The sequence below is a fragment of the Tritonibacter sp. SIMBA_163 genome (genome assembly GCF_046535935.1).
Lineage (GTDB): Bacteria > Pseudomonadota > Alphaproteobacteria > Rhodobacterales > Rhodobacteraceae > Epibacterium > Epibacterium scottomollicae.
The window spans coordinates 514,174-625,974 of sequence record NZ_JAWJBP010000002.1 but is presented as its reverse complement, the minus strand read 5'-3'; the positions used below and the strand labels follow the sequence as shown (position 1 = coordinate 625,974).

The 111,801-nt window shown below is 60.8% G+C and carries 104 protein-coding genes, 1 tRNA gene and 1 pseudogene; 72 read left to right on the top strand and 34 right to left on the bottom strand.

The genetic code is table 11. The features are described from left to right. From R0J92_RS06890 to R0J92_RS06860, 7 genes and pseudogenes are all read left to right on the top strand, one after another. Positions 1–675 (top strand): annotated as a pseudogene (locus tag R0J92_RS06890) (hypothetical protein); the annotation flags it as partial. 13 nt (positions 676–688) lie between these two features. Then, positions 689–1,846 (top strand): hypothetical protein, encoded by a 1,158-nt coding sequence (locus R0J92_RS06885; RefSeq protein WP_411051149.1) that lies wholly within the window; start codon positions 689–691, stop codon positions 1,844–1,846. A gap of 14 nt (positions 1,847–1,860) precedes the next feature. Next, positions 1,861–2,196: a hypothetical protein gene (locus R0J92_RS06880; protein WP_411051148.1), complete on the top strand. Its 336-nt coding sequence runs from the start codon at positions 1,861–1,863 to the stop codon at positions 2,194–2,196. Beyond that, the gene (locus R0J92_RS06875; RefSeq protein WP_411051147.1) at positions 2,193–2,600 is read left to right on the top strand and encodes a DUF4376 domain-containing protein; all 408 of its coding nucleotides are present in this window, start codon (positions 2,193–2,195) and stop codon (positions 2,598–2,600) included. The genes R0J92_RS06880 and R0J92_RS06875 overlap by 4 nt, the downstream gene beginning before the upstream one ends. Before the next feature lie 9 nt (positions 2,601–2,609). After that, entirely contained in the window at positions 2,610–2,936 is a 327-nt protein-coding gene (locus R0J92_RS06870) for a hypothetical protein (protein ID WP_106163722.1), read from the top strand. Between the two features lie 62 nt (positions 2,937–2,998). Further along, the gene (locus tag R0J92_RS06865) at positions 2,999–3,721 is read left to right on the top strand and encodes a lysozyme (protein WP_411051146.1); all 723 of its coding nucleotides are present in this window, start codon (positions 2,999–3,001) and stop codon (positions 3,719–3,721) included. Further along, complete coding sequence (locus tag R0J92_RS06860) at positions 3,718–3,993, top strand: hypothetical protein (protein WP_411051145.1); 276 nt, start codon at positions 3,718–3,720, stop codon at positions 3,991–3,993. The genes R0J92_RS06865 and R0J92_RS06860 overlap by 4 nt, the downstream gene beginning before the upstream one ends. A 194-nt stretch (positions 3,994–4,187) precedes the next feature. On the opposite strand, the gene R0J92_RS06855 is transcribed toward R0J92_RS06860, so the two are convergent. Next, positions 4,188–4,934 (bottom strand): hypothetical protein, encoded by a 747-nt coding sequence (locus tag R0J92_RS06855; protein WP_411051144.1) that lies wholly within the window; start codon positions 4,932–4,934, stop codon positions 4,188–4,190. Positions 4,935–5,095: 161 nt separating this feature from the next. Next, positions 5,096–6,202: a tyrosine recombinase XerC gene (gene xerC / locus R0J92_RS06850; RefSeq protein WP_411051143.1), complete on the bottom strand. Its 1,107-nt coding sequence runs from the start codon at positions 6,200–6,202 to the stop codon at positions 5,096–5,098. Positions 6,203–6,306: 104 nt separating this feature from the next. Between xerC and dusA the strand changes: the two genes are divergently transcribed. Continuing rightward, on the top strand, positions 6,307–7,317 hold the full coding sequence (dusA, locus tag R0J92_RS06845) for a tRNA dihydrouridine(20/20a) synthase DusA (RefSeq protein WP_411051142.1): 1,011 nt from the start codon (positions 6,307–6,309) through the stop codon (positions 7,315–7,317). A 5-nt stretch (positions 7,318–7,322) separates the two neighbouring features. Next, the gene (locus tag R0J92_RS06840) at positions 7,323–8,117 is read left to right on the top strand and encodes a hypothetical protein (protein WP_411051141.1); all 795 of its coding nucleotides are present in this window, start codon (positions 7,323–7,325) and stop codon (positions 8,115–8,117) included. A 189-nt stretch (positions 8,118–8,306) separates the two neighbouring features. Here R0J92_RS06840 and R0J92_RS06835 read toward each other — a convergent pair whose 3' ends face one another. Genes R0J92_RS06835 through ccmI form a run of 3 tightly spaced genes read right to left on the bottom strand, consistent with a single transcriptional unit; the run spans position 8,307 to position 10,267 of the window. Then, positions 8,307–8,540, bottom strand: a complete 234-nt coding sequence (locus R0J92_RS06835) for a DUF1289 domain-containing protein (protein WP_411051140.1) — start codon at positions 8,538–8,540, stop codon at positions 8,307–8,309. Between the two features lie 3 nt (positions 8,541–8,543). After that, on the bottom strand, positions 8,544–9,017 hold the full coding sequence (ruvX, locus tag R0J92_RS06830) for a Holliday junction resolvase RuvX (RefSeq protein WP_106165303.1): 474 nt from the start codon (positions 9,015–9,017) through the stop codon (positions 8,544–8,546). Beyond that, positions 9,014–10,267 carry a c-type cytochrome biogenesis protein CcmI gene (gene ccmI, locus R0J92_RS06825; RefSeq protein ID WP_411051139.1) on the bottom strand — a complete coding sequence of 418 codons (1,254 nt, stop codon included), beginning with the start codon at positions 10,265–10,267 and terminating at the stop codon, positions 9,014–9,016. Before ccmI ends, ruvX begins: the two co-directional genes overlap by 4 nt. 243 nt (positions 10,268–10,510) lie before the next feature. Between ccmI and R0J92_RS06820 the strand changes: the two genes are divergently transcribed. The 11 genes from R0J92_RS06820 (at position 10,511) to R0J92_RS06770 (ending at position 19,360) form a co-directional block, all read left to right on the top strand. Then, positions 10,511–11,755, top strand: a complete 1,245-nt coding sequence (locus tag R0J92_RS06820; RefSeq protein WP_106165313.1) for a sarcosine oxidase subunit beta family protein — start codon at positions 10,511–10,513, stop codon at positions 11,753–11,755. A 109-nt stretch (positions 11,756–11,864) separates the two neighbouring features. Then, positions 11,865–12,056 carry a hypothetical protein gene (locus R0J92_RS06815; RefSeq protein ID WP_106165301.1) on the top strand — a complete coding sequence of 64 codons (192 nt, stop codon included), beginning with the start codon at positions 11,865–11,867 and terminating at the stop codon, positions 12,054–12,056. Positions 12,057–12,257: 201 nt separating this feature from the next. Further along, a complete protein-coding gene (locus tag R0J92_RS06810) occupies positions 12,258–12,590 on the top strand; it encodes a sarcosine oxidase subunit delta (protein WP_411051138.1) in 333 nt (110 codons plus the stop codon). A gap of 73 nt (positions 12,591–12,663) precedes the next feature. Next, complete coding sequence (locus R0J92_RS06805; RefSeq protein ID WP_411051137.1) at positions 12,664–15,699, top strand: sarcosine oxidase subunit alpha family protein; 3,036 nt, start codon at positions 12,664–12,666, stop codon at positions 15,697–15,699. Further along, positions 15,692–16,261 (top strand): sarcosine oxidase subunit gamma, encoded by a 570-nt coding sequence (locus R0J92_RS06800; protein WP_411051136.1) that lies wholly within the window; start codon positions 15,692–15,694, stop codon positions 16,259–16,261. Before R0J92_RS06805 ends, R0J92_RS06800 begins: the two co-directional genes overlap by 8 nt. Before the next feature lie 107 nt (positions 16,262–16,368). Beyond that, a complete protein-coding gene (locus R0J92_RS06795) occupies positions 16,369–16,779 on the top strand; it encodes a hypothetical protein (protein WP_411051135.1) in 411 nt (136 codons plus the stop codon). A gap of 17 nt (positions 16,780–16,796) precedes the next feature. Next, positions 16,797–17,318, top strand: a complete 522-nt coding sequence (locus R0J92_RS06790) for a hypothetical protein (RefSeq protein WP_411051134.1) — start codon at positions 16,797–16,799, stop codon at positions 17,316–17,318. A 79-nt stretch (positions 17,319–17,397) separates the two neighbouring features. Further along, complete coding sequence (locus tag R0J92_RS06785) at positions 17,398–17,856, top strand: hypothetical protein (protein ID WP_411051133.1); 459 nt, start codon at positions 17,398–17,400, stop codon at positions 17,854–17,856. 90 nt (positions 17,857–17,946) lie between these two features. Further along, complete coding sequence (locus R0J92_RS06780; protein ID WP_411051132.1) at positions 17,947–18,546, top strand: superoxide dismutase; 600 nt, start codon at positions 17,947–17,949, stop codon at positions 18,544–18,546. Positions 18,547–18,704: 158 nt separating this feature from the next. After that, entirely contained in the window at positions 18,705–18,905 is a 201-nt protein-coding gene (locus tag R0J92_RS06775) for a hypothetical protein (protein WP_411051131.1), read from the top strand. Further along, positions 18,905–19,360, top strand: coding sequence for a host attachment family protein (locus R0J92_RS06770; protein ID WP_106165294.1), 456 nt, complete (start codon positions 18,905–18,907; stop codon positions 19,358–19,360). Before R0J92_RS06775 ends, R0J92_RS06770 begins: the two co-directional genes overlap by 1 nt. 158 nt (positions 19,361–19,518) lie before the next feature. Here R0J92_RS06770 and R0J92_RS06765 read toward each other — a convergent pair whose 3' ends face one another. Next, positions 19,519–20,058: a TIGR00730 family Rossman fold protein gene (locus R0J92_RS06765; protein WP_411051130.1), complete on the bottom strand. Its 540-nt coding sequence runs from the start codon at positions 20,056–20,058 to the stop codon at positions 19,519–19,521. Between the two features lie 151 nt (positions 20,059–20,209). Between R0J92_RS06765 and R0J92_RS06760 the strand changes: the two genes are divergently transcribed. The 4 genes from R0J92_RS06760 to R0J92_RS06745 all read left to right on the top strand — a co-directional run bounded on the left by R0J92_RS06760 (position 20,210) and on the right by R0J92_RS06745 (position 25,554). Beyond that, complete coding sequence (locus R0J92_RS06760; RefSeq protein ID WP_411051129.1) at positions 20,210–22,138, top strand: LysM peptidoglycan-binding domain-containing protein; 1,929 nt, start codon at positions 20,210–20,212, stop codon at positions 22,136–22,138. A gap of 102 nt (positions 22,139–22,240) precedes the next feature. Beyond that, positions 22,241–24,049, top strand: a complete 1,809-nt coding sequence (locus R0J92_RS06755; protein ID WP_411051128.1) for an ABCB family ABC transporter ATP-binding protein/permease — start codon at positions 22,241–22,243, stop codon at positions 24,047–24,049. A gap of 443 nt (positions 24,050–24,492) precedes the next feature. Then, the gene (locus R0J92_RS06750) at positions 24,493–24,741 is read left to right on the top strand and encodes a calcium-binding protein (RefSeq protein ID WP_106165290.1); all 249 of its coding nucleotides are present in this window, start codon (positions 24,493–24,495) and stop codon (positions 24,739–24,741) included. A 570-nt stretch (positions 24,742–25,311) separates the two neighbouring features. Beyond that, positions 25,312–25,554, top strand: a complete 243-nt coding sequence (locus R0J92_RS06745; RefSeq protein WP_106165289.1) for a hypothetical protein — start codon at positions 25,312–25,314, stop codon at positions 25,552–25,554. Between the two features lie 173 nt (positions 25,555–25,727). Here the strand turns inward: R0J92_RS06745 and R0J92_RS06740 are convergent, their stop codons facing one another. Together R0J92_RS06740 and R0J92_RS06735 are read right to left on the bottom strand one after the other, a co-directional pair. After that, positions 25,728–29,558 carry an efflux RND transporter permease subunit gene (locus R0J92_RS06740; RefSeq protein ID WP_411051127.1) on the bottom strand — a complete coding sequence of 1,277 codons (3,831 nt, stop codon included), beginning with the start codon at positions 29,556–29,558 and terminating at the stop codon, positions 25,728–25,730. After that, positions 29,555–30,805 carry an efflux RND transporter periplasmic adaptor subunit gene (locus tag R0J92_RS06735; protein WP_411051126.1) on the bottom strand — a complete coding sequence of 417 codons (1,251 nt, stop codon included), beginning with the start codon at positions 30,803–30,805 and terminating at the stop codon, positions 29,555–29,557. Before R0J92_RS06735 ends, R0J92_RS06740 begins: the two co-directional genes overlap by 4 nt. Before the next feature lie 359 nt (positions 30,806–31,164). Here R0J92_RS06735 and R0J92_RS06730 point away from each other — a divergent pair, with 359 nt between their 5' ends. From R0J92_RS06730 to R0J92_RS06705, 6 genes are all read left to right on the top strand, one after another. After that, on the top strand, positions 31,165–31,833 hold the full coding sequence (locus tag R0J92_RS06730) for a hypothetical protein (RefSeq protein ID WP_411051125.1): 669 nt from the start codon (positions 31,165–31,167) through the stop codon (positions 31,831–31,833). 69 nt (positions 31,834–31,902) lie between these two features. Further along, a complete protein-coding gene (locus R0J92_RS06725) occupies positions 31,903–33,225 on the top strand; it encodes a PQQ-binding-like beta-propeller repeat protein (RefSeq protein ID WP_411051124.1) in 1,323 nt (440 codons plus the stop codon). A 224-nt stretch (positions 33,226–33,449) separates the two neighbouring features. After that, complete coding sequence (der, locus tag R0J92_RS06720; protein ID WP_106165312.1) at positions 33,450–34,928, top strand: ribosome biogenesis GTPase Der; 1,479 nt, start codon at positions 33,450–33,452, stop codon at positions 34,926–34,928. 42 nt (positions 34,929–34,970) lie between these two features. Beyond that, entirely contained in the window at positions 34,971–35,621 is a 651-nt protein-coding gene (locus R0J92_RS06715) for a MarC family protein (protein ID WP_106165284.1), read from the top strand. A gap of 188 nt (positions 35,622–35,809) precedes the next feature. Further along, positions 35,810–36,763, top strand: coding sequence for a fatty acid desaturase (locus R0J92_RS06710; RefSeq protein WP_317386369.1), 954 nt, complete (start codon positions 35,810–35,812; stop codon positions 36,761–36,763). 99 nt (positions 36,764–36,862) lie between these two features. Continuing rightward, positions 36,863–37,543, top strand: coding sequence for a helix-hairpin-helix domain-containing protein (locus R0J92_RS06705; RefSeq protein ID WP_106165283.1), 681 nt, complete (start codon positions 36,863–36,865; stop codon positions 37,541–37,543). Positions 37,544–37,656: 113 nt separating this feature from the next. On the opposite strand, the gene serS is transcribed toward R0J92_RS06705, so the two are convergent. Further along, entirely contained in the window at positions 37,657–38,949 is a 1,293-nt protein-coding gene (gene serS, locus R0J92_RS06700; protein ID WP_317386367.1) for a serine--tRNA ligase, read from the bottom strand. 258 nt (positions 38,950–39,207) lie between these two features. Here serS and yajC point away from each other — a divergent pair, with 258 nt between their 5' ends. The 9 genes from yajC to R0J92_RS06655 all read left to right on the top strand — a co-directional run bounded on the left by yajC (position 39,208) and on the right by R0J92_RS06655 (position 45,564). After that, positions 39,208–39,492, top strand: coding sequence for a preprotein translocase subunit YajC (gene yajC / locus R0J92_RS06695; RefSeq protein ID WP_106165281.1), 285 nt, complete (start codon positions 39,208–39,210; stop codon positions 39,490–39,492). A 34-nt stretch (positions 39,493–39,526) separates the two neighbouring features. After that, entirely contained in the window at positions 39,527–41,191 is a 1,665-nt protein-coding gene (secD, locus tag R0J92_RS06690; protein ID WP_106165280.1) for a protein translocase subunit SecD, read from the top strand. Between the two features lie 4 nt (positions 41,192–41,195). Further along, positions 41,196–42,164, top strand: coding sequence for a protein translocase subunit SecF (secF, locus tag R0J92_RS06685; RefSeq protein WP_411051123.1), 969 nt, complete (start codon positions 41,196–41,198; stop codon positions 42,162–42,164). Between the two features lie 237 nt (positions 42,165–42,401). Then, positions 42,402–42,755 (top strand): Mth938-like domain-containing protein, encoded by a 354-nt coding sequence (locus R0J92_RS06680; protein WP_411051122.1) that lies wholly within the window; start codon positions 42,402–42,404, stop codon positions 42,753–42,755. A gap of 87 nt (positions 42,756–42,842) precedes the next feature. Further along, the gene (gene ccmA / locus R0J92_RS06675) at positions 42,843–43,454 is read left to right on the top strand and encodes a heme ABC exporter ATP-binding protein CcmA (RefSeq protein ID WP_411051121.1); all 612 of its coding nucleotides are present in this window, start codon (positions 42,843–42,845) and stop codon (positions 43,452–43,454) included. Then, entirely contained in the window at positions 43,451–44,107 is a 657-nt protein-coding gene (ccmB, locus tag R0J92_RS06670) for a heme exporter protein CcmB (protein ID WP_411051120.1), read from the top strand. Before ccmA ends, ccmB begins: the two co-directional genes overlap by 4 nt. A 45-nt stretch (positions 44,108–44,152) precedes the next feature. Further along, positions 44,153–44,887 (top strand): heme ABC transporter permease, encoded by a 735-nt coding sequence (locus R0J92_RS06665; RefSeq protein WP_106165275.1) that lies wholly within the window; start codon positions 44,153–44,155, stop codon positions 44,885–44,887. After that, positions 44,880–45,035, top strand: a complete 156-nt coding sequence (gene ccmD, locus R0J92_RS06660) for a heme exporter protein CcmD (protein ID WP_317386362.1) — start codon at positions 44,880–44,882, stop codon at positions 45,033–45,035. The genes R0J92_RS06665 and ccmD overlap by 8 nt, the downstream gene beginning before the upstream one ends. Next, positions 45,028–45,564, top strand: coding sequence for a DsbE family thiol:disulfide interchange protein (locus tag R0J92_RS06655; RefSeq protein WP_411051119.1), 537 nt, complete (start codon positions 45,028–45,030; stop codon positions 45,562–45,564). Before ccmD ends, R0J92_RS06655 begins: the two co-directional genes overlap by 8 nt. A 15-nt stretch (positions 45,565–45,579) precedes the next feature. On the opposite strand, the gene R0J92_RS06650 is transcribed toward R0J92_RS06655, so the two are convergent. Further along, positions 45,580–45,951 (bottom strand): winged helix-turn-helix transcriptional regulator, encoded by a 372-nt coding sequence (locus R0J92_RS06650; protein WP_411051118.1) that lies wholly within the window; start codon positions 45,949–45,951, stop codon positions 45,580–45,582. A gap of 105 nt (positions 45,952–46,056) precedes the next feature. On the opposite strand from R0J92_RS06650, the gene R0J92_RS06645 reads away from it, so the two are divergent. Beyond that, a complete protein-coding gene (locus tag R0J92_RS06645) occupies positions 46,057–46,674 on the top strand; it encodes an NAD(P)-dependent oxidoreductase (RefSeq protein ID WP_411051117.1) in 618 nt (205 codons plus the stop codon). Positions 46,675–46,680: 6 nt separating this feature from the next. On the opposite strand, the gene R0J92_RS06640 is transcribed toward R0J92_RS06645, so the two are convergent. The 3 genes from R0J92_RS06640 to acnA form a co-directional block, all read right to left on the bottom strand. Then, positions 46,681–47,385 (bottom strand): SDR family NAD(P)-dependent oxidoreductase, encoded by a 705-nt coding sequence (locus R0J92_RS06640; protein ID WP_411051116.1) that lies wholly within the window; start codon positions 47,383–47,385, stop codon positions 46,681–46,683. 118 nt (positions 47,386–47,503) lie between these two features. After that, positions 47,504–47,854 (bottom strand): hypothetical protein, encoded by a 351-nt coding sequence (locus R0J92_RS06635; RefSeq protein ID WP_411051115.1) that lies wholly within the window; start codon positions 47,852–47,854, stop codon positions 47,504–47,506. A gap of 138 nt (positions 47,855–47,992) precedes the next feature. After that, positions 47,993–50,740: an aconitate hydratase AcnA gene (gene acnA, locus R0J92_RS06630; RefSeq protein ID WP_411051114.1), complete on the bottom strand. Its 2,748-nt coding sequence runs from the start codon at positions 50,738–50,740 to the stop codon at positions 47,993–47,995. A 218-nt stretch (positions 50,741–50,958) separates the two neighbouring features. Here acnA and R0J92_RS06625 point away from each other — a divergent pair, with 218 nt between their 5' ends. Further along, a complete protein-coding gene (locus R0J92_RS06625) occupies positions 50,959–51,666 on the top strand; it encodes a DUF1223 domain-containing protein (protein WP_317386355.1) in 708 nt (235 codons plus the stop codon). 5 nt (positions 51,667–51,671) lie between these two features. On the opposite strand, the gene R0J92_RS06620 is transcribed toward R0J92_RS06625, so the two are convergent. From R0J92_RS06620 to R0J92_RS06600, 5 genes are all read right to left on the bottom strand, one after another. After that, positions 51,672–52,595 carry a lysophospholipid acyltransferase family protein gene (locus R0J92_RS06620; RefSeq protein ID WP_411051113.1) on the bottom strand — a complete coding sequence of 308 codons (924 nt, stop codon included), beginning with the start codon at positions 52,593–52,595 and terminating at the stop codon, positions 51,672–51,674. 152 nt (positions 52,596–52,747) lie between these two features. Next, entirely contained in the window at positions 52,748–53,854 is a 1,107-nt protein-coding gene (locus R0J92_RS06615; RefSeq protein ID WP_106165266.1) for a flagellar motor switch protein FliG, read from the bottom strand. Between the two features lie 78 nt (positions 53,855–53,932). Further along, complete coding sequence (locus tag R0J92_RS06610; protein ID WP_411051112.1) at positions 53,933–54,478, bottom strand: tetratricopeptide repeat protein; 546 nt, start codon at positions 54,476–54,478, stop codon at positions 53,933–53,935. 139 nt (positions 54,479–54,617) lie between these two features. Continuing rightward, complete coding sequence (gene purB / locus R0J92_RS06605) at positions 54,618–55,922, bottom strand: adenylosuccinate lyase (RefSeq protein ID WP_411051111.1); 1,305 nt, start codon at positions 55,920–55,922, stop codon at positions 54,618–54,620. A gap of 108 nt (positions 55,923–56,030) precedes the next feature. Further along, the gene (locus R0J92_RS06600; protein WP_411051110.1) at positions 56,031–57,293 is read right to left on the bottom strand and encodes an alpha/beta fold hydrolase; all 1,263 of its coding nucleotides are present in this window, start codon (positions 57,291–57,293) and stop codon (positions 56,031–56,033) included. A gap of 114 nt (positions 57,294–57,407) precedes the next feature. Between R0J92_RS06600 and R0J92_RS06595 the strand changes: the two genes are divergently transcribed. Further along, positions 57,408–57,968 carry an NUDIX hydrolase gene (locus R0J92_RS06595; RefSeq protein ID WP_411051109.1) on the top strand — a complete coding sequence of 187 codons (561 nt, stop codon included), beginning with the start codon at positions 57,408–57,410 and terminating at the stop codon, positions 57,966–57,968. Then, entirely contained in the window at positions 57,965–58,873 is a 909-nt protein-coding gene (locus tag R0J92_RS06590) for an endonuclease/exonuclease/phosphatase family protein (protein ID WP_411051108.1), read from the top strand. The genes R0J92_RS06595 and R0J92_RS06590 overlap by 4 nt, the downstream gene beginning before the upstream one ends. Positions 58,874–58,928: 55 nt before the next feature. Here the strand turns inward: R0J92_RS06590 and dddP are convergent, their stop codons facing one another. After that, entirely contained in the window at positions 58,929–60,272 is a 1,344-nt protein-coding gene (gene dddP, locus R0J92_RS06585) for a dimethylsulfonioproprionate lyase DddP (RefSeq protein WP_411051107.1), read from the bottom strand. Positions 60,273–60,452: 180 nt separating this feature from the next. Here dddP and R0J92_RS06580 point away from each other — a divergent pair, with 180 nt between their 5' ends. Further along, positions 60,453–61,223 (top strand): heme-dependent oxidative N-demethylase family protein, encoded by a 771-nt coding sequence (locus R0J92_RS06580; RefSeq protein ID WP_411051106.1) that lies wholly within the window; start codon positions 60,453–60,455, stop codon positions 61,221–61,223. A gap of 49 nt (positions 61,224–61,272) precedes the next feature. On the opposite strand, the gene R0J92_RS06575 is transcribed toward R0J92_RS06580, so the two are convergent. The 3 genes from R0J92_RS06575 to R0J92_RS06565 all read right to left on the bottom strand — a co-directional run bounded on the left by R0J92_RS06575 (position 61,273) and on the right by R0J92_RS06565 (position 64,701). Continuing rightward, the gene (locus R0J92_RS06575; RefSeq protein ID WP_411051105.1) at positions 61,273–62,265 is read right to left on the bottom strand and encodes a hypothetical protein; all 993 of its coding nucleotides are present in this window, start codon (positions 62,263–62,265) and stop codon (positions 61,273–61,275) included. Positions 62,266–62,539: 274 nt separating this feature from the next. After that, positions 62,540–63,352 carry a lytic transglycosylase domain-containing protein gene (locus R0J92_RS06570; RefSeq protein WP_411051104.1) on the bottom strand — a complete coding sequence of 271 codons (813 nt, stop codon included), beginning with the start codon at positions 63,350–63,352 and terminating at the stop codon, positions 62,540–62,542. Positions 63,353–63,438: 86 nt separating this feature from the next. Beyond that, on the bottom strand, positions 63,439–64,701 hold the full coding sequence (locus tag R0J92_RS06565) for an Hsp70 family protein (RefSeq protein ID WP_411051103.1): 1,263 nt from the start codon (positions 64,699–64,701) through the stop codon (positions 63,439–63,441). A 166-nt stretch (positions 64,702–64,867) separates the two neighbouring features. Here R0J92_RS06565 and R0J92_RS06560 point away from each other — a divergent pair, with 166 nt between their 5' ends. Further along, a complete protein-coding gene (locus R0J92_RS06560; RefSeq protein ID WP_411051102.1) occupies positions 64,868–65,314 on the top strand; it encodes a hypothetical protein in 447 nt (148 codons plus the stop codon). A 116-nt stretch (positions 65,315–65,430) separates the two neighbouring features. Here R0J92_RS06560 and glnA read toward each other — a convergent pair whose 3' ends face one another. Both glnA and R0J92_RS06550 read right to left on the bottom strand, forming a co-directional pair. Beyond that, positions 65,431–66,837 carry a type I glutamate--ammonia ligase gene (gene glnA / locus R0J92_RS06555; protein WP_106165256.1) on the bottom strand — a complete coding sequence of 469 codons (1,407 nt, stop codon included), beginning with the start codon at positions 66,835–66,837 and terminating at the stop codon, positions 65,431–65,433. Positions 66,838–66,905: 68 nt separating this feature from the next. Then, on the bottom strand, positions 66,906–67,244 hold the full coding sequence (locus R0J92_RS06550) for a P-II family nitrogen regulator (protein WP_106165255.1): 339 nt from the start codon (positions 67,242–67,244) through the stop codon (positions 66,906–66,908). 169 nt (positions 67,245–67,413) lie between these two features. Between R0J92_RS06550 and R0J92_RS06545 the strand changes: the two genes are divergently transcribed. Continuing rightward, positions 67,414–69,027 (top strand): NAD(P)H-hydrate dehydratase, encoded by a 1,614-nt coding sequence (locus R0J92_RS06545; protein WP_411051101.1) that lies wholly within the window; start codon positions 67,414–67,416, stop codon positions 69,025–69,027. Positions 69,028–69,317: 290 nt separating this feature from the next. Then, a tRNA-Leu gene (locus R0J92_RS06540) sits at positions 69,318–69,401 on the top strand. Positions 69,402–69,699: 298 nt separating this feature from the next. Here R0J92_RS06540 and R0J92_RS06535 read toward each other — a convergent pair. Beyond that, entirely contained in the window at positions 69,700–71,811 is a 2,112-nt protein-coding gene (locus R0J92_RS06535) for a methyl-accepting chemotaxis protein (protein ID WP_411051100.1), read from the bottom strand. A 480-nt stretch (positions 71,812–72,291) separates the two neighbouring features. On the opposite strand from R0J92_RS06535, the gene R0J92_RS06530 reads away from it, so the two are divergent. The 5 genes from R0J92_RS06530 to R0J92_RS06510 all read left to right on the top strand — a co-directional run bounded on the left by R0J92_RS06530 (position 72,292) and on the right by R0J92_RS06510 (position 78,874). After that, complete coding sequence (locus R0J92_RS06530; protein ID WP_411051099.1) at positions 72,292–73,278, top strand: TAXI family TRAP transporter solute-binding subunit; 987 nt, start codon at positions 72,292–72,294, stop codon at positions 73,276–73,278. Continuing rightward, positions 73,275–73,742 (top strand): DUF1850 domain-containing protein, encoded by a 468-nt coding sequence (locus R0J92_RS06525; RefSeq protein ID WP_411051098.1) that lies wholly within the window; start codon positions 73,275–73,277, stop codon positions 73,740–73,742. Before R0J92_RS06530 ends, R0J92_RS06525 begins: the two co-directional genes overlap by 4 nt. Positions 73,743–73,745: 3 nt before the next feature. Then, complete coding sequence (locus R0J92_RS06520; RefSeq protein WP_411051097.1) at positions 73,746–75,758, top strand: TRAP transporter permease; 2,013 nt, start codon at positions 73,746–73,748, stop codon at positions 75,756–75,758. 69 nt (positions 75,759–75,827) lie between these two features. Further along, positions 75,828–77,558: an ATP-binding protein gene (locus R0J92_RS06515; RefSeq protein ID WP_411051096.1), complete on the top strand. Its 1,731-nt coding sequence runs from the start codon at positions 75,828–75,830 to the stop codon at positions 77,556–77,558. After that, entirely contained in the window at positions 77,555–78,874 is a 1,320-nt protein-coding gene (locus tag R0J92_RS06510; protein ID WP_106163494.1) for a sigma-54-dependent transcriptional regulator, read from the top strand. The genes R0J92_RS06515 and R0J92_RS06510 overlap by 4 nt, the downstream gene beginning before the upstream one ends. An 80-nt stretch (positions 78,875–78,954) precedes the next feature. On the opposite strand, the gene R0J92_RS06505 is transcribed toward R0J92_RS06510, so the two are convergent. Beyond that, the gene (locus R0J92_RS06505) at positions 78,955–79,176 is read right to left on the bottom strand and encodes a DUF2798 domain-containing protein (protein WP_106163495.1); all 222 of its coding nucleotides are present in this window, start codon (positions 79,174–79,176) and stop codon (positions 78,955–78,957) included. 2 nt (positions 79,177–79,178) lie between these two features. Then, on the bottom strand, positions 79,179–79,499 hold the full coding sequence (locus R0J92_RS06500; RefSeq protein WP_106163496.1) for a putative quinol monooxygenase: 321 nt from the start codon (positions 79,497–79,499) through the stop codon (positions 79,179–79,181). 106 nt (positions 79,500–79,605) lie between these two features. Between R0J92_RS06500 and R0J92_RS06495 the strand changes: the two genes are divergently transcribed. The 3 genes from R0J92_RS06495 to R0J92_RS06485 all read left to right on the top strand — a co-directional run bounded on the left by R0J92_RS06495 (position 79,606) and on the right by R0J92_RS06485 (position 86,273). Then, entirely contained in the window at positions 79,606–80,520 is a 915-nt protein-coding gene (locus tag R0J92_RS06495; protein WP_411051095.1) for a LysR family transcriptional regulator, read from the top strand. 250 nt (positions 80,521–80,770) lie between these two features. After that, the gene (locus R0J92_RS06490; RefSeq protein ID WP_411051094.1) at positions 80,771–83,560 is read left to right on the top strand and encodes a bifunctional aconitate hydratase 2/2-methylisocitrate dehydratase; all 2,790 of its coding nucleotides are present in this window, start codon (positions 80,771–80,773) and stop codon (positions 83,558–83,560) included. A 295-nt stretch (positions 83,561–83,855) separates the two neighbouring features. Continuing rightward, complete coding sequence (locus R0J92_RS06485; RefSeq protein ID WP_411051093.1) at positions 83,856–86,273, top strand: methyl-accepting chemotaxis protein; 2,418 nt, start codon at positions 83,856–83,858, stop codon at positions 86,271–86,273. Between the two features lie 456 nt (positions 86,274–86,729). Here the strand turns inward: R0J92_RS06485 and R0J92_RS06480 are convergent, their stop codons facing one another. Continuing rightward, positions 86,730–87,497 carry a substrate-binding periplasmic protein gene (locus R0J92_RS06480; RefSeq protein WP_411051092.1) on the bottom strand — a complete coding sequence of 256 codons (768 nt, stop codon included), beginning with the start codon at positions 87,495–87,497 and terminating at the stop codon, positions 86,730–86,732. Positions 87,498–87,887: 390 nt separating this feature from the next. Here R0J92_RS06480 and R0J92_RS06475 point away from each other — a divergent pair, with 390 nt between their 5' ends. From R0J92_RS06475 to R0J92_RS06465, 3 genes are all read left to right on the top strand, one after another. Next, a complete protein-coding gene (locus R0J92_RS06475; RefSeq protein ID WP_411051091.1) occupies positions 87,888–89,006 on the top strand; it encodes a porin in 1,119 nt (372 codons plus the stop codon). Positions 89,007–89,311: 305 nt separating this feature from the next. Next, on the top strand, positions 89,312–90,643 hold the full coding sequence (gene tig, locus R0J92_RS06470) for a trigger factor (RefSeq protein ID WP_411051160.1): 1,332 nt from the start codon (positions 89,312–89,314) through the stop codon (positions 90,641–90,643). 471 nt (positions 90,644–91,114) lie between these two features. Continuing rightward, complete coding sequence (locus tag R0J92_RS06465; protein ID WP_411051090.1) at positions 91,115–92,005, top strand: GGDEF domain-containing protein; 891 nt, start codon at positions 91,115–91,117, stop codon at positions 92,003–92,005. A gap of 58 nt (positions 92,006–92,063) precedes the next feature. On the opposite strand, the gene R0J92_RS06460 is transcribed toward R0J92_RS06465, so the two are convergent. Further along, a complete protein-coding gene (locus R0J92_RS06460; RefSeq protein ID WP_411051089.1) occupies positions 92,064–94,022 on the bottom strand; it encodes a bifunctional 2',3'-cyclic-nucleotide 2'-phosphodiesterase/3'-nucleotidase in 1,959 nt (652 codons plus the stop codon). Positions 94,023–94,170: 148 nt separating this feature from the next. Beyond that, complete coding sequence (locus tag R0J92_RS06455; protein WP_411051088.1) at positions 94,171–94,638, bottom strand: transglycosylase SLT domain-containing protein; 468 nt, start codon at positions 94,636–94,638, stop codon at positions 94,171–94,173. A 450-nt stretch (positions 94,639–95,088) separates the two neighbouring features. Between R0J92_RS06455 and R0J92_RS06450 the strand changes: the two genes are divergently transcribed. Continuing rightward, complete coding sequence (locus R0J92_RS06450; RefSeq protein WP_411051087.1) at positions 95,089–95,934, top strand: flagellin; 846 nt, start codon at positions 95,089–95,091, stop codon at positions 95,932–95,934. Between the two features lie 304 nt (positions 95,935–96,238). Then, on the top strand, positions 96,239–97,090 hold the full coding sequence (locus R0J92_RS06445) for a flagellin (protein ID WP_411051086.1): 852 nt from the start codon (positions 96,239–96,241) through the stop codon (positions 97,088–97,090). A gap of 104 nt (positions 97,091–97,194) precedes the next feature. Here the strand turns inward: R0J92_RS06445 and rplI are convergent, their stop codons facing one another. Genes rplI through rpsF form a run of 3 tightly spaced genes read right to left on the bottom strand, consistent with a single transcriptional unit; the run spans position 97,195 to position 98,441 of the window. Next, positions 97,195–97,818 carry a 50S ribosomal protein L9 gene (gene rplI / locus R0J92_RS06440; RefSeq protein WP_106163507.1) on the bottom strand — a complete coding sequence of 208 codons (624 nt, stop codon included), beginning with the start codon at positions 97,816–97,818 and terminating at the stop codon, positions 97,195–97,197. A 13-nt stretch (positions 97,819–97,831) separates the two neighbouring features. Next, positions 97,832–98,059, bottom strand: a complete 228-nt coding sequence (gene rpsR, locus R0J92_RS06435) for a 30S ribosomal protein S18 (protein WP_005982441.1) — start codon at positions 98,057–98,059, stop codon at positions 97,832–97,834. A 28-nt stretch (positions 98,060–98,087) separates the two neighbouring features. After that, entirely contained in the window at positions 98,088–98,441 is a 354-nt protein-coding gene (gene rpsF / locus R0J92_RS06430) for a 30S ribosomal protein S6 (protein WP_106163508.1), read from the bottom strand. A 318-nt stretch (positions 98,442–98,759) separates the two neighbouring features. Here rpsF and R0J92_RS06425 point away from each other — a divergent pair, with 318 nt between their 5' ends. From R0J92_RS06425 to R0J92_RS06410, 4 genes are all read left to right on the top strand, one after another. After that, positions 98,760–99,293 (top strand): hypothetical protein, encoded by a 534-nt coding sequence (locus R0J92_RS06425; RefSeq protein WP_106163509.1) that lies wholly within the window; start codon positions 98,760–98,762, stop codon positions 99,291–99,293. 255 nt (positions 99,294–99,548) lie between these two features. Continuing rightward, the gene (locus R0J92_RS06420) at positions 99,549–100,124 is read left to right on the top strand and encodes a YceI family protein (RefSeq protein WP_317386323.1); all 576 of its coding nucleotides are present in this window, start codon (positions 99,549–99,551) and stop codon (positions 100,122–100,124) included. A 159-nt stretch (positions 100,125–100,283) separates the two neighbouring features. After that, positions 100,284–101,069, top strand: a complete 786-nt coding sequence (locus R0J92_RS06415; protein ID WP_317386322.1) for a carbohydrate ABC transporter permease — start codon at positions 100,284–100,286, stop codon at positions 101,067–101,069. A gap of 168 nt (positions 101,070–101,237) precedes the next feature. Further along, a complete protein-coding gene (locus R0J92_RS06410; protein ID WP_411051085.1) occupies positions 101,238–102,023 on the top strand; it encodes an ABC transporter substrate-binding protein in 786 nt (261 codons plus the stop codon). A gap of 91 nt (positions 102,024–102,114) precedes the next feature. Here R0J92_RS06410 and R0J92_RS06405 read toward each other — a convergent pair whose 3' ends face one another. Beyond that, entirely contained in the window at positions 102,115–103,347 is a 1,233-nt protein-coding gene (locus R0J92_RS06405) for a cytochrome b/b6 domain-containing protein (protein WP_411051084.1), read from the bottom strand. Positions 103,348–103,595: 248 nt separating this feature from the next. Here R0J92_RS06405 and fabD point away from each other — a divergent pair, with 248 nt between their 5' ends. The 8 genes from fabD (at position 103,596) to R0J92_RS06365 (ending at position 111,678) form a co-directional block, all read left to right on the top strand. Next, on the top strand, positions 103,596–104,531 hold the full coding sequence (fabD, locus tag R0J92_RS06400) for an ACP S-malonyltransferase (RefSeq protein ID WP_411051083.1): 936 nt from the start codon (positions 103,596–103,598) through the stop codon (positions 104,529–104,531). A 20-nt stretch (positions 104,532–104,551) separates the two neighbouring features. Continuing rightward, positions 104,552–105,289, top strand: coding sequence for a 3-oxoacyl-[acyl-carrier-protein] reductase (fabG, locus tag R0J92_RS06395; protein WP_411051082.1), 738 nt, complete (start codon positions 104,552–104,554; stop codon positions 105,287–105,289). Between the two features lie 382 nt (positions 105,290–105,671). Further along, positions 105,672–105,905, top strand: coding sequence for an acyl carrier protein (locus R0J92_RS06390; protein ID WP_005645147.1), 234 nt, complete (start codon positions 105,672–105,674; stop codon positions 105,903–105,905). Positions 105,906–106,088: 183 nt separating this feature from the next. Next, entirely contained in the window at positions 106,089–106,832 is a 744-nt protein-coding gene (locus R0J92_RS06385; RefSeq protein WP_317386317.1) for a 1-(5-phosphoribosyl)-5-[(5-phosphoribosylamino)methylideneamino] imidazole-4-carboxamide isomerase, read from the top strand. Between the two features lie 480 nt (positions 106,833–107,312). Continuing rightward, positions 107,313–108,581, top strand: a complete 1,269-nt coding sequence (gene fabF, locus R0J92_RS06380; protein WP_106163516.1) for a beta-ketoacyl-ACP synthase II — start codon at positions 107,313–107,315, stop codon at positions 108,579–108,581. 1 nt (position 108,582) lies between these two features. Next, positions 108,583–109,737, top strand: a complete 1,155-nt coding sequence (gene mltG, locus R0J92_RS06375) for an endolytic transglycosylase MltG (RefSeq protein WP_411051081.1) — start codon at positions 108,583–108,585, stop codon at positions 109,735–109,737. A 317-nt stretch (positions 109,738–110,054) separates the two neighbouring features. Then, positions 110,055–110,408: a hypothetical protein gene (locus R0J92_RS06370; RefSeq protein WP_411051080.1), complete on the top strand. Its 354-nt coding sequence runs from the start codon at positions 110,055–110,057 to the stop codon at positions 110,406–110,408. After that, a complete protein-coding gene (locus tag R0J92_RS06365) occupies positions 110,377–111,678 on the top strand; it encodes a DNA-packaging protein (RefSeq protein WP_411051079.1) in 1,302 nt (433 codons plus the stop codon). The genes R0J92_RS06370 and R0J92_RS06365 overlap by 32 nt, the downstream gene beginning before the upstream one ends. Positions 111,679–111,801: the final 123 nt, after the last annotated feature.

The following is a 111,801-nucleotide window of genomic DNA, read 5'->3' as shown; positions in this document are numbered from 1 at the left end:
CGTTGGCGGGCCTTTGACCAGAACCGCTCCAACACCGCCCGGCAGGCGGATCGGATCACCTATTCGATCGTGCCGACGCAGGACTGCGATGCGATCGCGCTGTTTGGGCTCACCGCCGGCAGCCTGCGGATCGAGGTCTGGGATGGGGGCGCGCGGATCTATGACCAGCGCTTTGCCATGGTGGACGCGGGCCATGTGGTCAGCGCCTATACCTGGTTCTTTGGCAGCGTGGTCTATGCCCGCCAGAAGGTGGTGAACGGCTTTCCGGGCTATCTCGGGCACCGGATCGACATCACCATCGATGCCCCCGGTGGTGTGGCCGAGGTGGGCCATATCGTGATGGGGCGCAACAACCTGCTGGGCCGGGTGCTGAACCTGCCCAGCGTGCGCTTCGTCAGTCACAGCCGCAAAGGCTATGACGACTTCGGCAATGAGATCCTGGTGAAGCGCGGCTCCACCCGCAAAGTCGATCTGTCGCTCCTGGTGCCCACCCATCAGGCGCAGCGGGTGATGGATATCGTGGCCGAGGTGGATGGGCTGGCGACCGCTTTTTATCTCTCGGGAGACGGGCCGGGCTACGGCATCGAGGGGCTGGGGTTTGTGGATGACCACAGCCAACCCATCGATGTGGCCGGCGAGTCTGTCTTTCCCCTGATCATCAAAACCCTCAAATAGGAGACACTCTCTCATGAGTATTCCCGGCTTCTCGCCGTTCCCCCAAATCCCCAAACGCAGTACGCCGGAGGCGGATTTTGACGCCAAGATGTATGCGCTGTTCCAGCACTTCGCGGTCACCCATCGCAATGAGCTGCTGGCCTTTATCGACTTCCTGGAGACCAACTCCACCGTGGTCGATGCTGCACTCAACGACACCAGCATCGGGCTCACGACGCCGGCGGCGGCAAAGTTCACGGATCTGGAAGTGCTGGGCGCGCCCGGTGTGCTGGCCAGGTTCCGCGATGGCGTTGCCTCCAACTTCCTTGTGCAGACCAATGACAACAAGACCACCATCGGCAATGGGGCGGGCAGTTCACGTCTCGCGCTGATGGCGGGCAATCAGGAGGCAATCGAGTTCGACAGCGCTGGTCGGGCCTCGGGGGCTGCAGTCCAGGCGAGCGGAACGGATACAGCACCCGGCAAGCTCGTGATGGTGGAAGGGGCGCGTGCCGCTGCGCTCGGTCACTACGGCGAGTATTATCCAGCAGGCTCTAACATAGACATCAACGCCGCAGGCGCAGGCTTTGTCGCATTGGTGCATGACAGCAATGCGGGCGACTGGCCGCAGGCACCGAGCGGAGAAGCCGCTCACATCAGCACCCAAGCCATCTACAATGGCGGCTCTGTTATGCAGACCGCAGTCTATGGCTACGAAAATAGCACAGCCCCCATCGCGCCTAAGATCTATCATAGGCTTCGTTCCAGATATGAAAACCGATGGTCCCCATGGACCCGCTTGCTTCACAGCGAGAATTTGCTTGGATCAGTCTCGCAATCCGGTGGCACGCCCACCGGCGCGGTGATCGAGCGCGGCAGCAACGCCAACGGCGAATATGTGCGCTTTGCTGATGGCACGCAGATTTGTGTCTCACCCGACTGGTCGGAAGATGTGACGACGGCAGCAGGGGCGCTTTATCGCAATGCGAGCCCGACAACCTGGACATTCCCGGCCTCGTTCTACTCGTCAAACGGCTTGACCGGCCATGTCGGCGTCACCGGCAATTCCGAAACACATTGGGGCGTGATGCGCACGCTTTCAGGCGGCACGGATGCGCAAATCACCATGTTCGGCCACTCACCGTTCACCAATCGCACCGTCCGCGCCATGGCGATTGGCCGCTGGTTCTAAAGGAGCAGAACAGCATGCAAATCTCATTCACTCCAACGCGCTGCGATACGGCGCTGGTCGCAACCCGCCAGGGCGATGTGCTGACCCTCAACGGCGAGGCCTTCGACTTCACCGCTTTGTCCGAGGGCGACGTGCTGCCCCGCGATGCGGTGGCCTGCGATTGGCTGGCCTCGGATGTCACCCGCGAAGGCGGCGCGCTCCACCTGACCCTGATCCTGCCCCATGGTGCGGACGCGCCGGAGGAAACCCGCTTTCCGCAGCCCGTGACCCTGACCGGCGACGGGCCGGTGCCCCTGCCGCCCTATGAGCTGGTGCAGACGCCAACTGATGAAACGGAGGGCGAGGCATGAGCAACATCGACTTTTCCAAAGTGGTCACCGCCGCCGCGCGCATCGAACAGGACCGGGCCAAGGCGCTGGCAACGCTCGCCGACATTCGCTGGCAGTGTTCCGTGGCAGGCGTGGTCCTGCCGGGTGGCTTGCAAGTGCCGGGCGATGAGGCGACGCGGCTGTCGCTCTCCGGCGCGGTCAGCGCCCTGCAGCAGGGCATGATCAGCGCGCCATTGGCGTGGAAAACACCCACCGGCTTTGTTGAGCTGACCAAGCCGCAGGTCGAAGAGGCGGCGCAAGCCGTGGTGCAGCACATTCAGGCCTGCTTTGCCGCCGAGGCCACAGTGGCCGCGCAGATCGAAGCGGCGGGTGATCCGGCGGGCTTTGACGTGGCTGCGGCGTTCGGCGCGGCGCTGGCAAACTGAGGACAGGACATGACCATGATCGAAAACAGCGACCGCGGCATCACCTTGAACAAGTCGCTTGCCTGGACCGTCGCCTGTGGGCTGGTGGGCGCGGGGCTCTGGGTCGGTTTGCAGGTCGCAACACTGCGCGGAGAAACCGAGAGCCTCGCCCAAACCATCAACGGGCTGCGGGTCGACCTTACTGCATCAGAGGCGCGGCAGACCGCATTGACCGGGCGTGTGCGCGCCAATGAAACAAGCCTCGCCCGTCAGGATGAGCGCCTCTCTCTGATCCTCTCCACACTGAACAAGATCGACAACCGGCTGGAGCGCATGGAGCGCTTGCCGATCCGCTAACACCTGCAAATTTATCAACTCAACCAGCCCGCTAGCGGGCTCTTTTGCCATGGAGATATCCCATGAAACTCATCACTGATTGGAAATCCACCCTCACCGGTGCCTGGTCTATCCGCCTACTGCTCCTGGCAGCGGTGATCTCGGTGCTGCCGGTGTTCATCGCCCTGGTCAGCCCGGATCTGCTGGGGCTGGATCCGCTGATCTTTGCCGCCATCGCTGCCGGCGTGAATCTGATCGCCATCCCGGCGCGGGTTATGGTGCAGCCCACCTCCAGCCTTTGGGCCCGATTCCGGCGCGATGAAAGCGGGGCCGTGCACAAGAAGACTGTCGGCGTGCTAGCTGCCGGCGGTGTCGCGCTCGCCTCGGCCGTCACCTTCATCGGAGATTGGGAAGGCCTCAGGACAACTGCCTACCGCGATATCGTCGGCGTCTGGACCGTCTGCTATGGCGAGACCAAGGGCGTGCACCCCAGTGATCGCTACAGTGAGGCCGAATGCGACGCGATGCTGGCCCGCGAGATCATCGCCTACGAGGCGGCGCTGGATCGCTGTCTGAAGCCAGAGGTGCCGGTGGGCATGAAGATCGCGCTGGTGTCCTGGACCTACAATGTCGGGCCTGGCGCGGCCTGCCGATCCACTCTGGTGCGCAAGGCGAACGCTGGCGATCTCGCCGGCGCATGCAATGAGCTGCCGCGTTGGAACCGGGCAGGGGGAACGGTCATCCGTGGCCTTTCCAATCGGCGCATGTCGGAACGTGCCATGTGCCTGAAGGCGCTGGAGGCGTGAGGGGCGGTGCCATCACGGCCACCCTCGCGCTTATCGTGTTGGTGGCAGGACTTGCGTATCAGCGCGGGGCCTCTGACTGCCGCGCCAGCTATCAAGCCCGCGAGCTGGAGCAAATCGAGCGGGCCAACCAGCTGGATCTTGCCCGCGTCGCAAGCGAGCGCGCCCGCGCCACTCTTGCCAGAACCCTTGAGGAGAAAGCCCATGCGGATCCTGTTACCGTGCCTCGCTGCCTTGGCCCTCAGCGCCTGCGCCGCCTCAACTACCTCCGTTGATGGCGCCGATCCGTGTGAAGAGCCAGTGAGGTTGCCAGAACGGTGGCTGTCCGATCAGGAGATCGAGCTCCTGTGGGCGCGGGATCGCACCGCGCTGCTGGATTGTGGGGGAAAGGTGGAGGTGCTCAGTGGGCGGGATGTGACAAGCTAGGCAGTCGGTCATCAAGTTCGACTTAACACCATGTTACTAGATATTAGGGAGCCTCGAAGTCGCCAAGATCGACACACTTACCTCCGTTGAAAGAAGCTGAATCGACACGCTTACTCGGGTCAGGCGCTCCTTCAAATTCGACACTGAGAGTGGAAATTGGAGCCTCTCCCTTCTGCCTAAGAATATCGTTGACCAATGGCCGAATGCGCGCCTCTGCGGTTGAAGATGCTGCTGCCCAAACGTCACGATTGGCTTGCGTCGGCTTGAGCCACAATCGTTGCTGACCAGTATACTCTGTCCAATTTCGTGCGACTTGAAGCACATGATCATACATGCGTTGAAAACGTTTCAACCCTGCTCTGTTTTCCTCTTCGAAGCGATCAAACTGAATTTTGATAGGATTTCGCTGAATTAACGTGGGGAGGCGCAGAGTTGCACTTGAGCCGGCGCTATTGATTGTCAGGTTCTTTTCCCAGTCATAGTTTTCTGGAATATCCACGCCATAAACGTACTCGAAGCTCCAATGGTATCGGTATACGCCCTTGAAGCTCGCCTGTCGCCAGCCTCCATCTTTATGCATGCAGTTGAAGGCTGCGCTGTCGGTGGCCAGACTAAGGTAACTTACCTCCCTTAATCCACGATACTGAATTGGTCTTGAATCGAGTTGTTGTTGCAGGGCGTTTAAGTCGTTTTCGAGCTTTGAGATGCTTGAGGTATGGTATTGATACCCAGCTATTCCAGCAGCTGCCACGGATAGACCCACCACCAGTCCTACTATTTCGCCTGCCATAGAAAGCCCATCTCCCTCACTGGTTGATTCATCCTAAGCACCTGCGGGTTGAACCGACAAGACTTTACAATAGGCTGTTACCAAGATTTCGCACGTTGATGCGGCGGTGTTCGCGCTTTTCTACAAACCTACGGACACGCAGAGCGCGCCGGCAGGGCCGATTAGGTCCTGGTCACTCTTTCGATCCACTCCCAATCTCCGTATCTATCACCGCGTGTTTGAAGGTGAGTGTAGCGCTGCATGGACGCCCATGATCGATGGCCTGAAACTGCGGCGACTTGGGGAATGGTCTCTCCCATCTCAAAGAGCCTGGATATCCCCTCATGCCGCAGGTCATGGAAGACGAGATCTTCAATCCCGAGCATGCGGCAGGCCTCGGTCCAGCGCCGCGAGATAACGTCCTTTGATGTCCCGAAAATCAACGCGCGTTTCTTTTCTACCTTGCTCCTGAATGGTTTCATGGACTGCGCGATCTGCAGCGCTGGGGCGGGGAGGTCACACCAGACATCGTTGCCCACTTTTTTGCCGGGGTGCTTCATGTCCTTGATGAAAAGGCGGCTGGCTTCTGGGTCGAGATCGGTGTGTTTTGCGCGGGCAATCTCAGACTCTCGGCGGGTAGAGAACAGCGCAAAGAGGGTGATTTTGTGCATGGGCGCAGAGCCCGCATGGCTCAGGTAGCTGGTCTCGAAATACTCCAGGATCGCGTCTAATTCGTCGCGCGTCGGGCGCCGATCTCGGGCTTTCGACCTGCCGGTAATACCAAGACGGCTGCACACCGTCATCGCATCAACCGTGGCGGAGCGGTCCAGGTCAAACCCCCATGCAACCTTCGCAACCGCAAATACTGAACTGAGCGCCGATAGGTAGATGTGAACCGTGGCGGGGGATCGACCGCCGTTTGCGAGCTCTTGGGCGAGGGCGACAATATCCTGACTGCCGATGTCGCTACAGTGCCGGTCTGCGATGTCGAAGTTATTCAGGATCGTATTCAGTACCTGGCGTTTCGTTGTCCCCATCTCTCGTTTGTGGTTGTCGAGGTAGACTTTGATCGCGTCCGAGAGTCTTCGCCCCTTCATTTTGAGTTCATGGCCCTGACCGTTCTCGACAAGCTCTCTGATGTCTTTGGATCTAGATTTTATCCATTGCTCGGCATGTCGTTTCTTGTCGAAAGTACGGTTCTCTCGGTAGCGCTCTCCCTTCCGTATAATGTCAATTTGTGCCAGATAGGCCATCGAGCCATCGGCTCGTTTACGTTCAACGACTGGCATGCCCCAACATTCCCCAAAAAATCCCCAACTTTGTTGGGGGAACATGCCAGAACGTGCAAAATTATGCAATAATCGGCTAGTTTGACGGTCAAGGAAATCTTACGATGAGCAAGGAAATCGCAGGAAAATCAGGGCTTTGGCGGTCTGCGCGGTTGTCGGTGGCGCCTATGATGGATTGGACCACGCGAGAATGCCGTTATCTGCATCGGCTGCTTTCGAAGGAGACGCTGCTCTATACCGAGATGGTGACCGCGCCGGCCTTGGTGCGCGGCGGGGCGTTGCATCTGTTGGACCATGATCCCCGCGAACATCCGGTGGCGCTGCAGCTGGGCGGGTCCGATCCGACAGAGCTGGCCGAGGCGGCGCGTCTGGGGGCCGAGGCGGGCTATGACGAGATCAACCTCAACTGCGGCTGCCCCAGCGACCGGGTGCAATCCGGTGCCTTTGGCGCGGTGCTGATGCAGTCGCCGGAACTGGTGGCTGATTGCATGGCCGCGATGGCCGAGGCGGTGGATGTCGAGGTGACGGTGAAATGCCGCATCGGGGTGGACGATCAGACGCCCGAAGAGATCCTGCCGGGGTTTCTGGAGCAGATCCGCGCTGCAGGTGTGTCCCGGGTCACCATCCACGCCCGTAAGGCCTGGCTGCAGGGGCTCTCGCCCAAGGAAAACCGCGACGTGCCGCCGTTGGATTATGAGCTGGTGCATCGGATGAAGGCGGCGTTTCCGGACATGCATATCTCCATCAACGGTGGCATTGCGACGCTGGCGGATGCCGAGGCGCATCTGGCGCGCGGGCTGGACGGGGTGATGATCGGGCGGGCGGCCTATCACCAACCTGCGGATTTGCTCTGCGCTGCTGATCCAAGGATCTTTGGCAGCGGTGAGGCCAGCGATCCGGTTGAGGTGGTGCAGCAGATGCTGCCGTATATCGAGCGCGAGATGCAGAAGGGGGCTCGCTTGCATCAGGTGACCCGTCACATGCTGGGCCTGTTTGCGGGTCGTCCGGGCGCGCGGCAATGGCGGCGCCACCTCTCAGAAGGGGTCAGTCAGAAAGGTGCGGGGCCGGAACTTGTTGAACAGGCCCTGGGCCTTGTTGTGGCGCGGGCGGCGTGAAAGCCATGGGGCTGGACCACTACCGGGCAAAGGGCTGGCTGCGGTTACCGGCAGACGCGGGCACGATGGCCTGGTCGGAGCACGCCCGCGTGCTGGCGCAGGACGCGGTGGCGGATCCCGCGCATGCTGCCTGGCTTGATTGCGAGGGCACCTGGTTTATCGGCGTTGATGCGCTGCCCAATGATCCCGCCGGAAAACTGGCGGACGGACCACCCCTGCAAGGTCCCGCCATCGACTTCATCACCGGTCAGATCGGCCCGCTGGGCGCGCTGCACCGTGCGCAGCTTTCGGTGATCTACCCCGGCTATCCGCGACCACGACAGGGCGAGAGCACGGCGGCCTTTGGCTATCGTCGCAACCGGGATGCGGCGCATGTGGATGGGGTCAAGATGTTCGGCGAGGCCCGTCGTCGTCGGGTCGAGGAGCCGCACGCTTGGGTGCTGGGCCTGCCGTTGAACGCCACCAGCCCGGACGCCGCACCCTTGGTGGTCTGGGAGGGGAGCCACGAGATCATGCGCGCGGCCTTTGCCGCCGCCTTTGCTGGCGTTGCGCCCGAAGATTGGCACGCGGTGGATGTCACCGACAGCTATACCGCCGCAAGGCGTGAGGTCTTCGAGACATGCCCACGCGTCACCGTGCATGCGCAGCCCGGTGAGGCGTATTTGATGCACCGTCTGTGTTTGCACGGGGTTGCGCCCTGGGGGGACGACGCGACTGCGCCGGCGGGCGAGGGGCGCATGATCGCCTATTTTCGCCCGGAACTGGCGGATTGGCAGACCCGCTGGCTGACAGATCTGTGATGTTCGCCAGATAAGTCAGCCACGTTGACCCATTGTTTCGCGCGCGAAACAATGGGTCAATACACGTTCCGCATGATTTTCAAGGTGTTAGCAGGGCGTTCGCACGCTGAGCAACGGCGCGACCCCGGATCAAACTGCGGTTTCGTGACGTCGGTGTTCCGTCACAGCCGGGCGTGCAGCCAGCCTGTGTCAGTCGCGATTCAGGCGCGCGGCCCGACCGCCACGGCGACCCTTTGGTACGGCAGACCGGGAGGGCAGCTCGGCGATGATCTCGGCGCGTTCGTGATGGCTCAGCTTTGACCAGCGGGTGATTTCGTCGATGGAGCGTGCGCAGCCGGTGCACAGCCGCGTGTCCGGGTGGACCACACACAGCTTGATGCAGGGGCTCTCGATCTCGTCACGTTGCCAGACGTCGTCATTCATGCGTCAACCGTTTCTCATGTGGCTCAGCCTGTCCAGGGCTCCCTGCAGGATATACGAGGCCGCCACATGGTCGATCACCTCTGCGCGACGTTTGCGCGACGTATCCGCCTCCAGCAGGGCCCGTTCCGCGGCCACTGTGGACAGACGCTCGTCCCAGAAGCTGATCGGCAGCTCTGTCACCCGTGACAGATTGCGGGCAAAGGCGCGGGTGGACTGGCAACGCGGCCCTTCGGAGCCATCCATGTTGCGCGGCAGCCCCAGCACGATGGCGCCGATCTCGCGCCCGGCGATGATCTCCAGCAGGCGGTTGCTGTCGAGGGTGAACTTCTTGCGCCGGATGGTCTCCAGCGGCGTCGCCACCGCACCAATCCGGTCGGAGACCGCAACCCCGATGGTTTTTTCGCCGAAATCCAGCCCCACGAGCGCCGACAGGGGCGGCAGGGCGGCGGCGAACTCTGAAAAATCGTCATGGATCATTGGTTCGCCTCGACCTGATCCATCGCGGATTTCAGGATCTCCAGAGCGGGATCATTTTCCGCAAATTGCTGTTTCGCTTCGGCGTAGATCTCACGCGCCTGCTCCAACCGACCCAGTACCCCGAGGGCGGTGATCAACCTGGCCCATTCCGGAGGGCTGCCGCCGTCGCTGGCCAGACGGGCGGCAAGGCCGGAGACCATGCCTTCGATCATCTGCTGGCGCTCTTCGGCGGTCATATCCTGCATGGCAGCCATCTGCTCGGCACTCGGGCCGGGCAGGGCGGGGGTGTTGCCGGGTCCCGTGGCCTCACCGGGGGGGATCGGGCTGTAGTCGACCCCGGCAAGCGCTGCCATCTCCGGGATCTGAGCTTGGATGGCGCGGATCCACGGCGCGCCTGCGGGGCCTTGTTTCAGCGTCTCGGCCCAAATCTGATAGCCGCGATCCGGGCGTCCGTTCTGCCCCATCATAAGACCGAAGTAATAGCGCGCGCGCCCGTCCTCCGGGGTCTCGGACAGAGCCTGCAACAACAGCTCTTCGGTCTCGGGTGAGACATAGCCACCGGCGGCCATGACCTGCAGCTCAGCCTGATCGACCAGATCCTGTGGGGCGGGGGCGTCGGATTGCAGCGCGTTATAGCGCGCCTTTGCCTCATAGGCGGCGGTGAAGTTCCCAAGGCGGGCCTCGTGCTGCGCCAGAAGTGCCTGACCTCGGGCATCATCGGGGCGATCCGCGGTGGCCTTGCGCAGTTCGACCACCAGCTGACGATAGTTCGGATCAATCTCGGCCGTTGGGGCCTCAGGCTGGCGGGCCTCTGCTTCGGACTGGCTGGGGCGTGTTTGGGCGCGCTGTTCGGCGAGCGCCATGCGACGGTCAAGGCCATAGTCGCCATAGCCGGGCGCACCGTACCACCAATAGAGGCCAGCGGTGCCAAGCGCGATCACCGCCACCATCAGGACGGCGGCGATGCGGCTGGGGCCATTGGGTTGGTCCTGACCGGTCTCTGCGGCCTGAACCTGTGCATCTGCCGCCAGAATGCGGCGCGAGATTTCCGTGCGCAGACGATCCGCGTCCTCGGCGCCGACGACGCCTCTGGCGACATCGCGATCCAGATCCTTCAGCTGCTGGCGATAGACGCGCAGATCATAAGCAGCGGCGGGTTCCCCCGATCCGTTCTTGTTGCGCAGCAACACCAGCGCCAGCATGCCCGCCATCGTCAGTGTCACCAGCCCGGTCAAAATCCAAAATATCATCTTCTCTCCGCCGTTTGCTCTCATGTATAGGCGGACGGCTGCGGAAAAAAGCCCTATCGGTGCGACGCGCTGTCCCGCTTCTGAGATATGTGTCAGCTTCGACGGAGACCATACATCGGGGCCCCTTCCGACACTCCAACGATAGCGATGTCGCAAACCTGACGAAACGCGACGATTAACGGCGCGGGGGCGGAGCAGATCCCGGTCATATCTGGGATCAGACACGAAGCATTGGATTCGCTCATGAAACGCTATTCAGCCTTTGCAGTGGCGCGGGAAGGTCTGCGCTACCACACCGGGTGGGAACGGGCCTGGCGCTCGCCCGCGCCGAAACGGCACTATGATGTGATCATCGTGGGCGCCGGCGGCCATGGCCTGGCCACCGCCTACTACCTGGGCAAGAACTTCGGCATCACCAATGTTGCGGTGATCGAGAAGGGCTGGCTTGGCGGCGGCAACACCGGTCGCAACACCACGATCATCCGGTCGAACTACCTGCAGGATCCCTCTGCCGCGATCTATGAAAAATCGCGCAGCTTGTATGAGACCCTGAGCCAGGATTTCAACTACAACATCATGTTCTCGCCGCGCGGTGTGATCATGCTGGCCCAGACCGAGCATGAGGTGCGCGGCTACAAGCGCACCGCCCACGCCAATGCACTGCAGGGCGTGCCGACCGAGTGGATTTCGCCGGCGCGGGTCAAGGAGCTGGTGCCGATCATCAACCTCGAAGGGCCGCGCTATCCGGTTCTGGGTGGGCTGTGGCAGGAGCGTGGCGGCACCGCCCGTCACGACGCAGTAGCCTGGGGCTATGCGCGGGCCTGCTCTGACATGGGCATGGACATCATCCAGCAATGCGAAGTCACCAACGTGCGCACCGAAAATGGTCGCGTTGTTGGCGTCGACACCAGCAAGGGCGCGATCGATTGCGACAAGCTGGGCATGGTGGTGGCGGGCAACTGCTCTGTCCTGTCCGAGATGGCGGGCTTCCGTCTGCCGGTGGAAAGCGTGGCCCTGCAGGCGCTGGTGTCCGAGCCGATCAAACCCTGCATGGACGTGGTCGTGATGGCCAACACCGTGCACGGCTACATGTCGCAATCCGACAAGGGCGAGATGGTCATTGGCGGCGGCACCGACGGCTACAACAACTACACCCAGCGCGGCTCCTTCCATCATATCGAGGAAACCGTACGCGCGCTGGTAGAGACCTTCCCGATGGTCAGCCGCCTGAAGATGCTGCGCCAATGGGGTGGTATCGTGGATGTGACCGGCGACCGCTCACCGCTGATTTCCAAGACCCCGGTCCAGAACTGCTTTGTCAACGCGGGCTGGGGCACGGGCGGCTTCAAGGCGATCCCCGGCTCCGGTTGGGCGATGGCAGAGTTGATGGCGACCGGGCATTCCCCGCTCGCGGAGGAATTCTCCATGACGCGCTTCAGGGAAGGCAAATTCATCGACGAAAGCGTCGCGGCCGGGGTGGCGCACTGATGCAGCGCCTTGGTTCACAGACTGAAAGTGTTTCTTGGCCTGCTGTCGGGAACTTCTGCGCGGGTTCGGGCGTTAAAGCCGCGAACACACTATCGCGCAGGAGAAACACATGTCAGATCAAACGCAGAACTCGTCCGGCTCCGGCAATGGCGCACTTGCCTTCATCCTTGGTGGTGTCGTTGTCGCACTCGCCGTGCTTGGCTGGTTCGTCCTTGGCGGTGGAAACCCGATGGATGAGCCCGATGTCAGCATCGAGCTGCCCGGCGGTGGTGCCATCGAAGGCGACATCGAAGGCAATTGACGATCAGGGGCACGCCGCCTCTGATGGTGGCGTGTCCCATGTTTGCGACACGCGTCTTGCCCGACGTGTGACTTTCGCTGCGGCGCCCCCCTCAGGTGGCGCGCCAGATTGGGCTGCTCCCCGAACATCTCATCCCGCGACACTGCCCGCCATCTCTGCGGGGCAGGGCGCTGCTGTAACTCTTTCGCCGGAGCACGCACAATGCTGATCCTTGAATGTCCCTATTGCGGCGTCGAAGCCGAAGAAACCGAATTGCATGGCGGTGGCGAAGCGCATCTGAAACGCTTTGGTCCCGGCTCCTCGGATGACGAGTTCCACGACTACCTGTTCATGAAGGAAAACCCGCGCGGGGTGCACCTGGAACGCTGGCGTCACGTCAACGGCTGCGGCAAGTGGTTCCACGCTGCCCGCTGCACCCAGACGCTCGAGGTCTTTGCCACCTACAGCGCCCAGACCACCGAGCCGCCGCAGGAGGTCAAGGACAAGATCAACGCCAAGCGTCCGGGCTGGACCTGGCGCGAATTCGAAGGTTGATCGCCATGTTTCATCTTTTCCCAAATACCTCCGCCGGAGGCTCCCAGACCTCCTGCCGCGAAAGGGTCGCACTATGAGCACGCGTCTCGCCAAACAGGGTCGGCTGATCGACCGCTCCAAACAGATCGAGTTCTCCTTCAACGGCAAGAAGCTCAAGGGCTTTGCCGGGGACACGCTTGCCTCTGCGCTTCTCGCCAATGACCAGATGCTGGTCGGTCGCTCGTTCAAGTACCACCGTCCGCGTGGCCTCGTCGCCGCAGGCTCCGAAGAGCCGAACGCGCTGGTGGGCCTCGGGGTCGGCGACCGCTTCGAGCCGAACCAGCGCGCCACCACCACTGAGCTGTTCTCCGGTCTTGCGGCACAGTCGCAGAACCACTGGCCAAGCCTCGAATATGACGTGGGTGAGCTGAACTCGAAGTTCTTCTCCCGCTTCCTGACCGCTGGCTTTTACTACAAGATGTTCATCCACCCGCGCCCCTTCTGGAAGCATGTGTATGAGCCCTTCATTCGCCAGTCCGCAGGTCTGGGCAAGGCGCCGGACAAGGAGCTGAAGGACGCCGACACCTACGAGCACTTCTACTATTTCTGCGACGTGCTGGTCATCGGGGGCGGTGTTGCCGGTCTGCAGGCGGCCAAAACTGCCGCAGCATCCGGCGCCAAGGTTCTGGTTCTGGAGGAAAAATCCAACTGGGGTGGGCGCACGCCGGTCGACGGTGGCACCATCGAGGGCCTTGAAGCCGACGCTTGGGTGGCCAAGACTGTCGCTGAACTGGATGCGATGGACAATGTCACCCTGCGCACCCGGACCATGGGCGCGGGTGTCTATGACCACGGCTATATCCTCGGCTACGAGCGTCTGACCGACCACGCGCCGGGTCAGGGTGGCCCGCGTCACCGCCTGTGGCGCATCCGCGCGACGCAAACCGTGACCGCAACCGGTGCCATCGAACGTCCGCTGTCCTTTGCGGGCAACGATGTGCCGGGCGTGATGCTGGCGGCCTCGATGCGCGACTACGTGGTGAACTGGGGCGTGACCCCGGGCCAGAAGGTCGTCGTCGCCACCAACAACGACGATGCCTACCGCACCGCCATCTCCCTGCATGAGGCCGGCGTCGAGGTCGTGCGCGTGCTGGATACCCGCGAAAGCGGTGGCGGCGATCTGGCCGACAAGGTCCGCGCGCTTGGCATTCGCGTTGAGTGTGGCCGGGCGATCGCCAAGGTCAAGGATGGCAAACGCGTCACCAAGGTGGCCATCTGCGCCCAGAACGGCGAGGGCGGTGCCCGCGAGGAGATCGAAGCCGATGCGGTTGCGATGTCCGGTGGCTGGTCGCCGGTGGTGCACCTGTGGTCCCATTGCGGCGGCAAGCTGACCTGGGATGATGCCCAGGCGCATTTCCGCCCTGACCCCGAGCGCGCCCCCACCGGCCATGACGGCAAGCCCTTCGTGGTGACGGCAGGCTGTGCCTCCGGTCCGCTGGGTCTGTCGGAGGTGATGCAGGATGCGGCCGCTGCCGGTGCGCGTGCTGCCGAGGCCGCAGGCCGTCCGGCAACGAAGCCGGCCGAGGTTGCCACCTCCGAGCTGGTCGAAGCGCCGATGGAAGCGGTCTGGCTGATGCCTGCCAAGGCCGACATCAAGCTGCGCATGAAGACCTGGCTCGACTATCAGAACGACGTCAAGGTCTCCGACGTGCAACTGGCCGCACGCGAGGGCTATGAGAGCGTCGAGCACACCAAGCGTTATACCACGCTGGGGATGGCGACCGATCAGGGGAAACTCTCCAATATCAACGGTCTGGCAATCCTTGCGGACACGCTGGGGGCGGAGATTCCACAGGTTGGCACCACCACCTTCCGTCCGCCCTATCACCCGATTTCCATGGGTGCGATCGGTGGCGAGGCCCGGGGCGACATCTTCCAGCCGCTGCGCAAGACGCCGATGTATGACTGGCACGACAGCAACGGCGCCCATTGGGAGCCGGTCGGCCACTGGCGCCGCCCCTATGCCTATGTGCGCTCCGGCGAAAGCGTCCATGATGCGGTCAATCGCGAAGTGAAGAACACCCGCGACAACCTCGGCCTGCTGGATGCGTCGACCTTGGGCAAGCTCATTGTCAAAGGGCCGGACGCGGGCAAGTTCCTCGACATGCTCTACACCAACATGATGAGCACGCTGAAGATCGGCAAATGTCGCTATGGTTTGATGTGTTCCGAGAACGGCTTTCTCGATGATGACGGCGTGGTTGCGCGCATCGACGAGGACACCTGGCTCTGCCACACCACCACCGGCGGCGCGGATCGCATCCACGCCCATATGGAGGAATGGCTGCAAACCGAATGGTGGGACTGGAAAGTCTATGTGGCCAATGCCACTGAGCAACTGGCACAGGTTGCCGTGGTCGGCCCCAACGCCCGCAAGGTGCTGGAAAAGCTGAACGCGCAGGCGGGCGGCGGCATGGATCTGTCCAAAGACGCGCTGGCCTTTATGGAGTGGAAGGACGGCGAGATCGGCGGCTTCACGGCACGCGCCTATCGCATCTCCTTCTCGGGTGAGCTGTCCTACGAGATCGCGGTCGCGGCCTCGGAAGGTCAGGCGTTCTGGAACGCGCTGGTCGAGGCGGGCAAGGAATTTGGCGTCATGCCCTATGGCACCGAATGCCTGCACATCCTGCGCGCCGAGAAGGGCTTCATCATGATCGGCGACGAGACCGATGGCACCGTGATCCCGCAGGATCTCGGCCTGCATTGGGCGCTGTCGAAGAAGAAAGAGGACTACCTGGGCAAACGTGCACAAGCGCGCAGCCACATGGCCGATCCGGATCGCTGGCAACTGGTGGGTTTGGAAACCGTCGACGGCTCCGTGCTGCCGGATGGGGCCTATGCGGTGGGCAATGGCACCAACGCCAATGGTCAGAAGAACACCATTGGTCGCGTGACCTCCACCTACTACTCCGCCACGGTCGATCGCGGTATCGCGATGGGTCTGGTGAAACATGGTCCCAAGCGCATGGGCGAGGTCCTCGACTTCCCCGGCACCGACGGCAAAATCTACAAAGCCAAGATCGTAGAGCCGATCTTTTACGACAAGGACGGGGAAAAGCAGAATGTCTAACGCTGTAAGCGCCCTGGGCGGCGCAAGCTTCGCCGGTCTGGCCAAGGTCACGGACACTGGTCTCGGCGGCATGATCACCCTGCGCGGCGATCTCGCCTCGGCCAAGGTTCAGGCGGCGGTCAAGGCCGCCACCGGAGCCGCGGTGCCCGATACCCGCAGGATCGTCTTTGGCGATGCGGGTGCGGCGGCTTGGATGTCGCCGGACGAGTTGTTGCTGCTGGTGGAGTATGAGCGCGTCGATGCGGTTGTGGCCAAGCTGGGCGAGGATCTGGCCGGTGAACACCATATGGCGGTGAACGTCTCCGATGCGCGGGCCTGTTTCGCGGTCAGCGGCGAGGCGGCCCGCGAGGTGATCGCCAAGGTCGCGCCTGTGGATCTGGACGACGGCCAGTTCGAGGCCGGCACATTCCGCCGCACCCGGTTTGCGCAGATCGCCGGCGCTTTCTGGCTGGACGAGGCGGGTACGTTCCACATCGTCTGCTTCCGCTCGGTGGCTGGCTACATGTACAACCTGCTCTGTGCTGCCGCACATCCGCAGTCCAAGGTGGGCGTCTACGCCTGAGTTGGCGCTTTTGCGCAACAACACACGAATTTTCTAATGGCGGCCTTCTTAAAGGCCGCCATTTTTTTTAGCAAACAACCATTGGAAGCATTTATCGGAGCCTTTTCATGCTCAAGTTCAAAAGTCGGCTCGCATCCGTTTGTATATCGCTGGCTATTACAGCGACATATGCGTCTGCGGAGACATGGGTGTGCGAGTTCAAAGACTCGACACGCAACGGAACGATACCTCAGCTGGTGATCGTGGAACTGCGCCCTGATGGCAGTGCCTTGGTAATCGACCCCTATCTCGTGCATACGGACCAGGCTCCGAAGATTGCCAAATTCGTCAAGAACACATCAAGCAGACTGCGTGTGCGCTGGCGTGTCGACGACATGCCATTTAGCGGTGGACTTGCCTCGGACATGGATTTCTCGCTGGTGCACAACAAAGCCCGCGACAAGGCGTTTATCACGCTGAATTTGCCGAGTTTCGACAATCAGGACAGTGGTACCGGAAGCTGTGAGGTCGAGAAGTAACCTCCTCTTCGAGTTGGATGTTCTCGCTGACGGGCTGGCGCAGGATAACTGTGCCGGTCCTGATAGGTGCACGAGATACAATATGGATTAAGCTATTGAAATCTAGGATATTCCCGACCGTTTTGGCTGTGCTCTGTCTAGGCACAGGCGCTTCGGCGGCACAGCTTGAATGTAAACTGACAAAAGTTTGGTTTGCTCACCCATATTTGCCGACATCGCTGGTCCTTGAGGCGGATGAGCATTTCTTGAACGTGAAGCTGCGTGATGTTCAGATTAAGAACGTAGCAACCAATGACACCGTGGCGAAGGTAGTATATCGCGGCCAAAATAGGTTGCGCATGGAGTGGCCCACCGCAGATTACAAACGTACAGGGCCAGCAGTATTTCCAAATCGTAATACCTTCCGAAATGAGCCAGAGCTTTTCCGCGCGACCTTGTCCCTCGATCTGCGGAATTTCGAATTTAAGGTTGAGATGGAAGATAAGCGATTGGCGGCTCAGTACGGGCAAGCGATTGGAACCTGTAAAAAGGTGCGCTAACGCAATCGATGCAGGGGCGCTGCGCTAACTGAAGTGCACTCTTACAACGCGCCCATTGATAAAATTAGTTTGTGGAAAAATGAAACAAAGTCACAAAAGAATACTCCAGATCGCAGCTATATTGGGCCTTTCTCTTTCGTCTGAGGGAGCGCTTGCGTCGACGTTCGATTGCAAGTTGAGTAATATCGGGGTCAAGCACCCCTATCTCGCCGATAGGGTCACTTTTACCGCAGACGCCCGGTTTCAGAACATCACTATAACCAACATCGACATCAAGGATGTAACGACGTCAATTGTGCCCGGTGAACTCGCCAATCGAACAAAAAAACGTGTGCGCATCCGATTTCCGGCCCACAGTTTTGTGATGAACGGGGTGCTCCCCAAACAACCCGGAGGTTATGGTCGTATGAAACCGTCTGAATATCTCTATGAACTCTCAATCTCGCTTTCCGATCAGCGTTACACGATGCGGGTTGTGGATGCGCGATTTGGAACCAGCGATGGGGCGGGGTCAGGGCGTTGTAAGGTAAGCAATTGACTCGGGTTTTCCTGCACTAGCTCTTGACCAAACCGGGGCGGGGCCGCATGTATCCCTCAGGAACGCAACATTAAATGACAGGGGGCCAAAATGGCTTTTGAACTTCCCGATCTTCCCTATGCACATGATGCGCTGGCGTCCAAGGGCATGTCCGCCGAGACGCTGGAATACCACCACGACCTGCACCACAAGGCCTATGTCGACAACGGCAACAAGCTGATCGCCGGCACCGAGTGGGAGGACAAGTCCCTCGAAGACATCATCACCGGCACCTACAACAAGGACGCCGTGGCGCAGAATGGCATCTTCAACAACATCTCCCAGCTGTGGAACCACAACCAGTTCTGGGAAATGATGGGCCCGAACGGCAGCGCGATGCCGGGTGAGCTGGAAAAAGCTCTGGTTGAGTCCTTCGGCTCCGTCGACAAGTTCAAGGAAGACTTCTCCGCCGCAGGCGCCGGTCAGTTCGGCTCCGGCTGGGCATGGCTGGTCAAGGACACCGATGGTGGCCTGAAAGTCACCAAGACCGAAAACGGCGTCAACCCGCTGTGCTTCGGCCAGACCGCACTTCTGGGCTGCGATGTGTGGGAACACTCCTACTACATCGACTTCCGCAACAAGCGCCCGGCCTACCTGTCGAACTTCCTCGACAACCTGGTGAACTGGGAAAACGTCGCCTCCCGCCTGTAAATTCCGGCGCAACGGCAAACGTATCGACAGGCCCCGTCCGGCATCGGACGGGGCCTTTTGCTGTCTCGCCGCCAGACTATGCACGCAGGTTTCCGGTGGAACATTCCGCGCACGCTCCGCGTTTCCCAATTGAATGAAGCCAAGTATGGAGGACTGAGATGGCAGAGCGTGTGCGATCAAAGGACGGACATCAGGAAACCAAGGATATTCTCGGTGCCAACGGGAGCGTGTCCCATGGTGGGCGCAATGGCGGACGTCTGGCGCGCGAAGTCGCCAGCGAAGACGAAGAGAAACGTGCCAAGGAGCGCCCCGCAGGCGCCACCCGCGTGACCAAGTCAAATGAGCAGGAGGACCAGTGATGAGCGCTTTAGACCAAGGGACCTATGTATTGGTGGCCGACAGCGAGAAGGCCTTGCTGCTGGAGAACATCACTGATGGTCAGGATCCGCACTTCGAGGTGCGCAAGAAGGAGGAGCAGGACAATCCTTCCGATCAGGCGCAATCCGCCAATCGTCCAGGCCGCATGCAGGACACGGGCGTCGGCCAACGCTCAGCGCTGGATGACACGGACTGGCACGAACTGGCAAAGGAACGCTTTGCAGACGACATCGCAGAGCTGCTTTATGCCCGTGCCCACAAGGGCAAGCTGGGTCCGGTGGTTCTGGTGGCGTCGCCGCAGGTGCTCGGCGATCTGCGCCCGAAGCTTCACAAGGAAGTCAATGCGCTGATTGCGGGCGAGATACCAAAAACCCTGACCAATCACCCGCTGGATGAGATCGAGCAGATCGTGAAGCGGGAGCTGGCTGCGTCCTGAGCGCATATCCGGTGGAAATCAGGATATGAAAGAGAAGACGTGGCGCATCTCTGTGCCGCGTCTTTTTCCGTTTTCTGGGATTGGCGCAGGCCAAATCCGGCGGACTGTCGCGTGGCCGTGTTGTGTGCTTGATCCGAGGCTCGCTGGTTTGCGCCGCCTCAGGTCAGGGCGGCAATAGCCTCTTCGGGGGTCTGCACCCAGAGAATGCAACTTGCGTGATCTGACCCCGCAAAGTCCTGTTGCACCACATGATCCATCAACGCACGCAACGGATCCCAGTAGCCGTCGGTGTTGAGGATCACGATGGGCTTGTCGTGCAAACCCAGCTGGCGCCAGGTGATGGCCTCGAACAACTCATCCAGCGACCCCATGCCGCCGGGCAAAAGCAACACGGCGTCCGCGTTGTAGAGCATGACCTTTTTGCGTTCATGCATGGTTTCCGTCACCACATAGGTGGTGAGATCGCGCTTGCCGACCTCGCGTTTCACCAGATGTTCGGGGATCACGCCGAAGGTCTCGCCACCTGCAGCCTGCGCTGCGCGCGCGACGGTGCCCATCAGCCCGACGTCACCGGCCCCGTAGACCAGTCGCAGGCCAGCCTTGGCCAACCCCGTGCCCAATGTCTGTGCCGCGGCTTCATAGCTTGGATTTTTTCCCATGCGGGAGCCGCAATAGACGCAGACGGATGTGACAGCCATGGCGCACCTTTTTCATTTTCAACGGAATTTCGGACGAGTGCAGAGAAACATCGTGCTTTGACCCGTCATAGCGGTATTGCTAGGTTTGCTCAACCGAGTGGTCGGCAACAAGGTCACCGGTGCAAAGGGATGCAAGGGAATACATCGCAACATGACGAAATCAAGCGGGATAGGCGCAGGCGCCGGGGTGGCCATCGGCACGGTGGCGACAGTCGTCGTAGTGGGCGGTGGTTTTTTTCTGGCGCGGGGCGGTATGTTGGGCGACGGGGCGCAGAGCTTTGTCGCGCGTCAACTTGTATCGCTGGGCCTCGCGGTGCCGCCTGCGCCGATGATGCCGGCGCCTTCTGCGCAGGAGACTGATCCGGCGCAGGCCTCCTCGGCGGCGCCTGAAACCGCCGTGCCGGACGAAAGTGACCCCGGCTTTGTTCTGACCCCGCCGAAGCTGGAAGTGGCCCGGTTTGACATGGACGGATCCGGCATCGTCGCGGCCTCCGCGCAGGCAGGGGTCGAGGTGCAGGTGCTGCTTGACGGGCAGGTGCTGGACAGCCAGACCGTGCCCGCGGCGGGGGAGTTCGTGTCATTCGTCACCATCACTTCGAGCAGCGAGCCGCGCGTCTTGTCGCTGCTGGCCCGGTTCGAGGGGCAAGAGATCGCGTCTGAGGACAACTTTATTCTCGCGCCTGTTCAATTGCGCACGGCTGAGGCGGATGAGGCGTGGTTGCCGCTGGAGCGCGACAGCAGCTCCCGGTCCGAGGTTGCAGCGCCCGAAGACGCAGGACCGGAGGAGGTGGCCTCTGATACATCTGCGCAGGATGCGACATCACCCGGCCCGACGGCATCCGATGTTGCGAGACCGATGGTCCCTGATGATGCCGCTCAGGTGGCATCTGATGAAAGCGGTTCGGTTGCGTCTGAAGACACAGGGACCGAGTTTGCGGCGTCTGAAGCGACCACGCGCCAAACGGATGCGCCCGACGTGGTTGTGGCTGATGCCGCAGCGTCTGACAGTGTTGCCCCAGAAGCGGTTGCGCCCGATGCGGTCGCCGCTGACCCCGTCGCACCCGAAGAGGTGGTGGCCGATGTGGTTGCGCGTGCTCAGGACGAACCTTCGGAGGTGTCCGTTGCCGAGACCGGTTCAGATGCGGACACCGCGCCCGCGTCGCAGAGTGCTGAAGCAGCGGCGCCGGAGAGCGACAGCGCAGAGGCCGCGCAATCGGTTCGGGCAGAGACGGAAACAGCGCCTGATCCTGCCACAGGACCGGAGGTGGTTTCCGATGAGACCCAGCGCCCCGCAGCAGCTGATACCCGCGCGCAGCTCGCGACGCCTACTGCAGCAGAGGCTGCAAGTGATGGGCCGGCAGAGGCCGTGGGATCGGCGGAGCCAGCGCGGCCTCCTGTCGTCGCGACCGATGATGCAGGCTCGCAGCCGCCGCGTGAACAGGCCGGCGTTTCCGAGCCGCAGGCCACACCCGAAGACACCACTGTTGAGGCCGACGGGGAGACAGCGCCTCAACCTGACGTGGCCGTAACGGTACTGCGCGCAGGCAAGGACGGCGTATCCTTGGTGCAGCCCGCAACGCCCGTTGCGCCAGAGCTGGTGAACAAGGTGGCATTGGACACCATCAGCTATACCGAGACGGGCGATGTGCAATTGGCCGGACGGGCACAACCCGAGGCGCTGGTGCGGGTCTATCTCGACAACAGCCCGGTGACGGATATCGCAACCGCAAGTGACGGCCGCTGGTCCACGGCGCTGACCTCGGTGGCACCGGGGATCTACACGTTGCGCCTTGACGAGATCAGCCTGGCCGACGGCAGTGTCAGCAGTCGCCTCGAAACACCGTTCAAGCGCGAGGCACCTGAGGTCTTGCAGCCCGCGCTTGAGGCGGGATCGAGCCCGGATGCGTCAGCTCCGGCCATCCAGGTGGTCACCGTGCAGGAAGGGGACAGCCTCTGGGCGATCTCGCAGGAACGCTACGGCAGCGGTTTTCTCTATGTGCGGGTGTTCGAGGCCAACAAGTCCGATATTCGCGATCCGGACCTGATCTATCCCGGGCAGATCTTCACTCTGCCGAAGTAACAGCTTACATAGACTGGAATGTGGGCGCGCTCCCAAATGGGGGCGCGTTTGTCATGTCTGGATTCTACCCAGGATCGACAGAGCCAAGAACAAGGAAGCCCGATGCCCCCGATGGACGATCCCACCGCCGCCGACGAACGCCGCTCCGGCCTGCGTACCCTGCGCAAGGTCTGGCCCTATGTCTGGCCGAAGACCGAGCGGGCGATCCGGGTGCGCGTCGTGCTGGCGCTGCTGGTCTTGGTCGGCGCCAAGGGCATCGCCGTGCTCACGCCGGTGTTCTACAAGGGTGCGGTGGATGCGCTGGCCGACGAGGGCGTGCCGCTCTTGGCGCTGGGGGCCGTGGGGCTGACGGTGGCCTATGGCATGGCGCGGGTGATGAATGCGGGCTTTCAACAGTTGCGCGACGTGATCTTTGCGCCGGTGACACAGCGGGCGCTGCGACGGCTGGCGCTGTCGACCTTCCGGCATATTCACGCCATGTCCATGCGCTATCACATCACCCGCAAGACCGGCGGCCTGAGCCGTATTATCGAGCGCGGTGTGAAGGGCGTAGAGTTCCTGTTGCGCTTTCTGGTATTGTCGATCGGGCCGCTGATGCTGGAGCTGACGCTGGTCGCGGTTGTGCTCGCCTTGTGGTTCGACGTCTGGTATCTGGTGGCGGTTGCGGTGACCGTGGGGCTTTATGTCTGGTTCACTTTTGCGGTGACCGAATGGCGCGTGAAGCTGCGCCGGGAGATGAACCGGCAGGACACGGACGCCAACCAGAAGGCGATCGACAGTCTGCTAAACTACGAGACGGTGAAATACTTCGGCGCCGAGGACCGTGAGGCGGCGCGCTATGACGTTGCCATGAAGGGCTATGCGGCGGCGGCGCTCAAGACCGCCTATTCGCTGGCGGCGCTGAACTTCGGCCAGACGGTGATCATCACCACCGGGCTGATCACCGTGATGGTAATGGCGGCAATCGGGGTTGAGAGCGGCCAAATGACCGTCGGCGATTTTGTCATGGTCAACGCCTATATGATCCAGATCACCGGGCCGCTGGGCTTTCTCGGCACGGTTTACCGCGAGATCCGTCAAAGCCTGGTGGACATGGGAGAGATGTTCGACCTGCTGGAGCAGCCGCCGGATGTGCAGGATGCCACGGACGCGCGCGATCTGCAGATCACCGGTGGTGAGATCCGCCTGCAGGACGTGCGCTTTGGCTATGACAGCGAGCGCGAGATCCTGAAGGGTGTGTCGCTCGCGGTTGGGGCAGGGCAGACCGTGGCCATTGTCGGCTCTACCGGATCGGGAAAATCCACCATTGGGCGGTTGCTGTTCCGCTTTTATGATGTCACCGGCGGCGCGCTGACCATCGACGGGCAGGATGTGCGCAACGTGACCCAGAAGAGCCTGCACAGTGCCATCGGCGTGGTGCCGCAGGACACCGTGCTGTTCAACGACAGCATTCGCTACAACATCGCCTATGGCCGTGAGGGCGCGACGGAGGAAGAGATCATCGCCGCCGCGCGGGATGCGCAGATCCATGAGTTCATCGCGCAATTGCCCGAGGGGTATGACACCCAGGTCGGCGAACGCGGGCTGAAGCTCTCGGGCGGTGAAAAGCAACGGGTGGGCATTGCGCGCACATTGCTGAAGAACCCGCCGATCCTGCTGTTGGACGAGGCCACATCGGCGCTGGATTCCGACACCGAGCAGGAGATCAAGGGTGCCTTGGCGCGGGCCGGGCAGGGGCGCACGGTGATCACCATCGCCCATCGCTTGTCCACCATCGCCGAAGCCGACCGGATCGTGGTGCTGGAACAGGGCGAGATTGCCGAGACCGGCACCCATGACGAGCTGGTGTCGCAGGGCGGGCGCTATGCCTATCTCTGGCAGCGACAGCAGGCCGATCAGGACGTCGCCTGATCCTGTTGAACAGCTCCGGACGTCGGTGGTTTGTGCCCTGACCGCCGGAGGCCGGAAGAATCACAACATCCCAACGCGCGATGCATCGAAGATAACCGGTGCATCGCGCGTATTCTTTACTGCCTGCAGCTCGGGATGGGGCAGGCCAAGGCAAACTGCGAAACAGCGCTTTGTTCCCGCAAAAGATGCAGATCACAATTCGACACCCGTTTTGCGCGGGGCTCCGCCAGAACGCCCTGCCTGCGGCGGCGGGGAAATGTCCACGCGATTGGAGCGCGCATTAAGTCGCCGGTGTGAAAGAGAAAATCAGGCCGATCATCGCCCGAATTCGCCCCGTTGCCGCGGGCCACTGGCAGCGGGCAGATCGGCTCTCTACCTTCATTCTTGTCATGAGGCGCAGATGTGCCGAGCGACACACACAAACAAACGAGTGGAGTATAACGATGAAGACTTTTGCCCTGACCGCCGCCGCTATCGCAACTCTGGCCGCTGCACCGGCTATGGCCAGCAACTTTGCCGCAGAAGTCGATGCAGACGGCAGTGGCGCCCTGTCGCTGGAAGAGCTGCAAGTCGCCTACCCGGCACTGACCGAAGACACATTTGCGCAGATCGATGTGGATGCAAGCGGTGAGGCCGACATGGAGGAGATCGCCGCCGCTCAGGACGCAGGGCTTCTTCTCAAGAACGGCTGATCCAGCCTCATGATGGGGCGGGCCATCTTTTGTGGTCCGCCCCGATTTCGGGTGGTGCGTCGTGCGACGGGTCTGCATGTGTTTTGGTGCGGGCCACCCGCTGTTTATTGTGCCGTCATGGTCGTGATCTGGCCTACGGGCTCTTCCCTGGATCCGATGTCCACATCTTTCCCCAAAGATGTGGCTGGCCTCCCCCGAGACGACGCGCACAATCAGAAGAGACCTCGTCCCTGCGGCGGGGTCTTTTTTGTTCGAGGGCTCCACGGATGGGTGGGACAGAGGTTCCGGGCCCTGAAATGGTCCAGGTCTGAATGCGAAAAACCTATTTTTTTCATGTGGATGTCGAGCCAACTTGCGGTGATGTTCCATCACGCCCTCGTGAGGGCGGCCCATCTGCCAGATCTGTGCGGAGTCTTGCTGTCCGCAAAACGCCTGACCAGCAGGGTGGCGCTGAGAGGTTGTGGATCAGGTCGCGAGGGCTGGAGATCGGCAGCGCCCTTCTTACGTCCTGTGGTGTCACGAGGGGGCATCCCCTCAAATTCACGAGTAAGACCTCTAAAGGAGGACATTATGAAATCCATCGTATTGACCACCGCCGCCGTTGCCGCCCTGTTCGCAGCACCTGCCGTCGCCGAAGTAGAGCAGGCGGGTGCGCTGACCTACAAGGAGCTGAAGCAGGAGTATCCCACTCTGACCAAGAAGACCTTTGAGATGGTTGATGTGAACAAGGACGGTGTCGCCGATATGGAAGAGATCGACCAGGCTGAGCAATCCGATGTTCTGGAAGCACAGAGCATGATGGACAAGAGCTGACCTGAAGTCCTGGGGTATCGGGATCAGTTGTGATCCCGATGCCAGCCAGCCAGCGCGTCAGAATAGGGACGCGTCAGGACTTTGTTATCACGCCGAAAAAAGCCCCCTCCTGAGTATTCGGGAGGGGGCTTTCCTATGTTCTGATTGGCTGCGGTGGCCAAAGGGACGGGGTGTTATTCCGCGGCCCTCAGAGGGGACGGCCCGGTCGAGGGTTGCGAGCCTGCTGTGCTGTCGGTCTCATCCTCGGCGTCTTGTCTCGGACTGTCGTCCTGCGGGGCTGCGGGATGTGGCTCCGCCGTCCAGTCGATTTCGGTCGAGGGCAGCCGACGCGCCTTGCGGGCCAGCTCGCTGTCCTGTGCCACCTGACTGGTGCTGCCACCGGTGATCCGTGCCGTGATCCGTTTCATCCAGCTCATATAGGTGGAGAGCCAGACCCGGAGCGCCAGCAGAGATGGGGTGACAACCAGCGTCAGCACGGTGGCCACGCCAAGTCCAAAGACCACCGCTGTTGCTAGCTGTTTCCACCAAAGCGCAGTCGGGCTGTTGATGGAATATCCGCCGTCGATGAAGTCGAGGCTGATGCCGAACATCATCGGCGCCAGACCCGCCATCGTGGTGATGGTGGTCAGCAACACGGGCCGGATGCGCGCCTCCGCGGTCCGGATGATCGCCTCAAGCCGTGGCATGTGCTGGCTGAATTCCTGATAGGTATCAATGAGAACAATGTTGTTGTTCACCACGATCCCCGCCAGTGCCACGATCCCTGTGCCGGTCATGATGATCGAGAAGGGCTGCTGCATCACCATCATGCCGATCAGCACCCCGGTGGTGGACAGAACCACCGCCAGCAGCACCAGCACGGAATTGTAAAAGCTGTTAAACTGCGCCAGCAGGATCACGAACATCAACCCCAGCGCCCCGGCAAAGGCTTTCATCAGGAAGGCACCGGATTCTGCCTGTTCTTCCTGATCGCCCGTCCACTCCCAGTCGATGGAGGAGTCAAAGGGCGAGGTTTCCAGCCATTTGGTGAGCTCGGCAATACGCTCGTTGGCATTGATCAATACGGTCTCGGTTTCGCCGGTGGCGAGCGCTGCGCGCAGCTCATTTGCCGAGGCGGCTCCGGTGAGGGTCTTGATCTCCGCGACAGCGCCGCCGGGCAGGGTGATGGCCTGATCCGAGGCAGTCTGCCCTTCGGTCAGCTGCTTCACGATGGCAAGCGATCGCGCCTCGCCGCTTTCCTGCGGCATGAGGATCTGGCTCAGGCCCGGTTCCACATCCGCCTTCACGTCGTAATAGCGCTGCTGCTCAATGCGGGAGATGGTGGCAAGCTTCGGCACAGGTTTACGCGAGACGAAGTTCGACAGGGGCACCAGACCTTCATCGGTGCGCAGCTTCAGCGTATCGAGAGTGGACAGCACCCGCTGCTGCTCGGGCAGACGCAGGCGGATGTCGATTTCCTCATCCGAGCTGTCCACCCGCATGGTGTCGAGCAGAATGCCCCGCGTCACCAGCTGTACCATCGCGCCCACTGTTGCCACATCGGCGCCATAGCGACCGGCCTTTGCCACATCCACGTCGATTTCCCAGTCGATCCCCGGCAGGGGTAGGCTGTCCTCGATCAGGGTCAGGCCCGGCGTGTCCTCGAAACGGGTGCGGGCCATGTTGGTGGCGGCACGCAGCGGCTCCCACTCATCGCCCTTGATGCGCAGATGCAGCGGCTTGCCGGAGGCGGGGCCCCCTTCAAGCGCCTTGATCTCCACTTCAAATCCGGGGAGCGTCGCGACCATGCCTGACAGCTCGTCCAGCACGGTGTTGCCGTCAAAGGCGTCGGCGGTGACCTCGCGCTCGAACAAGCCGCCGAACACTGGCTCGCTTTTGGTTGGGCGATCTTCCCATGGGATGATTTCGAACTGAACCTGACCGATGGTATCGGGCGGGGTACTGGCGCCGGAGGCATCTGTATTCAGTCCACCTTCGCCGGCAAAGGAGAAGACGTTGATCACCGCAGGATGCTGCATGATCATCTGTTCGGTGTCGCGCACCATCGCGTCTTTTTCACTCAGCGAGATATTACCGCGGGCGCGAACATAGGCGGTGGCCTGCTCCGGTTCGCTTTCGACAAAGAATTCAACGCCGTGGTTGTTGGTCTGGAACAGGCCAAAGACGGTCATGATGCCAAAGGCGACAACCGCCAGCGTGACCACCGGCATCACCGGGTTGCCGACGATCAGCTTGATCACCCAGCCAAAACCACCGAGGCGATGGCCCGCGACCACACGGCGCTGGCGATGCTGCAGCTCTGCGGCGCCGAGGGTCACAGAGGCGGCGACGGCAGAGGCCAGGAAGATCACCACACCCAGCAGGGTGGCAGCGGTGCCCGTTCCGCCTGGGATCAGATAACCGGGGTTCAGAAGTTGCATGGCACCTGCAAACATGCCCCAGATTGCCACCGGCACCAGCGCGGCGCGCATCACCCATGGCAGGGTGCGACGCAGAGCGTCGGAGGCATTGCCGAAGGTCCGGCTCATCCGGCCTGTCACGCCGCCCATGACGGGCAGGTAGATCAGCGCCACAACCAGGGATGCGGACAGAACGAAGATCAGCGTCACCGGCAGCATGCCCATGAATTCACCTGGAACGCCGGGCCAAAACAGCATTGGCAGGAAGGCACAGAGCGTCGTCGCAGTGGAGGAGACCACCGGCCAGAACATGCGCTGTGCGGCCTCGACGTAGGCGTGCATCGGGCCGGTGCCTTCGGAGATCCGCTTGTCGGCATATTCGACCACCACGATCGCGCCATCCACCAGCATGCCGACAGCGAGGATGAGGCCGAACATCACGATGTTGGAGACCGAAATCCCCATCAGGGCGAGAAAGGCAAAACACAGCAGGAAGGAGGTCGGGATCGCGAACCCCACCAGCAGGGCGGCGCGGCTGCCAAGCGCGGCGAGCACCACGATCATGACCAGCGCCACCGCGGTCAATACCGAGCCTTCGAGCTGGCTCACCATAGATCCGACAACACGGCTCTGGTCGTTCGAGGTCCCGAGTGTCACCGCGGTCTGCAGCTCCGGCGGCCATTTTTTCTGGGACTCTGCAAGCGTGGCTTTGACCTGCTCGACCGTATCGATGAGGTTGAAGCCCTTGCGCTTTACCACCTGCAGGGCAAACGTGTCGCTGCCGTTGAACCGGGCGGTGCCCTGACGGTCCTCGAAGGTGAAGTTGATTTCGGCCAGTTCGCCCAGCGTCACGACGCGGTCGCCGTTGGTTTTGACCGGCAGGCCGTAGATATCCTCAACGCTGTCAAAGGAGGACGGGATCTTGACCGAGAAGGTGCCCTGATTGCTTTCGACTTCGCCGGCGGCAATCAGCTGGTTGTTGTTCTGGACCACATTGATCAGCTCAACAGCGGTGACATTGTACGATTCCAGCCGCAGCGGATCGATCAGCACCTCGACCATCTCATCGCGGTTGCCGGCGATGCCTGCTTCGAGCACGGAATCAAGGGCTTCGATGTCGTCCTGCAAGTCCTTGGCAAGCCGCGCCATTGTGCGTTCCGGCACCGGGCCGGACATGTTCACGATGACGATCGGAAACTCGGAAAAGTTGATCTCATGGATCGCGTATTTCTCTGCTCCTTCGGGAAAGGCAGCTTCGGCGGAATCCATGGCATCGCGCACGTCGGCCATAACGGCGGTCTTGTCCCAGCCGAAATCGAATTCCAGCGCCACACCGGCATAGCCTTCGGCGGCGGTCGCCGACATCTTGTCGAGCCCATCAAGATCCCCCAGCTCGGTTTCCATCACCTTGACCAGCAGGGTCTCGGAATCCTCGGCAGAGATGCCGGGGAAGGAGACTGAGATGAACAGGGCGGGGATTTCGATGTCTGGCTCACCCTCCTTGGGCAGGCTGACATAGGCAAAGCCACCGACCAGCAGCGAAATGGCGATGAAGGCCATCACCATCCGTGCGCGGTCTGCAGCCCAATTAACGAGGCCGATCATTCACTCATCTCCCGATAGCTGGGTTTCAGGGCAACCCCTTCGGTGACAAAATCCTGTCCCACGATGATGACATCCGCCTCTTCGGGCAGGCCATCAAGCCAGACACCCGCTGCTTCGTCCCGCAGCAGGCGGACAGGTACAAACCCGGCGGTGCTGTCGGCACGTACCACGCGCACGCCCAATTGCCCCTCGTTGTTCAGCGTCAGTGCAGACTGCGGCAGGCGGTGCGCCTTTGTGCCTTCGGCTGCGATGACGATCTCGGCGGTCTGACCATCGCGGATTTTCAGGTCCGGGTTCGGAACGGTGATTTCCACCTCGAAGGTGCGGGTGGCCTCATCCGCCGACCGGCTGATGAAGGATACCGTGCCCGTCACCTCTTGCCCAGCGGCAAGGCGCGCACCGGCCTTTGAGCCAAGCGTGACGTGGTCGATGGCATTCTCCGGCACGTAGCCAACCAGTTTGATCGTATCCAGCTGTATCACTGTCGCGCAGAGGCTGCCCGGTTGCAGCAGGCTGCCGATCTCTGCGGTGTCGGATTCAAGGATACCATTAAACGGCGCATGCAGTACCAGACGGTCCATTTCCTTTTCTGCAGAGGCCACAGCGGCGACCGCGGATTCAATGCCTGCCCGGGTCGATTCAAGCCCACCTTCGGCGGATGCGATGGCCGCCTGCGCGGTGCTCTCGGCGGCCTTGGCGGATGCCAGTCGGGTCTCGGAGGCGTATCCCCCTTCGGAGAGTTTCTGAGCCGCAGTCAGGTTGATGCGCGCTTCTTCCAGCACAGCATGGGCTTCCTTCAGCCGGGCCTCGGCCTCTGGCATCTTGGCGCGCGCTTCCAGCAATCTCGCGCGGGCCTCAAGCAGCGACGCCGGTCGGGTTCCCGGGTCCAGCTCGCAGAGCACCTCATCCTTCTTGATCGACGCGCCTTTGCGCAGGGGCTCGGAGATCACGGTGGAGGTGGTCTCCGCCATGACGTTGACTTCGCGTATGGCCCGAGTCTGGCCGCGCAGCACGACCGCATTGTCAATGGCGCGGGCCTGGCTGTGCACAGCCACCACGGCCACGCGCACGCCGGAATCCTCGGCCTCTGCCAGTTGCGACTGATCGTCCGAGGCCTCTGCCGCGTCAGCTTCGATCTCCGTGGTGTCCTCGCCGCGGGCGAAAGCCAGCAGGCTGTCGCGCTCCATGACCACGGCATAAAGGCCAGCAGTCACGACCAGGGCGGTCAGAGGGGGGATGATGCGCATTGTAAAAGTCGACTCCAAATTGAACACTTTTTGTTGATACTACCTTGTTCCGTCGCGTCACACTGTGATGCAGGTCACAGGCGGCAAAATTTATCCGGCACCGGTGGCGAAGAAATAGGCCGCCAAGGAACGTAGGTTTTCTCGCGCGTAACAAAATGCCTCAGATTGCTCTTGTCACGCAAAATGCGTCGCAGAGGTAAAGATTCTCATCGTTTGGGGCGCGCTTTGCGCGGAATCGGAGCATTTTGTGCCGAAGTGGACGGGACTTGGCTTGTCTGAACGGGCAGGCTATGACACATCGGCAAGAGATAATGCCGCCCCGTCGTGGGTGCGCGGACACGAGGGACAAGGGCCGTTTCATGAGCGATACCGACAGTTTCATCAACGAGGTGACAGAAGAGGTCCGCCGTGATCGCCTGTTCCTGATGCTCAAGCGCTATGGCTGGATCGGTGCCGTGGTGGTTGTCCTGATCGTTGGCGGTGCCGCCTGGCGCGAGTACAGCCAGGCCCAGGCGCGCAGTGAAGCGCAGGCCGTGGGGGACGCGATGACGACCGCGCTGGCCGCCGACGACTCGTCCACCCGGGCCGAGGAGCTGGCAGAGATCACATCCGACAGCCTTGGCGCGCAGGCGGTGGTGGATATGGCTGAAGCCGCCGCTTTGGCCGATGCCGGAGATGTCGAAGGGGCTGCGACTATTCTCGATGGCATCGCGACCACGGCGGACCTGCCGCAGGTCTACCGCGATATTGCCGCCTTCAAGTCGGTCACCCTGCAAGCGGATACGCTACCCGCTGAAGAGCGCCGCCTGCGTCTCGACACACTTGCTGCCGCTGGCGGCTCCCTGCAGTATCTGGCGGCCGAGCAATTGGCGCTTTTGGATATTGAAGCGGGCGATACCGATGCTGCCCTTGCGCGTCTCAAAGAGATTGCTGCGTCGGCCGGTGTGTCCCGGGACTTGCAAGAGCGCGTCTCTCAAGTGATTGTGGCCCTTGGTGGATCGCCTGAGGCGGACGCACAGGAAGGCTGAGATCTGCGACAAGCAGATCCGCGAAGAAGACCAGTGGTATGACCCATGAATAACGACAGGGGCAGGGTAATGACGGCAAGTCCAGGCGGTTTCGGCCTCCGTGCAAGTGTGATGGCAACGGCGATTGCGGCCCTGCTTTTGGGGTGCGCTGAGCCGGAGGAAATTCTGCGCGGTGCGCGGGAGGACATTCACGGCGGTCAGGGCGGTGACGTCCAGAACCGCGCGGTTGCCATTTCGTTGCCCCGTGCGGTGACCAATGGCGCCTGGACGCAAAGTCCGGGCCAGCCGACCACGCGAACCACGCATGCAGCCCTGTCCGCGGCGCCCGCACCGATCTGGTCCACCAACATCGGTGAAGGCGACAGCCGCAAGCAGCGTATCACCGCTGCGCCTGTTGTTGGTGGCGGGCGCATCTATACGCTTGATGCATCATCCCAGGTCTCGGCGGTTTCGCCCGCTGGTGCGGTTCTGTGGCAGACCTCCATCCTGCCGGGCGTGGATGACGATGGCGACGCCACTGGCGGTGGCATCGCCTATGCGAACGGGGTGGTCTATATCTCCTCCGGGTTCGGGGTATTGACGGCGCTGGATGCCAAGACCGGGAACCAGGTCTGGCGTCAGGAGCTGGAGGCAACCGGCTCTGGCAACCCGACGATTCGTGATGGTCTGCTGTATCTGGTGGCCGGGGATGACACCGGCTGGGTGGTGGATACCAAGGATGGCCGGATCGCGTGGCAGCTGCGGGCGAGCCCTAGTGCCTCGAATATTCTGGGCGCCCCTGCGCCGGTGGTCGGCTCTGAGATCTCGGTCTTTGCCTTCGGGTCCGGGGATCTGGTCGGCAGCTTCCGCCGCGGCGGGTTCCAGCGCTGGATCGCGTCGGTTTCCGGTGCGCGCACGGGCAGTGCCATTTCGCAGATCAGTGACGTGACTGGCGCACCGTTCATGGACGGCAATCGGGTCTATGTGGGCAATCACTCTGGCCGGACGGCCGCGTTTGACGTCAAGTCGGGCGAGCGTCTGTGGACCGCGTTTGAGGGAACCTTTGGTCCGGTCTGGGTTGCCGGTGGCAGCGTGTTCCTGGTCAATGACCGCAGCCGCCTGATGCGCCTTGGCGCAAATGACGGCAAAACCATCTGGTCGGTGGATCTGCCGGGCTATCTCAAGGACAAGCCGCGCAAACGGGCCGAGATCGTGGCCCACCATGGTCCCATCCTTGCCGGTGGGCAGCTGGTGGTCGCGTCCAATGACGGGCTTTTGCGGTTCTTCAATCCTGTTGATGGCAGCCTCGTGCGAACGGTCGAGGTCAAGGGCGGTGCGACGACAGAACCGGTGGTGGCAAACGGCACGCTTTATGTGGTGACCCGCGACGGAAACCTCGCAGCGTTTCGCTGACAGGCCGCGAGCTGTGCTGATCTCAGATCGTCGCTGCTGACTGTCTCAGCTTTGGCCAGAGGCATATCGCGGCACGACACGTGAGGTTGCAGACGCGCTGATGTGCTCCGTCGTGAGACGGGCTGGCATTGCCGTGATGTCGGGCGCCTCGCGTTATTATTTACTGGCGCGCGCATCAAGGATACGGTATGCGCGCGGTTCACAATCTCGGAAAGCTCGGTTCCATGTCCTTTACGCTCGCCATCGTGGGGCGCCCCAATGTGGGCAAATCCACATTGTTCAACCGTCTCGTCGGCAAGAAACTGGCGCTGGTCGACGACCAGCCCGGTGTCACGCGCGACCTGCGCGAGGGCGCAGCGCGGCTGGGCGATCTGCGGTTCACGGTGATCGACAGTGCCGGGCTTGAGGACGCCACCGACAACAGCCTCGAGGGGCGCATGCGTCGCCTGACCGAGCGCGCTGTCGAGATGGCCGATGTCTGCCTCTTCATGATCGACGCGCGCACCGGGGTGACACCGACGGATGAGCTGTTTGCCGAAATCCTGCGCAAGAAATCCGCGCATGTGATCCTGGCGGCCAACAAATCCGAAGGCTCTGCCGCTGACGCCGGTGTGATTGAGGCTTACGGGCTTGGACTGGGCGAGCCGATCCGCCTGTCGGGTGAACATGGCGAGGGGCTGAACGATCTTTACTCCGAGCTGCGTCCGGTCTCCGACAAGTTCGAGGAACTGGCCGCTGAGACAGCTCCGATCACCGATGTGGTGCTCGACGAGGACGAGGATTCCGAGTTCAACGCGGGTGAGGAAATCGCCGCAACGCCCGTTCCCACAATGGAAAAACCGCTGCAAGTGGCCGTCGTCGGTCGCCCCAATGCGGGCAAGTCCACCCTGATCAACAAGATCCTCGGTGAGGATCGTCTGCTGACCGGCCCCGAGGCCGGTATCACCCGCGATGCCATCAGCCTCAAGATCGACTGGGCCGGCACACCGATGCGGATCTTTGACACCGCCGGTATGCGCAAGAAGGCCAAGGTGCAGGAAAAGCTGGAAAAGCTTTCCGTCTCCGACGGGCTGCGGGCGGTGAAATTCGCCGAGGTCGTCGTTGTCTTGCTCGACGCGGCGATCCCGTTTGAACAGCAGGATCTGCGCATCGCCGATCTGGCCGAGCGCGAAGGCCGCGCCGTGGTTGTCGCGGTGAACAAATGGGACATCGAGGACGAGAAGCAGGAAAAGTTGAAGGCGCTCAAGGAAGCCTTCGACCGCCTGCTGCCCCAGCTGCGCGGGGCGCCGCTGATTACCGTGTCTGCCAAGACGGGCCGGGGCCTCGACCGGCTGCATGATGCCATCATGAAGGCCCATGACGTCTGGAACCGGCGCATTCCCACGGCGGCGCTGAACCGCTGGCTTTCGGGCATGCTGGAGCAGCACCCGCCGCCCGCACCGCAGGGCAAACGTATCAAGCTGCGCTACATGACCCAGGCCAAGACCCGGCCGCCGGGCTTTGTGGTGATGTGCTCGCATCCCGACAAGATGCCAGCAAGCTACAACCGCTATCTGGTCAACGGGCTGCGCGAGGATTTCGACATGCCTGGCACGCCGATCCGCTTGACGCTGCGCGGGCAGGGCGACAAGAACCCCTACAAGGGCAAGAAAAAGTCGACGCCATCGCGCTTGCGCAAACACCTCGACGGTCGCAAAAGCTGATCCCGGCTGGCGCGATCCACTGCTGACAGGAGATCGCACCTCATGAGCTGGCCTTTCGCGTTTCAGGACCTGCTCCGTGAATTCATCACGCTCTTTGTGGTGATCGACCCGGTCGGGACCATCCCGGTGTTTCTGTTTGCCACGGCAGCAGTGCCGCAACGCTTGCATCGGTCCTTTGCTCTGCGGGCGGTATTGGTCTCGGCGCTGGTGCTTGGGCTGTTTCTGGTGCTCGGGCAGATCATTCTGGAAGGAATTGGTCTGCGTCTTGGCGCGTTCCAGATCGCCGGCGGGATCATCTTGTTCCTCTTTGCCCTCAGCATGATCTTTGGCGAAACCAAGGCCGCAAGCGAGATCAAGGAAGCCGAAACCGAAGATCTCTCCGGGGCGGTCTTCCCGTTGGCGATCCCGTCGATTGCGTCGCCGGGCGCGATCTTGGCGGTGGTGATCTTGACCGACAATCACTCCACCGGGATCGTGGAGCAGACGATGACCGCCGTGGTCCTGCTTTTCGTGCTTGTGATTACATTTTTGCTGCTGTTGCTGGCCAGCAAGATCCAGAAGCTGATCGGCCAGACCGGGGTCAGCGTTATCAGCCGGGTCATGGGGCTTATTCTGGCGACCGTTGCGGTGGACAGTGTGCTGCAGGGGCTGGAGCAGATGGGGGTTCTGGCGCTGTCCAACGCGCCGATCTGATCACCCCTGGATCCCGGGATGCGTCAGCTGACCGGCAAACGCCTGCTTGGGTCCCCGCGCTTTGACATGTTTCCTTTTCGCTTGCCTCTTGTCATAGGAGGTACGCATATTAACTGACAGAGAGTGCAATATTATCCGCACCGCGCGCCGTCATATGCGCGTTACGCAGCGTATTTATGGGGTCAGATATGGATCTGAGAGCATACACACGCCAGTATACAGACAAAGACAACCGGCTTGCCGCGTTGAGCTATTTTGGAACTTTTGCCGTTTATTTCACGGCCTTGTATCTGGCTATTCATTTTTCCCATCTGTGGTTTGTCGTTTGGCCAGCGGGCGTTGTCTTCGCCTTCAGCGCCGTGCGGCTTTATGTGCTGCAGCACGACACTGGCCACCATTCCCTGTTCGAGACTCGAGCCCAGAACGAATGGGCTGGCCACGGGTTGTCGCCATTCACCTTTGCGCCGTTTGAGGTGATGAAGCAGAACCACAATCTGCATCACGCCAATGTCGGCAACCTGGAGCATCGCGAGACCGGCGAAATTCACACCATGACGGTTTCGGAATGGCGTGACGCCGGGTTTTGGACGCGGCTGCAATATCGGCTTTATCGCAACCCGTTTGTGCTGGTGCCGCTTGGTGCCGCCTTCACATACTTCATCCGCTATCGCTGGCCGAAAAACACGCTGGAATTCGGCGTTGTCCCGGTGGTTCTGCACAACCTGTCGATCATTCTCCTGCTCTATGCGCTCTACCTGATCGCGGGAAGTGAAGGGGTATTGATCTGGTTCGGCTTCTCGTTTCTGGGCGGGATGATTGGTGTGTTTCTGGTCTATCTGCAGCATAACTTTGAGGACACCTACTGGGACCGTCGCCCGGATCTTGACCCTCGGGACGCGGCCTTGCAGGGGTCCTCCTGTCTGGATTTCGGCTGGTTTTTCGATTTTGCCGTGGCGAATATCACCCTGCACGACATCCACCATTTCAACGCCCGCATTCCCAGCTATCGGCTGCGGGCGTGTCACTACAACCTGCCAGACGACATGGCGCCGCACCGGGTCAAGTTTGGCGAGGCAATCCGCGCGCTTGGCCTGAAACTATGGGACGAAGACCAAAAGCGTTTGGTGCCTTTTCCTGCGTGAGCCATGGTTGCAGCGTGCGAGAGGTTGGACATAGATCAAAAACAGATGCTAACCTTCCTGCACGACAGGATTTAGGTTTTTTGGAGGTAGAACAGACGCATGACCCCGATTTTAAAGCTCCCCGGTGTGGGGCCCGCGCTGGCGAAAGCGCTGCAGGACCACGGCGTTCGCTCGGTCGAAGATCTTGCAGCGAAACCTGAGGCGGAGTTGGCGCAGGTGCCAGGATTAGGGGTTAGCCGCGTGGCGCGTCTGAAATCTGCCGCGACGGAGTTGGCGGGGAGCGGTGGCGCGACACCTGCAACACAACCTGCCGCGCGACGCACAGCCAAACCTGCCGGGAAGGCTGCGCCAGCGGTGCGCAAGCCGCGTCAGGTCAGCCCCGCCAAGACCAAGCCAGCGACGATAGAAGCGGCCAAAGGTGCCGCGACACGTGCGGCTGAGGCGGTGAAATCCGGTGCGGATACCGTTGACGCACAGTCGCGCGAGGGCGTTGACCGTGCGGTTGCCGCTGCCGAAGCCGCACGTCTGGCCGCCGAGGAGAAGGCCGCCAAGGCCGAGGCCAAGGCTGAGAAGGCTGCCAAGAAGGCCAAGGCGCTGATGGCCGAATTTGCGGCAGCCAAGGAAAAGGCGAAGTCCAAGGCCAAGAAGGAAAAGGGCAAGGCCAAGTCCGAGATCACCAAGGAAAAAGCCAAAGCGAAGAAGATCCTTTCGGAAAAATCCGGTGACAAAAAGAAAAAGAAGGACAAAGACAAGGGCAAGAAAAAGAAGAAGGACAAATAGGCGTCCGTTTCCAAACCTTTGTCGATAAAAAAAACCGGCGCTCATGTGGCGCCGGTTTTCGTTTGTCCGATACTGTTCGGCCCCCACATGGTGGAGGGCCAGCACAGCTGGTGTCAGCTCAGAACACCATCGGCGGTGAGGGTCAGCTTGCCGTTCAGATAGGGCGCAAGCGCATCGGGCAGTGTGACGGAGCCATCCGCCTGTTGACCGTTCTCCAGCACGGCGATCAGGCAGCGACCCACAGCGAGGCCAGAGCCGTTCAGCGTGTGCACAAACTCCGGCTTGCCACCATCGGCGGGTTTGAAGCGGGCGTTCATGCGCCGAGCCTGGAAATCACCTGTGGTGGAGACCGAAGAGATCTCGCGATAGGTTTCCTGACCCGGCACCCAGGCTTCGATGTCAAAGGTGCGGCGAGCGCCAAACCCGATGTCGCCGGTGCAGAGCACCACGGTGCGATAAGGGATGCCGAGTTTTTCCAGAATGCCCTCGGCGCAGCCCAGCATACGCTTTTGTTCGTCGTCGGATTTTTCCGGATGCACGATCGACACCATCTCGACCTTCTCGAACTGGTGCTGGCGCAGCATGCCGGATGTGTCCTTGCCCGCCGAGCCTGCTTCGGAGCGGAAGCACAGCGTGTGGGAGGTGTAGCGAATAGGCAGCGCGCCTTCCTCAATCACATCACCAGCCACCGAATAGGTCAGCGGCACTTCGGAGGTGGGCACCAGCCACCAGCCATTGGTGGTCTGGTAGCTGTCTTCGCCAAATTTCGGCAGCTTATCAGTGCCATACATGGCCTCGTCACGGACCAATACCGGCGAGTTGATCTCGGTGAGACCGTTCTCATCGACATGGGTGTCGATCATGAATTGCGCCAGCGCCCGGTGAATGCGCGCCACGGCGCCTTTCAGCACCACGAAACGCGAACCGGAGATTTTGGCAGCCGTCTCGAAATCCATCGCCTTGGCGACGCCCGCGATCTCGAAATGCTCTTTGGGCGCGAAATCGAACTGCGGCAAATCACCCCATTTTTTCACTTCGACGTTGTCATCCTCATCCGCGCCGTCGGGCACATCCGCGGCCGGGCTGTTGGGAATGCGCGCCAGCATGTCGGTCAGCTTGGCGTCCAGCTCCTTGGCCTCGGCCTGCACGGTGGCGACTTCTGCTTTCTTGTCGGCAACCTCGGCACGCAGGCGTTCAAACTCTGCCTCATCGCCCTTGGCCTTGGCGGCACCGATGGCTTTAGCGGCCTTGTTCTGGTCGGCCTGTGCGGTTTCTGCCGCCAGGATCTTGGCGCGGCGGGCCTCGTCCAGCTCCAGCACCTGAGACGACAGGGCAGACTCTCCACGGCGCGCCAGGGCGGCGTCGAAGGCGGCCGGGTTCTCGCGGATTGCACGGATGTCATGCATGGGTCTGCTCCTGTCATGCGGATTGAATCAATGCTGACAGCTATGCCCGAGCGGCGGGCGAAGGGGAAGAGGGCAGGGCCGTCATCCGGGGATGTTCCCGCGCGGATTGTGGCAATCGGGTCGGAACGGCGCCCTGGCCTCGTGAAACCGGTATGGATCGCGTCTGCCGCGCCTTGCAAAGCCTTAATGCACCGCATAGGTTCCCCGCAAAATCCGGGCGCTAACACAGGGCCCCCTTACAGACAGAAGGAACACCCCATGGAAGGTGGCGCAATCGCCCAATTTATCCCGCTGATCCTGATTTTTGCGATCATGTACTTCCTGCTCATCCGTCCGCAGCAGAAGAAAATGAAGCAACATCAGAGCATGGTCGAGGCCCTGCGCCGTGGTGACCAGGTCGTGACCCAGGGTGGCATGATCGGCAAGGTCGCCAAGGTCAAGGAAGACGGCGAAGTTGAAGTCGAGATCGCCGAAGGCGTCAAAGTGCGCGTGGTGAAATCCACCATCGCTCAGGTTCTGAACAAGACCGAGCCCGCATCCTGAGCCTCGCCTCTTACGTTTCTGAAAAGGCAGGGTAATGCTGCAAATTGATACCTGGAAGAGGGTGCTCATCTGGCTGGTTTGCGTTGCCGGCCTTTTGCTCGCCCTGCCCAACGCGTTCTACACCCGTGTGGAACAGTCAAACGATGCCTATGCCGAGATAGCCGTTCAGGGGGAAACGCCCGAGCGTCTGGCTGTGGCAGAACAATGGCCAGAGTGGATGCCCTCCGGTCTGGTGAACCTCGGTCTCGACCTGCGCGGCGGTGCGCATCTGCTCGCCGAAGTGCGGGTCTCGGATGTCTATGCCGCGCGCATGGACGGTCTCTGGCCAGAGGTGCGCAACACCTTGCGGGAGGAGCGCGGCAGTGTCGGGACCTTCCGCCGGGTTCCGGAGGCGCCAGCGGATCAGATTCGTCTGCGCCTGTCGGATGAAAGCGGCATGACCCGCGCGCTGGAACTGGTGCGGGGGCTGGCCAACCCGGTGACCTCGCTCACCGGTGCCGGTGCCACGGATATCACGGTCAGCGGGCAGGGTGACATGATCACCATTGCGCTGTCGGATGAAGAAAAGCTGGCCTCTGATGATCGCACCGTGCGCCAGTCGCTGGAAATCATCCGCCGCCGGATTGACGAGGTTGGAACGCGCGAGCCAACGATCCAGCGTCAGGGCAGTGACCGTATTCTGATCCAGGTGCCGGGGATCGGCTCTGCGGCAGAACTCAAAGAGATCATCGGCACCACGGCTCAGTTGACCTTCAACCCGGTGGTCAGCCGCGGCTCGGATGCCGAGGAAAACCCCGGCATTGGCAACAAGCTCATTCCGTCTCTGGATGAGCCGGGCACATTCTACACCGTGGAATCCGCGCCTGTCGTCACCGGCGAAGAGCTGGTGGACGCGCAGCCGGCCTTTGACCAGAACGGTCAGCCTGCGGTGAATTTCCGGTTCAACACGGCCGGTGCGCGCAAGTTCGGCGATTATACCGCCCAGAACATCGGCGCGCCCTTTGCCATCGTGCTGGATGATGAGGTGATTTCCGCTCCTGTGATCCGTTCCCATATCCCCGGCGGCTCCGGTATCATCACCGGCAATTTCAGCGTCGAGGAAAGCACCAATCTCGCCGTTCTTCTGCGTGCGGGCGCATTGCCTGCGGAGCTTCAGTTCCTGGAAGAGCGGACGATTGGTCCCGAGTTGGGTCAGGACAGCATCGACGCAGGCAAGGTGGCCACGGTTGTCGCCTTTGTCGGGGTGCTGGTCTTCATGGTGTTGAGCTATGGGATGTTTGGTTTCTTCGCCAATATCGCATTGATCCTGAACATCGCCCTGATCTTTGGCGCGCTCAGCCTCATTGGCGGCACACTGACCCTGCCGGGCATCGCGGGCATCGTCTTGACGGTCGGCATGGCAGTTGACGCCAACGTGCTGATCTTTGAGCGCATCCGCGAGGAGCTGAAAGCCGGGCGTGGTCCGGCCAAAGCCATCGACGAGGGCTACTCTAAGGCGCTCTCGGCGATCGTGGACGCCAATATCACCACCTTCATCACCGCCGTGATCCTCTTTGCCATGGGCTCAGGCCCGGTGCGCGGCTTTGCCATCACCCTTGGGCTCGGTATCATGACCTCGGTCTTCACCGCGATTTTCGTCACCCGACTGATTATCGTGATGTGGTTCGAACGTCGCCGCCCCAAAACCATCGAGGTGTAATGAGATGCGGTTGAAACTCGTACCTGAAGGAACCTCCTTCGATTTCTTCAAGCGCTGGAAGCTCTGGCTGGGGATATCGGCGCTGATGGTCGTCATCGGCTTTGCGTCTTTTGCGCTGCAGGGGCTGAACTTCGGCATCGACTTCCGGGGCGGCACCACCATCCGCACGGAGGCGGAGCAGGATCTGGATATCGGCACCTATCGTGATGCCATTGCGCCGCTTGGGCTCGGGGACATCACAATCACCGAGGTGTTCGATCCGACCTTCGATGACGATCAGCACGTTGCGATGATTCGGATCGAGGCCCAGCAGGATGGTGAAGCCCTGTCGAGCCAGGTGATCGCCGATGTCCAGGCTGTGTTGGATGAGGTGGCGCCAGGGATCAAGTTCATCTCCGTGGAAAGCGTCGGCCCGAAGGTGTCCGGTGAGCTGGTGCAGACAGCCGTTCTGGCGGTTGCGCTGGCGATCGGGGCGGTGCTGATCTACATCTGGCTGCGCTTTGAGTGGCAGTTTGCACTCGGTGCCGTGGCGGCGCTGGTGCATGATGTCATTCTGACCATCGGGGTGTTCTCCGAACTGCAGATCAAGTTCGACCTCGCCATCATCGCGGCGTTGCTGACGATCGTTGGCTACTCGCTGAACGACACCGTGGTGGTGTTTGACCGGGTGCGGGAAAACCTGCGCCGGTACAAGCAAAAGCCGCTGTCGGAGGTTCTGAACATCTCCATCAACGAGACGCTGAGCCGGACGGTGATGACCTCGGTCACCACGCTGCTGGCACTGATCTCGCTTTACGTGCTGGGTGGCGATGTGATCCGGGGCTTTGTCTTTGCGATGATCTGGGGTGTTGTGATCGGCACCTATTCGTCGATCTTTGTGGCCTCCACCATCCTGCTTTGGCTGGGTGTCAAACGGGATTGGTCCAAGCCCGACAACACAACGGGCAATCAGTTTGCCAAAATCGACGCCTGATTTTCGACGATAACAGACCTGAAGCAGCCGCGGTAACATGCCGCGGCTGTTTTGCGTTCAGGGGTGCTACATCAGGCCCTCATATTCGATGCGGGCGACCTACAGCGCGACCAGACTGCCTTCATCTTTTCAAAAATATCTCGGAGCGCGAGGCAGAGCCTCGCATGTCCACTTGCCGGTTTCAGCATTTCAACTTGCGTGGTATTCACCAGTGCAATCGTCAGGAAGGAGAGTGTCATGCGCCTCAACGAAGTGGTTTATTCCGATGCCGTTCCGGTCGACGGCTATGGGCCGGGCTTCTTTCGTGTCGGTGGTGACCTCCACGAAGGGGCCGTTCTCACCGGTGCGACCGGCACCCGCACATGGGGCGGCTATGCCGACACCGCGCCCCTGTTGGCGCTCGCTGGTGATGTCGATGTGCTGTTTGTGGGAACCGGGGCTGAGATCGCCCATATTCCGGCTGATCTGCGCGCGGAGCTGGAGCAGGCCGGGCTGGGCGTCGAGGTGATGAACTCGCCGGCCGCCTGCCGCACCTACAATGTGCTCCTGTCCGAAGGCCGCCGCATCGCGCTGGCCGCACTGCCAGTTTGATCTGGCGCAAGGCAAACCATGTGAAGATCTGCTTTTCATGCATGATAGCAATAGATTAGGCCATGGGTGCTATGCTGCGGGGCGCATATGATTGAGGTCAGGGATCTGAGCGTGAGCCGGGCAGGTTTTCCGGTACTTGAAGGCGTGCAGTTCGCGCTGCCTGCAGCAACGGCGCTTGTGCTGCGCGGTCCTAACGGGATCGGCAAGACGACCTTGTTGCGCACGTTGGCCGGACTTCAGCCCCCGCTTGCCGGAGAAATCCTCGGCGACCCGGAGGATATTGCCTATGCGGCCCATGCGGATGGTCTGAAACTGACGCTGACGGTTGAGGAAAACCTGACATTCTGGGCGCGGGTGTTCGGCGCGCACGACATTGAGCCGGCGATCAAGGCCTTTAACCTGGCGGCGCTCCGGACACGAGCCGCCGGTAGCCTGTCCGCCGGGCAGAAACGTCGCCTGTCGCTGGCGCGGTTGATGGTCACCGGGCGGCGGCTCTGGATCCTCGATGAGCCGACAGTGAGCCTTGATGCCGCCTCGGTGCAGCTGTTCGCTGCCACCATCCGCGCTCATCTCAATGCCGGTGGTGCGGCGATCATGGCGACCCATATCGACCTCGGCATCGAGGGGCGGGTTTTGGACCTGACACCGTTCAAGGCAAAGCTGCCGGCGCTGGATGCGGATGACGGGGGCTTCCTGTGAGCGCGCTGTTGCTGCGGGACCTGCGGCTGGCGTTTCGCGCCGGGGGCGGCTTCGGGCTGGGGCTTGCGTTCTTTCTGATCGTGACCGTGATGGTGCCGTTCTCCGTGGGTCCGAACTCCGCCACGCTTGCGGTGATTGCGCCCGGCGTGTTGTGGCTGGGTGCGCTGTTGGCGTGCCTCCTGTCGCTGGACCGGCTGCTGGCACTGGACTGGGAGGATGGCTCTCTCGACCTGCTGGCCACCGCGCCTCTGCCGCTTGAGGCTGTCTTGAGCGTGAAATCTCTGGCGCATTGGCTCACCACCGGATTGCCGCTGGTGCTGGCGGCGCCGGTGCTGGGGGTGCTGCTGAACCTGCCCGCAGGCGGCTATCTCTGGATCACGCTTTCGCTGTTGTTCGGGACGCCTGCGCTGTCGGTGATTGGCACCTTTGGTGCTGCTTTGACCGTGGGGCTGAAGCGCGGTGGCCTCCTGTTGTCGCTGCTGGTGATGCCGCTTTACGTGCCGACACTGATTTTTGGCGCCGAGGCCGCCCGACGCGGCGCGGCAGGGATGGCGGTGGAGACACCGCTCCTGATGCTGGGCGGGATCACGCTTGGTGCGATCGCGCTTTTACCCTTTGCCTCCGCTGCTGTGCTGCGCGTCAATTTGCGCTAGCAGCAGGAGATTGTGATGACCCGAAACAAGAGCTAGAAGGCCAGCATGTCGATCTGGGAATACGCCAATCCGAAGAAATTCCTGCACACCAGCGAGCGTGTGCTGCCATCCCTTTGGGTGGTCTCTGCCGTATTGATCCTCGGCGGGCTGATCTGGGGGTTCTTCTTCACGCCGGATGATTACCGACAGGGCTCCACCGTCAAGATCATCTACCTGCATGTGCCGGCCGCGCTGATGGCGATCAATGCCTGGTTCATGATGCTGCTGGCCTCGCTGATCTGGGTCATCCGTCGGCACCATGTCAGCGCGCTGGCCGCCAAAGCAGCCGCCCCTGTAGGGATCATCATGACCTTGATCGCGCTGATCACCGGCGCGATCTGGGGGCAACCGATGTGGGGCACCTGGTGGGCCTGGGACCCGCGGCTGACCTCCTTTCTGGTGCTGTTCCTGTTCTACCTCGGCTACATTGCGCTCTGGGAAGCGATCGACAATCCGGACACCGCGGCTGACCTGACCTCGATCCTTTGCCTCGTGGGCTCTGTTTTTGCGGTGCTGTCGCGCTATGCGGTGAATTTCTGGAACCAGGGGCTGCATCAGGGCGCGTCGCTGTCGCTCGACAAGGAAGAGAATGTCGCGGATGTCTTTGCCTTTCCGCTCTACACATGCATGGCGGGGTTCATCCTGTTTTTCATTGCATTGGTGCTCTACCGGACCGGGACGGAAATCCGCGCCCGCCGGATGAAGGCGCTGATCGCGCGGGAAAGGATGTCAGATGCCTGATCTTGGAAAATACGCTGACACGGTGTTGTCCGCCTACGCCGCATCGTTGCTGCTGCTGGCGCTGTTGCTCGTCGTGACCCTGTGGCGCGGTGCCCGGGTCCGTTCAGAGCTGAAGTCTGTCGAAAAGAGGATACGTGGCAATGGCTAAGATCTCGCCCATGATGGCGCTTCCGGTGGTTGTCTTTGCGGGTTTTGTCGGGCTGGCGTTTGTTGGCATGGGCCGCGAGGACCCGGAGAACCTGCCGTCCGCGCGGGAGGGCAAGGCCGCCCCGGCAGTGGCGCTGAGCGAGTTTCCCGGCAAGGAGAGCTTTGACAATGAGACCCTGCGCGACGGTGAGGTTAAGCTGGTCAACTACTGGGCCAGCTGGTGCGGTCCATGTCGTGCCGAACACCCGAGCCTCACGGCGCTCTCTGAGGAGGGCGTGGCGATCTACGGGGTGAATTACAAGGACCAGCTGGGCAATGCGCAAAGCTTCCTAGAGGAGCTTGGTGATCCCTATGCGGGCGTCGGACGGGACGAGAACGGGCGCATGGCGCTCGACTGGGGGCTCTACGGCGTGCCGGAAACCTATGTGATTGATGGCGAGGGCACCATTGTGCTGCGCTTTGCCGGACCGATTACGGCGAAAGTGCTGGAACAGACCATCCGACCGGCGATGGAAAAAGCGGCGGAGTAGGCGCCGCTGATCCCGTCAGGAAGCGATGGATTCTTTCACGTCGTAGGCGGCGCGGGAGGTGCGAATACCTGGCTGATGTGTCTCCGCCCAACGCGCCAGATGGCTGATTGCGCCGTGTAGTGAGGCCCCCCGTTGGGTCAGGCTGTATTCCACCTGCGGCGGCGAGGTGTCCAGCACCTGACGAGACACCAGCCCATCACGTTCGAGATTGCGCAGGGTCACCGAGAGCATGCGCTGAGAGATTGCTTCAATGACGCGGCGCAAGGCATTGAAGCGGCAGGGGCCTTTTGACAGCTCCATGATCACCAGCACCGACCAGGCATCGCCAATGCGATCCAGAACATCCCGGATGGCGCAGTCGTATTCCAAGGCGCGTCGGCGTCCCATGGCGGTTCCTTTCAGGTAACTATGTGCTCAAAACATGCGTATTCCGGGCGCGGTTCTCAGCCCTTAGGTAGTTCCTATCAGTAACTATCAAGTTGGAGACATCAAATGAAGCTATTTGTTCTGGGCGGCACCGGCATGATCGGCAGCCGGATCGTAGCAGAGGCCCTGTCGCGTGGTCATGAGCTGACCATCGGCAGCCGCAGGCCCGAGGTCGCAGTGCTCGACGGGGTGCAGTCCGTTAAGCTGGACGTCAGCGATACGGCGGCACTCGCGGCGCAGGCCGAAGCGGCGGATGTCACCATCACCGCGGTCAGCCCGCGCAGCACCGGCGACGCGATCGCCGAATCCAACGCCTATGCCGAAGCCCTGATCGCTGGACTGGGCGGGAACCGGGTGGTCATCGTGGGCGGCGCGGGGTCGCTGAACCTGCCGGATGGAAGCCCGGTGGCAGATGTGGTGCCGGACGCCTATCGCGCCGAGGCACAGGGCATGCGGCAGGCGTTCGAGAAGATCGCCGCAAGTGCCCTCGATTTCACCGTGGTGGCGCCGGCCGGGTTGATCGAACCCGGCGAGCGGACAGGTAAGTTCCGTCTTGGCGGCCGGGAATTGATGACGGATGAGGCGGGCAACAGCCGGATCTCTGCCGAAGACTATGCCGTGGCGCTGATGGATGAGGTGGAGACCCCGACCCATAGCCGCGAGATCTTTCACGCGGCCTATTGATCCGGCTCAGAGCCGGTAACCTCCGGTCACCGGCAGCACTGCGCCGGTGATGAAGCTGGCAGTGTCGGAGGCCAGAAAATACACCGCCCTGGCGATGTCCTCCGGGGTTCCGGGGCGACCCAGGGCGGTGTCCTTCACGAAGATCTCGGTCAACTCGTCAGGGCGGGGCGCTTCGGGCACGTTGATCGCGCCAGGTGCCACCGCGTTCACGCGAATGCCCTCTGGTCCCAGTTCCTTGGCCATGGCGCGGGTCCAGAGGTTCAGCGCCGCCTTGCTGGCACCATAGCTGGCCGCATCACGGGGCGGCAGGTCGGCGTTCATCGACGAGATGTTGACGATGCTGGCGCCGGGCCTCAGATGGGGCAGGGCGGCGGCGAGGATGGCCTGTGGCGCGATGGTATTCAGCTCGAACACCCGGCGATGGGCAGCGGCGTCGAACGTCTCTTTCGGGGTCGACTGCACCAGTCCGGCGTTGTTGACGATCACATCCAACCGGCCAAATTTTTCGATCACCTGCGCGACCAGATCCGCGGCGCTTTCGTCCTGCAGCAGGTCACATGAGATGGAAACCACATTGGTCTGTGCCTCCAGATCATCTGATGGCGGTGTATTCAAATACGAGCGCAGAACATTGTGATCGTTGGAGAATTGCGCCGAAATGGCCCGGCCGAGGCCATAAGTGCCTCCGGTAACTAGGACGGTCTTGGTCATCAGGGTCTCCCACGCTGGAAGATGCAGGGGCTGCACCATGATGCCACTCAAGCGCGGGCAGGCAGAAATGACAAGACCACCCGCCGCGACGGAGGTCGTCAGGGGCTGACGCGGCCGCTCAACAGCTGATCTGTCGGCGTTCCAGCTCTGTCTCAATCGGAAACTGTCCGATCACACCGGTGTCGATGGTCTCATAGATGCGCGTATCAATCTCGCGCCGCATGTAGGTGGACTGAAATTCCAGAAGATCGTCCCCTGCAATCACGTGATCGAGATATGCCTCAAAGATTTCCCGATTTTCCCACAAGCTTACGGATTTGATTTCGCCATGCTCCGGCGAAGCATAAAGGCGGGTTTCATAGCAGCCCTTGCGGAGACCCTTGTCATCCTTCGACAGGGCGGTCGCAAGGTTCAGAACTTCTTCAAATCGGGCATGGAGCGGATAATACTTGGTGATAACAGCAATCATTCTGACGCCTCGTTAGGTCCTTACGGCAGATGGATCATGCGTATCACACGGGGTGTTATGCTTGTGTTACCATCTTGTAGTCGCAATAAAAAAGGGCGGCACACTGTGCCGCCCGCGCCATTGTCGAACAGGTCACGATCAGCTTTTCGCGAGCTTGCGCAGCACATAATGCAGCACGCCACCGTTTTCGATGTACTCGATCTCCGGGGCCGTATCGATGCGACATTTCAGGGTGATGGTCTTGCTGCTGCCATCGGGATAGGTGATGGCGCAGTCGACCTCCTGCAGCGGCGTGACGCTCTCAAGACCCTTGATGTCCACGATCTCATCGCCGGTGAGTTTCAGTGACTTGCGGGTGTCGCCGCCAGTGAACTCAAACGGGATGACGCCCATCCCCACGAGGTTGGAGCGGTGGATGCGCTCGAAGCTCTCGGCAATCACTGCCTTCACGCCCAGGAGCGCCGTGCCTTTGGCCGCCCAGTCGCGCGATGACCCGGCGCCATATTGCTCGCCACCGAATACCACCAGCGGGGTGCCGGCCTCCTGATGCGCCATGGACGCCTCATAGACCGAGGTCTGCTGACCATCGGGGCCTTTGGTATAGCCGCCTTCAACGCCGTCCAGCATCTCGTTCTTGATGCGGATATTGGCGAACGTGCCGCGCATCATGATCTCGTGGTTGCCGCGACGCGACCCGTAGGAGTTGAACTCGCGCGGCTGCACCTGACGGTCGAGCAGGTATTTGCCCGCCGGTGTCGTGGTCGCGAAGGACCCCGCCGGAGAGATGTGGTCGGTGGTGACCATATCGCCAAGGATCAGGAGCGTCTTTGCGCCCACAACGTCCTGAATGGTGCCCGGCTCCGCGCCCATGTTCTGGAAATAGGGCGGGTTCTGGATATAGGTCGAGGTTGCGGGCCAGTCGTAAGTTTCCGCTTCGGTGGTTTCCACGCCCTGCCATTTTTCGTCGCCCTTGAAGACGTCGGCATATTTGGACTGGAACGCCTCGCGGGTGACGGTGGCCTCGACCAGATCGGCGATTTCTTTCTGGGTCGGCCAGATGTCCTTCAGGTAGACGTCATTGCCATCCTTGTCCTGTCCCAGCGGGTCGTTGGTCAGGTCGACATTCATGTCGCCAGCCAGCGCATAGGCCACCACTAGGGGCGGTGAGGCGAGGTAGTTGGCGCGCACGTCCGGGCTGATCCGGCCTTCGAAGTTGCGGTTGCCGGACAGGACCGATGCCGCCACCAGATCGCCCTCGGAAATGGCGTCGGAGAACTCCTGCTGGATCGGGCCGGAGTTGCCGATACAGGTGGTGCAGCCGTAGCCCACGAGGTTGAAACCTATCGCGTCCAGATGTTCCTGCAGGCCCGCGGCCTCCAGATAATGCGACACCACCTGAGAGCCGGGCGCGAGCGAGGTCTTGACCCAGGGTTTACTGTCGAGACCGAGTTCATGCGCCTTTTTCGCCACCAGGCCGGCACCGATCATCACATAGGGGTTCGATGTGTTGGTGCAGGAGGTGATTGAGGCAATCACAACGGAGCCGTCGCGCAGCTCGAACTCCTCGCCCTTCACAGGGTGGGATTTGCGCGGATCGACAGGTGCCGTCGGCGCTGGCCCCTCGGAGGCCATGTCGGCTGCATCAGAGGACGCATCAACACCACGGTAGTCGGAAACCACCTTCTTGAACGCGGGCGCGGCGACGTCGAGCGCCAGATAATCCTGCGGGCGTTTCGGGCCGGAAATCGCCGGTACGATGGTGCCCATGTCGAGCGTCATCGTGTCGGTGTAGATCGGCGCGTAGTTTTCGTCGCGCCAGAACCCGTTTTCCTTGGCATAGGCCTCCACCAGAGCAAGGCGGGCTTCATCGCGGCCGGTGTTGCGCAGATAGCGGATGGTCTCCCCGTCGATCGGGAAGAAGCCGCAGGTGGCGCCATACTCTGGCGCCATGTTGGCAATGGTCGCGCGGTCGGCCAGCGGCAAACGGTCCAGTCCAGAGCCGTAGAATTCGACAAATTTGCCAACAACGCCCTTGGCGCGCAGCATCTCGACGACCTTCAGCACGAGGTCGGTGCCAGTGGTGCCTTCCATCATCTCGCCGGTCAGCTCAAAGCCCACGACTTCGGGGATCAGCATGGAGATCGGCTGGCCGAGCATCGCGGCCTCGGCCTCGATACCACCAACGCCCCAGCCCAGAACGGAGGCGCCATTGACCATGGTGGTGTGGCTGTCTGTGCCCACCAGCGTGTCAGGATAGGCGACTTCCTCGCCGTTCTGGTCCACGTCGGACCAGACGGTCTGGGCAAGATATTCCAGGTTCACCTGGTGGCAGATGCCGGTGCCCGGTGGCACGACGCGGAAGTTGTTGAACGCGCCCTGACCCCATTTCAGGAACTGGTAGCGTTCCATGTTGCGTTCGTACTCACGGTCCACGTTCATCTGGAAGGCGCGCGGGTTGCCGAACTCATCAATCATCACTGAGTGGTCGATCACCAGATCGACGGGCACCAGCGGGTTGATCTTGTTGGCGTCACCGCCAAGGTTCTTGATGCCGTCGCGCATGGCGGCAAGGTCGACCACGGCAGGCACGCCGGTGAAGTCCTGCATCAATACGCGGGCCGGACGGTAGGCGATCTCACGCGGGTTCTTGCCGCCATTCTTGGCCCATTCGCCAAAAGCCTTGATGTCATCCGTGGAGACGGAAAACCCGTCGTCCTCGAACCGCAGCAGGTTTTCCAGCACGACCTTGAGCGCCGCGGGGAGCTTGGTGAAATCCCCAAGCCCGGCTTCGGTGGCTGCTGGTATCGAGTAATAGGCAATCGACGTGCCGTTCACGCTGAGCGTCTTGCGTGTCTTGGCTGTGTCCTGTCCGACGGTGATAGGCATGGTGGCCTCCCTCATAAATGACAAATAGGGACTTCGCTGCAGATTGTCTGCCTCATGCAGACCTGTCGTTCAATAGAAGAAACATCGCATGACGCAGAATTGTATGCAATGGTACACAAATATGCATTATTTCCTGTCACACCTCTCAAGAATGATTGATTGGCCATTGAGGCAGGCGGAGCGTACATCCGTAAGCCTAACAACCTGACAGGCGACTCATGCGGTTTATTTCGCTTTCCTCTCTGATTTTTTCGGCGATCTGCGCCGTCTCTGGTCCGGCAACGGCGGAGCCTTCCCCTGTGGTGGTAGAACTCTTTACCTCGCAAGGTTGTTCCTCATGTCCTCCGGCGGATGAACTGCTGAAGCGACTTGCCACCCGTGAGGATGTGCTGCCCTTGGCCTATCACGTTGATTATTGGGACTATATTGGCTGGGCAGACGCTTTTGCCGATCCGGCCCATACGGTGCGCCAGCGCGGATATGCGCAGGTGGGTGGGCGCAACATGATCTATACCCCCCAGATGATCATCATGGGGCGCGAGGATGTGGTCGGCGCAGATGCGATGCAGCTGTCAGAGGTGCTGGGCACTTATGCCGGTCACAAGCCGAAGGTGAACCTTTCGGTTCTGGTTCGGGGGGAGCAAATCTCGATCAAAGTGCCGAAACAGCCTGAGCGGCGCGGTGATGTCTTGCGGGTTCAGCTGGTAAGGTACATGCCGTTGCGCCGCGTCGATATCAAACGCGGGGAACTTGCGGGCAATACGCTGGATTACGCCAATGTGGTTGAAAGCGTGCAGGTTCTGGCCGATTGGGACGGCGCTGACCCACTCGATCTGTCCGTCGAGCTGCCTGATGATCTGCCGGCTGCGGTATTGGTGCAGCAATGGCCGTTTGGTCCCATACTCGCCGCCGCCCGCGCGGAGTAGCGGGTCTACGCACTGTCCGGCTGGTCGGGGTGCGGGGTGTCATGCATGGGTTTCCAGCGCCGGTGGACCCAGAACCACTGTCCCATATTCGCGCGCACCATACGCTCCAGATCATCGCAGACCGCCTGCGTCATCGTCACCGGATCGGAGTGCGGAATCTCGTCGGCGACCACTACCTCGAAATCAATCCCATTGTCGCCGCGCAGGCCGTAGATCGGAATGAAGGCGGCGTTGTATTTCAATGCCAGCTCCGCCGGCACTGTCGAAGTGAGAGCCGGGCGCCCGAAGAACGGCAGATACTGCCCTCCAAACGCGTGCATATCCGCGACAATAGCGATGTTTCCGCCCGCTTTCAGGTGGCGCACCATTGCGACCATGCCACGTTTTCCCTGCTCGAACATGGGCTTTCCGGTGGCTGAAATCGCTTTGACGTAGTGGTCGTTGAAATAGGGATTTGCCATGCGCCGATAGAGCGACCCCATGTTGAACCCCATCTGGACCAGTTTGGATCGTGCGGCGTCGTAATTGCCGAAATGTCCCGTAACGAGCACCACCGGACGCCCCTCTGCGCGCGCGGCCTCCAGCGCCTTCAGGCCGGGGCCATTGATGGGGGCCGCCTTGGCGCGGGCCCAGAAGGGCGCGCCGGCATACAGTTCTGCAAGCGTGCGTCCGACATTGTCGGCGACCTGATGGCACAGCGCGTCGACCTCGCTCTCGGTCAGGTCCGGACGTGTATAATGAAGGTTGCGGCGCACCCGCTTGTGAAACCCGGCGAGGGGGGCAACCTTGCGCAGGGTCCAGCCCATCGCGGGCACGCGCCAGCGATATGGGATCAGTTTCAACCCGCCGATCAGCCCACGCAGGAACAGATTTCCGACAAAGTAATTTGCGCGCTGTGAAAAGGTCAGCTCCGAATGGGCGACGGGCATGGGGGATTGTGCTCCTGCTTGCGATACCGCAACGCCCGATCATAGAGGGCGCCGCTGCCTTGCACAAGAAACCGCCACGAAGAAACCCGCGCCGGTGTGGCACGGGTTTGTTTCGTGTCAGGTCATGATGGGGTGATCGACGCGCGGCGGTGCTAGTCTTCTTCTTCCTCGTCAGACTTCAGCTCGATGTCGCCGTTGACCACCATTTCACGCAGCATATTGACGATAATACCGTAGGCAGCCTCACCATCGGCCCGTTTGATACGACCAAGCTGGTTTGCTTCTTCGCGCAGGTTGTTGGCCATGCGGCTGGACATGTTGTCCAACAGGAAGGTGACCGACGCCACATCGTCCTCATCCGTGGCAAAGGCGATGGCGGTGGTGATGTCCTGCGGGCCCAAGGCGCGGACCAGTTTCGGCACATCGACCGGTTCCAGTTTCTGCGCGATCAGCGCAAAGGTGAAGATCGACTTGCGCACATCCGTGGCGAACTCCTGGTCCTCCTCATCGAGCGCGGTCAGAACCTCCTCGCGTTTCGCTGCGGCGGATTGCGTCAGGATGGCCCCGACACGTTGGCCTGGCGTTTTGTCAAAGGCGACCTGCGGGCGCGCTTCGATCTGTGAGGCGAGCGACAGTCCGATGCGATCCACCGTGTCCGGTGTAACGCTGCTTGTCTGGCTCACCGCATAGGTGATGCGACGTGCAATCGGACCCGGCAAATGCTGCAACATCTCTGCCGCCTTGGCGGTGTCGATCTTGGACAGCAACACAGCTGCGACTTCGGTGCTTTCGGCCTTGGCCAGTTCGGCCAGTTCCTCGGGCGGTAGCTTGCGCAGCCGATCCCAGGGGTCGCCGAATTGGCGCACACCCGCTTCCTTTCGCAAACGGCTGTGCGTGTGCCGGCTGATTTTGCCCTCCATGGCGCTCAACGCACCTGCGAGGCCATTGGGGAAGGACAGCCCGATATTTTCGAGCTGTTCTGCAAATTCGGCCGCGACTGCGTCCAACGTCTGGCGATCTACCAGGCGCATCTTACCCATTTGCTGAGTAAGTTCGAGTTGCAGATCGTCTGGCAACTCTTCAAGGGGGACATCGGCGCCTTCGTTCAAAAGAAGACGAACGACAATAGCCGCTTTGGCTTTCCCACTAAGCTGGGGAGCCCCCCCCATGAGGGATGGTGCGGGCGCCGGTGACGAAAAATCGCCAAGTCCGTCGCCCAGTGGCGCCATAGGAAGCGCTAGAGCTGATGATTGTTCCATTCTTGAACCTTGACCCGAAAAGATTCTCTTTCTGTCAGGAAGCAAGATATGCCTTCAGCAGTAAAGAAAGCCTGAAGTTTAGTAGTTAACGGTCACACCCGTCTGAATTGCCTGACGCAGCGAGGCTTCGGCCCATGTCCCGTCACCGCCGCGCGCCCTGATTTCCTTCCACTGGGCCAGTGCCTGCGCATATTCTCCAGTTTCAACAAAGCCTTGCGCCATATAGCTCCGCGCGAGGATATTGTCGGGATCTTGCGCGATCGCATGGGTGTAATAGTCTTTCGCTTCGGAGGAGTGACCAAGTTTGCGGTGGGTGAACCCCCAATAGGTCAGGACGCGGCTATCCATCTGATCCGGATGGGCGGCAAGCACGGCCTGCGCATCTTCGAAGCGGTCCAGATAGGCCAGCTCGCGCGCGGTCTGCAGCAGTTGCTCGTCGCTCAGGGATGATTCTTCAGGCTTCACGCATTTCTGCGCATCTTTATCCCAGACGCGTTTGCCCCAGCATTTTTTGGTGGTGTCCGATGGGGTCGGCGGCGTGGTCGTGTCGCCGCCAGCGGCAAAACCGGCCATTGGCATGGTAAAGGGCAGGGCAATGGCAAGTGCGAGGGACGTGAAACGCATGAGGATCTCCTATCTGTTGTTGTTCAAACTACGCTGAAAGCGCGGTGAACGGCCAAAACAAGTCATCACGAAGCTGTGAGGCGAAAAGAAAAACCCCGCCGGTGAGGGCGGGGTTTGATCTGTGTGCGTGAGGGCGTCCTTATTCGCCGAACACCCGCTTGAAGATCGTGTCGACATGTTTGGTGTGGTAGCCCATGTCGAATTTCTCGTTGACGCCATCCTCGCCCAGCGCGGCAACCACATCAGCGTCGGCCAACAGCAGTTCGCGGAAATCGAGGCGCTCTTCCCAGACCTTCAGCGCGTTGCGCTGCACCATGGAATAGGCATCCTCGCGGCTGACACCGGCCTGCGTCAGCGCCAGAAGGACCCGCTGCGACATCACCAGACCCGGGAATTTGTTCATGTTGTCCAGCATGTTCTGCGGGAACACCAGCATCTTGTCGATGACACCCGCCAGACGGTGCAGGGCGAAATCAAGCGTCACGGTGGCGTCGGGGCCGATGCCGCGCTCGACGGAGGAATGCGAAATGTCACGCTCGTGCCAGAGGGCGACGTTCTCCATCGCCGGGATCACCGACATGCGCACCAGACGCGCCAGACCGGTGAGGTTCTCGGTCAGCACCGGGTTTTTCTTGTGTGGCATCGCCGAGGAGCCCTTTTGCCCCATGGAGAAGAATTCCGCGCCTTCCAGCACTTCGGTGCGCTGCATGTGGCGGATCTCGGTCGCAACGTTTTCTATCGACGAGGCGATCACGCCGAGGGTGGCAAAGAACATCGCATGACGGTCGCGCGGGATCACCTGGGTGGAGATCGGCTCCGGGTTCAGGCCAAGCTGTTCGCAGACATGTTCCTCGACCGACGGGTCGATATTGGCGAATGTGCCCACGGCGCCGGAAATCGCACCGGTGGCGATTTCCTCGCGCGCGGCAACGAGGCGGGCGCGGTTGCGGTCCATCTCGGCGTAAAAGCGCGCGAAGGTCAGGCCCATGGTGGTGGGCTCCGCGTGAATGCCATGGCTGCGGCCGACGCGCACGGTGTCCTTGTGCTCCAGCGCGCGTTTCTTCAGCGCCGCCAACAGCTTATCCATGCCAACCAGCAGCAGGTCGGCGGCACGGGTCAGCTGTACGTTGAAACAGGTGTCCAGCACATCGGAGGAGGTCATGCCCTGATGGACAAAGCGCGCTTCGTCGCTGCCCACATGTTCAGCCAGATGGGTCAGGAAGGCGATGACGTCATGTTTGGTGACGGCTTCGATCTCGTCGATGCGGGCGACGTCGAATTCCACATCCTTGGCTTTCCAGACCGCCTCGGCGTTTTCGCGCGGGATCACACCAAGGTTCGCCATGGCGTCGCAGGCATGTGCCTCGATCTCGTACCAGATGCGGAATTTGGTCTCGGGGGACCAGATGGCAACCATGTCGGGGCGGGCATAGCGAGGGATCATGGGCGGCGGCACCTTTTGTCGTCAGTGGATGAGATGCCGCTCTCATAGACGAGCCATGCCCCGGCGGCAAGCGTGGCGCCGCATCGTGTCTGCTGCCGGGGCGGGCTGCTAGTCGGCTGTGGTGGGACCGTCGGGTCGGAACAGCGCCTCTGAGGGCGCGCTTTCCAGTCGGGTCTCCACATGTGAGCTTTGCTCCAGCGTCCTATGCACGGGGCATTTGTCGGCAATTTCCAACAGCTTGTTGCGCTGCTCCGGGGTCAGATCTCCGCTCAGGTGGATGACACGCATGAAGCGATCAATCTTGGCTGGCCCCGAGGGGATGGCGTCCTGCGCGTGAACCTTGTCGTGGCATACCTCGACACTGATGTTGTCCAGCAGCCACCCCTTGCGGCGGGCATACATGCGCAGGGTCATCGAGGTGCAGGCCCCTAGACCCGCAGCGACAAACCCGTAGGGCGACAAACCGCGATTTGTGCCGCCATAGGCTTCTGGTTCGTCGGCATACACATGGTGATAGGGGCCGTTTTGGACGTCCTGCAGGAAGCCCTCCGGGTCGGCTTCGGTGACGCGAATGACCCCCTCTGGCGCGCCGGGCGGCGGGGCGGGTGGTTTCATGTCCACATAGCGTGTGGCCCAGGTCGCGATCACATCCGCCGCATATTCCGCGTCACAGGAATCGGTGATCAGGTGATCGGCATCGTCCAGCGTGACAAAGCTCTTGGGATGGCGCGCGGCCTGAAAAATCTCGGCGGCATTGTCGATGCTGACGGTGGCATCCCGGGGCGCATGCATCACCAGCAGGGCGGCCTTCAGATCTGCCACAGCCTCACCCAGTTCCGTCTGGCGAATGTCGTCGACAAACTCCTTGCCGATCACAAAGGGGCGCCCCCCAAGGCTGACTTCTGCCTGACCGTCGCGCTGGATCGCCTCCAGCGCATGATCGAAATGATGTGCCACATGGCTGGGATCAAAGGGTGCGCCGAGCGTCACCACGCTTTTGACCGATGGGATGCCCGCACGCGCGCGCAGGACCGCCGCTCCGCCCAGCGAGTGACCGATCAGCATGTCGGGCGCCATATTGCGTCCGGCCAGATAGCGCGCGGCTGCAATCAGATCCGCAACATTGGAGCTGAAACTGGTGTTGGCGAACTCGCCCTCGGAATGTCCCAGCCCGGTAAAGTCGAACCTGAGCACCGCGATGCCCATGGCGGCCAGACGCGCGGCAATCCGCCGGGCGGCGGGGATATCCTTGGAACAGGTGAAGCAATGGGCAAAAAGGGCGGTGGCCAGCACCGGACCGTCGGGCAGGTCGAGACGGGCGGAGAGGTCATGTCCGGCGTGACCGGAAAATGTGATGCGTTCAGTGGGCATTGGCAGTGCTTTCGGGGCTTGGCTTTGGGGTGTCGGCCTTTCTAAGGTGCGCCGAGGCCCGCGGTACGGCAAGGCGGCTGTCACAACCGTCACGGGAAGGTGAAGGAGCGTCACATGGGTGAGCATCAGAATTCAGACCACGCGCTTGCCGGCATCGGGCGGTTTGCGCCTCTGGACGCCCGCGACAGGGACATGTGGTCACGCCTTGTGATGTTCTGCCGCCAAGAGCCGCGGGCGTTCGGGCGTGACCCGCTGACCAGTCATGTCACCGCATCGGCCTTTGTGCTGTCGCCGGACCTGTCGTCGGTATTGCTGACCCATCATGCAAAGCTCGACCGTTGGCTACAGCTTGGTGGGCATTGTGATGGCATTCAAGACGCTTGCTTCACCGCCACCAAGGAAGCTTATGAGGAAAGTGGCCTGTCGCGCATCCGACTGCTGACTTCGGAGGTCTTTGATGTCGATGTGCATGACATCCCGGCCTCCACCAAGGAGCCTGCGCATCTGCATTATGACGTGCGTTATCTGTTTGTGGCAGAGGCAGGCGAGCCTATTGCCAGCGAAGAATCCCATGCGCTGGCGTGGGTCCCGCTGGATCAGTTGGCGTCAGAGGCGGACAGCGTGGCCGTTGTGGCGCGCAAATGGCCGCTCTGGCGGGAGCGGTTGGGACTGTGAATCGTGTATTGAACCTGTGCCGCGCCGTGGTTTGGGCGTTCTTGATCCTCAGCACCCTGTCCTTGGCGGGCAGTTTTCTGGGGATGGTGCACCCTTTGGGGGATAGCCTGTCGGTCTTTCGTGTGCCCTTTGCGGGTCTTGCGATGATCTGCGCCTTTATCCTGCGCCGTGATGCACGCGCGGCGTTGACGGGGGCGGCAGCGACGGTTGTGATGATCGTCAATTGGCTGGGGCATCTGCCAGACGAGGCAAACGGCACCCCACCGCCCTTGACGCTGTATCAGAAAAACATGCTCTGGCGGAACGCGGGCAACGACAGCCTGACGCAGGCCATTCGCAAGGCGCGCGCAGATATTGTCACGCTCGAAGAAATCTCTCGTTTCAATCTGCCGATCCTGAAGACTTTGCAGTCGGACTATCCGGTGCAGCAGTATTGCCCGTTCCGCAAGGTCGGAGGCGTTGCGGTTCTGGCGCGCGGGGTCACCGCGACCGACAGGCTTGCCTGCGCAGAGGATCTTGGGCTGGCCGCGATGGAAGTGGAGGGTCCCGCAGGGCGGTTCTGGGTGGCGGCCCTGCATCTGCCCTGGCCTTGGCCGCACGAGCAGGCCGATCATGTAGAGCGGGTGGTGAAGCGCCTGGAGAGCCTTGACGGGCCGGTGATCCTCGCCGGAGATTTTAACGCCGTGGGTTGGTCTGATGCGGTGGCACAGATCGGCGCTGCCGGCGGCATGGCGCGGGTCGGGCCCTATGCGGCGACGTTTGATTTGCCGCTGGTCAATTACCCCATCGGCATCGACCATGTGCTGGCGCCGGGCGGCGAGGGCGTGATCGAGGTGTTGCCGAAACTCGCCTCCGATCACCACGGGGTTTTGGCGCGCCTGCCTTGGCCACGCCCGGCGGATTGATCCGCCGAAGACCGCAAGATATAGGCCACCCCGTCCCCTCGTCAGCGCCGTCGTTCTAGGCCTGACCCATCAAGGCCGGATCAAACGGGTAGGTGGTCAGGTTCTCGTAGCCATCCTCGGTGATCAGAACCTGATCCTCCAGCTTGATGGAAAAGTCGCCGCCGACCTCGCCCACCAGCGCCTCCACGCACAAGACCATGCCCGGCTCCAGCGGATGGTCAAAGGCACCGGCGACCGCATGATCGGGATAGGCCACCAGAGGCCACTCGTCACATAGGCCCACGCCATGCATCAGACAGCCGTATTTCTGCGCCTGATATTTCGCGTCCAACACATGAGTCCCCGCGGTCAGCTCCGGGATCATCACTCCGGGTTTCAGCATCTCCATATTCGTCATTATGTGCTCATGGGCGTGTTGCATGGCATAGATCATGTCGGGACGTGGCTTTTGATCGCCGATCCACCAACTGCGGGAGATATCGACGCAAATACCGTAGCTGCCCACCAGATCGGTATCGAAAGAGATGATCTCGTTGCGCTGGGTGATCCGGGGCCCACATTCCTGAAACCAGGGGTTGGAGCGCGGACCGGAGGCCAGCAGCCGTGTCTCGATCCATTCGCCACCCCGGCGGATGTTCTCCGCGTGTAGCACCGCCCAGATGTCATCCTCGGAGGTTTTGCCATCCCCGACGTTAAGGCGGGCGAAGTCCTCCATCGCCTTGACCGCGGTCTCGCAGGCGTGGGACGCACAGCGCATGGCAAGGATCTCGTCCACACCCTTGATGGCGCGGGCTTTTTCGGTGAGTTCCTCGCCTTCCATGATCTCGAACCCTTGTGCCTCCAGCGCGCGCAGCCCGTGCAGCATGATCTTGTCCACCGCCAGACGCATATTGCCGCCGCCGTGTTCCCCGATCAGTTGGCGGACTTCATTCGACAGCGCATCCGCCGCCACATCCACCTTGTCGCCACGATCAAAGTAGAACAGATCCGCGCCCGAGCGCTGTTCGCGCACGAGAGGGTTGAAGGTCGAAAGAAACGGCGAGTTTTTGTAGTCCCAGATCACCATGTAGCCATCAGCGCACAGAAGCAGCGCCCGGAACGGGTTGTGGGTGTTCCACAGCTGCATGTTTGTGCTGTCGGTGGCGTAGCGAATGTTCAGCGGATCGAACATCAACAGACCGCCGTAGCCCCGGTCCACGATGGCTTGCGTCAGCCGCTGCCAGCGGTAGTGGCGCATCGCCTCGAGGTTGGGCAGCTCCAGCCCCGCCGCCGTCCATTCGCCAAAGGCCAGTTGGGTCGGGCCGATCTCGATCCGGTCATTGTCGTTGGGCGTGCCGTCGCCAAGGGCTGCGCCGCGGCTGGGGTCGATCTTTCGGCGGTCACGGAAATGCTCGTTCATCTTGTCCTCCCTGGCTCATGGTCAGAGCCTGAAGTCCAGCGCGCGCCTTGGCCTTGCTAAATGCGACCCAGAACATGTCCGTTTTGCGAGATTTGATGTGAATCCCAGCGCATATCACGAGATTGCAGATGGAAACTGTACAGTCGTGCAGACTTTCCACCGGGGTGCTATGGCTAGTCCATGACAGAGATTCTCCAGACCTCCATCCCTTATAATCCGCTGGCGCCACGGCCCTTGCCGGGCATCCAGCCACTGCCGCCCGAGGATTGGCTGCGCTTTGACGACGGTTTTGCGGCGCAGCTCGGCGAGCGGGAGCGGTTGTTGCGCGATCATCAGGATGCGGTGTTGGCGATGGATGATGCTGCCGAGCCTGCCGCGCAGGAGCTGCTCGATCAGGTGCTGGCGGTCCGCTATGGCGCGCAAGCGAACGCCAGCCACGTTACCCGGCCGGATGGTGTGACAGTTGCCATTGATCGCAGCGTCCCGGTGGAGACGTTGGGGCGGATTGCGCAACAGGATTTCTGCATCCTCGAGAAGCCCGAGGCGAGCGATGAACACGTATTGACCGCGGCCATTCTGTGCTTTCCTGCAAGCTGGACTCTGGCGCAGAAGTTCATGAAACCCTTGCTGGCGATCCATACCCCGGTCGCGGACTATGATGAAGGCATCGCCCGACGTGTGCAGCGGTTGTTTGACGGGGTGCAGGCGGGGCGGCCGCTCTGGCGGTTCAATGCGCTCTGGTATGCGGATCCGAGCCTGCATCAGCCGCGCCGGGAAGAAGACCCCCGCGCCACATCGACACCGGAGACGCAGCACTACATGCGCAGTGAGCTGCAGTCGATCTATCGGTTGCCCCGGACGCGGGCCGTGATCTTCTCGATCCACACGACGGTTCTGACGCGGGCGGATGTGCTTGCGCAATGGGCGTCTGAGGCTGGTCCTGAGGTTTAGAGCTGAATAAAATCAACGTGTTGCGAGATGTTTGTGACCCATTCCAAAATCAGAGCAATGCGGCATAGACCAGGCCTGAGGATTGCAGGAACATAAGCAATGCCAGAACGCCCAGCATCTGGACACTGAACCGCATGTCGCCGCCGCGCGCCAGGTTTACCGCCGCAGCGGTGATGCCGAGCGGCAGTGACAGCATTGCCATGATGGCGGTCAGGACCCAGGCCGACATGGTGCCTGCATTGCATCTTCCAAGTGAAACAACGCCGGTGACCTTGCGATACGCGGAAAGGATCTCCGATGGGGTCTTGCCCGCACGCCGTTCGATGACGCGATCACATTCTGTGGTCAATGTGCCAAAGGTGTCCTCGACGGAGGCAAAACGCGGTGTCTTTGCGGAGACCCGCGTGATCGTCTCCACCTGCACGCCACCGGACCGTGCGGCGTAGCTGTCGAAAGCCTTGATTGTCGCGGCCAGTTCAGCTTGCTCTGGGGCTGCGGCGTCAACGGGCACGGCGCCCGCCGCGTCAACGGGAACTTGAATATCCTGCGCGACGATATCGCGAGCCGAGGATGGGCCCTCCGCGTACGATGAGCCGAACGCGGACAGGAACGCCGCCCGATCCAGCATGACGCCTGTCTCCAGCCATTCCACAGTTGTGGCGTTTAGCTCTGTCAGCAGCGCCTGCAGTGACCGTGCGAGCAACATTTCGGTCAGTTCCTGATCGGTCTGCTCTGGGAATCGTGGTGTGAAGGTGATGTCGAGATGGCTGCGGCAGGGCGCGCCGTCACTTTGGCGCATCGGGGCCGGGCTGCGGCGGTGGCGTAAGGAGACGATGTAGTGATCGCAATCCAAATTGACCCGGTGGGCGCGTTTGGCATGAAAGCGATCCACCTCATGCCCAAATTCTTCCAACGTCTGAACCACCAGAACCGAGGCTTTGGACAGGGCGGCGTCATCCCGCTCTGCAAACCCCAGTTTGCCCCGATAGTTCGAAGCCGACATATTCTGTGTTGTTTGATCCAGCACCGTGAAATCCTCCATCGGTTGTCTTCTCCGACAAGTGTAGGATCTGAAAACGCGGAAAATTGGGCGGATTACACAGATTTTCCCCGCGACATGCAGGCGAGGAGAGAAATAGCGCAATTTTAAATAATTTTATTTAAATGCAAGGTGTTACGCCGGTTTCTGCCGCGGAGTGTCGCCGGAATGCGGCAAAAACTGGACCGGTCACAGCCACATTGATGCCCAAGCCCTTACAATCTTGCGACCGACCTGTTGATTGTTCTTAACGCGCCGGTGTTATCGCGCTGGTGCTTCAGTTGCCGTCGATTTGACGGCCCATGATCGCCAGAGATTGCTGGTAGACAGTCGCGGCGTTCCATTGCTTCAGAACACGATAGTTGCGCTCGCCCGGCTGATAGCCACGGCCGGGTTTCCAGCCTTTCTTGCGCAGGAAGTAAGCGGTGGAGGCCAGCGCGTCACCCATGTCGTAGAAATCCACGCGACCATCACGGTTCCAGTCCTGACCGTATTCCAGCGCGTTTCCGGGCAGGAATTGAGTGTGGCCCAACTCCCCATGTTTGGCCCCCTGTGTCGCCGTGCTGATTGCGCCCTGATCCACCAGTTTCAACGCGCCGATGGCGTGGGGTTCAAAGAACTCGGAGCGGCGGCAATCATAGGTCAGCGTCACGATGGAGGAGACCACCTGACTGTTCCCCATGTAATTGCCAAATGCGGTTTCCATGCCGTGGATGGCGATCAGCAGACCTGCTGGCACGCCGTATTTCTTCTCCAGCGCGGCAAAAAACTCGGCGTTGCGCGCCTTGTGCTTTTTGCCTTGCGCAACGATCGTGGTTGCGCCGCGAACCTGCATGAATTTCTCAAGACTGTATTTGAAGCTCTTCTGGTTGCGGTCGGCGGCGATGGTGCCGGTTGCATATCGCGACTGCGCCAGCGCGTTCAGCCCCGCCTGACGGACCCCGGCGCGTTGGGCGGTGCGCGCGAAATCGGCCTTCCAGGCCTCAAACCCGGCTGCCGTGTTGCCGCAGGTCGCGCCCATGCCGGCAACCGGCATTGCAACGGAAAGAGTGGCAGCAAGGCCAAGGGCGGCAAGGCGGGAAACAAGCATGGAAAACCTCAGGACTGTGCAGATGTCTTGGCGCAGCTTACGCGGGCAGCTTCGGGGGTTCACGCTTTTTCTACGGGGAAACCACCTCAGAAGGCGGCATCCCGCGCAGCCAACGCCAGGCCGTCCGCCACGGCAGTCATCGCGCGGTCAGTCTCTATCTCCGCGTTGGGGCAGAGGGTTTGCATGCTGTCGCGCACCGATGACAGCAGCGCAGAGCCGCCAACCATCACGCAGCGGGTGACATCGCGCGGGGTGACCCCGGCACGCCGCAGGGTCTCGGCAGCCTCGGCCTGAATGTTCTGCACCATCTCCGCCAGCGTCTGATCCAGTGCCTTGCGGGGCAGGGCGGCAGACAGGCCGCGTTCCACGATCCGCAGGTCAATCTGTGCGGCGTCGCCATCTGCGCTGTTGGCGCGAATTTTGCCCGCCTCGGCGGCAAAGGCCAGGTCATGGCCCAGTTCATCCTCAAGCACCTGGACAAGCCGGTTGAGACCGGCAGGATCTTCGGCGTTACGCGCCAGATCCTGCGCGGCGCGACGGGTGTCCGGCCCATAGAGAAAAGGGATCATCTGCCAGGTGGCAAGATCGTTGAACATCCGGCTGGGCGCGGGCAGGCTGCCGCCGCCAAAACTGTTGCGGATCAAGGCGCCACGTCCAAGATGGGGCATCACATGATCAATGCTGATCTGGCGATCAAAGTCGGTCCCCCCGAGACGCAGACCATGGCTGGCCAGAATGCGGGTGCCACCCGCGGCATCCTGTTCAAAACAGGTAAAGTCGGAAGTACCGCCGCCGATATCTACCACGAGCCCGACGCCAGGGTGCGGGCGGGCAGAGCGCAGCGCGGCTTCGGGTTCGTAGAGGAATTGCACATCCTCGAAGCCCGCCTTTTTGTAGCAGCCCCGCAAGTCCTCTTCGGCCTTGGCGTTGCGCGCCTCGTCCTTGGAGTGAAACTTGACCGGCCGACCGGAGAGCGCATGGGTGAACTCCATCCGTGTGGCGGTTTCCGCGCGGGTTTTCACCTCGCGCAGGAAATGCGCGATGACATCGGTGAAATCCATCATCTGGCCACCAAGACGGCGCTTTTCATACAAGAGCGGCGTGCCCAGCAGGCTTTTGAGTGCCCGCATGAACCGTCCCTCGTCGCCATCGATCAGCGCGCGGGTGGCGCTGCGCCCGATGCGCATCTTCTTGCTGTCGCTGTCAAAGAAGACGGCCGTGGGCAGAGTGGTCTCGCCCGGTTCCAGTTCCACCAGCCAGGGCCGACCTGCCACTGTCAGACCCGCAGCGGAATTCGAGGTGCCAAAGTCGATGCCAAGCGTGTTGGGTGACATAGCAGGGGAGGTCATTTGTGCGGGCTCCTGTCGGGCGCTGGAACGCGCCTTCCTATGGGAGACGGCATAGGGCTTCAAGAGGAGAACAACGAATTGGATTTAGGTCGGTTGCATCTGAGGGGGCGAGCTCTTGCGCTAGGGGAGTGCGCACGTAAGATGCCACCCATACTGGAGAAATGTCATGACTACAAAACCGGCTACACGCTTTTTACCGATCGCATGCTGCGTGATCCTTGCGGCCTGCGGCGGGGTGCCTGCCAGCAATCAACTGCAATTCGATAGTGATGGGAGTGGCCGGTTCAGTGGCAGCGCAGGTTCCGACTGGACACCTCAGGAAATCGAAACAGAGATTTCCGATCTTGAATGTGGCGATGGCGCGATTGTGGACTTCGAAATCAGGAGATCACGCTCGTCGCCCGATTACATGATTTTTTCAGGGCGCTGCGCCGCAGGTGCGGTGCCAGCTGCGAATAGTCTGCAGAACCAACTTGCGTCCAGACCAGCGGGGGCTGCGGGTGCAGTGCCTGTCCAAAATATGCCTGCCCAAAATGTGAGCTCCGGACCTGTGCCGGTCACCACGGCAGGAAACAGTGCCGGCTGGGATGGATCGACCCCATTCGTGGACTGACCCAGATTGCGCCCCTCTGCGCTGCACGTCTTGCGCGCGCCCCATGCCGGTCCGACAGCATAGAAAAAGGGCGCCCAGATGAGGCGCCCTTTCCAATTCAGCCCAATCTCTAGAGATCAGCAGCTGTAGTACATCTGGTATTCCACCGGGTGCGGCGTGTGTTCGTAGGTTTCCACCTCTTCCATCTTGAGGGCGATGTAGCCTTCAATCTGGTCTTTGGTGAACACGTCGCCCTGCAGCAGGAAGTCGTGATCCGATGCCAGCGATTCCAGCGCTTCGCGCAGGGAGCCACAGACGGTCGGGATGCCGGCCAGTTCCTCTGCGGGCAGGTCGTAGAGGTTCTTGTCCATGGCTTCGCCCGGATCGATCTTGTTCTTGATGCCGTCAAGGCCGGCCATCAGGAGCGCTGCAAACGCCAGGTAGGGGTTTGCTGCCGGATCGGGGAAGCGAGCCTCGACGCGCTTTGCCTTCGGGGATTCGGTCCAAGGGATCCGCACGCAGCCGGAGCGGTTGCGGGCAGAGTAGGCGCGCAGAACGGGGGCCTCGAAGCCCGGGATCAGACGCTTGTAGGAGTTGGTGGACGGGTTGGTGAAGGCATTGAGGGTCTTGGCGTGCTTCAGGATGCCGCCGATGAACCACAGGGCTTCGCTCGACAGATCCGCGTATTTGTCACCTGCAAAGAGCGGCTTGCCGTCTTTCCAGATCGACATGTTCACATGCATGCCGGTGCCGTTGTCGCCGGCGATCGGCTTGGGCATGAAGGTTGCGGATTTGCCGTAGGCGTGGGCCACATTGTGGATCACGTATTTGTATTTCTGCAGCTCGTCGGCCTGTTTGGTCAGGCTGTCAAAGATCAGACCCAGCTCGTGCTGGCAGGACGCAACCTCGTGGTGGTGCTTGTCCACTTTCATGCCCAGACGCTTCATGGTGGAGAGCATCTCGGAACGCAGGTCCTGCGCTTCGTCGATCGGGTTCACCGGGAAGTAGCCGCCCTTGACGCCGGGACGGTGGCCCATGTTGCCGGTCTCGAATTCCGCATCGGAGTTCCAGGAGGCATCGGTCGCGTCAACCTCGTAGGACACCTTGTTGATGGTGTTGGAGAACCGCACATCATCAAACAGGAAGAATTCCGCTTCCGGGCCCATGTAGGCCACATCACCGATGCCGGAGGACTTCAGATAGGCTTCGGCTTTTTCGGCGGTGCCGCGCGGGTCGCGATCATAGGCTTCGCCGGTGTCAGGCTCGACCACGGAGCAGTGAATGCAGATGGTCTTTTCCGCGTAGAAGGGATCCACATAGGCAGACTCGGTCGCCGGGATCAGCTTCATGTCGGAGGCTTCGATGGATTTCCAGCCCGCGATTGAGGAGCCGTCGAACATGAAGCCTTCTTCGAGGAAGTCTTCGTCGATCTGGTCCGACATCAGGGTGACGTGCTGCAGCTTGCCGCGCGGGTCGGTGAAACGGATGTCGACGTATTCCGCCTCTTCATCCTTGATCAGCTTGAGAACTGCTTCCTTGCTCATTTGAAGTACTTCCTCCGTCAGAAAACTTATGTATTTCGGGTGTTCAGTAGTGTCGGCGTCGCGTGCCGTTACAGGGCGTCGGACCCGGCTTCGCCGGTCCGGATGCGGATGGCCTGCTCGATCGGGCTGACAAAAATCTTGCCGTCGCCGATCTTGTCGGTCTTTGCTGCGGCAACGATGGCCTCGATCGCGGCGTCGACCTGATCGTCGTCCAGCACCACTTCGATCTTCACCTTGGGCAGAAAGTCCACGACATATTCCGCACCGCGGTAGAGTTCGGTGTGACCCTTCTGGCGACCAAAGCCCTTGACCTCGATGACAGAGAGACCTTGCACGCCGACGTCTTGCAGCGCTTCCTTCACCTCGTCCAGCTTGAACGGCTTGATGATGGCTTCGATCTTTTTCATGTCTGGGCTCCTCGCAACCTTGTCGAAGATGGTCAGATCATTTTCAACTGAGCGCCACAATGTGTAAGCGGGCGCAACTGCTGCAGGAATGTGCAAAAATCAGACGTTGCGATGAAAATTTAATCTGAGGGATTAAAAAATGTGCAGTTGTGAAACCTGAGGGCTTGTGATGACTGAATTACTGACGGCGACACAGATGCGAGCGATCGAAAAAGCAGCCATCGACGGCGGCGAGGTCACTGGTCTGGAGTTGATGGAGCGCGCCGGTGCAGCCGTGGTCGAGGCGATCATTGAGGAATGGCCCCAGCTGGACGCTGGGGCGCCGCCGGATGGGGGCTCTGCCCCCCGGCCTGCGGCCGCCCCCCGAGATATTTCTGAAAAGCTGAAGCGGGCAGTGGTTCTTTGTGGTCCGGGCAACAATGGTGGCGACGGGTTTGTGGTCGCACGATTGCTGAAAGAGCGCGGCTGGGAGGTGGAGGTGTTCCTTTATGGGGATGCTGCGAAATTGCCGACAGATGCGCACACCAGCTACTTGCGCTGGAGTGCGATAGGGGCTGTTTCTCCTTTGGCGTCCTCAACGATTGAAGAGAGGCGGGTCTCGCAGCGGGCGGATCTGTTGATAGATGCCCTGTTCGGCATTGGGCTGACCCGGCCGGTGGAGTTGCCGTTGGTTGCACTGACAGCGGATCCAGCGCTTGGGGAGACCCATAAGACGGTAGCGATTGATCTGCCTTCGGGGGTGTGCAGCGACAGCGGAAAGGGGCTTGGCGAGGAAGGTCGGGGGATCTGGGCGGATCTTACGGTGACATTCCACGCGCCAAAGCGTGGCCATGCTCTGGCGGACGGGCCTGCGCGATGCGGCAGGCTGTTGGTCAAGTCTATTGGTTTGGATTCGCGCGATGATCTTGGGTCGATGTCGCCTCCGGTGTTGATGGCGGCCCCCGAGGTGGCCTCGTTGGCGAAGGGACAGGGGGCACATAAATTCACTTACGGTGATGCACTGGTCTTATCCGGTGGGGCAGGGCGCACTGGGGCAGCGCGGCTGGCAGCGCGTGGCGCGCTGCGTGTTGGGGCGGGGCTGGTCACGCTTGGTGTGCCGCCGTCGGCGCTGATGGAGGTCGCCTGTCAGATCACAGCTGTCATGCTGAAACGCGTCGGGGGAGCGGATGTGCTCGCCGAAATCCTTCAGGATGAGCGGATCAATGCGTTGTGCCTGGGTCCCGGATTGGGGCAGCAGCGGGCACGGGACCTGGTTCCTGTTGCCTTGGCGGCGAAGCGTGCCACGATTCTGGATGCCGATGCGCTCACGGCATTTGCCGATGATCCGCAGCAGTTGTTCGACCTGCTGCACACGCAATGCGTGCTGACACCTCACGCTGGAGAGTTCGCCCGGTTGTTCCCCGACATTGCGGATAGCTTGGCGGCCCCGGCATCACAGGGCCCCGCTTTCTCAAAGGTTGATGCCACGCGCGAGGCGGCCAGACGTGCGGGATGTAGCGTGTTGTTCAAGGGAGCAGACACGGTGGTCGCTGATCCGACAGGTGTGTGCTCGGTTCATGCCGCCGTCTATGCGCGATCGGCGCCGTGGCTCGCAACCGCCGGATCCGGCGATGTGCTGGCAGGTTTCATCACCGGGTTGCTGGCCCGCGGATTGGGTCCTCATGACGCAGCCGCTACAGCTGCCTGGTTGCATGTGGAATGCGCGCTGGCATTTGGTGCAGGTCTCATTGCGGAGGATCTGCCAGAGGAGCTGCCCAAGGTCCTGACGCGTCGCTGTAGTTAGAGCCGTGGCTACAGTTCGTCATTGAACCGATCGGCCGATAGCACTGGCAGGTTGCCGGGACAGAGGATGGCAGAACGCCTGCAACGGTCATGTTTCGAGGTTTCGGGCTCGATCAAGAGGACCTCATGCATTGCGATGGGAATTGGGCCCAACCGTGTCATGCCTTTGTGCGCAATCGCCTTTCACTCGACGCCGGGATGATTTTTGATGGTCGCGAGGCGAATTTCTCTCGCATCCCCGAAAAAGCTCTGATATCGAACGACCTCGCGGCACGCTGGTCTTGCTGCAGTGCGGGTGTGGCGGAATTGGTAGACGCACCAGATTTAGGTTCTGGCGCCTATGGCGTGGGGGTTCGAGTCCCTTCACCCGCACCATTTTGGCTTTCAGTCATAGAGCAAACTTACGGCGCATGATTCCTGTGTACGAAGAGTGGTCTCTTCGATGAGTTTGCAACTTTCTCGATCTGTACAGTTTTGGTCGCTTGTCCGTTGAATGCATATTCTCCGGGCTTCGGATGCAGTGAGCGCCAGCCACAGCCATTGCTGAATAGGGGGAGGCTTCACGTCTCAGCTCTGCTCGACCGGTCAGGCCAAAACTACGCCTCGCTTTGCGGGTCGCGAAGCGCAGAGGGGCCGCCTGCTGTGCGATGTTTCGAAACGGCTGCGTTGACGCCTATGCAACCTCACTCATGGGGGGCTGACTGTGACTGGAGCGTAATTCAAACCGTGCGATCATTTCCTCAAGGTGAGAGGCATCCGTACTGAGGGTGTGGCTGGTGGAATTGGACTGTTGGACCATGGCGGCGTTTTCCTGGGTCGCGGCGTCCAGGTGGGAAACGCCGGTATTGATTTCGGCAATACCGATCGCTTGCTCTTGCGCACTTTCCGCAATGTCCTTGACCAACTGTGAAATGTTCTCGACGCGCGAGAGGATGGATTCCAGAGCCGTACCGGATTGATTGACCAGGCCGACACCCGCCTCAACATGAGAGGAACTCTCTTGGATGTGCGTCTTGATTTCCTTGGCCGCTTCAGCCGAGCGCAGCGCCAACGACCGAACCTCCGATGCCACGACCGCAAACCCGCGGCCTGCTTCCCCGGCGCGTGCGGCCTCGACACCTGCGTTGAGAGCCAGGAGGTTGGTTTGGAAAGCAATATCGTCAATCACGCCGATGATCTGTGAAATCTGGTGGGAAGACTGTTCGATTGACGCCATGGCGGCGACGGCCTGCTTCACGACGGTCCCATTTTCCGTTGCTTCGATCTGAGCATCAGATGTGGTTTCCTCTGCTGTTCTCGCTCCGTCAGCTGCAGAGCGAACACTTGCGGTCAACTGTTCCAGCGCCGCTGCAGTTTCTTCGAGAGTGGCTGCCTGGCCTTCGGTGCGTCGCGACAAGTCATCAGATCCAGACCGAATGTCGTCGGAGCTCTGATGAATGCGCTTGGATGTCTGCATGATTTCAGACAACGCGTCATTCAGGCGCGCACTGGCAGCATTGAAATCAATCCGCAAGCTTTCGTATTCGCTTGGAAAATTCTGGTCGAAAGAAACGGTCAGTTCGCCCTTGGAAAGACGCGAGAGACCGTCCTTCAGCTCTGCAACCACGAAATCCTGCTCTTCTTTTCGTGCAAGTTGCTCTGCTTCCAAGTCGAGTGCGTGGCGTCGCATGGACATGGTTTCCTGCTTGAACTTGTAAATTGCATGGGCGAGGCGACTCAGTTCGTCTTTACCTTCGATATCCTTGATGAAGACGTCATACTCACCGCTTGCAAATCCATTGACCACGCTCGCAAGATACTTGATGCGTCGGATCATTCCTTCAAAAGCGATCAGGGAAAAAACCAGAACTCCCAATCCGACCGCAATCCCTGCGACTAAGTGGAGAAGATATTTCCGCTCAGCTTTTGCGGCGACCTGTGCGGACAGATCGTAGGCGCGTTGCCCCATTTCGATTTCTTCATCTCGCAGAAGATCGATCCAAGATGTCGATATGTTGAACCATTCGCTCGGCTTCAGGGAGAAAACACCGGTTTCCATCCCACTGGCAACAGCCTCTCGGGCGGATTGAATGCGCTGGTACGGAGCCATCTCTGAAAGACCTGTGTACCAATCCTCCGCATCGAGAAGGAGGTTGGCTTCTCGAAGGTACGCAATTTGCACCGCGCGCCGCGACACATAATTTTCGTAAATGTCGAAATCGAAGCCAGCGGACAGACCGGATGCGCCCATTGCACGCTCCAGGCCAGCGCTTTCCTTGGCACCAGCTATCAGGTTCTTCACCTCGAGAAGTTTGACAATCGTGGTTTCGGTATGTTCACCGATCGCCGGGCGAGACAGGTCGAGCGTAGCTTCAATCAACGCCGTGTAGACTTTCGCCATTTCAACAGGGGGGAGGCCCAGCGTGTCGACGGTGTTTCGTGTGCCCTCAAGAGCGGCGAGTCGCTCCGAGAATGCCTCGTAAGTACGTGGCTGGGTTTCTCCAAGGTGTTGCGCACGATCTCCGACTGCCGCGATACTCGCGTTGGTCTCGTCCCGTTGCGCCGGCAGCTCAGCTTGGAACCGGTTGCCCTTTGAACTGAGGAAGCCAGCGGAGTAGCCGCGCTCCTTTTGAAGGTTGTGGATCAACTGGCTCAACGCGACGCCGTGACCGATTTGGGCCGTCGTGGACCTGGCTTCGGTCGCTATGGCGTCAAGGCCTTTGACGTCATCGTACAGCATATATGCCGCGAAGGCAGAAAGCGGTGCGATCACAAGGACCATCAGCAGACGAAGTCGGAGTTTCATTAAACATCTCCCTTGAACAAAAACACGGCAACCAGATCGTCAAACAAAAAACGGAGCGCTTAGGGAAACTCCCTCGAAAAGATGAATATTTTCTTTTTGTTTCGAGGGGTTTCATTTGACGTTTGGAGGTATTAAGCGAAAAACGTTCCAAATTAATGTATTTCAATATTTTAAAATTACCTCTTTTGGCAATTGGTGTTGACCTGGCGTGCTGTCGAAAAATGACTTCTTTTTACGTTTTTCACGTCAATTTATTTTTGGTTTTACGTGGCTCTGCCGTGCAAGTCCGAGTGGTGCGCTTGAGTAGACGCACGGTACGCGGTATGGCAGAATTCTGCGCGCGCCATGGCGAGTGATTGCCAAGGAAGTCGTCTGCCGCGGCAAAAAGCAGTGCACATTCATTCGCTATTCTGAAAGTTTGAGCACATCGCGGGAGGAACGCGGGACGAACTTATAATTTTCCTGTCTTGGGAGGACAGCATGTTTACTACACTTCTTCGCGGGCCTAAGGGCCTGATCGGATCGGCTGCGCTGGTCGCATTGAGCCTGGGCACACCGGCCCTTGCGCAAGAGCAGCTCTCGATCGCAACCGGCGGCACCGGAGGCGTCTACTACCCCATGGGCGGTGGTCTGGCCGAGATCATCAACGGCCATGTCGACGGCTACTCCGCCACCGCCGAGGTCACAGGCGCGTCGGTCGAGAATATGGGCCTGATCGCAACCGGTGATGCGGATTTCGCAATTGGTCTGGCGGACACCGTGGCGCAGGCGCACAGCGGCACAGGTCGTTTTGATGGCCAGCAGCTGTCGATGGTCCGTGGCGTGGCGTCGCTCTATGCGAATATGGTGCATATCGTAGCACTCGAAGGCAGCGGCATCACCGCGCTGGAAGATCTGCGTGGCAAACGCGTGTCCATTGGTGCGCCGGGCTCCGGCACCGAGGTCAACACCTCCGCTATCCTCGAAGCCAACGGCATCACCTATGACGACATCGAAGAGCAGCGCCTGAACTTCAACGAAACAGCCGACGCGCTGGCCAATGGCGATATCGATGCGGGCTTCCTGTCCGTCGGCGCGCCGACCTCGTCGATCCTGAACCTCTCCACCACGCAGGACATCGTATTGATCGCCCTGACAGAGGACGAGCTGGCCGCCGCACTTGACGCAAATGCGACATTTGCCAAGACCACGCTGGTTGGCGGCACCTATACGGGTGTTGACGAAGACCTCACCGTGCTGGGCATTCCCAACGTGCTGACCGTATCGTCCGAAACTCCGGATGATCTGGTCTATGCGGTGACGAGCGCGATGTTCGGCAACATCAAAGAGTTGCAGGCCGTGCACCCGGCAGCGAAGCAGACCACCGTTGAGTTCACGCTCGATGCGACACCGGTTCCGCTGCACCCCGGCGCGATCCGCTACTTCGAGGAAATCGGCGCCGAAGTTCCGGACCGCCTGCGTCCGTGACCGGCAGACCAGGTGGAGGAGGGCTTCTGGCCCTCCTCCTGTGCGTCGCGGCGCCTGCGTCTGCCGACGTGCTTGTTGCCACGCGGCCCAATGACGAGCAGATCGCCCGGTTTTCGGTGCCCGAGGGCAGTGAGTGGTGCGTAAAGTGGCATCACTCGGTCAAAGGGTTCGAAGTCTCGGATTGCTACGAGAACCGCGGGGGCCAGATGGTCCTCGTATGGTCACATCTGCCGGACTTCGCGGCGGGGCTGGATCATATTCCCGGGCGCGGACGACAGGTGTCGGACGGGCAGGGTGGCTATTTCATACTCGATATCGACGAGCCGGTGCCCGGCAACACCTATGTGTTGCGCCCGGGGGCGGGACCGGTCGATCACCGGCTGCAGGTGGGCGACAAGGTCGTTTCCCTGTCTGCTGTGGCACCGCGCGAGCGGGTGCGGATTACCCTGAGAGGGAAAGACTGACTGATGACAACAGACACCGACATCACCCCTGTTCCACCACCGCAACCGCGCCTTCTGTTGCGGGCGATTGCCGTGATCGGGATCGCGCTTTCACTGTTCCAGCTGTATGCGGCGGGGGTGCAGCCACTGGGCCTGTTTTTCCAGCGGCCCATCCACCTGGGCTTTATTCTGGTGCTCTGTTTCCTGATCTACCCGGTCTTCGGCCGGGATCAACCGCGCGGTCTGCTGGGCTGGGCGATCGACGGGCCGCTGATCCTGTGTGGTATCGCCGTCGGGGCCTGGGTGCCCATGAACATCGATATCATCGCCAACCAGATCTTTCCGCGCCAGATTGATGTCTGGATGGGGGTTCTGACCCTCTTTGTCGTGCTGGAGGGCGCACGCCGTTCCGTTGGGCTTGGCATGACGATCATCGGGGCCTTCTTTCTGGCCTATGCCTTTGCGGGCTCCCGCGGGGAGCTGCCGTTCCTGTCAGACTGGATGCCCGGCATTCTGAACCACCGCGGCTACCCGCTGGAACGGGTTGCCAGTCAGATGACATTGGGTGCCGAGGGGATCTTTGGCATCCCGCTTGGTGTTGCGGCGACTTTTGTCTTTGTTTTTGTGCTGTTCGGGGCCTTTCTTGAGGTCACAGGTGCAGGCAAGTTCTTTATTGATCTCGCCTATGCTGCGACAGGGCGACAGCGTGGCGGTCCGGCCAAGGCTGCAGTTATCGCAAGCGCCGGAATGGGGTCGATCAGCGGATCGGCCATCGCCAATGTGGTCACCACGGGCGCGTTCACCATTCCGCTTATGAAAAAGCTGGGCTATCGGCCCGCGCAGGCCGGCGGCATCGAGGCCGCAGCATCGACCGGCGGCCAGATCATGCCACCCTTGATGGGGGCGGGCGCGTTCTTGATGTCGGAGTTCACGCGGGTGCCTTACGTGGACATCGTGCTGGTGTCGATTTTCCCGGCAGTGCTCTATTTCGGCGTGGTGTACCTGCTGGTGCATATCGCGGCCATCAAGCAGGGCATGACGGGGCTGAGCGCCACGGATCTGCCGCGCACGCGCAAGGTTCTGGCCGAAGGCTGGCATTTCCTGCTGCCACTTGTGGCCTTGGTGGCGCTGCTGGTGGCCGGATATTCGCCCATGCGTGTGGGCTTTTATGCCATTCTGTCGATCATGGCGGCGGCAGCGGCGCGGGCCCTTTGGAATTTCGCAGCCTCGGGACCCAGCATGGCGCGGTTCGTTGCCATGTGTCGCAAAGGCGTAGAGCTGACGCTGGAGGCGTTGGAACTTGGCGCACGCAACGCGGTTGCGGTGTCGATGGCCTGTGCCGTGGCCGGAATCATTGTAGGTGTCGTTGGTTTGACCGGCTTGGGGCTGAAATTCTCGGCCATGATGATCGCGTTTTCCGGCGGCAACCTGTTGCTCGCGCTGATCCTGGTGATCATTGCATCGCTCATCCTGGGTATGGGGCTTCCGGTGACCGCCGCCTATATCGTGCTTATCATCCTTGTTGGCCCGGCCCTGACCGAGGAGTTCGGGGTGCCGGTTCTGATCGCGCACTTGGTGGTCTTCTGGTATTCGCAGGACAGCAACGTGACACCGCCTGTGGCTTTGGCCGGGTTCGCCGGGGCCGCCATCGCGGGGTCAAAGCCCATGGAAACCAGCGTTCAGGCGTGGAAATACGCCAAAGGGCTGTATCTGATCCCGCTGTTCATGGTGTTCAACGAGGAAATCATCATCGGTGGCCCGCTGCCGCTGGTGCTGTGGAGTGGGGCGATTGCCATTCTTGGGCTGGTGGCATTTGCCGCGGTGCTCGAGGCCTTCTTGTGGCGGCCAATGCAGCTTTGGATGCGGGTGCTGCTGATGCCCGGCATTGTCGCCTTGTTCTGGCCTGAGCTGATGGTTGAAATCGCCGGTGCGGCTCTTGTTGTGGCACTGCTGGCGCTGAACTGGATGCAGTCGCGTCGGGATCGGGAGACTGGACAGGATGGGTCCGTCGGCCAGTCTGATCTCAGCCATCCGTGATGGTATGAAGCCCCGTGATGACGTCGCCCGCGCAAACGCCATCTTCATGACAGGCTTCAGGTCATGAAGATGGCGCGCCCTCTGGCGCTGGCGGGGCTGTCGGCCCTGCTGGTCTGGTTCATTGCGCAAACCCTTGCGGTAAACACGGCGCGGCGGGAGCTGGATCAAACGCTGTTACTGACCACCCGCGCGGTGGAGGCAGAGGTGGAGCGTTTGCGCGCTCTGCCTGCTGTCGTTGGTGAAGACGCCCGTATCCGCGACGCGCTTGCGGGCGATGGGCCTTTGCAGGACGCCAATACCTATCTTGAGGCGGTCGCGGCGCATGTCGGGGCGGAGGAACTGTTTCTTATCAACGCCGAAGGTGACACGATTGCGGCGTCGAACTGGAACACGGACGGCAGCTACATCGGGCAAAATTATGCCTTCCGCCCCTATTTTCAGGACGCCATCACAGAGGGCCAGGGGCAATTCTACGCGATTGGTGTGACGACCGGTATTCCGGGGTATTTCCTCGCCGCGCGGGTCGAGGTTGGCGGTGCCGAGGGCGTCGTGGCTGTGAAACAGGATCTTTCGATCCTTCAGGACACATGGCGCGCGGCAGAGGCGGACATCGCGCTTGCGGATCAGCATGGCGTTGTATTCCTGTCTGCACGCCCGGATTGGCAATATCGCCCGCTTGTGGAATTGACGCCGGAGGCTCTGGCGCAGCTTGTTACTACGCGCGCCTACGAAGGTGTCGGGCTGGGCGAAACCGCGCCTCTGTTGACGGAGCCGCCGGTCGGCGGTGATGCGCGGGGCCGGAACTGGATCGCGCGGATCGGAGCGGTGCCGGCAACCGGGGGGCAGGTGGTCGCGATCCGTCCCTTGGGGGCGCTGCAGTTGATGGCCTTCGGGTGGGCAGTGCTGGCCGCGCTGGCGGCGCTTGCGGTTGCGGCAACCGTCAAGGCGCTTGAACAACGTCGCCAGATCACCGCCTTGCGCCTGTCGCAATCGGAAAAGATGGAAGCCATGGTTGTTGCGCGCACCGCGGATCTTGCCCGTGAGGTCGATGCACGCAGACAGGCCGAAGCTGACCTGCGCGCCACACAAGAGGCGCTGATCCATGCGGAGAAGATGGCCGCCATGGGCCGCATGTCAGCCGCGATCGTCCACGAGATCAGCCAGCCCCTTGCCGCGATGGAGGCAACATTGTCCGCAGCCGAAATGGGCATGAAGCCCCCGGATGCTGCGACGGTGACCCGGATCGGCAAAGCGCGCGACATGATCCGTCGGATGCAACGCACGACCAAACACCTAAAGAGCTTCGCCCGGAAAGAAAACGCCGAACTCAGCCTGATAGATCTGCGCACGCCGTTGAAATCGGCGCTTGATCTGGTTCTGCCCCGGGCAAAGGTGGTTGGTGTCACGCCCGATATTCAGGTGCCGGAGGGCAAAGTGCCTGTCATGGCGGGGGCCGTCCGGGTCGAACAGGTGATCGCAAACCTGCTGTTGAACGCGCTTGATGCCATCGAGGCCAAACCGGACTCGTCGGTGACCGTAACGCTGACGACCGAAGGTGATCAGGCCCTCATAAAGGTCTGCGACACCGGGGTCGGGATTTCGGAACAGGACCTGCCGCGAGTGACGGATCCGTTCTTCTCGACCAAGCTGACAGGCGAGGGTCTGGGACTTGGCCTTGCGATCTGCAAGGCGATCCTGACTGATTTTCGCGGAACACTGGATATCTGGTCAGCGCCAGAGCAAGGCACGCGGGTCACTATCGCCCTGCCGATTGCCGAGAAGAAGGAAGAGACGCGATGACAGCCTGCATTCACATTGTGGACGATGATGCAGATCATCTGTCGGCGCTGTGCGATCTGGTGGCAACTGCGGGCTATGAGGTCCATGGGTTCGAGGCGGCAGAGGCGGTCCTTGCCGCCTTGACGGATCCGCCTGATATGGTGATCAGCGATCTGCGCATGCCGGGCATGGACGGGATGGGGCTGCTCAAGGCGCTGCGCGAGCAGACCTTGTCCGTCCCGGTCATTCTGTTGACGGGTCACGGCGATGTCGCACATGCGGTTGAGGCGATCCGCGCAGGTGCTGAGGATTTTCTGGAAAAACCCTATGATTCCGCACATTTGCTGTCCGTCATTCAACGCACGCTGAATGCCCAGGCCGCCCGCAACGAGGTGGTGCGCCTTCAGCAGGTCCTGGCCGAACGGGATCGGGTCAGTATTCTGGGCAAATCACGCGCGATGGCCAGCTTTCGCGATCGCATCGCAGCGCTGGCCTCGGTCGATCTGGACGTGGTCATCACGGGCGACACCGGGACCGGCAAGGAGCTGGCCGCGCGCGCGATCCATGCTGGCAGTGCGCGCGCAGAGCAGCCGTTCATCGCGATGAATTGTGCGGCCGTTCCGGACGCGATGGCCGAAACCATCCTGTTTGGACATAGCGAAGGGGCCTTCGCCCATGATGTGAATGGCCGGGCGGGCAAGTTGGAAGCCGCTGACGGCGGCACGCTGATGCTGGATGAAGTCGAAACCATGTCGCCGGCCATTCAGGCAAAACTGCTGCGTGTCCTGCAGGAGCGTATGGTTGAACGCATCGGTGACACCACGCCACGTCCGCTCAATATCCGTGTCATCGCGACGACGAAAACGCCATTGCGTCAGCTCGATGCGTTCCGCTCTGATCTCTATTTCAGACTGGCGGGGGTCGAGCTTGCGGCGCCGACCTTGCGCGAAGCGGGGGAGGATATTCCCCTGATCTTTTCGCACTATGCCCAACTTGCGGCCCGCCGCTACGGGCGTCCTGACCCCGAATTGCCATGGCAGGCACAGCAAAAGCTCAAGCGTTTGGGCTGGCCCGGCAATATCCGTGAGCTGAAGGCCTGTGCCGAAGCCTATGCCCTTGGATTGTTTGAGATACCGCAGGGCGCCGGGGCGTCACCCGGTCCGCTGACACTGGCGGATCGTGTGGCGGAATTTGAGGCGCGTGAGATCGCGGCGGTGCTGGACGCGCATGCCGGCAATACCCTTCGCGCGGCTGAAACACTTGGGCTTCCGCGCCGCACGCTCAACGACAAGATGCGCCGGTACGGAGTGTCCTCGGAGCCTGCGCATAGAGAGTGACAGAAGGCCTAGATCGTGGGGTTTGAGCAGGCGCGTGACATCCTGCCCAAACCCGGCGCGTCGGACCGAAGCCAATCCCGTCAGGAGTGCCACCCACCGGCCAGCCGTTGGCTCAGCCGCAGGATCGGAGGTCCCGCCACAAAGGCGATCCCTGCGGCAGCGGGCCAGGCCAACGCAAAGGCCCGGGCCCAATTGCCAAGGAAATCGGACGACCACCCGAGGTTGATCAGCGTGACCCATAGGGTCATCAGGCTGCACAGCACCAGCGACATCAGTGCTGCGAACAGGATGCGCTGCAGCATGCTCAGTCTCCGGACGCGGGCGTGGGCGCGGGATCACCGCTGACGTCGGTGAGTTTTTCGATGTAGCAGACCCGCGTCATGCCGGTGGCCAGCACCGCCTTGGTGTGGTCATACTCAAAATGCCGCGCCAGCGCGTCGGGGCCTGTCCAGCATTCCCACAGGGTAAAGCGCTGTGGATCCTCGATATTCTGGCGCACCTCGAAGAAGATGCAGCCGGGCTCATCGCGCGTGGTTTCAGCCAGGCCCGCCAACATGGTTGCAGCGGCTTGTGGATCGGTTCCCGGGGTCAGCTCAAGACCGGCGCTTACATAATAACGGCTCATATCGTCACTCCTTTTGGGTTTGAAGTCTCTTCAGAGTGAGGTTTGGCATTGTTCAAAAGTGAAATATATTGTCAATTACAGAAGTATAAATTCCGGATTTGAAATCATGCTCGATGATGTCGCCTTGTTTGTTCATATCGTTCAGGCCAATGGTCTGGCGGCGGCTGGGCTGCGTCTGAACATTCCGGCGGCGACGGTGACCCGTCGCCTGCGTCGGCTGGAGGACGCGCTTGGTGTGCAGCTCATCCATCGGTCGGCGCGCAGTTTCGCGCTGACCCCTCAGGGCAGCGTTTACTATCAGGAGCTGGGTGCGCAGATCGCCCAGATTGAGCGCACCCTTCAGGGGCTGGGCGATGATCAGCGCAAAATGGCGGGGAGCCTGACCGTGGCCGCGCCGACCAATATGTCGCTTCATGTGCTTGAGCCGATGTGGGCGGATTTTGTGGCGCAGTATCCTGATATTCAACTGGATCTAAGACTGTCCAATTCCCGTGTCGATCTTGTGGAGATCGGTGCGGACCTCGCGTTGCGTGCCGGGCCGCAACCGGATTCGTCGCTGTTTCAAAAGCGCCTCGGCACCGCGCGGACCATCATTGCGGCCTCACCTGAATATCTGGCCAAGGCAGGAACGCCGATGACGCCTCAGGATCTGGCGGACCATCGCATTATCGGTGTGAAGGTGCTGCCCTCGTGGGAGCTGACCTGTCTGCAGACCGATGCGCGCACGACCTTGCGATTGACGGCAGCAACCGCGGTGGACGACATCGGGCTGGCGGCCCGGCTGGCCACGCGAGGGCAGGGGATCACGCTGATACCAGTGTCCGAGATTATCGAGGACATCCGGTCTGGCGCGCTGATGCATGTGCTGCCGGAGTGGCGCGGACAGAACCGGGCCATCTATGCCGTCTGGCCAACTGGACGTCTGCTGAGCGCGCGGGCCCGTTGCTTTCTGGACTTTATGGCGGAGTATATCGCGGCCGATCCCTGCCTGCAGGGAGAGGTGCCGGTTGCGTTGAAGTAATGAGCAAGCAGGTGCTTCATGCAGCGGACTCGCTGCATTTTTGTATCTGTCGGGCACAGAACCCGATAGTCTGTCGACAGCCTATTACGCTTGGCGCTGATGGTGAGAGGCTTCACCTTGTCGGGCGGGAACATCTTGCAACGTGAACACCACTGGTATACTGCCGCATACAGCAAGCTTGACGCGGCTCGCCAAGAGTGTTTGCGAACCCGTTTCAAGCTTCTTCTTACATTGAATCGTCGGGACCGTCATGAGCTTGTACACAGACTACCTAGAAGAGATCGAAACGCGTAAGAGCGAAGGGCTGCACCCCAAGCCCATCGACGATGGCGCGCTGGTCGCAGAGCTGATTTCTCAGATCAAAGAGGTCGGCAACCCGTACCGCGAAGACTCGCTCAAGTTCTTCATCTACAACACTCTGCCAGGCACCACGAGTGCGGCGGGCGTGAAGGCGGCGTTCCTGAAGGAGATTATCCTCGGCGAGGCTGAAGTGGCTGAAATCACGCCGGAATTCGCGTTTGAGCTGCTGTCGCACATGAAGGGCGGCCCCTCCGTTGAGGTTCTTTTGGATCTCGCACTGGGGCAGGATGCCGATGTGGCAGCGCAGGCGGCAGAGGTTCTGAAAACTCAGGTTTTCCTCTATGAGGCTGACATGGAGCGTCTGGAGGCAGCCCATAAGGCTGGAAATCCAGTCGCCAAGGACGTGCTGCAAAGCTACGCGAAAGCCGAGTTCTTCACCAAGCTCCCCGACATCGACGACGAGATCAAGGTCGTGACCTACATCGCCGCCGAAGGCGATATTTCGACGGACCTTCTGTCCCCCGGCAATCAGGCGCACTCGCGTTCGGACCGTGAACTGCACGGCAAATGCATGATTTCCGAGGCCGCGCAGAAGGAAATCGAGGCGCTGAAGTTGCAGCATCCCGACAAGCGCGTGATGCTGATCGCCGAAAAAGGCACCATGGGCGTCGGCTCCTCGCGGATGTCGGGCGTGAACAACGTGGCGCTCTGGACTGGCAAGCAGGCCAGCCCCTATGTGCCCTTCGTGAACTACGCCCCCGTGGTTGCAGGCACCAATGGCATCTCGCCGATCTTCCTCACCACCGTGGGTGTGACCGGCGGCATTGGTCTCGACCTCAAGAACTGGGTCAAGAAGGTCGACAGCGACGGCAAGGCGATCCTCAACAATGACGGCAACCCGGTGCTTGAGCAGAAATACTCGGTTGAGACCGGCACCGTTCTGAAGATCGACACCAAGACCAAGATGCTCTTGGACGAAGACGGCAAGGAACTGGTTGATGTCTCCTCCGCGTTCACGCCGCAGAAGGTCGAATTCATGAAGGCGGGCAGCTCTTATGCTGTGGTCTTTGGCAAGAAGCTGCAGACATTTGCGGCGGAAACCCTCGGTATCGAGGTGCCGCTGGTCTTTGCTCCGGCCAAGGAAGTCAGCCATGAGGGCCAAGGCCTGACTGCGGTTGAGAAGATCTTCAACCGCAACGCGGTGGGCAGCACGCCGGGCAAGACCCTGCATGCGGGCTCTGACGTGCGGGTAAAGGTCAATATCGTCGGCTCGCAGGACACGACCGGCCTGATGACCTCGCAGGAACTGGAGGCCATGGCGGCCACCGTGATCTCGCCCACCGTCGATGGTGCCTATCAGTCCGGCTGTCACACCGCCTCGGTCTGGGACAAGAAGGCACAGGCCAATATTCCGCGCCTGATGAACTTCATGAACACCTTCGGCCTGATCACCGCCCGTGATCCCAAAGGCGAATATCACGCGATGACCGACGTGATCCACAAGGTGCTGAACGATATCACCGTGGACGACTGGGCGATCATCATCGGCGGCGACTCCCATACCCGCATGTCCAAGGGCGTGGCCTTTGGCGCCGACTCCGGTACCGTGGCACTGGCTCTGGCCACCGGCGAGGCGACCATGCCGATCCCTGAATCGGTCAAGGTGACCTTCACCGGCACCATGCAGGATCACATGGACTTCCGTGATGTCGTGCATGCCACGCAGGCCCAGATGCTGAAGCAATTCGGCGACAACGTGTTCCAGGGCCGGATCATCGAAGTGCACATCGGCACCTTGCTGGCGGATCAGGCCTTTACCTTCACCGACTGGACCGCGGAGATGAAGGCGAAGGCCTCCATCTGTATTTCGCAAGACGATACGTTGATTGAATCGCTCGAGATCGCCAAGAGCCGCATTCAGATCATGATCGACAAAGGCATGGAAAACGCCGCCGGCACGCTTCAGGGGCTGATCGACAAGGCCGATCAGCGCATCGCGGAGATCAAATCTGGTGAAAAACCGGCGTTGTCGCCCGATGACACCGCGAAGTATTTTGCCGAAGTTGTGGTTGATCTCGATGTGATCGACGAGCCGATGATCGCCGACCCGGATGTCAACAACGAGGATGTCTCCAAGCGCTACACCCATGACACCATCCGTCCGGTGTCTTACTACGGCGCGCAGAAAAAGGTCGATCTCGGCTTTGTCGGCTCCTGCATGGTGCACAAGGGCGATATGAAAATCGTCGCCCAGATGCTCAAGAACCTTGAGAAAGACCAGGGCAAGGTGGAGTTCAAGGCGCCATTGGTGGTCGCGGCTCCAACCTACAATATCGTCGACGAGCTCAAGGAAGAGGGCGACTGGGCGATCCTGCAGAAATACTCGGGTTTTGAATTCGATGATCTGTTCCCCAAGGGCGAGGCGCGGACCGAGTACGAGAACATCCTGTATCTGGAGCGTCCCGGCTGTAACCTCTGCATGGGCAATCAGGAAAAGGCCGCCAAGGGCGATACCGTTCTGGCGACCTCCACACGCCTGTTCCAGGGCCGTGTGGTTGAGGATGCGGCCGAGAAGAAGGGCGAGTCCCTGCTGGCCTCGACACCAGTGGTGGTCCTGTCCGCCATTCTTGGTCGGACCCCCAGCATCGAGGAGTATAAGGCCGCGATCAAAGGGATCGACCTGACCAAATTCGCTCCCCCGCTGGAAAAGCCGGCTGGCGCTCGCTCCGCTCACTTCTGATAACCTGACTGAAAGGGCGGGGCACGCTCTCGTCCCTTTTTCGAGCAGGTTTGAGCTCTGACAAAACCACAAGGCGCGCTCTATCAAGGGCGCGCTTTCTCTATTTGCGGATCACCTGACCGGACGTGGAATTTTTGCACACGACAATGCCACGTAAAGACACCGATATTCTGCCGTTAAATGGCTGGAAACCATATGATTCACGAAGTCTAAAGGCCTTGTCGACTAATTTTTCATCAGAAGTTTGGTGTGCCGCTCATTTTGTTTCGGGCGGATTGGTAACGAGGATCCGAGAATGTTTCGTTTGAGTAATCTCAAGCTTGGCTTGAAACTGCCCATTATGATCGCACTGCCCGTAGTGATAATTGTTCTTGCGTCGGGGGCATTGCAGCTGTCGCAGATGTCGCAGGCAGTCGATGAAGAACACAAAGCTACATACGAGGGCTTTGTGCAGGGACGTAAGCGCGCGCTGGAATGGTGGCTGAACGAGGTGCAGGGCGAAGTGGTAGCGCTGCGGTCCAGCTTCGCAATTCAGACAGCGGTGACCGAGTTTTCGCAGGCCTGGAAGGCGGTCGATGGCGATCCGCAAGCACAGCTTCGCCAATCCTACATCGTCGACAATCCGCACCCGGTGGGAGAGAAGGACGTCCTGGAAAATGCCGGGGACGGGTCCGGATGGTCCGCAGTACACCAGCGCCATCACGGCGGGCTGCGGGCGTTCCTGCAATCTCGTGGATATTACGATCTGTTCCTCTTCGATATGGACGGGAATCTGATCTATTCGGTGTTCAAGGAAGATGATTTTGGTCTGAACTTTGAGACTGGGAAATACAAGGACTCCGGTCTCGGAGAGGTGTTCCGGGAGGGGCGCTCATTGGCCGAGGGGGCATTCTACATGACGTCTCTTGCGCCTTATGCACCAAGTGCCGGCGCGCAGGCCATGTTCATGTCGACGCCGATCTTTGTTGACGGGCAGCAGGCTGGCGTTCTGGCTGTGCAGTTTCCGCTCGACGGGATCATGCGCATCCTGTCTCAGTCCGAACAGATGGGCCAGACCGGTTTCATTTATCTGGTCGATCAGAACGGCATGTCGTTAACGGAATCGCCGCACGAAGGCGGGTTTTCTGCCTATGATGTACTGCCGGAGCGTGAACAGATCCGCGCGGCTCTCGCGGGGGAGCATCAGTATTTTGATCCGGCGATCGGGGTCGGCGGGCATGACGTGATTTCTGTCGCTGATAGCGTGACCATACCAAACGGAGAACGGTGGGGACTGGTCTATGAAATTGACCGGTCAGAGGCGATGGCGGTTGTCAATAAGGCGACGACCAACGCGTTGATCGAACTGGCGGTTACCAGTCTTCTGGTGGTGCTGGCGTCCTGGCTCGCAGTGCGCGGCGTTGTCAAACGTCTGGAGCGGCTCGCCGGTCACGTGGAAGAGCTGGCAGATGAAAACTACAACGAGGAAATCACCGGACGGAGCATCGGCGATGAGGTTGGATTTATCTCCAAGACCCTGTCCAATCTTCAGGTTCGGCTGCAGGAAGGTGCTGCCGCTAAGGAGCGCGAAAAGGAGATTCAGGAAGGCAATGCAATGGTGGTGCGTACGCTTAGCAACGCCTTGATGAACCTTGCAAAAGGCGATTTCCGCAACAAGGTGCTGAAATTCTTCCCGGTTGAGCACAAGAAGCTTCGTTACAGCATCAACGATGCGATGACGGAGCTGAGCACGGTGATTGAATCTGTGCGTGAAACGGCGGAGAGCATTGCTCAAGGCGCGATAGAAGTCAGCTCTTCTGCCGATGATCTGTCGTCGCGCACTGAAAGCCAAGCCGCAACGCTGGAGCAAACGGCTGCGGCTCTGGAGCAGGTCACCTCGAGTGTGAAGTCGGCCAATGACAACGTTCTCAATGTTGAGCATACGGTCACGCAAGCGCGTGGAATGGCCGAGGAGAGCGGAACCATTGTGAAAGAGACGATCGACGCGATGAACGGGATCGAGGAGTCGTCTCAGAAGATCAGCAACATCATCAGCGTTATCGATGACATTTCTTTCCAGACCAACCTCTTGGCGTTGAATGCCGGTGTCGAGGCCGCCCGTGCGGGAGAGGCCGGACGTGGCTTTGCGGTGGTGGCATCGGAGGTGCGCGGCCTGGCGCAGCGGTCATCCGAGGCCGCGCTTGAAATTAAGGCACTGATCGAAACCAGTGGCCATCAGGTTGGTCGCGGTGTGCAGATGGTTGACAAGACGGGCAACGCGCTGACCCAGATCGTTGATCAAGTGAAGCATATCTCGGTCCTGATCAACGAGATTGCACAATCCTCTCAGGAGCAATCCACGGCACTTACCGAAATCAACATTGGTATGTCGCAGCTTGATCAGGTGACACAGAGCAATGCCGCAATGGTCGAGGAAAATACCGCTGCCGCCCACATGTTACGGTCGGATTCGGATCGGCTTGCGCAATTTGTGGGCCGCTTTCAGACCCAAAACCAGCGCGGTGAGGGCGAGGCGTCGCAAGGCACCGTGGCCGTGGATGCCACAGCGACCGAGATTGCGCCGCCAGACCACATCGCTGCACCGGCCAGCCATGCGGAATCGGAGCCGAAAGCCACCGATGAGGACACCGATGGGCAGGCGCAAATGGTGTCCGACCCTAGTTCGGACGTGCAGCCCGCAAAGCGTGCCAACGAGCGATGGGCTGATTTCTAAGCCCATCGCCGGATGATACCGTGCAGTATGTCGGTCGGGGCACCGGCCGACAGTGACTGGCGGGAGAGTATTGGTGGCGGAGCAGGAAGGCCTGTGCTGCTTTGCGATTTTGATACTGGGTCGAAACCGGGGCTATGCGACGCATTCGCTTCCGATTGCGCGAGCCGACTGTGAAAGTGAGCTTGCCAGATCACCACTTAGGCGGCTGCATGCAGATTGCCTCAGATGGCCGACACGAATGTGCAAGTCCTCCCCGTGGCAGGGCTGCGAGCGAGGAAGGCTGAGACGGGTCTGCAAGGGACATGCGATTTCCGGCGCCAACCTGGCTTGAATTAGAGGTGACAGTGCGCAGCGCCCCGGATTTGCCGCGACATGCGTTTGGTTTCCGGGAGATGGACACGGGAGCGGGCGATGCGGTGCAAGACCACATCGCCCGTAGCAAGTGCTGAAGAAGGTTCAGTTGGACGGAATGCCGGAAGCTGCGTTCAGTTCCGTCTTCACGGCCTCCAGTTCGCCGGAGGCCTCAAGCGCGTCATAGGCGGCCTGAAGCTTGGCGGCGAGGTCTGCGCCGCCGTCCATTTCAGAGGAAATCTGCAGATATCCCAATGCCTCGGCAACGGGCAGTTCTGTTGCCGCGAATTGTGCCACTTCGTCTGGCGTAAAGCTCTGGTTCAGGAGATCCCAGCCCACCAACTCGTTGATGATAAAGGCGTCGATGCGTCCCTTCTGAAGCTTCTTGAAGTTGGACAGATCATTGGACGCGGTCTGCACCACATAGGTGCCCGCCTCGCCAAGTGCCCAGAACTCCTCGGTATAGGGATAACCCAGCGTGGCGCCGAATGTGGTTCCCGCCAGATCGTTCAGTGTCTGCCATTCTGGCAACGGGTCGTCCTTGCGGTAGAAGAACACGATGCGACCGGTGGAAACCGGGCCGACCTCGATCAAGCCGCTCTGATCCGCGAGATCGTTCCAATAGCTCGCGCCATGCATCTGGCCATTGCGGGTCAGTTCCAGACCTCGGTTCCAGGGCATGTATTCAAACGTGATCTCGACGTCAGCGTCGGCGGCCAGACGGGCCACCAGACCGTTGACCACGCCATCGTTGGGCAGCGCTGCGCCGGTCATCGGGGCGTATTCGCCTGTTGCGATACGCACGGGGTCTGCCATCAGCGGCGTGGTCACTGCCGTCAACGCGAGAGCGACGGCACTCAATGTGTGTTTCATGATCGTTTTGCTCCGAGGTGAATGAGATGCACGAAATTGTCCAACGAGAGTGCTAATCAACAATTTCTAACCTCGGATGGTTTGGCGTTTTTTACGTCGGATTTGATTCTAGGCGGCGTGTATCGGCGATGCAGGGTTGCGCTGAGCGACTAGCAGTATGTTGAAAAATGCAAAGTTCCGGGGTTGAAATCTGCCTTCTGAATTCCGTGTCAGGCCGCATGGCAGGCGAAAAACAGCCTTAATTACAGTGCTCTCCAGAAAGTGAACCGAACGGTTCATGCGGCGGTCTTTTCAAGTCCTGTTCGCGAAATTCTTACATGTTATCTCGGATCCCAGTCGGGTCCGGGGATGGAGGATGGCCGGCTGACACTTACTTAGGAGACTCATATCATGAGCACCAAATCCCTTGCGGTGGGCTCCAGCACGCTTGCGCTGACAGCCCTCCTTGCGGCGCCCGCGTTTGCCGGCCCCACCTACACATCCGACAACGGTGGTTCCTTCCGCTGGTACGGTCAGCTCAACCTAGCCTATCAAGGCTATGATGATGGCGGTGAGGACTATAATCGCCTGGTCGACAACGGGAACTCCGGCTCTCGTGTCGGGTTCTGGCTGGAACAGCCCTTTGGCGAGAACACACTGAAGTTCCGTTTTGAGACATCCTTGTCGCTGCGCGCGTCTGACGGTGTGAACCAGAACGATCAGGGTGATATCACCGACTGGACGCGGAGCGACCTGCGTCATGTCGATCTGCAATGGCACACTCCGCGCTATGGTACCTTCTCCATCGGTCAGGGTTCCATGGCCGCTGACGGTGCAACTGGCATCGATCTGTCCGGTACCGGCGTCGCGGCCAACACATCCGTTGCAGATGCAGCGGGCGGGTATTTCCTGCGGGATGCGGGCGGCAACCTGACCGGGATCGAAATCGGCGATGTCTTTGCGACCTTTGACGGCTCCCGCCGCGGCCGTGTGCGCTATGACTCGCCAGACTTTGCCGGGTTCACCGTCTCCGCGTCCTATGGTGAGGATATCCTGACCAAAGATGCTGACACCGAGCAGTATGACATCGCCTTGAACTATGAGAACGAAGATCTGGGTGACTTCACCGTTGCGGGTGCTCTGGCTGTGAGCTGGACCGACAAGGGCGGCGCGGACACCCGTGACACCATCGCCTCTGCTGCGGTTCTGCACGAGCCGACAGGCCTGTCGCTGAGTGCGGCGTCGGGTGACCGGGACACCGGTGGCAACTATGGCTATGTCAAGCTGGGGTACACTGCGAACCTGATCTCCGTCGGTGCGACATCCTTCTCCGTCGATTATTATGACGGCTCGGATCTGGTGTCGGTGAACGACAGCGCCGAATCCTTTGGCGTCGCGGCGGTGCAGAAGTTTGATCGTCAGAACCTCGAGGCCTATGTCGCCTACCGCGAGTACTCCTATGACGACAGCTCCGCCACCAACTACCAGGACGGCTCCGCCATTCTGGCGGGTGCGCGCTGGAAGTTCTGATCGGATCATGCCATTGACGGTGATCTAAATTCGAGCGACCGGACCGGGCAAGGGGCTTCCTACCTCGTGCACCGATCCCGGTACGGTCTCTCGCATGATGCTGCGCCCCCCGGTTCCTCCGGGGGGCGTTTGCACATCCGGGCCAGCTTGACCCCATAAAAACCGGGGAAACCGCCGGTTTGGGCCGCTTCCGGCGCGGATCAGGCCTTATGCCCCTTGCACCGCGCGGCGCTGGCCAATAGAAGGCCTCAAATTGTCTGGGGGCGGAGCCTGCGCGCGCGCCCCGAATCTCTATGGGGAATATGATGCAGGTCACAGAAACTCTGAACGAAGGTCTGAAGCGCGGCTACGCGATCACCATTCCGGCCACCGAGCTGGAAGAGAAGGTCAACGTTAAACTGGCCGAGGCGCAGCCCGAGATCGAGATGAAGGGCTTCCGCAAGGGCAAGGTCCCGATGCCGCTTCTGAAGAAGCAGTTCGGTCCGCGCCTCATGGGCGAAGTCATGCAGGAAGCTGTCGATGGTGCGATGAACAAGCACTTCGAAGACTCCGGTGACCGTCCGGCGATGCAGCCCGACGTCAAGATGACCAACGAAGACTGGAAAGAGGGCGACGACGTCAACGTCGAGATGTCCTATGAAGCGCTGCCCGAGATCCCCGAAGTGGACGTCTCCGGTGTTGCTCTGGAAAAGCTGGTCGTGAAGGCCGAAGACGAAGCCGTCACCGAAGCGCTGGAAAACCTGGCGTCCTCCGCACAGGACTTCGAGGCCCGTGAAGAGGGTGCTGCGTCCGAGGATGGCGATCAGGTTGTCATCGACTTCGTCGGCAAGGTCGACGGCGAAGCGTTCGAAGGCGGTTCCGCCGAGGATTACCCGCTGACGCTGGGCTCCAACTCCTTCATCCCCGGCTTCGAAGAGCAGCTGGTTGGTGTGAAGACCGGTGACGAAAAAGACGTGACCGTAACCTTCCCCGAAGAATATGGCGCCGAGCACCTCGCGGGCAAAGAAGCCGTGTTCTCCTGCACCGTCAAGGAAGTCAAAGCCCCGAAAGCGGCCGAGATCAACGACGAGCTGGCGACCAAATTCGGTGCCGAAGATCTGGACCAGCTGAAGGGTCAGATCGCCGAGCGTCTGGAAGCAGAATATGCCGGTGCCGCACGTCAGGTGATGAAGCGCGCCGCGCTCGACGCCCTGGCTGATCTGGTGTCCTTCGACCTGCCGCCGAGCCTGGTTGAGGCCGAAGCCAAGCAGATCGCACACCAGCTGTGGCACGAGGAAAACCCGGACGTGCAGGGCCACGATCACCCGGAAATCGAAGCCACCGACGAGCACAACAGCCTCGCCGAGCGCCGCGTGCGTCTGGGCCTGCTGCTGGCCGAAATGGGTCAGAAAGCCGAAGTCGAAGTGACCGAGCAGGAAATGACCCAGGCGATCATGCAGCAAGCACGCCAGTATCCAGGTCAGGAACGCCAGTTCTTTGAATTCATCCAGCAGAACGCACAGATGCAGCAGCAACTGCGCGCGCCGATCTTCGAAGACAAGGTCATCGACCTGGTGTTCGAACAGGCGCAGGTCTCCGAGAAAGAGATCTCCAAAGAAGAGCTGCAAAAAGCTGTTGAGGCGCTCGAAGAAGAGTAATTTCTTCCGATGTGACTTATTCGAAGGCCGTCCTTCTGGGGCGGCCTTTTTTGTTGCCGCGCGTGGCCTCTTGAAGGTCAACGCATGAAGAGGCTGAGCGGTGGGGCGTTGTCCATGCCAAGGTGCCTGCTGCAGTCGACGTCAGGGCGGGGGCGGCGATGAATACTCGCGCGAGACGGCTGGAAGGGCACGAGGTTCTGTAGGTGAGTTTGGCTTTGTCAAATCTACCTGCAGGTGTTCTGTCGCACGGAAAGCCGAGAAAACACTCCACCCGCGCCAGTTTGCGGGGAACAGAGTGGCTATTTCCCCTCGATTCCGGTGATTTATGGGCTTTTCTTTACACGCGAAAAGTTCATTAACTTTGAAATCTTGAATATACGCGGGCAATCCGGCACACTATCGGAGTATTGGGACAAGTTCATGTCGGTCAGAAAGGTCCACTCACCGGTAAACCTATATCTCGGCGTCATAGTGGCACTGATATGCGCCGTCATGGTGGCGCTGAATGTAAGTGTTGGGGCCTATGCTTTGGCCGCGATCCTGATGGTGGTTTTGCTGACTCTGCTTGCCGATCTCTACGCCTTGATGCGCGCGCGACGCTTGCCGGTGCGGGTTGAAATGGTTCTGGTGCTTGTCGGGATTGCGATTCTCGTCGCGATTTGCCAGTTCGGCGCCGAGGCGGCGTTCTATGCCTTTCCTGTCGTGGTCGGGGCATTTCTTGTGCGGCAGGGGTGCTTCCCGCTGGTGTTTTCCAGTGCGTTCTTGGTGGCGGTTGTGCCGGTGATTGGCCTGTGTGCTGCCGACTGGCAGATCGCGATCCGGCTGGGGCTGGCCTTGCTGCTTTGTCTGGGCTTCTTGTGGTTTGCCGCGCAACGCATTGCCGAAGCGCAGAGCCGTCTCGAAACCAGCGTCATCCAGGATCCGTTGACCGGATGCTTCAATCGCCGTCATCTGGCCCGGCTGTCGGAGGCGGAAGATCTGTCCGCGGCTTCGCTGATCCTCTTCGATCTCGATTACTTCAAGAGTGTGAATGACACCTTTGGCCATCCCACCGGGGATTTTGTGCTCCGGGCCGTGACAACCCTGGTGCGTCAACAGCTGGACAAGGGTGACCTGTTGTTTCGCATCGGCGGTGAGGAGTTCCTGGTGCTGCGGCTCAAGCCCGAGGAAGGCACCACCCGTGCCCTTGCAGAGCAGTGCCGGCAGCGGCTTGAAGCCTCGCGCATATTGGCGACCCGTCGGATCACTGCGACGTTCAGCTGTGCGGATTTCGCGGGCCGTTCTCAGATTGAACCGGTTCTAGGCCAGGCGGACGCCGGGTTGCTGCAAGCCAAGCGGGCAGGGCGCAATCGCGTCGTCTGATGCGTCGGGCCGCCCCTGCGTCAACAGGAACGGCCGGTTTCGTGTGCAAAGGCTTCGGTCAGAGCGCGATCTTGAACCGGGCAAACCCGTCCGGACCATCCCCGGCCGGAGTGATTGTCACGCCCGGCACGTTGGCGGCATAGTCAGCGGCTTTGGGGCCGGTATCAAACAGAACCGAGGTGTCGGGCAGGGGCGCAAAGCTCCAGTTGCCGTCTGCCTTGGGGCTGATGGTGCCCTGTTCCACGATGTAGCGCACGATCACGTCACGGTTGGTGTCCGGCCCCTCGAATATGATGGTATCGCCCATGGCGCCGGGGAAGCTGCCACCACCGCTGGCGCGGTAGTTGTTGGTGGCGATGATGAAGGTCTCTGCGGGATCAATCGGCGCGCCATTGAACTGCAGGTTCACGATGCGGTTGGTGTCGGGATTGATCACGTCGCCCTTGGCGGAGAACATCGGCGGCTGGCTCAGGTCGATCTGATAGGTCACCCCATCGATCACATCAAAGTTGTAGCTCGGGAATTCCGGGTTCAATAGCAGCTGATCCGCCGTGCCGGCCTCAACCTGGTTGAACATGCCCGCCGAGCGCTCCAGCCAGTCCTTCACCTGCTGGCCGGTCGCTTTCACCGCGCGCACGGTGTTGGGATAGAGGTAGAGATCGGCGACATTCTTGATCGCCACATCACCTACGGGGACATCGGTGTAATACTCCGGCCCGCCACGTCCGCCAGCCTTGAAGGGCGCCGCTGCGGAGAGGATCGGCAGGCCCTCATGTTCGGTGCCCTTGAGCATCTGTTGGATGTACCAGGTCTGCGCGATGGACACGATCTGCACCGACGGATCATCCGCCACCAGCGCAAAATAGCTGTGCAGTGGTGCATCGGTTTTGCCCACCGCGCGGCGCACATAGGCCAGCGTCGCGTCGTGATCCGCCTGCACCGCGTCAAGCACGCTCTGGTCGCTTTCCACAAGCGCGGTGACGCTGCGGTCCTCGTTGCGCTTTGAAATCGGCCGCGCCTCGGAGCCGTGCCCCACCACGCGCCAGCCCTTGCCGTCCCGCTCCAGCATCAGGTCGATCAGCCCCATGTGGCTGCCCCAATAGCCGCCCATCACCGCGGGTGTGCCGTGGATGGTGCCCTTGTCGGCATCAACGCCTGCAAAATCCGCATAGGTGGAGGAGGGGAACACCAGATGGCTGTGGCCGGTCATGATCGCGTCAATGCCCTCGACTGCCGCCAGCGGAACAGAGGCGTTCTCCATCCCCTCGCTCCGCTCAGCAGAGCCAATGCCGGAATGTGACAGCGCAATAATGATGTCTGCGCCTTTCTCCTTCATCTCTGGCACATAGGCGCGGGCGCAGTCGACGATGTCGCGCGCCTGCACGTTGCCCTCGAGATGCTTGCGGTCCCAGTTCATCACCTGAGGCGGCACAAAACCGATGATGCCGATCTTGATCGGATGGGTCTTGCCCGCACCATCCGTCAACTCGCGATCAAGCAGCACATAGGGCGGCAGCAAGGTTTCGTCCTCGCGCGGGGAGGCGCCGGTCTTTCTGGCGACATTGGCGCAGACCACCGGGAACCCGGCGCCAGCCAACGATTTCATCAGAAAGGAGATGCCGTAGTTGAATTCATGATTGCCCAGCGTCGAGGCATCAAAGCCTACGGTGTTCATCGCGGTGATGACAGGATGCTGGTCGCCCTCCTTCATGCCCCGTTCATAGGCAATGTAGTCGCCCATCGGGTTGCCCTGCAGGAAGTCGCCGTTGTCCACGAGCAGCGAATTGGTGGCTTCGGCGCGGATGTCACCGATCAGCGCTGCGGTTCGGGCAAGGCCCACGGTGTCCACCGGCTTGTCGCCGTAATAATCATAAGGAAACACATGCACATGCAGGTCGGTTGTCTCCATCAATCGCAAATGGACCTGGCCAGCGGCGGCCTGGGCGGAAAATGGATGCAATGCGATGAGGCCGGCACTGCCAGCAAGAAACGACCGACGATCAAGGTGAAGCGGCATGGTCTACTCCTTCAAATGAAATTGGCCCCGAGATCGGGGCGTCAGGCAATGACGTAGCCAAAGCATGTGACACTTGTATTTCAACAGGCCAGAATTTGACTATCCGGTCAAATGATTTGGACGCATCCCGCAGAGCGTGCCGCAAGTCTCAGCGCAGCCCGGTTTCCTCCAACATGCCGCGCCGCTTGGCTTCGTAATAGTACCCGCGGGAGTAATGCTTCACCGCATTGTCGTGGCTGCCATCTGAAATCATCCACGCCCCGCGCAGGTAGCGCACGGCGAATTTCAGATTGGTGTCTGCATCCAGAAGATCCTTGGGCTTGCCCTTGAACCCCATTGATCGTGCGGTTGCGGGCAGGATTTGCAACAGGCCGTAGTAGGGGGAGTTTGTTGCCCAGGGGCGATGGGTGCTCTCACGCACGGCCAGTCTGTGAACGAGGCTGCGGGGCACCTTATAGTGATCTGCCCAATAGTTGATCTTTTTACGCAGCTCCGGTGTCTCATTCGGGTAAAGGGGTGGATTATAAGCGCGCGTGACCGGTTCGGTCTTGGCGCATCCAGCCACGGAGCTGAGGGAAAAGGCCGCCAAAGTCCAAAGCAGATGTCGACGGTGCATGGGGCTGTCTCGCAATAATTTCTCTGACGGTAGATTACCGGTCTCGTCCATGGTCGCAATCCCCGAGTTTCCTGCGAGGCGAAGCCTTGCCGATCATGTCGGAGGACACCGGCTGACTGACCTTTCCTGCCGAGGTGATTGCAGGTCGGCTATATGCATTGCGTGTGGCAAGCAGTTGATTTTTAAGAAAATATCGGCAGAAATTATGGTTGTTTATTGGGGCTTAGGACCTCATTCAACTATCTTAAATTTTAGGATTGAAATCCTACGCCGTTAAGGTGTCGGTAAGGTGTTTAATGGCAATGTTACGGTGCATCTGGAGACAGGTGGCGCTGGCGCCGCAAGGCTTAAAGCAGGTTTAGGACGGGACCACTCGCCCCCGTGTAACGGGATAACCTGAATAAGGGACAGATATAAAAATCACTGTCCTGCCATATTACAAGGTGCTCTATGTCCAGCATTCTGACCAACAACGGCGCAATGGTTGCGCTGCAGACTCTCAAATCCGTCAACGACGACCTCGGCAAAACCCAGACCAGCATCTCCACTGGTAAAGAGGTGGGCACAGCCAAAGACAACTCCGCTGTGTGGGCAATCTCCAAAACCATGGATTCCGACATTGCAGGTTTTGAAGCGATCGAGGAAGGTCTCGCTGTCGGCGAAGCCACCGTTGCCGTCGCCTCCGCTGGTGCCGAGCAGATCGTGGAAAAACTGACCGAGATGAAAGAGCTGATCGTCTCCGCCCAGTCTGAAAACGTTGACCACGGCAAGATTCAGACCGATATCGACTCCAAGGTTGAGCAGGTCGAAGCCATCATCTCCGCAGCACAGTTCAACGGTGCAAACCTGTTGAAAGATACCGTTGACGGCACTGAGTCTTCGCTGGGTGTTCTGGCCTCCCTCGACCGTGTTGGCGCTGGTGGTACAGTGACTGCTGTCGAGATTGAAATCGACGCTGTAGGCTTTGAATCCAGCCTGGATCTGGCGAATGACCTGACCGATATCACTGACACGGCCACTGCGGCAAGCGCATTGGGTGAGATCGAAACCTTCCTGCAGACCGCCATCACCGGCGCTGCGGCTCTGGGTGCGGATGCGGCTCGCATCGAAGATCAGTCCGAGTTTGTGGGCAATCTGGTGGACTCCATGACGATGGGTGTCTCCACCATGACGGACACCAACATGGAAGAAGCCTCTGCGCGCCTGTCCGCGTTGCAGACCCAACAGGATCTGGCCACTCAGTCGCTGACCATCGCGAACGAAGCACCAAGCTCGCTGCTGCAGCTCTTCCGCTAAGGCACTGAGATTTCCGGCTAAAATAGACCGTCGGCCCTTTGGTGGGGCCGGCGGCTTTGCTGTGTGATGTGCGAGGCGCGTGACAGATTGCTGCAGGCAAATCGTAAAGATCAGGCAAACACGGGCAGGCTGCGTTAATCCATTGGTAAGCAATTGTGGATAAAATAGTGTCGCATCTTGCAAATATTGCAGGGCGGCGCCGAAATCCCTTTGGAGCGGCAGTGTCCAAACGGACGCGTGGCGATCTTTGAAACGAGGTCTGCACCTGCGGGACGAAAGTTGTCCCACAAGATGGAACCCAGTTATGTCCAGCATTTTGACGAATTTCGGGGCTATGACAGCCCTGCGCACTTTGAAGGCCATCAATGGTAATCTGATGGATGTTCAAACCTCCATTTCCACCGGCAAACGGATTGGCGAGGCGAAGGACAATTCCGCTGTCTGGGCCATCGCCAAAACAATGGAATCCGATATTTCGGGGTTCCGCTCCATCGAAGACGGGCTTGCACTTGGCGAAGCAACGGTTGCCGTCGCCTCTGCCGGCGCGGAGCAGATCGTCGATAAACTGACCGAGATCAAAGAGCTGATCGTTTCCGGTCAATCCGAGAACGTGGATCACGATACCATCCAGCAGGATATCGCCTCCAAGGTCGAGCAGGTCCAGGCGATCATTTCCGCGGCGCAATTCAATGGTGCCAATCTGCTGGCGAGTGATGTCGACGGGGCCGGAGCGACGTCGGTCGGCGTTCTGGCCTCGTTGAACCGGGTGGGCGCGGGCGGAGCGGTGACGACCGAGGAAATCGTTGTCAATTCGGTGAATTTCGAATCCAACCTCGATCTGGCGTCGAACCTCACCAGTATCACTGACACCGCCTCTGCGGCCACCGCCCTGACTGAAATCGAGGGGTTCTTGCAGACCGCAATCACCGGCGCCGCTGCGCTTGGCTCTTCGTCGGCACGGCTTGAGGATCAGGCTGATTTTGTGGGACGACTGGCAGACTCGATGCAGCAGGGCGTTTCGGTGATGACCGATACCAACATGGAAGAGGCCTCGGCACGGCTCGCGGCCCTGAAAACTCAGCAAGAGCTGGCCATTCAGTCGCTCACCATCGCCAATCAGGCGCCACGTCTGTTGCTGCAGTTGTTCCAGCGATAACAGACTGGGGCATCCCGCGACTGCCGGGATGCGTCATGAACATAAAAAAGGGCCGCCCGATCTGGGCGGCCCTTCTGTGTCTTTTCACTGTCCGATCTCGTGGATCAGGCGTTGGTGTCGTCTTCTTCGGAAGCTGCTGCTGCCGGTGCGTCGCCTTCGTCGTCTTCGGAAGCTGCGCCACCGATGTCGTCGAACAGTTCAGAGATTTCATACTCTGCTGCGGCTTCTTCTTCAGCGGCCAGTTCCTGGATGGACTTGCCGGAGGCTTGCAGTTCCGCTTCCTCGGGGGAGCGCGCAACGTTCAGCTCGACGGTCACCATGACCTCGGGGTGCAGGTGCACTTCTGCAATGTGCAGGCCCAGGGTCTTGATCGGCTCACGGATGATGACCTGCTTGCGGTCGACCGAGAAGCCTTCTTCGGTTGCAACGTCAGACGCGTCACGGGTGGTGACGGAGCCGTAGAGGTTGCCGCCATCGGAAGCGGAGCGAATCACGACGAACTGCTGACCGGCCAGCTTTTCACCCAGAGCTTCTGCTTCTTTCTTGGTCTCCAGGTTGCGCGCTTCAAGCTGCGCTTTCCGGGCTTCGAAAGAGGCGATGTTGCTCTCGGATGCGGTCTGAGCCTTGCCTTGCGGCAGCAGGTAGTTGCGCGCGAAGCCGGGTTTGACGTCGACGACGTCGCCCATCTGGCCAAGCTTTGCAACGCGTTCAAGAAGGATAACTTGCATGGATCAGGTCTCCTTACTTCACAGCGTAGGGCAGAAGGGCGAGGAAGCGGGCGCGCTTGATAGCACGGGCCAGCTCACGCTGCTTCTTTGCCGAAACGGCGGTGATACGGCTGGGAACGATTTTGCCGCGCTCAGAGATGTAGCGCTGCAGAAGACGGGTGTCTTTGTAATCGATCTTCGGCGCATTGTCGCCCGAGAAGGGGCAGACTTTGCGGCGGCGGAAAAACGGTTTGGCTGCCATGGTTTAGCGTCCTTTTCTCAAGCTAAGATCAGCGGCGCTCGCGACGGTTGTCGCGTTCGTCACGTTTCTGCATCTGGACCGAAGGTCCTTCGGCGTGCTCGTCGACCTTGATGGTCAGGACGCGCATCACGTCGTCATGCAGGCGCATCAGGCGTTCCATTTCCTGAACTGCAGATGCCGGAGCATCGGAGCGCAGGAAGGCATAGTGGCCCTTGCGGTTTTTGTTGATCTTGTAGGCCATCGTCTTGACGCCCCAGTACTCGTTGTCGACCAGCTTACCGCCATTGTCGGACAGCACAGCACCGAAGTGTTCGATGAGGCCTTCAGCTTGCGAGTTGGACAGGTCCTGACGCGCAATCATGACATGCTCATAGAGTGGCATGCGAACTCCTGTTTGTGTCTGGGCGCATTTCATAGGCAGGGCATAATCGCCTTCCGTTGCCCCACCACGAGAGTCTGCGCGGATCAAAGTGATACGGAAGGAGGCCTCGCTTTAGACGGCTTTCCTCAAAAGCGCAACCCACCGCAGTGCGTCTGTGAGGGATGGACGCAGGAGAAGGTAAACCGCCCGGGCCAAGTGTTTCCCAATGCGTGCCACACTACAGCCCCATTCCCGCAAGAATAACGTGGTTAACAAAACATTAACAATGCCTGGAGGGCCTGACCAAAGGCGCCTGGACCAACTGAGGATGTGACTGACATGACCGCGATCAATCAGAACTTTGCCGATTTCTCCCATGGCGCGCGTCCAGTGCAACCCTCGCTGGGGCGGGGTGCGGCGCAATCCCAGGTCAACATTCGTCCCGGCGGGTCGGTGTCCGCCATGCTGTTGCGTCTGCTCGGCGGTTGCATGGTTTTGGCTTCCATCGGTATCTGGCTCGCGCCAGAGGCCGGTGCCGACCCGCAGCTGGCGTTGGTACGCATGGGGATTACGGTCTTCTTGATGTTCCTTGGCCTGTGCCTGCTGCTGCAGCGTGAGACCGCCGATCAGCCGGAATTTCAGTTCGATGCGCAGCGCGGTGAAATGCGGATCGAAGAGATCCGCGCCGACGGTCGGCCCGTGGTCGTGATGCGCCGCAGCTATCGCTCTTTGGGGGCTGCGCGTTTCAGCGACAAAACTCTGCAAATCATCGAGACCAATGGCACTATTTTGCTCGAATTGCCGCTGGAAGGACGCGCGACCCGCAGGTTGTTGATGTCGCAGATCCGCCCGCATCTGCCTATTCTCGATTGATCAACAGCGTCTGGGGGCGACAGAGGCAGGCAACCTCCTGAACTCTGACCCACGGCGCCTGACATTCACGTGAACAGCGGACAATCCGGGGGGATTTGTCGCGTTCGCGTGTGTAGGTGTGCAAGCACTGTGAAAAGAACCGCAGGGTCGGGTGTTCATATACCAACACCCGATGTTGGGTTTTGCGGACTAGCTGACGCCAACCGCATGGCCGACATTATGACTATGAAAACCACGACTTTGGAGTCCAAGCCCATGAAAAAGATCCTTCTTGCTGCTGCGCTGATCGGTACTGCCGCGACCTCTGCTTTCGCCGCACCAGAGAAATACACTCTGGACTCGAGCCACAGCCAGATCCTGTTCAACTACAACCACCTCGGCTTTTCGACCACCTACGGCATGTTCTCCGGCTTTGAGGGCGAGATCATGTTCGACCAGGAAGACCCTGCGAACTCCTCCGTCACCGTATCCATGCCGGCAAACTCCATGCTGACCGGGTGGGAAGCACGCTTCAACCACTTCATGTCCGATGATTTCTTTGGCGCCACCGATGATGAGATGGTCACCTTCACCTCCACCGGCATCGAAGTGACCGGCGACGACACCGCCCTGATCACCGGCGATCTGACCCTGAATGGTGTGACCAAGTCGGTCGTCCTCGACGCCAAGCTGAACCAGGCGGGTGAGCACCCGATGGCGAAGAAACCATGGGCAGGCTTTGACGCAACCACCACATTGGTGCGGTCCGAGTATGAGCTGGGCCAGTTTGCCCCCTACGTCAGCGACGAGGTCGAAGTGCATATCTCCGTCGAGGCGATGAAGGCCGAATAAGCCGCGCCTGCACCTTCAAGACGACTGAGAGTGCCACCGGTGCCAGCGCACGCCGGTGGCATTTTTGTATGCCGCGCAATCCTTTGATTGACATCAACGAGCGCCGCAGAGCATCTGGCCCGCAGGACTTCCCCTTGGAATTATCTGTCAGGTCTGCCCATGCCGCGTTCCCTTGCCAAGGTCACTGACCACCTGATCCTGATCCTCGGCTGCGTCGTGATGGTCGGGCCGGTTGCGCTGCTGGTGGTGGATCTTCTGTCTGCTCCGAACCTCTGGCCGCAGTTCCAGACCCTGTTTGGAGCCGATGGGGTGCTGGGATATGATGTCAGCCTCTGGCGCATGCTGGGCAATTCTGTGCTGCTTGCGCTTGGGGTGGCGACATTGGCCTGCACCCTGTCCCTACTGGCGGGGTTTGCGCTGGTGTTCTTTCCGCTGCCGGGGCGGGAATGGATCTTTGGGCTGATGTTGCTGGCGATGTTTTTTCCCATTGAGACACGCATCCTGCCGAGCTTTGCGGTGGTGCATCAGCTGGGGCTGCTGAACAGTCATGCCGGGATGGTGCTGCCCATCGTTGCCAGTGGCTTTGGCGTGCTGGTGTTCCGCCAGTTTCTGCGACAGGTGCCCAAGGAGTTGATCGAGGCCGCACGTCTGGACGGGGCCCACCCGATGCGCTGCCTGCGGGATATTATTCTGCCGATCTCTGCTCCGATGATTGCGGCGCTGTTTGCGATTTTCTTTGTGCTGGGCTGGAATCAATATGTCTGGCCGTTGATGCTGTCGACCACCCGGCAGGACATGGTGACGGTCGTCAGCGGCGTTGTGCGCGCCGGGCCAGATGCAGTGCAAGGGCAGGCGCTGGCGCTTCTGGCGATGCTGCCGCCGGGGCTGGTGATCCTGCTGTCACAACGCTGGCTGATGCGCGGACTGACCAGCGGCATCCACTGATCGCGCCCCGGCGACAGGTCGCGGTCGGATCTTGCGGATGCTTGGCATTTTGCGAAAAACTAACTCTTTTCATGCGCATTTTGCCGAGGCGCCATTAAACCATCGTTAGCCCATGTCGTGAAACGTGAACGCGCATCCATTCCGTGCCAGCCGTTCAGGAGCCAGCCCATGTCTAACCCCTCTCGTGTCGTCGCCGCCCTTGCCTTTGCCCTCACCACCCAGCTGCCCGCCATGGCCAGCGCCGAGGATCTGACCATCCTTGCCGGAGACCTGCCACCGATGTTCAACGTCGATGGCACCGGACGCGAAGCAGAGGTCATCACGACGGTGATGGAGCGCTGCGGGCATAGCGTGACCTTTGAGATCCAGCCGTTCACCCGCCATTGGAAGACCTATGCCAATGGCAAGGGCGACGGAGTTGCCACTGTCCCGCTCGGCATGCCGCTGGACGGTCACCAGAGCGAGGTCTACATCCAGTATCAGAACGGCGTGTCATCCCTTACCGAGGCCGGCGCCTCCTATGCGGATCTCGGCGCGCTTTCGGGGCAGTCGGTCATCGCTTTCATGGGCGCGTCTGAAATTCTGCCGGGGCTGAAGGACGCGGTGCCCAGCTTCAAGAGCTACAAGGAAGTCGCGGATCAGATCGGCCAGAGCCGGATGATCTTTGGCAAGCGCGTGAACGCGGTGATCGGTGACGGCATGATCTTTGCCGAATACAATCGCCAGCTGCGCGACCAGGCCGACGACCTGATGTTCGATCCCAATCAGGGCGTGACCTTTCAGGCGATCTTTGCGCCCTCCGATTATGGCATGAATTTCCGCTCCGAGGCGCTGACGGCGGATTTCAACCGCTGCTTCAGCGAGGCCAGCGCCGATGGCACCATTGATGCGATCAACAAGAAATGGGCGGATCAGTATCGCGATACGCTGGGGACACAGTACCTCGGTCACTGATCTCGCTGCGCGGACGTGAACCTGCAGACATGAAAAAAGCCGCCGCGCCTGATCCCGGGCGCGGCGGCTTTGATGTGTTTCATCAGGACGGTCACTCGGCGCGGGTTGCGGTCAGCTCCACCGTGATATCAACACCAAAGCCCAGCGTGCCTTCGTCCTGCGTGCCGGTGCCGACGTTGAAGTCCAGCCGGTTGACTTCGGTGCGACCGCTCATAGTGGCCGTGTCGCCTTCGATCTCGAGCGTGAAGGGCAGGGTGGTGGGCACCGATTGGTCGCGGATGGTGAGCGTGCCTTGCGCCTCGTAGCTTGTGCCCTCGATCTGCACAATGTCGGCCGCAAACACCGCGGATGGGTAGGCTTCCGCATCGAAGTAGTCAGCCCCCATGGCCTGATCCGTGACAGATCCCAGCGTCAGCGACGGAATGGCGATCGTCACCTCCACATTACCGGCAGGGCCGGGCGCGTCGGGCTCGGCGAAGGTAATATTGGCGCTCCAGTCTGCAAAGCTGCCGCTCACGGCGCTGCCCATCTGCACGACCTCGATACCAAGGGTGCCGCTTTGGACCGCCCAGCCAGAGCCGTCGGCGGTCTGACTTGCGACCGGCGCGGCAGGTTCCGCGGCGCTGTGTGAGCGTACAAACAGCGCCGTGCTGCCGCCGATCACCATGGTCCACACCAGCACAGCGGTGACAAACGGGAGAACCGAGTGCGTCTGCGCCGGGGGCTCCGGCATGGCGCGCTCTCCGGGCAGCATCCGCAGAAGGGTGCTGTCCTTGTCGATCACATGGTGTTTCAGCGCGCCAGCCACATGGGCGAGGATCGACGCCCCCAGCAGCAGCATGGCATAATAATGTATGCTGGCGAACATTTCCGACAGCAGTTCAGATTTCGGTACCATCGGCAGGTTTTGTCCGAACGGCCACCAGATCGGGGCAAACCCGTCCGTCGCGGCGTGGTGGATCCAGCCTGACAGCGGCACGATCACCATCGCACAATAGAGCACCCAATGCGCGGTTTCTGCCGCCCAGGCCTCCAGCTTGCGATCCGGGTGCAGGAGGCGCGGTTTCTCCTGGGTGATTGCCCACAGAATGCGCAGCAGCGCCGTGAAGAACACCGTGACGCCAATGGTCTTGTGCAGGGAAAACAGCAGTTTGGCGCGATCTATCGTGGCTTGGGAGCCGTCGAACTCCGGGCCCTGAATTGTATGGGCGAGAGAGTTGGCAAAATAGCCAAGGGGAAAGGCGGTGAGGATCAGCAAGGCAGTCAGCCAGTGAAAGCTCTTGCTGACAGAGCCATAACTCTGGTGGGTGTTGAGACGGGACATGGGACATCGGTCCTTACTGGGGCTAGCGTTGAACCCAACCTAGCAACACAGGAGGTAGGCGCAATCATCAGTAGTATTCGCTCATGCACAGGTGATCTGCGCCCGTGAGTCCACGAGCGCGTCCACGCGTGCGGCTGGCGCTGTTGAATTGTCCACAGCCGCGTGGATTTCACCGAACCCAATGCTTGTGTGCCCGTTCCGCCCCGTTTAAACCAACGCAGAAGACAGTTTTTTGAATGAGGACAGCCATGTCGATCGCTTTCGTATTCCCCGGACAGGGCGCACAGACCATCGGAATGGGACAGGCGCTGGCCGAGGCCTATCCGGCTGCCAAAGCCGTTTTTGACGAGGTGGACGACGCCCTGGGCGAACGTCTGAGCACGCTGATCTGGGAGGGCGAGATCGAAGCCCTGACCCTGACTCAGAACGCGCAGCCCGCACTGATGGCCACCTCCATGGCCGCGATGCGCGCGCTGGAGGCTGAGGGTGTTTCCATCGACAAGGCGAGTTTTGTGGCCGGTCACAGCTTGGGCGAATATTCCGCCCTGGCGGCCGCCGGTTCGCTGAGCATTGCCGACACGGCCCGCCTGCTGCGCACCCGTGGCCAGGCCATGCAAAGCGCCGTTCCAGTGGGCGTTGGCGCCATGGCGGCGCTCTTGGGGTTGGATTTCGAGACGGTGAAAGCCGTCGCCGCCGAGGCCGCCGCCGAAGGCGAGGTGGTGCAGGCCGCCAACGACAATGATCCCACGCAGGTGGTGGTCTCCGGTCACAAGGCCGCTGTGGAGCGCGCCGCCGAGATCGCCAAGGAGAAAGGCGCCAAACGCGCAGTGATGCTGCCGGTCTCCGCACCGTTCCACTGCGCTCTGATGCAGCCCGCCGCCGATGTGATGGCCGAAGCGCTTGCGGGCGTTGAAATCAAGGCGCCTGCGGTGCCGCTCATCGCCAATGTGCGCGCCGATGCGGTCACTGATCCCGACACCATCCGCCAGCTTCTGGTGGAGCAGGTCACCGGATCCGTGCGCTGGCGCGAGAGCGTGCAGGCGATGGCCGCCAAGGGCGTCACCGAGTTCTGGGAGATCGGCGCGGGCAAGGCGCTGTCTGGCATGATCCGCAAGATCGACCGCGCCCTCGTATCAAAACAGGTTGGCACCGACGCCGACGTCAAAGCCGTGACCGGCGCATAATCCATAAGGAAGAGACAGATATGTTTGATCTGACAGGTAAGAACGCGCTGATCACAGGCGCATCGGGTGGCATCGGTGGCGACATTGCGCGCGCTCTCCACGCAGCGGGTGCGACTGTTGCGCTGTCCGGCACCCGGCCCGACCCTCTGCACGCGCTGGCCGAGGAGCTTGGCGAACGGGCGCATGTGGTGACCTGCAACCTCTCCGATTCCGAGGCGGTCGAGGCGCTGCCCAAGCAAGCCGCCGAAGTCATGGGCTCCGTTGATATCCTGGTGAACAATGCCGGTATCACCAAGGACAACCTGTTCATGCGGATGAAAGACGAGGAATGGCAGAGCGTGCTGGACGTGAACCTCACCGCCACCATGCGTCTGTGCCGCGGCGTGCTGCGCGGCATGATGAAGGCGCGCTGGGGCCGCATCGTCAATATCTCGTCCATCGTCGGGGCCACCGGTAATCCGGGGCAGGGCAACTATGCCGCCGCAAAGGCGGGCATGGTCGGCATGTCGAAATCGTTGGCCTATGAGGTCGCCAACCGCGGCATCACCGTGAACGCCGTGGCGCCGGGCTTTATCGCGACCGCGATGACCGACAAGTTGAATGACACGCAGAAGGACGCGATCCTGACGCAAATCCCTGCCGGCCGGATGGGAGATTCGAAAGAAATCGCCGCCGCCGTGCTGTATCTGGCTTCTGCAGAGGCCGCCTATGTGACCGGCACAACGCTGCATGTGAACGGTGGCATGGCGATGATCTGATCCGATCCGTGTTGCCCTTTGGGGAAGCCGTGTGGGGAACCGCGCGGCTTTTCCCATTCTTTCAGTCACTTGAGTGATCAAGCTCCGCTAACCCAGACCACGCGCCCGCTTATGCTGCGGCGCGGAATTCGAGGTCGTCCGCGCGGCCATTTCCAGGGCGAAATGCTGCGCCTGCAACGGCGCTTTACGGGTTGGAAATGATTTGCGTTGGCTTGCGTCTGTGCTATAGGCCCCCCATCTTCGTGTTGGCTGGCACCTTGCTTAGCCATCACGCCCCCGTTTCCGGATGGGGACCCCACCGCCCGCTTGGGCAAAACCAACCCTCCCGAGTGGGTAAGGGCAGAACCGGGCATCAGGCCCTGATAAAAAACGAGGAATAGACATGAGCGACGTCGCAGATCGCGTGAAAAAGATCGTTGTAGAGCACCTGGGTGTTGAAGAAGACAAGGTGACCGAGAGCGCCTCCTTCATCGACGACCTGGGCGCAGACAGCCTCGACACCGTTGAGCTGGTCATGGCGTTCGAAGAAGAGTTCGGCATCGAGATTCCGGACGACGCGGCCGAGACCATCCAGACCTTCGGCGACGCAGTGAAGTTCATCTCCGAAGCGTCCTGATCGGACCCTTCCGCGAGACCTCACGAATTCGTGATTGAAAAGGCGGCGCTTTCCTGCGGGGAAGCGCCGCTTTTTGTTTGCTGAGCCTTTGCCTCGCGGTTGAGCGCGCGCGTTCCGCATCGAAAATCAGCCATCTTGTGCTATACTCATGATCATTATGAAAATGATCGGAGATGACATCACATGATGATTTACCCCACAATGGAGTTGCTGGACGGTCGCTGCGTGACCCTCGACAAGGGGAACCTGGATGCGCCGATGGTCTGGCATGTCGATCCCGTGGAGACGGCGAAGGGATTTGCCGAAGCCGGGGCGCAGTGGATGCATCTGACCGACTTCAACGCCTTGCAGGGCGACGACAGCAATGCGGCGCTGGTGGAGGAGATCATCCGAACCGCTGGGATCCCGGTGCAACTGGGCGGCGGCATCCGCTCGCGAGAGCGTGCCGAATACTGGATCGACAAGGGGGCAGGCCGTGTGGTGATCGGGACCATGGCCGCCTATGACCCTGCCGCCGCGTCCGAACTGGCCAAATACCATCCGGATCAGATCGTGCTGGCCGTGGATATCTGGCAGGGGCAGGTGATGACCGAAGGCTGGCGCAAGTCCGGCGCATGGACGCCGGAGGCCTTTATTGCCGCCTTCGAGAATACGCCCTTCGCGGGCATTGTGGTCACCGATATCGACAGCGATATGAGCGATCTGGAAGGCCAGCTTGGTCAGGTCTCCGCCCTTGCGGGCCTGGCAAAATCGCCGGTGATCGCCAGTGGCGTGGTGCGCAGCGTCGATGATATCTCGCGGCTCAAGTATCTGCAGACCATCTCTGGCGCACTAGTGGGGCGGGCCTTGTTCAACAAGACCATCACCGTCGCCGAGGCTCTGGCCGCCGCACAGCCGACCGCGGAGCCGGTGGCAGAGTTCCTCTGACCGCACTGTGCCGATCTGGCGGTGACGCGGGGCCGTAGAGTTCTGGGCCATGCGGTCCTGTGGCGGCTTCATGCCGTCAATGATGCTGATCTTGTGCCGTTCATGACACCAAGGCCCCGCCAATTCTCCCCGGACATGCGCCTGTGCGAGCCCGGGCGAGGACTGATGGGACAGTATCGTCAAAACGACGGCATTTCTGGGTGAGTGGCTGTTTGTGAACGAACACAGGCCGTAGGGAATTTCTGTTCCTACGGCCTGCTTTGCTTAAAGAGCCTCATATGGGGGATCCCCGGTTCTTTGCTGCGTCCAAGCTCCAGTATTGCGCATCAGCGTTACCAAAGCCTTACAGGCGGTCGAACGCTCACGGTGAATTAACATAAAACTGATCGAACCGCCCCAGCGTCTTCCCGCTCTTGCACATTTTGGCCATTCCAAGGTAATTGGATGGACGAATTGCTGAAGTGCTAAGGAGAGCAAGGAATGCGTCGAGTTGTTGTTACCGGACTGGGCCTGGTGACCCCCCTGGCATCCGGGGTCGAGGAAACCTGGGCGCGGCTTCTGGACGGGCAGTCCGGCGCCGGTCCGATCACCCTGTTTGATGCGCAGGAAAGCGGTGTTGCCACGACCTACGCTTGCGAAGTTCCGCGCGGCGATGGCACCGACGGCAGCTTTAATCCTGACGACTGGGTGGTGAAGAAAGATCAGAAAAAGATCGATGACTTCATCCTCTACGGCATTGCCGCGGCTGAGATGGCCGTGAAAGATGCCGACTGGACACCCGAGGACGAGGAAAGCCTCCTGCGCACCGGCGTGATGATCGGCTCCGGCATCGGTGGCCTGTCGTCGATCGCCGACACTGCTGTGATGATCAAGGAAAAGGGTCCGCGCCGCGTGTCGCCGTTCTTCATTCCCGGCGCGCTGATCAACCTGATCTCCGGCCAGGTCTCCATCCGTCACGGCTTCAAGGGTCCGAACCACTCGGTGGTGACTGCATGCTCGACCGGCGCCCATGCCATTGGTGACGCGTCCCGCCTGATCAAATCCGGCGATGCGGACGTGATGATCGCAGGCGGCGCCGAGGCAGCGATCTGCGAGATCGGCATCGCGGGCTTCAACGCCTGCAAGGCGCTGTCGACAAAGTATGCCGATGACCCGACCAAGGCCTCGCGCCCCTATGATGCGGACCGCGACGGGTTCGTGATGGGCGAGGGCGCCGGCATCGTGGTGTTGGAAGAATACGAACACGCCAAGGCGCGCGGTGCCAAAATCTATGGCGAGGTTCTGGGCTATGGTCTGTCCGGCGATGCCTATCACATCACCGCGCCGTCCGAGAACGGCGAAGGCGGCGAACGCTCCATGCGGGCAGCCCTTGCCAATGCCGGTCTGACGGCTGCGGACATCGACTATATCAACGCCCATGGCACCTCCACCATGGCGGACACCATCGAGCTGGGCGCGGTTGAGCGCCTGCTGGGCGATCACGCGGGCAAGGCGACCATGTCCTCGACCAAATCTGCCACCGGCCACCTCTTGGGGGCGGCGGGCGCGATCGAGGCGATCTTCTCCATCCTCGCAATCCGCGATCAGGTGGCACCACCGACCATCAACCTTGATACGCCTGCGGTGGAAACTCCGGTGGATCTGGCCCCGAATGCAAAACGCGAACGCGAGATCAACGTGGCGCTGTCGAACTCCTTCGGCTTTGGCGGCACCAATGCTTCGGTGATCTTCGGGAAAGTGAGCGACTGATATGTGGCGCAGCCTGGCCTCGAATATGCTGACGATCCTGATCGTCGGCCTGTTCCTCTTCGCGGGCGTGATCCTGTGGGGTAAGAATGAATACTCCTCCGAGGGTCCGCTGTCGGAGGCAATCTGCTTTCAGGTGCCGAGCGGGACCAATATGTCCCGTGTCAGCCGAAAGCTGGAAGACGACGGCGCTGTGAGCAGCAGCTCGATCTTCCGTATTGGTGTGAAATATTCCGACAAGGCGCAGGATCTGAAGGCTGGCAGCTATCTGGTCGAACCTGGCGCGTCGATGGAGAGCATCATTGACACCATCACGCGCGGCGGTGCTTCCACCTGCGGCACAGAAATCGTTTACCGCGTCGGTGTCACCCGCGTGCTGGCCGAAGTGCGCGAGCTGGATCCGGCGACGAATTCATTCGTTGAACGTGCGGAGTTCGTGCCCGGCGTCGATGAAACCCCTGCGGTTTACACCGAGAAAAAAGCCGAGGCCGACACCCGTTATCGGATCGCGCTGGCCGAAGGTGTGACCAGCTGGCAGGTGGTTGAATCGCTAAAAGCCATGGATGTCCTGGAAGGCGACCCCGGCCGTCGTCCCGCCGAGGGCAGCCTGGCGCCGGACAGCTACGAGGTCCGTCCCGGAACCTCGCGCGAGGCTGTTCTGACCGAGATGATGGACCGTCAGGACAAGCGTATCGCCGATGCCTGGGAGGCGCGCAGCTCTGATGCCGCGGTGGAAAGCCCCGAGGAAATGCTGATCCTTGCCTCGATCATCGAAAAGGAAACCGCGGTGGCGGACGAACGTGGGGTGGTGGCATCTGTCTTCACAAACCGTCTCAATCGCGGCATGCGCCTGCAGACCGACCCGACAGTGATCTATGGTGTCACCAAGGGCGAAGGCGTGCTGGGCCGGGGCCTGCGCCAGAGCGAGCTGCGCGGTGTCACCCCCTGGAACACCTATGTGATCGAAGGGCTGCCGCCGACACCGATCGCCAATCCGGGCCTGGAGAGCCTGGTGGCTGCGGTGAACCCGGAGCAGACCGATTATGTGTTCTTTGTCGCCGATGGTACCGGTGGACACGCCTTTGCGGAGACGCTGGAAGAGCACAATCGCAACGTGGCCAAGTGGCGCCAGATCGAAGCTGAGCGCAACAACAACTGATACGACATGAGGGGGGCGCGGCCCCCCTCTTGCTGTCTGCGGCACATCTCTCAGCCCCGCCGAGACCTCCGGTCGAACGACCGGGACGGGCTGCTGCCTTTTTCCTCTCCTTCCAGTTTTCTGAGACGCGAGGCTTCGCCGTGCCGGACCGCCGTTGCCTCTGCGAACGGTTCGGTCAACGCATGTTCATCTGCGGCCTGTAAAACTATGTCAGGCAGCTGGAAAATGTGACGACGCGGACCGGGCCCCTCGATGGGGCCGTATTCCGCGCCTCCCGTTTCTCCCATCGGTTTGTTTCGACACGAGGCAGCCCCCTCATGACACCACAAACCCCAGAAGAGCTGGTCGAGATCAGCTCTGACCTTCTGCGCTCTCTCCACGACAGTCTCCGGCGTGCGCGTCGGGTCAGCGAGGATTATCTCGCCCAGTTCGAGGCCGAACAGGACATCAATCCCGACACCGCGCAGTTAAAACCACAGATTGCCAAACTTGATGGCCTGATCCGTGACATCCAGAAAGTGGAGAAAACCCTTGTCGATCGCAAAGATGCCCCTGGTGCCGCCCGCATGGTGGCGTTCGACCTCTGTGCCGCCCGCGATGAGATCGAGCGCCGCTTGGCTGGCCTCCGTGCCGCACTTCATGACGCAGATGTGGCTGGAGGAGATGGATGAACACACCTTGGCGGCGATGCCTTATGTGTTTGATCTCTGGGCGCTGCCGCATCAATGCGCGCCTGTGGGCGAGTGGCGCGCCTGGGTGATCCTCGGCGGACGCGGTGCGGGCAAGACCCGCGCCGGTGCGGAATGGGTGCGGTCCGAGGTTGAGGGGGCTGAGCCCTTTGGCATCGGTCGTGCGCGCCGGGTGGCACTGGTGGGCGAGACCTACGATCAGGTGCGCGACGTGATGATCCATGGCGACAGTGGCATCCTTGCTTGCTCGCCGCCGGATCGCTGTCCGGAGTGGCGTGCGGGTGAACGTAGGCTGGTCTGGCCCAACGGGGCCAGCGCGCAGGCGTTTTCTGCTTCCGACCCCGAGGCGTTGCGCGGGCCGCAGTTTGATGCCGCCTGGGTGGACGAACTGGCGAAATGGCGCCGCGCTCAGGACGCATGGGATATGCTGCAGTTCGCTCTGCGTTTGGGCACGGCCCCACGCGTCTGTGTGACCACCACACCGCGCAATGTGCCGCTGCTGAAACAGCTGCTTCAGAGCCCCTCGACCGTCACCACCCATGCGCCCACCGAGGCGAACCGCGCCAATCTCGCGTCGAGCTTCCTTGCCGAAGTGCGGGCGCGTTATGCGGGTTCGCGCCTGGCGCGGCAGGAACTGGACGGCGTGATGTTGGCGGATGTGGATGGCGCACTCTGGACTTCCGGCATGTTGGAGCAGCTACAACGTCGTGACAGACCGCCCCTCGATCGGATCGTGGTGGCCGTTGATCCTTCGGTGAGCGCGCACAAAGGCTCGGATGCCTGCGGCATCATTGTCGCTGGGGCGCAGACGCAGGGGCCGATCTCCGAGTGGCGCGCCTATGTGCTGGCCGATCACACGGTCCAGGGGCAGGGACCAGCCGGCTGGGCGCGCGCCGCCATTGCCGCGCGGGATAGCTACCGGGCCGACCGGCTGGTGGCGGAGGTCAATCAGGGCGGTGCGCTGGTGGGGTCTGTCTTGCGGCAGGTTGACCCTTTGGTGCCCTTCACCCCCGTTCACGCCAGCACAGGCAAGGCCGCGCGTGCCGAACCCGTGGCAGCGCTCTATGAGCAAGGCCGCGTGTTTCACGCCCCCGGCCTGCAAGAGCTGGAGGAGCAGATGTGCCTGATGACGGCGCAGGGATATCGCGGCGACGGCTCACCCGACCGTGTGGATGCGCTGGTCTGGGCGCTGCATGCGCTGATTGTCGGCCCGGCAGAGCAGCATCGCTGCCCCAAGATCCGTCGCCTCTAGGGCGCGCTATCCCAAATCGAACCTGTGAAACGCCCGCCTCGCGCGGGCGTTTTGCTTTTCTATCAGTGGCTTGGTGCAGGGTGTTGCGCCCCCGGCGCGCGCCCTGCTGGCGGGATGTTCAAC

Coding starts and splice junctions, on each gene's coding strand:
- R0J92_RS06885 (WP_411051149.1), top strand. CDS start 689: ATGAGTATTCCCGGCTTCTCGCCGTTCCCCCAAATCCCCAAACGCAGT.
- R0J92_RS06880 (WP_411051148.1), top strand. CDS start 1,861: ATGCAAATCTCATTCACTCCAACGCGCTGCGATACGGCGCTGGTCGCA.
- R0J92_RS06875 (WP_411051147.1), top strand. CDS start 2,193: ATGAGCAACATCGACTTTTCCAAAGTGGTCACCGCCGCCGCGCGCATC.
- R0J92_RS06870 (WP_106163722.1), top strand. CDS start 2,610: ATGACCATGATCGAAAACAGCGACCGCGGCATCACCTTGAACAAGTCG.
- R0J92_RS06865 (WP_411051146.1), top strand. CDS start 2,999: ATGAAACTCATCACTGATTGGAAATCCACCCTCACCGGTGCCTGGTCT.
- R0J92_RS06855 (WP_411051144.1), bottom strand. CDS start 4,934: ATGGCAGGCGAAATAGTAGGACTGGTGGTGGGTCTATCCGTGGCAGCT.
- xerC (WP_411051143.1), bottom strand. CDS start 6,202: ATGCCAGTCGTTGAACGTAAACGAGCCGATGGCTCGATGGCCTATCTG.
- dusA (WP_411051142.1), top strand. CDS start 6,307: ATGAGCAAGGAAATCGCAGGAAAATCAGGGCTTTGGCGGTCTGCGCGG.
- R0J92_RS06840 (WP_411051141.1), top strand. CDS start 7,323: ATGGGGCTGGACCACTACCGGGCAAAGGGCTGGCTGCGGTTACCGGCA.
- R0J92_RS06835 (WP_411051140.1), bottom strand. CDS start 8,540: ATGAATGACGACGTCTGGCAACGTGACGAGATCGAGAGCCCCTGCATC.
- ruvX (WP_106165303.1), bottom strand. CDS start 9,017: ATGATCCATGACGATTTTTCAGAGTTCGCCGCCGCCCTGCCGCCCCTG.
- ccmI (WP_411051139.1), bottom strand. CDS start 10,267: ATGATATTTTGGATTTTGACCGGGCTGGTGACACTGACGATGGCGGGC.
- R0J92_RS06820 (WP_106165313.1), top strand. CDS start 10,511: ATGAAACGCTATTCAGCCTTTGCAGTGGCGCGGGAAGGTCTGCGCTAC.
- R0J92_RS06815 (WP_106165301.1), top strand. CDS start 11,865: ATGTCAGATCAAACGCAGAACTCGTCCGGCTCCGGCAATGGCGCACTT.
- R0J92_RS06810 (WP_411051138.1), top strand. CDS start 12,258: ATGCTGATCCTTGAATGTCCCTATTGCGGCGTCGAAGCCGAAGAAACC.
- R0J92_RS06805 (WP_411051137.1), top strand. CDS start 12,664: ATGAGCACGCGTCTCGCCAAACAGGGTCGGCTGATCGACCGCTCCAAA.
- R0J92_RS06800 (WP_411051136.1), top strand. CDS start 15,692: ATGTCTAACGCTGTAAGCGCCCTGGGCGGCGCAAGCTTCGCCGGTCTG.
- R0J92_RS06795 (WP_411051135.1), top strand. CDS start 16,369: ATGCTCAAGTTCAAAAGTCGGCTCGCATCCGTTTGTATATCGCTGGCT.
- R0J92_RS06790 (WP_411051134.1), top strand. CDS start 16,797: ATGTTCTCGCTGACGGGCTGGCGCAGGATAACTGTGCCGGTCCTGATA.
- R0J92_RS06785 (WP_411051133.1), top strand. CDS start 17,398: ATGAAACAAAGTCACAAAAGAATACTCCAGATCGCAGCTATATTGGGC.
- R0J92_RS06780 (WP_411051132.1), top strand. CDS start 17,947: ATGGCTTTTGAACTTCCCGATCTTCCCTATGCACATGATGCGCTGGCG.
- R0J92_RS06775 (WP_411051131.1), top strand. CDS start 18,705: ATGGCAGAGCGTGTGCGATCAAAGGACGGACATCAGGAAACCAAGGAT.
- R0J92_RS06770 (WP_106165294.1), top strand. CDS start 18,905: ATGAGCGCTTTAGACCAAGGGACCTATGTATTGGTGGCCGACAGCGAG.
- R0J92_RS06765 (WP_411051130.1), bottom strand. CDS start 20,058: ATGGCTGTCACATCCGTCTGCGTCTATTGCGGCTCCCGCATGGGAAAA.
- R0J92_RS06760 (WP_411051129.1), top strand. CDS start 20,210: ATGACGAAATCAAGCGGGATAGGCGCAGGCGCCGGGGTGGCCATCGGC.
- R0J92_RS06755 (WP_411051128.1), top strand. CDS start 22,241: ATGCCCCCGATGGACGATCCCACCGCCGCCGACGAACGCCGCTCCGGC.
- R0J92_RS06750 (WP_106165290.1), top strand. CDS start 24,493: ATGAAGACTTTTGCCCTGACCGCCGCCGCTATCGCAACTCTGGCCGCT.
- R0J92_RS06745 (WP_106165289.1), top strand. CDS start 25,312: ATGAAATCCATCGTATTGACCACCGCCGCCGTTGCCGCCCTGTTCGCA.
- R0J92_RS06740 (WP_411051127.1), bottom strand. CDS start 29,558: ATGATCGGCCTCGTTAATTGGGCTGCAGACCGCGCACGGATGGTGATG.
- R0J92_RS06735 (WP_411051126.1), bottom strand. CDS start 30,805: ATGCGCATCATCCCCCCTCTGACCGCCCTGGTCGTGACTGCTGGCCTT.
- R0J92_RS06730 (WP_411051125.1), top strand. CDS start 31,165: ATGAGCGATACCGACAGTTTCATCAACGAGGTGACAGAAGAGGTCCGC.
- R0J92_RS06725 (WP_411051124.1), top strand. CDS start 31,903: ATGACGGCAAGTCCAGGCGGTTTCGGCCTCCGTGCAAGTGTGATGGCA.
- der (WP_106165312.1), top strand. CDS start 33,450: ATGTCCTTTACGCTCGCCATCGTGGGGCGCCCCAATGTGGGCAAATCC.
- R0J92_RS06715 (WP_106165284.1), top strand. CDS start 34,971: ATGAGCTGGCCTTTCGCGTTTCAGGACCTGCTCCGTGAATTCATCACG.
- R0J92_RS06710 (WP_317386369.1), top strand. CDS start 35,810: ATGGATCTGAGAGCATACACACGCCAGTATACAGACAAAGACAACCGG.
- R0J92_RS06705 (WP_106165283.1), top strand. CDS start 36,863: ATGACCCCGATTTTAAAGCTCCCCGGTGTGGGGCCCGCGCTGGCGAAA.
- serS (WP_317386367.1), bottom strand. CDS start 38,949: ATGCATGACATCCGTGCAATCCGCGAGAACCCGGCCGCCTTCGACGCC.
- yajC (WP_106165281.1), top strand. CDS start 39,208: ATGGAAGGTGGCGCAATCGCCCAATTTATCCCGCTGATCCTGATTTTT.
- secD (WP_106165280.1), top strand. CDS start 39,527: ATGCTGCAAATTGATACCTGGAAGAGGGTGCTCATCTGGCTGGTTTGC.
- secF (WP_411051123.1), top strand. CDS start 41,196: ATGCGGTTGAAACTCGTACCTGAAGGAACCTCCTTCGATTTCTTCAAG.
- R0J92_RS06680 (WP_411051122.1), top strand. CDS start 42,402: ATGCGCCTCAACGAAGTGGTTTATTCCGATGCCGTTCCGGTCGACGGC.
- ccmA (WP_411051121.1), top strand. CDS start 42,843: ATGATTGAGGTCAGGGATCTGAGCGTGAGCCGGGCAGGTTTTCCGGTA.
- R0J92_RS06665 (WP_106165275.1), top strand. CDS start 44,153: ATGTCGATCTGGGAATACGCCAATCCGAAGAAATTCCTGCACACCAGC.
- ccmD (WP_317386362.1), top strand. CDS start 44,880: ATGCCTGATCTTGGAAAATACGCTGACACGGTGTTGTCCGCCTACGCC.
- R0J92_RS06655 (WP_411051119.1), top strand. CDS start 45,028: ATGGCTAAGATCTCGCCCATGATGGCGCTTCCGGTGGTTGTCTTTGCG.
- R0J92_RS06650 (WP_411051118.1), bottom strand. CDS start 45,951: ATGGGACGCCGACGCGCCTTGGAATACGACTGCGCCATCCGGGATGTT.
- R0J92_RS06645 (WP_411051117.1), top strand. CDS start 46,057: ATGAAGCTATTTGTTCTGGGCGGCACCGGCATGATCGGCAGCCGGATC.
- R0J92_RS06640 (WP_411051116.1), bottom strand. CDS start 47,385: ATGACCAAGACCGTCCTAGTTACCGGAGGCACTTATGGCCTCGGCCGG.
- R0J92_RS06635 (WP_411051115.1), bottom strand. CDS start 47,854: ATGATTGCTGTTATCACCAAGTATTATCCGCTCCATGCCCGATTTGAA.
- acnA (WP_411051114.1), bottom strand. CDS start 50,740: ATGCCTATCACCGTCGGACAGGACACAGCCAAGACACGCAAGACGCTC.
- R0J92_RS06625 (WP_317386355.1), top strand. CDS start 50,959: ATGCGGTTTATTTCGCTTTCCTCTCTGATTTTTTCGGCGATCTGCGCC.
- R0J92_RS06620 (WP_411051113.1), bottom strand. CDS start 52,595: ATGCCCGTCGCCCATTCGGAGCTGACCTTTTCACAGCGCGCAAATTAC.
- R0J92_RS06615 (WP_106165266.1), bottom strand. CDS start 53,854: ATGGAACAATCATCAGCTCTAGCGCTTCCTATGGCGCCACTGGGCGAC.
- R0J92_RS06610 (WP_411051112.1), bottom strand. CDS start 54,478: ATGCGTTTCACGTCCCTCGCACTTGCCATTGCCCTGCCCTTTACCATG.
- purB (WP_411051111.1), bottom strand. CDS start 55,922: ATGATCCCTCGCTATGCCCGCCCCGACATGGTTGCCATCTGGTCCCCC.
- R0J92_RS06600 (WP_411051110.1), bottom strand. CDS start 57,293: ATGCCCACTGAACGCATCACATTTTCCGGTCACGCCGGACATGACCTC.
- R0J92_RS06595 (WP_411051109.1), top strand. CDS start 57,408: ATGGGTGAGCATCAGAATTCAGACCACGCGCTTGCCGGCATCGGGCGG.
- dddP (WP_411051107.1), bottom strand. CDS start 60,272: ATGAACGAGCATTTCCGTGACCGCCGAAAGATCGACCCCAGCCGCGGC.
- R0J92_RS06580 (WP_411051106.1), top strand. CDS start 60,453: ATGACAGAGATTCTCCAGACCTCCATCCCTTATAATCCGCTGGCGCCA.
- R0J92_RS06575 (WP_411051105.1), bottom strand. CDS start 62,265: ATGGAGGATTTCACGGTGCTGGATCAAACAACACAGAATATGTCGGCT.
- R0J92_RS06570 (WP_411051104.1), bottom strand. CDS start 63,352: ATGCTTGTTTCCCGCCTTGCCGCCCTTGGCCTTGCTGCCACTCTTTCC.
- R0J92_RS06565 (WP_411051103.1), bottom strand. CDS start 64,701: ATGACCTCCCCTGCTATGTCACCCAACACGCTTGGCATCGACTTTGGC.
- R0J92_RS06560 (WP_411051102.1), top strand. CDS start 64,868: ATGACTACAAAACCGGCTACACGCTTTTTACCGATCGCATGCTGCGTG.
- glnA (WP_106165256.1), bottom strand. CDS start 66,837: ATGAGCAAGGAAGCAGTTCTCAAGCTGATCAAGGATGAAGAGGCGGAA.
- R0J92_RS06550 (WP_106165255.1), bottom strand. CDS start 67,244: ATGAAAAAGATCGAAGCCATCATCAAGCCGTTCAAGCTGGACGAGGTG.
- R0J92_RS06545 (WP_411051101.1), top strand. CDS start 67,414: ATGACTGAATTACTGACGGCGACACAGATGCGAGCGATCGAAAAAGCA.
- R0J92_RS06535 (WP_411051100.1), bottom strand. CDS start 71,811: ATGAAACTCCGACTTCGTCTGCTGATGGTCCTTGTGATCGCACCGCTT.
- R0J92_RS06530 (WP_411051099.1), top strand. CDS start 72,292: ATGTTTACTACACTTCTTCGCGGGCCTAAGGGCCTGATCGGATCGGCT.
- R0J92_RS06520 (WP_411051097.1), top strand. CDS start 73,746: ATGACAACAGACACCGACATCACCCCTGTTCCACCACCGCAACCGCGC.
- R0J92_RS06515 (WP_411051096.1), top strand. CDS start 75,828: ATGGCGCGCCCTCTGGCGCTGGCGGGGCTGTCGGCCCTGCTGGTCTGG.
- R0J92_RS06510 (WP_106163494.1), top strand. CDS start 77,555: ATGACAGCCTGCATTCACATTGTGGACGATGATGCAGATCATCTGTCG.
- R0J92_RS06505 (WP_106163495.1), bottom strand. CDS start 79,176: ATGCTGCAGCGCATCCTGTTCGCAGCACTGATGTCGCTGGTGCTGTGC.
- R0J92_RS06500 (WP_106163496.1), bottom strand. CDS start 79,499: ATGAGCCGTTATTATGTAAGCGCCGGTCTTGAGCTGACCCCGGGAACC.
- R0J92_RS06495 (WP_411051095.1), top strand. CDS start 79,606: ATGCTCGATGATGTCGCCTTGTTTGTTCATATCGTTCAGGCCAATGGT.
- R0J92_RS06490 (WP_411051094.1), top strand. CDS start 80,771: ATGAGCTTGTACACAGACTACCTAGAAGAGATCGAAACGCGTAAGAGC.
- R0J92_RS06485 (WP_411051093.1), top strand. CDS start 83,856: ATGTTTCGTTTGAGTAATCTCAAGCTTGGCTTGAAACTGCCCATTATG.
- R0J92_RS06480 (WP_411051092.1), bottom strand. CDS start 87,497: ATGAAACACACATTGAGTGCCGTCGCTCTCGCGTTGACGGCAGTGACC.
- R0J92_RS06475 (WP_411051091.1), top strand. CDS start 87,888: ATGAGCACCAAATCCCTTGCGGTGGGCTCCAGCACGCTTGCGCTGACA.
- tig (WP_411051160.1), top strand. CDS start 89,312: ATGCAGGTCACAGAAACTCTGAACGAAGGTCTGAAGCGCGGCTACGCG.
- R0J92_RS06460 (WP_411051089.1), bottom strand. CDS start 94,022: ATGCCGCTTCACCTTGATCGTCGGTCGTTTCTTGCTGGCAGTGCCGGC.
- R0J92_RS06455 (WP_411051088.1), bottom strand. CDS start 94,638: ATGCACCGTCGACATCTGCTTTGGACTTTGGCGGCCTTTTCCCTCAGC.
- R0J92_RS06450 (WP_411051087.1), top strand. CDS start 95,089: ATGTCCAGCATTCTGACCAACAACGGCGCAATGGTTGCGCTGCAGACT.
- R0J92_RS06445 (WP_411051086.1), top strand. CDS start 96,239: ATGTCCAGCATTTTGACGAATTTCGGGGCTATGACAGCCCTGCGCACT.
- rplI (WP_106163507.1), bottom strand. CDS start 97,818: ATGCAAGTTATCCTTCTTGAACGCGTTGCAAAGCTTGGCCAGATGGGC.
- rpsR (WP_005982441.1), bottom strand. CDS start 98,059: ATGGCAGCCAAACCGTTTTTCCGCCGCCGCAAAGTCTGCCCCTTCTCG.
- rpsF (WP_106163508.1), bottom strand. CDS start 98,441: ATGCCACTCTATGAGCATGTCATGATTGCGCGTCAGGACCTGTCCAAC.
- R0J92_RS06425 (WP_106163509.1), top strand. CDS start 98,760: ATGACCGCGATCAATCAGAACTTTGCCGATTTCTCCCATGGCGCGCGT.
- R0J92_RS06420 (WP_317386323.1), top strand. CDS start 99,549: ATGAAAAAGATCCTTCTTGCTGCTGCGCTGATCGGTACTGCCGCGACC.
- R0J92_RS06415 (WP_317386322.1), top strand. CDS start 100,284: ATGCCGCGTTCCCTTGCCAAGGTCACTGACCACCTGATCCTGATCCTC.
- R0J92_RS06410 (WP_411051085.1), top strand. CDS start 101,238: ATGTCTAACCCCTCTCGTGTCGTCGCCGCCCTTGCCTTTGCCCTCACC.
- R0J92_RS06405 (WP_411051084.1), bottom strand. CDS start 103,347: ATGTCCCGTCTCAACACCCACCAGAGTTATGGCTCTGTCAGCAAGAGC.
- fabD (WP_411051083.1), top strand. CDS start 103,596: ATGTCGATCGCTTTCGTATTCCCCGGACAGGGCGCACAGACCATCGGA.
- fabG (WP_411051082.1), top strand. CDS start 104,552: ATGTTTGATCTGACAGGTAAGAACGCGCTGATCACAGGCGCATCGGGT.
- R0J92_RS06390 (WP_005645147.1), top strand. CDS start 105,672: ATGAGCGACGTCGCAGATCGCGTGAAAAAGATCGTTGTAGAGCACCTG.
- R0J92_RS06385 (WP_317386317.1), top strand. CDS start 106,089: ATGATGATTTACCCCACAATGGAGTTGCTGGACGGTCGCTGCGTGACC.
- fabF (WP_106163516.1), top strand. CDS start 107,313: ATGCGTCGAGTTGTTGTTACCGGACTGGGCCTGGTGACCCCCCTGGCA.
- mltG (WP_411051081.1), top strand. CDS start 108,583: ATGTGGCGCAGCCTGGCCTCGAATATGCTGACGATCCTGATCGTCGGC.
- R0J92_RS06370 (WP_411051080.1), top strand. CDS start 110,055: ATGACACCACAAACCCCAGAAGAGCTGGTCGAGATCAGCTCTGACCTT.
- R0J92_RS06365 (WP_411051079.1), top strand. CDS start 110,377: ATGACGCAGATGTGGCTGGAGGAGATGGATGAACACACCTTGGCGGCG.